This is a genomic window from Vibrio sp. J383, from assembly GCF_023503985.1.
GTDB lineage: Bacteria > Pseudomonadota > Gammaproteobacteria > Enterobacterales > Vibrionaceae > Vibrio > Vibrio splendidus.
This window is the reverse complement of the sequence record NZ_CP097294.1, coordinates 1,899,755-2,015,097: the sequence shown is the minus strand read 5'-3', so window position 1 is coordinate 2,015,097 and position 115,343 is coordinate 1,899,755. Positions and strand designations below refer to the sequence as shown.

Annotated in this window: 103 protein-coding genes and 1 riboswitch (2 of these 104 running past the window's edge); of the genes, 71 read left to right on the top strand and 32 right to left on the bottom strand. The window is 43.8% G+C overall.

The annotated features are described in order from the left end of the window. A protein-coding gene (locus tag M4S28_RS25290; RefSeq protein WP_249633208.1) for a helix-turn-helix transcriptional regulator crosses the window boundary here: on the bottom strand, positions 1-476 show its 5' portion. It extends 304 nt beyond the left edge of the window; only the first 476 of its 780 coding nucleotides appear in the window; it begins with the start codon at positions 474-476; its stop codon lies beyond the left edge, outside the window. A 238-nt stretch (positions 477-714) separates the two neighbouring features. On the opposite strand from M4S28_RS25290, the gene M4S28_RS25285 reads away from it, so the two are divergent. From M4S28_RS25285 to M4S28_RS25235, 11 genes are all read left to right on the top strand, one after another. Next, the gene (locus M4S28_RS25285) at positions 715-1,530 is read left to right on the top strand and encodes an SDR family NAD(P)-dependent oxidoreductase (protein ID WP_249633207.1); all 816 of its coding nucleotides are present in this window, start codon (positions 715-717) and stop codon (positions 1,528-1,530) included. A gap of 180 nt (positions 1,531-1,710) precedes the next feature. Then, entirely contained in the window at positions 1,711-3,291 is a 1,581-nt protein-coding gene (locus M4S28_RS25280) for an arylsulfatase (protein ID WP_249633206.1), read from the top strand. Positions 3,292-3,559: 268 nt separating this feature from the next. After that, positions 3,560-4,852 (top strand): anaerobic sulfatase maturase, encoded by a 1,293-nt coding sequence (locus M4S28_RS25275; protein WP_249633205.1) that lies wholly within the window; start codon positions 3,560-3,562, stop codon positions 4,850-4,852. A gap of 12 nt (positions 4,853-4,864) precedes the next feature. Further along, positions 4,865-5,401, top strand: a complete 537-nt coding sequence (locus M4S28_RS25270) for a hypothetical protein (protein ID WP_249633204.1) — start codon at positions 4,865-4,867, stop codon at positions 5,399-5,401. Further along, positions 5,398-6,429, top strand: a complete 1,032-nt coding sequence (locus tag M4S28_RS25265; RefSeq protein ID WP_249633203.1) for a hypothetical protein — start codon at positions 5,398-5,400, stop codon at positions 6,427-6,429. Before M4S28_RS25270 ends, M4S28_RS25265 begins: the two co-directional genes overlap by 4 nt. A 64-nt stretch (positions 6,430-6,493) precedes the next feature. Beyond that, complete coding sequence (locus M4S28_RS25260; RefSeq protein ID WP_249633202.1) at positions 6,494-7,546, top strand: AAA family ATPase; 1,053 nt, start codon at positions 6,494-6,496, stop codon at positions 7,544-7,546. A gap of 12 nt (positions 7,547-7,558) precedes the next feature. Next, positions 7,559-8,503, top strand: a complete 945-nt coding sequence (locus M4S28_RS25255) for a DUF58 domain-containing protein (protein WP_249633201.1) — start codon at positions 7,559-7,561, stop codon at positions 8,501-8,503. Beyond that, positions 8,493-9,011: a DUF4381 domain-containing protein gene (locus M4S28_RS25250; RefSeq protein WP_249633200.1), complete on the top strand. Its 519-nt coding sequence runs from the start codon at positions 8,493-8,495 to the stop codon at positions 9,009-9,011. The genes M4S28_RS25255 and M4S28_RS25250 overlap by 11 nt, the downstream gene beginning before the upstream one ends. After that, positions 9,004-10,155 carry a VWA domain-containing protein gene (locus M4S28_RS25245; protein WP_249633199.1) on the top strand — a complete coding sequence of 384 codons (1,152 nt, stop codon included), beginning with the start codon at positions 9,004-9,006 and terminating at the stop codon, positions 10,153-10,155. The genes M4S28_RS25250 and M4S28_RS25245 overlap by 8 nt, the downstream gene beginning before the upstream one ends. Next, the gene (locus M4S28_RS25240) at positions 10,152-11,747 is read left to right on the top strand and encodes a vWA domain-containing protein (protein WP_249633198.1); all 1,596 of its coding nucleotides are present in this window, start codon (positions 10,152-10,154) and stop codon (positions 11,745-11,747) included. Before M4S28_RS25245 ends, M4S28_RS25240 begins: the two co-directional genes overlap by 4 nt. Beyond that, positions 11,734-12,999, top strand: coding sequence for a BatD family protein (locus M4S28_RS25235; RefSeq protein WP_249633197.1), 1,266 nt, complete (start codon positions 11,734-11,736; stop codon positions 12,997-12,999). The genes M4S28_RS25240 and M4S28_RS25235 overlap by 14 nt, the downstream gene beginning before the upstream one ends. On the opposite strand, the gene M4S28_RS25230 is transcribed toward M4S28_RS25235, so the two are convergent. Further along, the gene (locus M4S28_RS25230; protein ID WP_249633196.1) at positions 12,996-13,907 is read right to left on the bottom strand and encodes an urea transporter; all 912 of its coding nucleotides are present in this window, start codon (positions 13,905-13,907) and stop codon (positions 12,996-12,998) included. The two genes, M4S28_RS25235 and M4S28_RS25230, sit on opposite strands and share 4 nt — an antisense overlap. A gap of 82 nt (positions 13,908-13,989) precedes the next feature. Beyond that, a complete protein-coding gene (locus tag M4S28_RS25225; protein WP_054543016.1) occupies positions 13,990-14,649 on the bottom strand; it encodes a pyridoxamine 5'-phosphate oxidase family protein in 660 nt (219 codons plus the stop codon). Positions 14,650-14,739: 90 nt separating this feature from the next. On the opposite strand from M4S28_RS25225, the gene pdxR reads away from it, so the two are divergent. Continuing rightward, on the top strand, positions 14,740-16,197 hold the full coding sequence (gene pdxR, locus M4S28_RS25220) for a MocR-like pyridoxine biosynthesis transcription factor PdxR (RefSeq protein WP_249633195.1): 1,458 nt from the start codon (positions 14,740-14,742) through the stop codon (positions 16,195-16,197). A gap of 46 nt (positions 16,198-16,243) precedes the next feature. On the opposite strand, the gene yjeH is transcribed toward pdxR, so the two are convergent. After that, positions 16,244-17,512, bottom strand: a complete 1,269-nt coding sequence (gene yjeH, locus M4S28_RS25215; RefSeq protein ID WP_108110947.1) for an L-methionine/branched-chain amino acid transporter — start codon at positions 17,510-17,512, stop codon at positions 16,244-16,246. A gap of 243 nt (positions 17,513-17,755) precedes the next feature. Here yjeH and M4S28_RS25210 point away from each other — a divergent pair, with 243 nt between their 5' ends. The 3 genes from M4S28_RS25210 (at position 17,756) to M4S28_RS25200 (ending at position 19,880) form a co-directional block, all read left to right on the top strand. After that, complete coding sequence (locus tag M4S28_RS25210) at positions 17,756-18,217, top strand: Lrp/AsnC family transcriptional regulator (RefSeq protein ID WP_249633771.1); 462 nt, start codon at positions 17,756-17,758, stop codon at positions 18,215-18,217. After that, entirely contained in the window at positions 18,211-19,131 is a 921-nt protein-coding gene (locus tag M4S28_RS25205) for a LysR family transcriptional regulator (protein WP_249633194.1), read from the top strand. Before M4S28_RS25210 ends, M4S28_RS25205 begins: the two co-directional genes overlap by 7 nt. 134 nt (positions 19,132-19,265) lie before the next feature. Further along, on the top strand, positions 19,266-19,880 hold the full coding sequence (locus M4S28_RS25200; protein ID WP_029221972.1) for a LysE family translocator: 615 nt from the start codon (positions 19,266-19,268) through the stop codon (positions 19,878-19,880). 103 nt (positions 19,881-19,983) lie between these two features. Here the strand turns inward: M4S28_RS25200 and M4S28_RS25195 are convergent, their stop codons facing one another. Together M4S28_RS25195 and M4S28_RS25190 are read right to left on the bottom strand one after the other, a co-directional pair. Continuing rightward, positions 19,984-21,147 (bottom strand): alpha/beta hydrolase, encoded by a 1,164-nt coding sequence (locus tag M4S28_RS25195; protein WP_249633193.1) that lies wholly within the window; start codon positions 21,145-21,147, stop codon positions 19,984-19,986. Positions 21,148-21,200: 53 nt separating this feature from the next. Then, a complete protein-coding gene (locus tag M4S28_RS25190; RefSeq protein WP_004730036.1) occupies positions 21,201-21,431 on the bottom strand; it encodes a hypothetical protein in 231 nt (76 codons plus the stop codon). 273 nt (positions 21,432-21,704) lie between these two features. On the opposite strand from M4S28_RS25190, the gene hcp reads away from it, so the two are divergent. Together hcp and M4S28_RS25180 are read left to right on the top strand one after the other, a co-directional pair. Then, entirely contained in the window at positions 21,705-23,366 is a 1,662-nt protein-coding gene (gene hcp, locus M4S28_RS25185; protein ID WP_004730037.1) for a hydroxylamine reductase, read from the top strand. Positions 23,367-23,485: 119 nt separating this feature from the next. Beyond that, positions 23,486-24,565: an FAD-binding oxidoreductase gene (locus tag M4S28_RS25180; protein ID WP_249633192.1), complete on the top strand. Its 1,080-nt coding sequence runs from the start codon at positions 23,486-23,488 to the stop codon at positions 24,563-24,565. Positions 24,566-24,846: 281 nt separating this feature from the next. Here M4S28_RS25180 and M4S28_RS25175 read toward each other — a convergent pair whose 3' ends face one another. Then, a complete protein-coding gene (locus M4S28_RS25175) occupies positions 24,847-26,283 on the bottom strand; it encodes a glyceraldehyde-3-phosphate dehydrogenase (RefSeq protein WP_004730041.1) in 1,437 nt (478 codons plus the stop codon). 996 nt (positions 26,284-27,279) lie between these two features. On the opposite strand from M4S28_RS25175, the gene M4S28_RS25170 reads away from it, so the two are divergent. Next, positions 27,280-29,871: an ATP-binding protein gene (locus M4S28_RS25170; RefSeq protein ID WP_249633770.1), complete on the top strand. Its 2,592-nt coding sequence runs from the start codon at positions 27,280-27,282 to the stop codon at positions 29,869-29,871. A gap of 32 nt (positions 29,872-29,903) precedes the next feature. On the opposite strand, the gene M4S28_RS25165 is transcribed toward M4S28_RS25170, so the two are convergent. From M4S28_RS25165 to M4S28_RS25155, 3 genes are all read right to left on the bottom strand, one after another. Further along, entirely contained in the window at positions 29,904-30,140 is a 237-nt protein-coding gene (locus M4S28_RS25165) for a hypothetical protein (RefSeq protein ID WP_004730045.1), read from the bottom strand. A 164-nt stretch (positions 30,141-30,304) separates the two neighbouring features. After that, entirely contained in the window at positions 30,305-30,931 is a 627-nt protein-coding gene (locus M4S28_RS25160) for a D-Ala-D-Ala carboxypeptidase family metallohydrolase (RefSeq protein ID WP_004730047.1), read from the bottom strand. A gap of 198 nt (positions 30,932-31,129) precedes the next feature. Then, entirely contained in the window at positions 31,130-31,444 is a 315-nt protein-coding gene (locus tag M4S28_RS25155) for a DUF496 family protein (RefSeq protein ID WP_004730049.1), read from the bottom strand. A 195-nt stretch (positions 31,445-31,639) separates the two neighbouring features. Here M4S28_RS25155 and M4S28_RS25150 point away from each other — a divergent pair, with 195 nt between their 5' ends. From M4S28_RS25150 to luxQ, 5 genes are all read left to right on the top strand, one after another. Beyond that, positions 31,640-31,840, top strand: coding sequence for a hypothetical protein (locus M4S28_RS25150; RefSeq protein ID WP_249633191.1), 201 nt, complete (start codon positions 31,640-31,642; stop codon positions 31,838-31,840). Positions 31,841-31,903: 63 nt separating this feature from the next. Continuing rightward, positions 31,904-32,560 carry a YceH family protein gene (locus M4S28_RS25145; RefSeq protein ID WP_249633190.1) on the top strand — a complete coding sequence of 219 codons (657 nt, stop codon included), beginning with the start codon at positions 31,904-31,906 and terminating at the stop codon, positions 32,558-32,560. Beyond that, complete coding sequence (locus tag M4S28_RS25140) at positions 32,561-32,875, top strand: GIY-YIG nuclease family protein (protein WP_004730056.1); 315 nt, start codon at positions 32,561-32,563, stop codon at positions 32,873-32,875. A gap of 308 nt (positions 32,876-33,183) precedes the next feature. Further along, positions 33,184-34,278 carry an autoinducer 2-binding periplasmic protein LuxP gene (locus M4S28_RS25135; RefSeq protein WP_249633189.1) on the top strand — a complete coding sequence of 365 codons (1,095 nt, stop codon included), beginning with the start codon at positions 33,184-33,186 and terminating at the stop codon, positions 34,276-34,278. After that, positions 34,278-36,848: a quorum-sensing autoinducer 2 sensor kinase/phosphatase LuxQ gene (gene luxQ / locus M4S28_RS25130; RefSeq protein ID WP_249633188.1), complete on the top strand. Its 2,571-nt coding sequence runs from the start codon at positions 34,278-34,280 to the stop codon at positions 36,846-36,848. Before M4S28_RS25135 ends, luxQ begins: the two co-directional genes overlap by 1 nt. 61 nt (positions 36,849-36,909) lie before the next feature. Here luxQ and M4S28_RS25125 read toward each other — a convergent pair whose 3' ends face one another. After that, positions 36,910-37,569, bottom strand: coding sequence for a PilZ domain-containing protein (locus M4S28_RS25125; RefSeq protein ID WP_102491108.1), 660 nt, complete (start codon positions 37,567-37,569; stop codon positions 36,910-36,912). A gap of 194 nt (positions 37,570-37,763) precedes the next feature. Between M4S28_RS25125 and M4S28_RS25120 the strand changes: the two genes are divergently transcribed. Then, positions 37,764-38,114 carry a HopJ type III effector protein gene (locus M4S28_RS25120; RefSeq protein WP_017082477.1) on the top strand — a complete coding sequence of 117 codons (351 nt, stop codon included), beginning with the start codon at positions 37,764-37,766 and terminating at the stop codon, positions 38,112-38,114. Positions 38,115-38,233: 119 nt separating this feature from the next. Here M4S28_RS25120 and M4S28_RS25115 read toward each other — a convergent pair whose 3' ends face one another. Then, a complete protein-coding gene (locus tag M4S28_RS25115) occupies positions 38,234-38,542 on the bottom strand; it encodes a DUF1289 domain-containing protein (protein ID WP_017079638.1) in 309 nt (102 codons plus the stop codon). A 159-nt stretch (positions 38,543-38,701) separates the two neighbouring features. Here M4S28_RS25115 and yegD point away from each other — a divergent pair, with 159 nt between their 5' ends. The 4 genes from yegD to M4S28_RS25095 all read left to right on the top strand — a co-directional run bounded on the left by yegD (position 38,702) and on the right by M4S28_RS25095 (position 43,347). Then, positions 38,702-40,054, top strand: coding sequence for a molecular chaperone (yegD, locus tag M4S28_RS25110; RefSeq protein ID WP_029224398.1), 1,353 nt, complete (start codon positions 38,702-38,704; stop codon positions 40,052-40,054). A 491-nt stretch (positions 40,055-40,545) separates the two neighbouring features. Beyond that, positions 40,546-41,586 (top strand): porin, encoded by a 1,041-nt coding sequence (locus M4S28_RS25105; RefSeq protein ID WP_249633187.1) that lies wholly within the window; start codon positions 40,546-40,548, stop codon positions 41,584-41,586. Between the two features lie 345 nt (positions 41,587-41,931). Then, positions 41,932-42,564, top strand: a complete 633-nt coding sequence (locus tag M4S28_RS25100; protein ID WP_108162171.1) for a fumarylacetoacetate hydrolase family protein — start codon at positions 41,932-41,934, stop codon at positions 42,562-42,564. A 150-nt stretch (positions 42,565-42,714) separates the two neighbouring features. Further along, positions 42,715-43,347, top strand: a complete 633-nt coding sequence (locus M4S28_RS25095; protein ID WP_017079642.1) for a LysE family translocator — start codon at positions 42,715-42,717, stop codon at positions 43,345-43,347. 106 nt (positions 43,348-43,453) lie between these two features. Here M4S28_RS25095 and M4S28_RS25090 read toward each other — a convergent pair whose 3' ends face one another. Further along, the gene (locus M4S28_RS25090; protein WP_249633186.1) at positions 43,454-45,160 is read right to left on the bottom strand and encodes a phospho-sugar mutase; all 1,707 of its coding nucleotides are present in this window, start codon (positions 45,158-45,160) and stop codon (positions 43,454-43,456) included. 451 nt (positions 45,161-45,611) lie between these two features. Here M4S28_RS25090 and coxB point away from each other — a divergent pair, with 451 nt between their 5' ends. Genes coxB through M4S28_RS25070 form a run of 4 tightly spaced genes read left to right on the top strand, consistent with a single transcriptional unit; the run spans position 45,612 to position 50,096 of the window. Next, entirely contained in the window at positions 45,612-46,829 is a 1,218-nt protein-coding gene (coxB, locus tag M4S28_RS25085; RefSeq protein ID WP_249633185.1) for a cytochrome c oxidase subunit II, read from the top strand. Next, a complete protein-coding gene (ctaD, locus tag M4S28_RS25080; protein WP_017088645.1) occupies positions 46,826-48,487 on the top strand; it encodes a cytochrome c oxidase subunit I in 1,662 nt (553 codons plus the stop codon). The genes coxB and ctaD overlap by 4 nt, the downstream gene beginning before the upstream one ends. A gap of 11 nt (positions 48,488-48,498) precedes the next feature. Further along, positions 48,499-49,173: a cytochrome c oxidase assembly protein gene (locus tag M4S28_RS25075; protein ID WP_249633184.1), complete on the top strand. Its 675-nt coding sequence runs from the start codon at positions 48,499-48,501 to the stop codon at positions 49,171-49,173. 38 nt (positions 49,174-49,211) lie between these two features. Continuing rightward, positions 49,212-50,096 (top strand): cytochrome c oxidase subunit 3, encoded by an 885-nt coding sequence (locus tag M4S28_RS25070; protein ID WP_104215842.1) that lies wholly within the window; start codon positions 49,212-49,214, stop codon positions 50,094-50,096. Between the two features lie 19 nt (positions 50,097-50,115). Here M4S28_RS25070 and M4S28_RS25065 read toward each other — a convergent pair whose 3' ends face one another. After that, entirely contained in the window at positions 50,116-50,346 is a 231-nt protein-coding gene (locus tag M4S28_RS25065) for a DUF2909 family protein (protein ID WP_029203703.1), read from the bottom strand. Here M4S28_RS25065 and M4S28_RS25060 point away from each other — a divergent pair. From M4S28_RS25060 to cyoE, 4 genes are all read left to right on the top strand, one after another. Next, positions 50,234-51,181 (top strand): SURF1 family protein, encoded by a 948-nt coding sequence (locus M4S28_RS25060; RefSeq protein WP_249633183.1) that lies wholly within the window; start codon positions 50,234-50,236, stop codon positions 51,179-51,181. The genes M4S28_RS25065 and M4S28_RS25060 overlap by 113 nt on opposite strands. Beyond that, positions 51,174-51,782 carry a redox-active disulfide-containing membrane protein gene (locus tag M4S28_RS25055; RefSeq protein WP_249633182.1) on the top strand — a complete coding sequence of 203 codons (609 nt, stop codon included), beginning with the start codon at positions 51,174-51,176 and terminating at the stop codon, positions 51,780-51,782. Before M4S28_RS25060 ends, M4S28_RS25055 begins: the two co-directional genes overlap by 8 nt. 102 nt (positions 51,783-51,884) lie before the next feature. Beyond that, positions 51,885-52,940, top strand: coding sequence for a COX15/CtaA family protein (locus tag M4S28_RS25050; RefSeq protein WP_249633181.1), 1,056 nt, complete (start codon positions 51,885-51,887; stop codon positions 52,938-52,940). Then, the gene (gene cyoE / locus M4S28_RS25045) at positions 52,930-53,904 is read left to right on the top strand and encodes a heme o synthase (protein ID WP_249633180.1); all 975 of its coding nucleotides are present in this window, start codon (positions 52,930-52,932) and stop codon (positions 53,902-53,904) included. Before M4S28_RS25050 ends, cyoE begins: the two co-directional genes overlap by 11 nt. Before the next feature lie 110 nt (positions 53,905-54,014). On the opposite strand, the gene gbpA is transcribed toward cyoE, so the two are convergent. Then, positions 54,015-55,481, bottom strand: coding sequence for an N-acetylglucosamine-binding protein GbpA (gene gbpA / locus M4S28_RS25040; protein WP_249633179.1), 1,467 nt, complete (start codon positions 55,479-55,481; stop codon positions 54,015-54,017). A gap of 72 nt (positions 55,482-55,553) precedes the next feature. Beyond that, positions 55,554-55,643, bottom strand: a riboswitch (cyclic di-GMP riboswitch). 323 nt (positions 55,644-55,966) lie between these two features. Between gbpA and M4S28_RS25035 the strand changes: the two genes are divergently transcribed. The 4 genes from M4S28_RS25035 (at position 55,967) to aroG (ending at position 58,687) form a co-directional block, all read left to right on the top strand. Further along, positions 55,967-56,320, top strand: coding sequence for a hypothetical protein (locus M4S28_RS25035; RefSeq protein WP_017066796.1), 354 nt, complete (start codon positions 55,967-55,969; stop codon positions 56,318-56,320). Positions 56,321-56,420: 100 nt separating this feature from the next. Further along, positions 56,421-57,092 (top strand): DUF3313 domain-containing protein, encoded by a 672-nt coding sequence (locus M4S28_RS25030; RefSeq protein ID WP_249633178.1) that lies wholly within the window; start codon positions 56,421-56,423, stop codon positions 57,090-57,092. Between the two features lie 12 nt (positions 57,093-57,104). Then, positions 57,105-57,320: a DUF3820 family protein gene (locus M4S28_RS25025; protein ID WP_004730103.1), complete on the top strand. Its 216-nt coding sequence runs from the start codon at positions 57,105-57,107 to the stop codon at positions 57,318-57,320. Positions 57,321-57,634: 314 nt separating this feature from the next. Further along, positions 57,635-58,687: a 3-deoxy-7-phosphoheptulonate synthase AroG gene (gene aroG, locus M4S28_RS25020; protein WP_004730106.1), complete on the top strand. Its 1,053-nt coding sequence runs from the start codon at positions 57,635-57,637 to the stop codon at positions 58,685-58,687. Between the two features lie 113 nt (positions 58,688-58,800). Here aroG and M4S28_RS25015 read toward each other — a convergent pair whose 3' ends face one another. The 3 genes from M4S28_RS25015 to M4S28_RS25005 form a co-directional block, all read right to left on the bottom strand. After that, positions 58,801-60,222 carry a phosphohexomutase domain-containing protein gene (locus tag M4S28_RS25015; protein ID WP_249633177.1) on the bottom strand — a complete coding sequence of 474 codons (1,422 nt, stop codon included), beginning with the start codon at positions 60,220-60,222 and terminating at the stop codon, positions 58,801-58,803. A gap of 16 nt (positions 60,223-60,238) precedes the next feature. Beyond that, on the bottom strand, positions 60,239-61,774 hold the full coding sequence (locus M4S28_RS25010; protein WP_249633176.1) for a mannose-1-phosphate guanylyltransferase/mannose-6-phosphate isomerase: 1,536 nt from the start codon (positions 61,772-61,774) through the stop codon (positions 60,239-60,241). Between the two features lie 87 nt (positions 61,775-61,861). Next, positions 61,862-63,031, bottom strand: coding sequence for a mechanosensitive ion channel family protein (locus M4S28_RS25005; RefSeq protein ID WP_061023261.1), 1,170 nt, complete (start codon positions 63,029-63,031; stop codon positions 61,862-61,864). 184 nt (positions 63,032-63,215) lie between these two features. Between M4S28_RS25005 and M4S28_RS25000 the strand changes: the two genes are divergently transcribed. Then, positions 63,216-63,872, top strand: a complete 657-nt coding sequence (locus M4S28_RS25000) for a potassium channel family protein (protein ID WP_017079662.1) — start codon at positions 63,216-63,218, stop codon at positions 63,870-63,872. Between the two features lie 26 nt (positions 63,873-63,898). Beyond that, the gene (locus M4S28_RS24995) at positions 63,899-65,266 is read left to right on the top strand and encodes a TrkH family potassium uptake protein (RefSeq protein ID WP_108086997.1); all 1,368 of its coding nucleotides are present in this window, start codon (positions 63,899-63,901) and stop codon (positions 65,264-65,266) included. A 108-nt stretch (positions 65,267-65,374) separates the two neighbouring features. Here the strand turns inward: M4S28_RS24995 and msrB are convergent, their stop codons facing one another. Continuing rightward, positions 65,375-66,517, bottom strand: coding sequence for a peptide-methionine (R)-S-oxide reductase MsrB (msrB, locus tag M4S28_RS24990; protein WP_249633175.1), 1,143 nt, complete (start codon positions 66,515-66,517; stop codon positions 65,375-65,377). A gap of 200 nt (positions 66,518-66,717) precedes the next feature. On the opposite strand from msrB, the gene M4S28_RS24985 reads away from it, so the two are divergent. Next, entirely contained in the window at positions 66,718-67,116 is a 399-nt protein-coding gene (locus M4S28_RS24985) for an OsmC family protein (RefSeq protein ID WP_017064824.1), read from the top strand. Between the two features lie 137 nt (positions 67,117-67,253). On the opposite strand, the gene M4S28_RS24980 is transcribed toward M4S28_RS24985, so the two are convergent. The 4 genes from M4S28_RS24980 to phnW form a co-directional block, all read right to left on the bottom strand. After that, positions 67,254-68,324 (bottom strand): OmpA family protein, encoded by a 1,071-nt coding sequence (locus M4S28_RS24980; protein WP_004730153.1) that lies wholly within the window; start codon positions 68,322-68,324, stop codon positions 67,254-67,256. Between the two features lie 335 nt (positions 68,325-68,659). Further along, entirely contained in the window at positions 68,660-69,478 is an 819-nt protein-coding gene (gene phnX / locus M4S28_RS24975; RefSeq protein ID WP_102488320.1) for a phosphonoacetaldehyde hydrolase, read from the bottom strand. A gap of 114 nt (positions 69,479-69,592) precedes the next feature. Beyond that, positions 69,593-71,050 carry an aspartate aminotransferase family protein gene (locus M4S28_RS24970; protein WP_249633174.1) on the bottom strand — a complete coding sequence of 486 codons (1,458 nt, stop codon included), beginning with the start codon at positions 71,048-71,050 and terminating at the stop codon, positions 69,593-69,595. Further along, a complete protein-coding gene (phnW, locus tag M4S28_RS24965) occupies positions 71,050-72,153 on the bottom strand; it encodes a 2-aminoethylphosphonate--pyruvate transaminase (RefSeq protein WP_249633173.1) in 1,104 nt (367 codons plus the stop codon). Before phnW ends, M4S28_RS24970 begins: the two co-directional genes overlap by 1 nt. A gap of 367 nt (positions 72,154-72,520) precedes the next feature. Here phnW and M4S28_RS24960 point away from each other — a divergent pair, with 367 nt between their 5' ends. The 12 genes from M4S28_RS24960 to gntR all read left to right on the top strand — a co-directional run bounded on the left by M4S28_RS24960 (position 72,521) and on the right by gntR (position 86,419). Beyond that, a complete protein-coding gene (locus tag M4S28_RS24960) occupies positions 72,521-73,531 on the top strand; it encodes a putative 2-aminoethylphosphonate ABC transporter substrate-binding protein (RefSeq protein WP_249633172.1) in 1,011 nt (336 codons plus the stop codon). A gap of 136 nt (positions 73,532-73,667) precedes the next feature. Next, on the top strand, positions 73,668-75,089 hold the full coding sequence (locus M4S28_RS24955) for an FAD-dependent oxidoreductase (RefSeq protein ID WP_249633171.1): 1,422 nt from the start codon (positions 73,668-73,670) through the stop codon (positions 75,087-75,089). 227 nt (positions 75,090-75,316) lie between these two features. Then, positions 75,317-76,426, top strand: a complete 1,110-nt coding sequence (locus M4S28_RS24950) for a putative 2-aminoethylphosphonate ABC transporter ATP-binding protein (RefSeq protein ID WP_249633170.1) — start codon at positions 75,317-75,319, stop codon at positions 76,424-76,426. 21 nt (positions 76,427-76,447) lie between these two features. Continuing rightward, positions 76,448-78,157, top strand: coding sequence for a putative 2-aminoethylphosphonate ABC transporter permease subunit (locus M4S28_RS24945; RefSeq protein ID WP_445329544.1), 1,710 nt, complete (start codon positions 76,448-76,450; stop codon positions 78,155-78,157). A gap of 68 nt (positions 78,158-78,225) precedes the next feature. Beyond that, on the top strand, positions 78,226-78,930 hold the full coding sequence (gene phnR / locus M4S28_RS24940; protein WP_249633168.1) for a phosphonate utilization transcriptional regulator PhnR: 705 nt from the start codon (positions 78,226-78,228) through the stop codon (positions 78,928-78,930). 162 nt (positions 78,931-79,092) lie between these two features. Further along, positions 79,093-79,995 carry an EamA family transporter gene (locus tag M4S28_RS24935; RefSeq protein ID WP_249633167.1) on the top strand — a complete coding sequence of 301 codons (903 nt, stop codon included), beginning with the start codon at positions 79,093-79,095 and terminating at the stop codon, positions 79,993-79,995. A 200-nt stretch (positions 79,996-80,195) separates the two neighbouring features. After that, on the top strand, positions 80,196-81,212 hold the full coding sequence (locus M4S28_RS24930) for a TRAP transporter substrate-binding protein (RefSeq protein WP_009845626.1): 1,017 nt from the start codon (positions 80,196-80,198) through the stop codon (positions 81,210-81,212). 65 nt (positions 81,213-81,277) lie between these two features. Next, the gene (locus M4S28_RS24925) at positions 81,278-81,835 is read left to right on the top strand and encodes a TRAP transporter small permease subunit (RefSeq protein WP_017079674.1); all 558 of its coding nucleotides are present in this window, start codon (positions 81,278-81,280) and stop codon (positions 81,833-81,835) included. Continuing rightward, the gene (locus M4S28_RS24920; protein ID WP_065606581.1) at positions 81,828-83,150 is read left to right on the top strand and encodes a TRAP transporter large permease; all 1,323 of its coding nucleotides are present in this window, start codon (positions 81,828-81,830) and stop codon (positions 83,148-83,150) included. The genes M4S28_RS24925 and M4S28_RS24920 overlap by 8 nt, the downstream gene beginning before the upstream one ends. A 118-nt stretch (positions 83,151-83,268) precedes the next feature. After that, entirely contained in the window at positions 83,269-83,766 is a 498-nt protein-coding gene (locus M4S28_RS24915; RefSeq protein ID WP_017059513.1) for a gluconokinase, read from the top strand. Between the two features lie 3 nt (positions 83,767-83,769). Continuing rightward, the gene (gene gnd / locus M4S28_RS24910; protein WP_249633166.1) at positions 83,770-85,278 is read left to right on the top strand and encodes an NADP-dependent phosphogluconate dehydrogenase; all 1,509 of its coding nucleotides are present in this window, start codon (positions 83,770-83,772) and stop codon (positions 85,276-85,278) included. Positions 85,279-85,417: 139 nt separating this feature from the next. Continuing rightward, the gene (gene gntR, locus M4S28_RS24905) at positions 85,418-86,419 is read left to right on the top strand and encodes a gluconate operon transcriptional repressor GntR (protein ID WP_249633165.1); all 1,002 of its coding nucleotides are present in this window, start codon (positions 85,418-85,420) and stop codon (positions 86,417-86,419) included. 115 nt (positions 86,420-86,534) lie between these two features. Here the strand turns inward: gntR and M4S28_RS24900 are convergent, their stop codons facing one another. The 3 genes from M4S28_RS24900 to M4S28_RS24890 all read right to left on the bottom strand — a co-directional run bounded on the left by M4S28_RS24900 (position 86,535) and on the right by M4S28_RS24890 (position 90,883). Next, entirely contained in the window at positions 86,535-87,317 is a 783-nt protein-coding gene (locus M4S28_RS24900) for a siderophore-interacting protein (protein WP_065584573.1), read from the bottom strand. Positions 87,318-87,518: 201 nt separating this feature from the next. Continuing rightward, the gene (locus M4S28_RS24895; RefSeq protein WP_017094988.1) at positions 87,519-88,997 is read right to left on the bottom strand and encodes a peptide MFS transporter; all 1,479 of its coding nucleotides are present in this window, start codon (positions 88,995-88,997) and stop codon (positions 87,519-87,521) included. 515 nt (positions 88,998-89,512) lie between these two features. Further along, the gene (locus M4S28_RS24890) at positions 89,513-90,883 is read right to left on the bottom strand and encodes an L-serine ammonia-lyase (RefSeq protein ID WP_054542996.1); all 1,371 of its coding nucleotides are present in this window, start codon (positions 90,881-90,883) and stop codon (positions 89,513-89,515) included. 311 nt (positions 90,884-91,194) lie between these two features. Here M4S28_RS24890 and M4S28_RS24885 point away from each other — a divergent pair, with 311 nt between their 5' ends. Beyond that, positions 91,195-92,073, top strand: a complete 879-nt coding sequence (locus tag M4S28_RS24885; protein ID WP_249633164.1) for a YdcF family protein — start codon at positions 91,195-91,197, stop codon at positions 92,071-92,073. Between the two features lie 4 nt (positions 92,074-92,077). On the opposite strand, the gene M4S28_RS24880 is transcribed toward M4S28_RS24885, so the two are convergent. After that, the gene (locus M4S28_RS24880; RefSeq protein WP_249633163.1) at positions 92,078-92,755 is read right to left on the bottom strand and encodes a hypothetical protein; all 678 of its coding nucleotides are present in this window, start codon (positions 92,753-92,755) and stop codon (positions 92,078-92,080) included. A gap of 211 nt (positions 92,756-92,966) precedes the next feature. After that, entirely contained in the window at positions 92,967-93,221 is a 255-nt protein-coding gene (locus tag M4S28_RS24875) for a putative hemolysin (RefSeq protein ID WP_249633162.1), read from the bottom strand. Positions 93,222-93,591: 370 nt separating this feature from the next. Between M4S28_RS24875 and M4S28_RS24870 the strand changes: the two genes are divergently transcribed. The 7 genes from M4S28_RS24870 to M4S28_RS24840 all read left to right on the top strand — a co-directional run bounded on the left by M4S28_RS24870 (position 93,592) and on the right by M4S28_RS24840 (position 102,046). Next, the gene (locus M4S28_RS24870) at positions 93,592-94,110 is read left to right on the top strand and encodes an NUDIX hydrolase (RefSeq protein ID WP_065607757.1); all 519 of its coding nucleotides are present in this window, start codon (positions 93,592-93,594) and stop codon (positions 94,108-94,110) included. Between the two features lie 499 nt (positions 94,111-94,609). After that, positions 94,610-96,721 carry an LruC domain-containing protein gene (locus tag M4S28_RS24865; protein ID WP_249633161.1) on the top strand — a complete coding sequence of 704 codons (2,112 nt, stop codon included), beginning with the start codon at positions 94,610-94,612 and terminating at the stop codon, positions 96,719-96,721. 13 nt (positions 96,722-96,734) lie between these two features. Next, positions 96,735-97,232 carry a hypothetical protein gene (locus M4S28_RS24860; protein ID WP_102444936.1) on the top strand — a complete coding sequence of 166 codons (498 nt, stop codon included), beginning with the start codon at positions 96,735-96,737 and terminating at the stop codon, positions 97,230-97,232. Positions 97,233-97,453: 221 nt separating this feature from the next. Then, complete coding sequence (locus tag M4S28_RS24855; protein WP_249633160.1) at positions 97,454-99,217, top strand: ABC transporter ATP-binding protein; 1,764 nt, start codon at positions 97,454-97,456, stop codon at positions 99,215-99,217. Beyond that, complete coding sequence (locus M4S28_RS24850; RefSeq protein WP_249633159.1) at positions 99,211-100,995, top strand: ABC transporter ATP-binding protein; 1,785 nt, start codon at positions 99,211-99,213, stop codon at positions 100,993-100,995. Before M4S28_RS24855 ends, M4S28_RS24850 begins: the two co-directional genes overlap by 7 nt. Positions 100,996-101,228: 233 nt before the next feature. Beyond that, a complete protein-coding gene (locus tag M4S28_RS24845) occupies positions 101,229-101,495 on the top strand; it encodes a hypothetical protein (protein ID WP_249633158.1) in 267 nt (88 codons plus the stop codon). A gap of 116 nt (positions 101,496-101,611) precedes the next feature. Beyond that, positions 101,612-102,046 (top strand): hypothetical protein, encoded by a 435-nt coding sequence (locus tag M4S28_RS24840; protein ID WP_017079729.1) that lies wholly within the window; start codon positions 101,612-101,614, stop codon positions 102,044-102,046. Positions 102,047-102,183: 137 nt separating this feature from the next. On the opposite strand, the gene M4S28_RS24835 is transcribed toward M4S28_RS24840, so the two are convergent. Further along, the gene (locus M4S28_RS24835; protein ID WP_017090620.1) at positions 102,184-102,651 is read right to left on the bottom strand and encodes a cytochrome b; all 468 of its coding nucleotides are present in this window, start codon (positions 102,649-102,651) and stop codon (positions 102,184-102,186) included. A gap of 324 nt (positions 102,652-102,975) precedes the next feature. Here M4S28_RS24835 and M4S28_RS24830 point away from each other — a divergent pair, with 324 nt between their 5' ends. Then, complete coding sequence (locus M4S28_RS24830; RefSeq protein ID WP_249633157.1) at positions 102,976-103,815, top strand: tetratricopeptide repeat protein; 840 nt, start codon at positions 102,976-102,978, stop codon at positions 103,813-103,815. Between the two features lie 144 nt (positions 103,816-103,959). Continuing rightward, positions 103,960-105,228, top strand: coding sequence for a peptidoglycan DD-metalloendopeptidase family protein (locus tag M4S28_RS24825; protein WP_249633156.1), 1,269 nt, complete (start codon positions 103,960-103,962; stop codon positions 105,226-105,228). A gap of 93 nt (positions 105,229-105,321) precedes the next feature. Here M4S28_RS24825 and M4S28_RS24820 read toward each other — a convergent pair whose 3' ends face one another. Both M4S28_RS24820 and M4S28_RS24815 read right to left on the bottom strand, forming a co-directional pair. Continuing rightward, positions 105,322-105,642 (bottom strand): heavy metal-binding domain-containing protein, encoded by a 321-nt coding sequence (locus M4S28_RS24820; protein WP_004730185.1) that lies wholly within the window; start codon positions 105,640-105,642, stop codon positions 105,322-105,324. 36 nt (positions 105,643-105,678) lie between these two features. Continuing rightward, on the bottom strand, positions 105,679-106,626 hold the full coding sequence (locus M4S28_RS24815) for a LysR substrate-binding domain-containing protein (RefSeq protein WP_249633155.1): 948 nt from the start codon (positions 106,624-106,626) through the stop codon (positions 105,679-105,681). A 91-nt stretch (positions 106,627-106,717) separates the two neighbouring features. Between M4S28_RS24815 and M4S28_RS24810 the strand changes: the two genes are divergently transcribed. Continuing rightward, positions 106,718-107,746, top strand: coding sequence for a DMT family transporter (locus M4S28_RS24810; protein WP_249633154.1), 1,029 nt, complete (start codon positions 106,718-106,720; stop codon positions 107,744-107,746). A 45-nt stretch (positions 107,747-107,791) separates the two neighbouring features. On the opposite strand, the gene M4S28_RS24805 is transcribed toward M4S28_RS24810, so the two are convergent. Beyond that, complete coding sequence (locus tag M4S28_RS24805; protein ID WP_249633153.1) at positions 107,792-110,815, bottom strand: HD domain-containing phosphohydrolase; 3,024 nt, start codon at positions 110,813-110,815, stop codon at positions 107,792-107,794. Positions 110,816-111,178: 363 nt separating this feature from the next. Here M4S28_RS24805 and M4S28_RS24800 point away from each other — a divergent pair, with 363 nt between their 5' ends. The 5 genes from M4S28_RS24800 to M4S28_RS24780 all read left to right on the top strand — a co-directional run. After that, on the top strand, positions 111,179-112,501 hold the full coding sequence (locus tag M4S28_RS24800) for a GGDEF domain-containing protein (RefSeq protein ID WP_249633152.1): 1,323 nt from the start codon (positions 111,179-111,181) through the stop codon (positions 112,499-112,501). 157 nt (positions 112,502-112,658) lie between these two features. Next, entirely contained in the window at positions 112,659-113,405 is a 747-nt protein-coding gene (locus tag M4S28_RS24795; protein WP_249633151.1) for a phosphatase, read from the top strand. Positions 113,406-113,582: 177 nt separating this feature from the next. Then, positions 113,583-113,978 carry a cytochrome b562 gene (locus M4S28_RS24790; protein ID WP_004730193.1) on the top strand — a complete coding sequence of 132 codons (396 nt, stop codon included), beginning with the start codon at positions 113,583-113,585 and terminating at the stop codon, positions 113,976-113,978. 302 nt (positions 113,979-114,280) lie between these two features. Continuing rightward, positions 114,281-114,631: a hypothetical protein gene (locus M4S28_RS24785; RefSeq protein ID WP_019825747.1), complete on the top strand. Its 351-nt coding sequence runs from the start codon at positions 114,281-114,283 to the stop codon at positions 114,629-114,631. A 111-nt stretch (positions 114,632-114,742) separates the two neighbouring features. Continuing rightward, positions 114,743-115,343 carry the 5' portion of a PepSY-associated TM helix domain-containing protein gene (locus M4S28_RS24780; RefSeq protein WP_249633150.1) on the top strand. Its footprint extends 935 nt past the window's final position, so 601 of the gene's 1,536 nt are visible here — the first part of the coding sequence; its start codon is at positions 114,743-114,745; its stop codon lies off the right edge, out of view.

The following is a 115,343-nucleotide window of genomic DNA, read 5'->3' as shown; positions in this document are numbered from 1 at the left end:
AGTCTTTTTAGCTCTTGCTGAGTAATTTCTGGTTCATCATCGCTGAATCTGGCGAACGCTAGCGCTCCCCATGTTTGACCAAATAGTTCTAAACGCACAATGCCATGCCAGCGAGCTCCTTCATCATAGAGTGCTCTCAATGGTTCAAGTTTAGAGCTTTTTAGACTCTCACAGTCGAAGATTTGATACTCCTGTTTAGAGCGAAGTAATTTGAGGTAATCAAGATAGTTCCCGAGCAAAAACCTAGGTTTATCCAGTTCGGGAATATGTTCACGAGAAACAGAGATCGTTTTACCGTCGTTCAACAAAATCATTGAGTTAGGAAAAAGGGTGATTCTGTCTAGCTTAAACCACTCAATACCTTGTAAAGCCAACTCTCGAAATTTTTTGTTGAAATCTTTAGGCTGGCAAGAGGTCATTGCCGCAATTTGTGAATGAAGAAGTTCTTCGTAATCTGGAGGGTTGATATTTCGCATAATAAGCTCGCTTGGTGGCCTGTTTAATAAGATAACTTGTCAGTCAGAAAAGTGTCAATTTCTTCTTCAAAAATACGAGCATTCATTCTAAATGCAGTATTTTTTACCGTATAACTCTGAGCGATATCGCCATAACATCATTGTAAACCTAGATTCAGCTTATTCGGGTTTAGCCTTTATTTGGAAAATATTTAGTCATTTGAATAAGAAATAGCTAAATATTTTTAGTTGGAGAGCAATGATGAAAAGCGTTATGAACAAAACCGTTTTGGTGACAGGCGGGGCAATGGGGATGGGGAAGGCGTACGTTGAACGTGCTGTCAATGATGGTGCTAAGCATGTGGTTATTTGGGATCTTAACGAAGCCGCGATGGAAAAAGTTAAGGATGAATTTAAAGACAGTAAAACGTCGATTCATACCTTTGTTGTGAATGTAACCGATACTGATCTTATCTATGAAACGGCCCAAATCGTATTGGATGAGATCGGCCCCGTTCACTTGTTAATCAACAATGCTGGTATTGTATTCTCCGAAGATTTCATTGAGCACCAGCGTAAGAGCATTGATCTTTCAATGCAAATCAACAGCATTGCTCCAATGCACATCACTCGTGCATTCTTGCCAGCAATGGCCAAAGAGTCTGACTGTCATATTGTGAATATTTCATCTGGGGCGGGTTTTATGTATTGCCCTAAAATTGCGGTTTATTGCAGCAGTAAATGGGCAATGGTTGGGTGGTCAAACTCATTACGTGTTGAGCTAGCAGAATCTCTACCTCATATTAATGTAACGACCGTTAATCCTGGACATATTAATACTGGAATGTTTGATGGTGCGCACTCTAGATTAATGCCAGCAATTTCAACTGATGAAATGGTTAATGCTGTTTGGAATGGGATTAAGAAAAATAAAATTTGTGTTGCTCGTCCACGCATGGTTGGTTTAATTCCTCTTATACGCGGCCTTATTGGATTCAAAGGTTACGACTGGCTATCAAGAATTAGCGGAACGAATGACTTTATGGCCGGCCATAACGATCAAAGAAAAAACTGATCAAATTATTCGGTTAATTAAATCAGTAGTATTACTGATTTTATTTTTTAATTAATAGAATATCGATAACACTTTTTTAAATTTATTCATTATTCAGTAATTGTACTGATTCACTTTGTCTTTATATTTCAAATAATAGTCAATGACATCAATACTTCTACTTAAAATAAGGTCTGGGTTATGTTCAAGAAAAAAACTTTCCTACAACTTGCTGTAGGCGCTGCATTAGCAACGACGTCAATGGCGAGCTTTGCAACTACTGATGCATCTCGTCCGAATATTCTGGCAATTTGGGGTGATGATATCGGTATTGATAACATCTCTGCGTACACTCGTGGTCAAGCGGGTCATTGGACTCCCAATATCGACCGTATCGCAAATGAAGGTGTGCTATTTACTGACTTTTACGGCGAAAACTCATGTACTGCAGGTCGTTCTGCATTTATCACGGGTCAACACCCAATGCGTACTGGTTTGACAAAAGTAGGTATGCCTGGATCTGCTGAAGGAATCCGAGCTGAAGACCCGACCATTGCAACTATGTTGAAAGCGAAAGGTTACATGACGGGTCAATTTGGTAAAAACCACCTTGGCGATCGTGATGAGCATTTACCGACAGAACATGGCTTCGATGAGTTCATGGGTAGCCTCTACCATTTGAATGCTGAAGAAGAACCTGAGCATCCAGATTACCCACAAAACCCTGAGTTTAAGAAACGTTTCGGACCTCGTGGTGTTATTCATTCTTATGCCGATGGTCGTATTGAAGATACCGGTGCATTGACAATTAAACGAATGGAAACGGTAGATGAAGAATTCCTTGAAGGTGCTCTAGATTTTATCGACCGCGCACATAAAGAGAAAAAACCATTCTTCGTATGGTTTAACTCAACGCGTATGCACGTTTGGACGCATCTGAAAGAAGAGTCGAAAGGCATTTCTAAACGCGGCGGTCTATACGGCGATGGTATGGTTGAGCACGACAATATGGTTGGTCAGTTGCTTGATAAGCTAGATGAACTTAAGATTGCAGACAATACAGTCGTTTCTTACACCACCGATAACGGTGCAGAGAAGTGGTCTTGGCCTGATGGCGCAACTTCTCGTTACTACGGCGAGAAAAACTCAACGTGGGAAGGCGGTTTCCGCGTACCAGCAATGATGCGCTGGCCTTCTAAGATCCCGGCAGGCTCGGTAGCAAATGAAATTGCAGCACATAACGATTGGGCTCCAACTTTCCTTGCTGCTGTAGGCGAAGAAAACCTAGTTGCTGACCTTAAGAAAGGCAAAAAGTTAAACGGCAAGAAGTACAAAGTACATCTAGACGGTTACAACCTGATGCCTGCGTTGAAAAAAGGCAACAATACAACGGCTGAAAATGGTGTAACTTGGCCACGTAAAGGGTTTGTTTACGCCGCAGATGATGGTCATATTTCTGCAGTTCGTATGGGTGATTGGAAGGTGATGTTTACTGTGAACAAGTGTCATGGTATCCAAACGTGGCAATGTCAGTTTGACGAGTTACGCTTCCCTTACATCTTCAACTTACGTCAAGACCCATATGAGAACGCGCATTTAGATGGCGTTGGCTACCCTGAATGGCAAGTAGAGCATCTACCATACATGTACATGGGCGCGGCTTACACGTTCCAATTCTTGCAAACATTCCAAGAGTTCCCACCACGTCAAGTACCTGGGTCATTCTCAATCGATCAGATTGTTGAAAAAATGAACATCTGGCAGCGCGCTCAATACCAATAAATTGACCATGCTGTAAAAAATCAAAGCCCAACACCTTGTTGGGCTTTATTCGTTTATTCAGCGTAAGTTGTGGAATAAATGGAAACAGAAACCGTTAATTTTCGGTAGGGTACCGATGACGCTTGACGGGGGTGTAGAGCCTATTGTGCCTCGAATAAACCGGTTGGAAGTTGGTGGTCTTGGAGTAAATTAATAAGCAGTAGAAATACTGATTACTTAACGGAGGCTAATTTTTATTATAAAACCTCATCCATAAGTGAGGTTCTCAATGAGCATTCAACTCAACAGTTACCAACCTAATATGCCAACTAAGCGTATGAATATCATGACTAAGCCTATCGGTTCGTCATGCAATCTCGATTGTACTTATTGCTACTATTTGAGCAAGGATGCGCTTTTAGGTCATGAAACCGGTTGTGGTAGTCGCATGGATGAAGCGATGCTTGAGACCTACATCAAATCTTATATCGAACAACAAAACCATCATGAAATTGTATTCCACTGGCAAGGTGGCGAACCAACGCTACTGGGTGTGAATTATTTTCGTGATGTTGTACGTTTACAGAAAAAATACTGCCCTAAAGGTGTCACGATTGAAAATAATCTGCAGACTAACGGCACGTTACTCAATGATGATTGGGGCAAGTTCTTAAGCAAGAACCATTTTATGGTCGGCTTGAGCATTGATGGGCCTGAAATGATTCACAATGCTTACCGTACTAACCGATCTGGGCGAGGTACGTTTAAACAGACCATGAAAGGTGTCGATATTCTGCATAAACACAACGTTAACTTCGCGACGCTGACATGTGTAAACAACCTGACTGGCTCCAACCCTCTTGACGTTTACCGTTTCTTGCGAGATGAAATACGTTCACCTCAAATGCAATTCATCCCAATCGTTGAACCCAAATCGTTTCGTGATACAGCACCACAAAAGTGGGCTGACGAAGACGTGATATTTCAAGGTATGCCAGAAACCGAACCTAGCCACCCAAACTCGATTGTAGAGTCGTGGTGTGTATCTGCTCATCAATGGGGCGAGTTCTTATGCACCATTTTTGATGAATGGTTGGAGAATGATATTGGCAAAGTGAATGTGCCGTATTTTGAAGCCGCAGTTGAAACTTGGATGGGTCGAGTCAACCCACTTTGTACTCTTGCCCCAATGTGTGGGAAAGGGTTGGCTATAGAGCACAATGGTGATGTTTTTGCTTGTGACCATTACGTTTATCCTGAATATAAACTTGGCAATATCAATGATGCCAAGCTTGAAGATATGCAATTTTCTAAGGGCCAAGAAGAGTTTGGTCGTGCGAAAGAATCATCGCTACCAAAGCAGTGTCGTGAGTGTACGTATCAGTTTGCTTGTTTTGGAGAGTGTCCAAAAAATCGTTTTATCAAAACTTTGGATGGGGAAAGTGGGTTGAATTATTTATGCGCAGGGTGGAAGCACTTCTTTTCACATATTGATCCTTATATCTCAATGGTCGTTGCCACCATGGGTTACCCCGTAAATAAAGGCATCAATAGTGATGCGATGAAGATTAAATTCAAATAGAGGCACTACGTAATGAAACTTAAAACTGCCGTGTTACTCGCTGTTGCACTTATTAGCCAAGCGGCTACCGCTCAAGTCAAAGAGGTGTTGTCTACAGATACGTTATTTAATCAAGCATCGGTAAAAGCTGTAATTGACAGGGCTTTCCATACTAAAAGTGAACGTTATACCGAATTCGCTACGCTGTTTAACCTTTGTCAAAAGTTACCTCAAAACTCTCAATGTGGTGAAAAATACAAAGCAAAACGCACAAGCTACGAGGTGGCAAAAGCGAATTACGATGTATTAGTCATGACCAACGATCCTCAATTTATTACTTTGATGATGCCGCCATCTAACTACGATGAAGTAGTTACCGCTTTGAAAACATTAGGCTATTTGAAGAAAAACCAAGGAAATGTTGTATACGCGCAAACACTTGATGCTTTGAATCAATGGCTTGTATTGCATAACTTTTCGAAAACAGAAGACATTTACTTTATGCATGCTCTGTTGGTGAGAGCGGAAGAGCTCTCTCAGCAATTACAAATAGAGCGTCAGCCAGTATGAACAACCGGTTAATTAATGGTAGAGCTGCGGTGTTCATTATTATTGGGATACTGTTTAATGTGCCGTCTGCGATCTCTTTGGCTGCGGGTATTCAACCTTTAGTTGATGATTCAGATAGTCAAGTTATCGCTGTCTCTGAACAACGCGAACAGTTGCTAGCCGAATATTCGCAAGATGAATCTTTACCTATAGATCAACGTATTGCTGCGACTGTCAACTTGGGGATGTATTACGGCCCCAATTCAGTTATCGCAGTGGCGAGAGCATCACGATCTGAATTTTCCCAAATGCGTTTGGCTGCGATACAAGCGGCAGAGCAATGGCAGGGGAAAGCCAAGTGGGATGTGGTTGCCCCAATGTTGAACGATGTTGACCGCGATGTAGAAGCGCAGGCCGTTCGGACATTGGTTGTACTCTGGCCACAACTTGCCGGTGAATATTTAGAGCGTTTAAGACATGCAACTGAAAGGCACCTCTCACTATTAACCAATGACTTGAATGGTAACTTAGAGCGAGCTTGGATCTATACATTACAGAAAAAACACCGAGAGGCTGAAGCTATTTACTCGGACTTATTCGGCTCTCATAAGGAGCCCAGAGTCGCTATCGCTTATGCAGAGTACCTGAAAAGTATTGATGACGATGAACGCGCTCAAGCGATCTTAAAACAAACGCTACTGGAGTCTCCAGGCTCGGCGATGTTGCACTATAGCCTTGGGCTGTCTTACCTACGTTCTAGTGAAAGCGCGATGGCTTTTAGCCATTTAAAAGAAGCTTATGATCTTGAGCCGACCAGCGGTTCATATGGGTATATTTACGCAACTGTGGTTCGAGAAACGGACGCTGAAATCGCGATCAGTGTCTATAGGACTATTTATCAAAGCCATGCTCAACCCACCTATCTATACGCTTTGTGCGAAACCTTATTAAGTTCGGGTAAAGATGCTGATGAGTGTCTCATCGAACTTGAAGCTGTCGCCCCCAAAGATGTTGTATCAAAACTAAAAAATATCTATCTGCCAAATTAAATTGACGTAGGTCCCCCTTATGAAGGAGATCGGCGTATTTAGGCAAGCCCTACAAGGTAACGTTATGTCTACAGATACTCGAGCAATCATTAGTCAACTCATTGAACAGACAAATCATTCTATTATCGGCCAGGCTCATGTCACTCAATCGATGATGATTGCATTGCTGACGGGAGGACACATTTTATTGGAAGGCCTTCCGGGTACAGCGAAAACTCGCGCTGCAAAAATATTGTCTGAACGGTTAAACCTCGCTTTCAGCCGTGTCCAATTTACGCCTGATCTGCTTCCTTCTGATGTCACGGGTACGCAGATCTATCATCAAGAACAAGCGAAGTTGACGTTCCAAGCAGGGCCCATTTTCAGCTCTATGGTGTTGGCTGATGAAATCAATAGAGCACCCGCCAAGGTTCAAGCCGCACTTTTAGAAGCGATGGCTGAAGGTACCGTGACGGTTGCCGGTGAAACGATGTCGCTACCAGAGCCGTTTTTAGTTATCGCAACGCAGAACCCAATTGAACAAGAAGGAACCTATCCGCTACCAGAAGCGCAGATGGATCGTTTCATGATGAAGGTAAACGTTGACTATCCAGATCGAGAATCTGAAATGTTAATCATTGACTTGGTTCGCCAAGAAGAACTTGGAGCCATTAATGGCGAAGAGAAAGAAACGACAGACGCAGAAAGTGATACGGACATTGATACGAATGCGCGAGAACAACATGAATCTGAACTACTACATGCGGCATTTGAAGGCTGTACTCAGCATATCGCTGATGGTAAAGAAGCAGTAAAACGAATCCATACATCGCAACCCATCAAGCAATACATTGTTGATCTTGTTATGGCGACACGATTCCCACATTTGTATCCAAATTCTAATTTGGACAAGTGGATTGATGTTGGAGTTAGTCCTCGTGCATCCATTGCCTTGGACAAATGCAGCCGCGCACATGCATGGCTCGCAGGGCGCGATTATGTCACTCCTGATGATGTGAGAACCGTCGTTGTTTCGGTGCTAGGTCATCGAATCACCCTAAGTTTTGATGCCTTATCGAATTCGGTGAGTGCTGAGCAAATCGTTGATGAGCTGTTGCTCAATGTGCCTCTTTCTTAGGAAGTGTTGGTTATGAATCCATTGGATGACGCAAGAGTCGTTACCTCTTTTGAATCTCTAATGGCGATGAAATTGAAATCGACAGGTTTCTCGTTGCCACCCATAGCTAAAAGCCGTTCTCGACAAGCGGGTAACCATTTATCTCGTTACCGTGGTCGAGGGCTTAATTTTGAAGAGTTTCGTCATTATCAAATGGGAGATGACATTCGCAGTATCGACTGGAATGTGACACAACGAATGCTCGAGCCCTATGTCAGAGTTCAGAGTGAAGAGAAAGATTTACCCGTGGTGTTGCTTATTGACCAGCGCAGTAGCATGTTTTTTTCTTCGATCGATACAATGAAATCGGTAGCGGCAGCTCAGGTCGCTGCTTGCTGCGCTTGGAAAGTTGCGAAAGACGGAGACCGTATAGGTGCGTTGATCTTCTCAAACGATCAGCTGCACTGGCATAAACCGCAGCGTCATCCGGCTCATGTTTCTCGAATCATCCAGTCTTTGGTATCGGCGAATCAAGCTCTGTCTCACCTAGATGACAAGGAAAAGAACCTTGTTCGCTCGGGGCTATCGGATGCTTTAACAAAGCTGATTAAGCAAAAGTTGAAAGGTTGTTTAATTGTGATGATAAGTGATTTTAACGACGCGACAGAACAAGATGTTCAGCGGATAAAATGGCTAAAGCAACACAATGATTTAATGGGAGTAGCGGTGAATGATCCTATGGAATTTGAGCTTCAATTCTCTCTGCCTATTCATATCAGTGACGGTGAGTGGCAGCTCTTGGCTGACACTTCGCTAAACCAGAAACTCCATCGGTATAATCAAATGACACAACAAGGATACCAAGACATACATCAGCTGCTCAGCGCTGGTGGTATTGATGTTGTTAGGTTAGATACCTCTGGTCATCACATTGCTGATTTTGTCAAAAAAATGAGCGGGGGCTACCGTGTCAGATAATCGAATGTTACTCAAAGGTTTCATCGATCCTGTGGCGAATATTGACGTCAGTTGGCTTCCATCGACGGTTGGTTGGAAAGTCGTCTTCATTTTAACGGTGAGCTGGGTTGTTTGGAAATCGTTCCAATTCTTACGCATTTATAAAGCCAATAAGTATCGCCGTGTCGCTGTGCAAACGATTAATGTAAGTCGAGGTAATGTGGAGGGGCATGCGAAAGATAGTGATGAGTTACAACAAGAGCTGCGTAGGATTAATCGCGTAGTAAAGCGAGTGGCTTGTTGCTCCTATCCAAAGAGCAAGGTTGCTATGCTCAGTGGTGATGAATGGAGCGAGTTTCTCACCGATTCTTCACAGAGGGCCGTTTTTAATCACGCGCTATTAAGCCAATGGCAAAATGATATTTACAAGGCTTCATCGGATTATGGCTGGACTGATAGAGAATTAAGCGAGATACGAACAAGTTCTGTTGTCTGGATTAAAACTCATACGAGGGCTTCAAATGATTGAATTTGAATATCTTTGGGTCTTCTTGTTATTGCCCTTACCGATTTTGGTTTACCTTTTTGCCCCAAGTCATCAAGTTCCACAAGTTGCACTCAAAGTGCCTTTTTTTGATGCGCTGATATCAAGCTTAGGTCTGAATGCAGACAAAGGTTCGAATCAACTAAAAGCGGGTATTTGGCAACGTTCTTCTCTGATTCTAGGTTGGCTTTTAGTCGTACTGGCAGCTGCAAAACCTGTTTGGCTAGGGCCTGAAGAGACGAGAGAGCTAGCTGGGCGTGATGTAATAATTGTTTTGGATCTGTCGGGCTCTATGGCAACGGACGATTTCTCTAATCGTGCTGGTAACCAAGTGACTCGTTTGGCGGCCTCAAAAGAGGTGTTGGACACGTTCAGTCAAAAGCGAAGTGGCGACCGACTCGGCCTGATAGTATTCGGTGATTCTGCTTTTTTACAATCGCCCTTTACGGCTGATCACACTGCATGGTTAGCGCTGTTGAATGAAACCGAGCCTGCAATGGCAGGGCAAAGTACTCATTTAGGCGATGCAATTGGACTCGGTATTAAGACATTTCTTTCCGAGAATCAGAAAGACAAGCAGGAGCTGTCATCCGGCTTAGATAGCGCTCAACCTGATCAGCTTTCTTCTGAAGACCTTGTTCCTGAAAACCTAGATCATCAAAACCTTGCTCCTGAAAAACATGAGCACGGACGCCTTACTCACGAACATCTTAGCCGATATCATCTGATGATTGTACTCACTGATGGCAATGATACCGACAGCTTAGTGCCGCCGGTTGATGCCGCGAAAGTGGCTGCTGCGCACAACATTAAAATTCATCTTGTGGCAATGGGGAGCCCGAACACTTCAGGTGAGCAAGCGATTAATATGGAAATCATTGATACCGTTGCCAAGTTGACGGGGGGGCAGAGCTTTCTAGCGATGTCACCTACTGAGCTGGATAACGTATACGACACTATCAATGAACTCGAACCTAGTGTGTTTGAAAGTTACCGTTATCAGCCAAAACAAAGCCTTCATTATGTGCCTTTGCTTATCGCCTTCATCTATCACTTAGTGTTTATGGTGGTTCGATCTGTTTTGCGACTTCGTATCAAGCCTGAGACTCTAAATACGAGGGCTTTATGATGGGAAACTTTCATTTTATTCGCCCTGAATGGCTGCTACTAATCGTGCCACTTATTGTGGTACTGATCATGAACTGGCGCCGAAGCCAAAAGCAGAATTCGTGGGTAACTCATTTGCCCAAGCACTTGTCTGATGCTTTGCGTGTTGGTGAGTCGTCTCGTGTTAAGCACCTTCCGATCTTTTTGCTCAGTGTCATCTGCTTGGTCGCGATAGTGATTGCTTCTGGGCCAAGTTGGTATCGGCAGTCTTCGCCTTTTGCAGAAGACACCACGCCATTGGTGATTGTGCTTGATGTCTCTGAGTCAATGTTACAAAAGGATGTTGCGCCAAGTCGTCTGTTTAGAGCAAAGCAAAAAATAGCGGAGCTTATTGATCTGCAAGGTAAAGGGAAAACAGCGTTAGTTGTCTACTCGGGTACTGCTCATTTAGCGATGCCTTTAACGCAAGACGTTGCGGTGTTTAAGCCTTTATTAGAGGCTATTCAACCCGAAGTAATGCCAAGAGAGGGTAAATTTGCGGAATATACCCTACCTATCATCAACAAATTGGTATCTGAAACTGACAATGCAACGGTATTGCTGGTGACCGATGCCGTTAATCAACTGGCTTACCGTGAGTATCAAGGTTATTTCAAGGAAAAAGGTTATCAACTGCTGATTTATGGTGTTGGTAATCAAGATGTTCCATCTCCGTTACCTATGGAAATTGAAACTCTGTCGAAATTAGCTAGCTCGGTGCATGGTGACTTCGTGGCTTTTACTCAAGATAACCAAGATATAGAAAATCTTAGTGGGGAAATAACGTCTTTTGCTGAACTCTCAGCGGATCAAGCTGAACCTTGGTTTGATGCAAGTTACCCTTTGGTGTGGGTGGTACTGGTACCGTATTTATTGTGGTTTAGAAAAGGTTGGCTAGTTCAGTGGTGCGTTGTGGTTTCTCTATTTTATAGCGCGACTTACAGCCCTAATTTATACGCAGCAGAGTTTTCGTTGGTCGATATTTGGCTGACTAAAGATCAGCAGGGCGCTCTGTATTATCAAGATCAAGAATACCAACAAGCCGCGCAAATCTTTGAGAATGAGTACTGGAAAGCAACGGCCTATTACCAAGCTGGCGAATACGAAGTGGCACAACAATTCTACATGCGCAGTGATACCTTACAGGGGCAATTAGGTGCGGCGGCTTCATTGGCGAATCAAAAAGAGTTTGTTGCGGCAAGGTCTTTGTATCGAGAGATCTTGGAGCAATACCCTGACAATCAAGAAGCTCTTTATAACTTAAAGATTGTTGAAGATGTTATTGCTTATATTGATAGTTTTACGAAGGAACAATCGAAAAGCAATGAACGTCAGGTGAGCCGAGAAAATGGTGATAAGCCAGAACGCTCGGATGGTGTAAAGCAGCAAGTAGAACAAGATCAAGTGATTCAAGAAGTCTTATCCGCTGAACAAATCTTGAGTGATCCAGGCGCCAACGAAAAATGGATGAAGCGAGTTCAGAGTGATCTATCGAGCTTTATCTCAACCAAGTTTGCATTGCAGTATCAGCAAGGGGTGGCTAACCAAACGGAGTGGAAATATGAAGCTAAGTAGGTTATTTCAGCTTTTGTGTTTGGTCATTAGCTTAATGAGTCATTTTGCTTATAGCCAGCAGCTAGCTTCGCTCTACGATCAAGGCAATGTGAGGCTTAACGTGTGGTTGAGCCATGTCAGTTCGGGTATTGCAGTGCATGAGCAGGTTACTCTCAATATTGAAGTGATGACAGACACATGGTTCACCAAAGGCACCAAGGTGCACCGTACCGAGGTTGATAATGCGGTCGTGTTGCCTATGAGTTCTTTTGCTGTGAACTCCACAGAACGTATTGATGGGAAAGTGTACTCCAAACAACTCTGGGAAATTGTGCTTTACCCATTACAGAGTGGAGAGTATCAAATCCCTCCTGTCGCGCTTGAGATTGGCGTAAAGCAGGGCAGCAATAATGTTGATGGGGTGGTGATGACGAAGGCTTTGTCTTTCAATGCTCATAAGCCTTCTGCCAATATGACTTCTGATCAGAAATGGTTAACAGGTACTGAAGCTAACCTGAAAGAAAAGTGGACGCTTGTCTCTCAAAATGAAAGCTCACAGGGCTTGGAAGAACAGCTCAGTGTGGGCGACGCGATTACCCGTGAAATTACATTATCTGCACACGACACCATCAGCGCACTTTTGCCGGAAATCACGACACTCCCAGAGACCTTCACGAGTCAATTTTTGGTATATCCTGAATCAACTCAGTATAGAGATGATGAGCAAAGGGGTGTGCGTCAGGCTCAAAGGTTAGAAAGAATGACTTATATAGTGAACAACGCTGGCCGGGTTACGCTTCCTGCGGTTAGCGTTTTTTGGTGGGATTCAGAGTATCAACAGCAAAGAACTCTTGTCTTACCTGAGCGAAGTTGGCAAGTGTCGCACACCTTCGCTTCTTTTGTGGATCAGTACAAGATGCTATTGGTCGGACTCGCTGTCATCGTTGTTCTTGTGACTTTGAGTACAGCACTGTTGTACCGCTATGTTAAAACAAGGCCTAAAAGCAAATGGCTTTGTTTAGCTCAAGCTATCCATAAGAAAGATATACCTTTGTTCGAGAATTCGATTTATCAGGTTCTACTTGAGCATTTTCAGTCCAGAGTGCTCACTCCAAGAGTAGAAACGGTCGAAGGTATTGAGATGATATGGCAAAGATATAAGAAAAGCCCTGAGCGTGAAAAACTACTAGAGAATGAATGTTCTCGATTAGTCTTATTTAAAGTACTGATAGCTTTTCTCTTGTTTGTTAAATCGGGTAGATTAAACCGTTAACCGTTAACCGTTAACGCGATTTTTTTCATCACTCCAGACAAATAGACAATCCCCCAAGTACTTAAAATAAAAGGAGCTGTCAGCGGCAGTAGTGACAACTCATGAAAGCCGAGCGTGATGAGACAACTTAGAAGCATTCCTAATAGGATTAAGGCCCATGGGATTCGTGGATACAGTACAAGCGCAAGAGTTGCAAGGATGGCGTTGTATCCATAAAGACCTTGAGCTACCAGTTCATCAGAAGCACCAATCAAATCGCTAAATGCTGTGCTAATTATTACTGCTAACACAACCCAAATGGCATGCTTGATATTGTTAAGTGCGATGGCGAACAAGATAACGAGCCCCGACAATGCATTTTCGATAAAGCTGACTTGGCTAATCCCTTTTAAGAGCGGGATCACTACTGGCGGCAGGTTAAACCACGAGTTTTCCTCAAAACTGATTATGGGTATCAATGCTGAGCTCGATGGAGAAAATACCGAAAGTCCTAAGCTTGATTGGATAAGATAAATCAGCCAAGAGGTGAGGATAAAGGCGCTAGTGTAACCGCGATATTTCTTAAAGCGGAATACAATATTGGCAATGGGAACTGTGAGCAACGCGCCTAACACAGTCACCAAAGCCAATAATGGTGTGACACCAAAAAAGTTACCAATAAATAAACCAATTAAAGCCCCATTTAGCGCGAACATCCCATTATCAAGGTCTTTGCTTTGTTTGATGGAATAACGAGCCAATGCATAACTGCAACTTGCGCCAAGCAGGGTAAGGAAAGCAAGTGGAAGTGATTCAATCGAAATGGCAAGCAACAGCAAAAGCGACGTCATGGCAGACGGTGTGAAATAGACTTGCCCAATGCCATTGAGCAAGCCTTGAAATGGTAGAATATCCTTATTCGTTTTCATCGTCTGATTACATTATTTTGTCATGTTAAATTTTTGTAATTCAGATTGTATACAATTTTATTAAGTTGACCATCTTTGTGTATCAATTCTGATACCAGCGCTCACCATAGGCTTGTTGGTAATCTGGTGTTTCAATGATGCCTTCTTGCTCTGGAACCGTTTCTAATGGCCCTACGATCGTTCGATAGGGTAATACGCCAGCCCATACTGGGATATCCATATCAGTCTTATCATCATTCACGCCATGTTTACCAATCTTCACGGAGGCTTCCGTTAAAGGTATCGCCAATAGCTCGGTTGCGGTGAGCTCTTTCTCATTACTGAGCCTCACTTCATCGGTTCTGCCCGGCGCGATTTGCTCAATAAAGATATTCAACAAGCGATCCTTTTCTTGATTGTCATCGATGACTGAAAATGACCCCAATACCACAGCAGAACGATAATGCGCACTATGATGAAATGCCGAACGGGCCAACACCCAACCATCGAACAAAGTGAACGTTAAGCAGGTTGGATCTCCCTTTTTCAGACCTTTCAATAAGCGACTGTTTTTAGCCCCATGAATGTAGACCATGTCATCGACTCGCCACGCGAGCATCGGGATAACCATTGGCCCTTGTTCACCCTGCAATGCAATGTGTGCGATTAAGCTCTCATCAATAATTTGGTGCAGTTTCTCTTGTTCAAATACGGCTTTGTGAGCCCCTTTTTTAATCGTGGTTCTTTTCGTGTTAGATAACATAATCGCTCCTTAATCATTGCCTTTTGATTAATGTAGCGATTAACTGGTCTATTAAATAGAGCCACTTTTAAACACTATTTGGATCCAGTTATGCAGCCTATTGATGTCGGTGATCTACAGTTAGACGAACAACACGACACGCGTCAAACCGCCTTGTTCCACGCGATAAGAGAGAAGATCGTTCAAGATTTATGGAGCAAGGGCAGTAAGTTACCTTCAACACGTAAGTTGGCTGTCGAGTTATCGGTGAGTCGAAATACGGTGATTTATGCGTACGAACAACTGGTCACTGAAGGCTATATCGAGAGTAAGCAAGGCTCAGGGTTTTATGTCTCGGTTGAACAACCAGAGCACTTCCTAAGTTTGTCTCAACCGAAGTGTGTTCAGGATGCGAAGGTTAAACAAACAGTCAGTAAACCGACTACAAACATAGCGGCACCTAACGATATTAACCGCAGCTTTGCCCCCGGAGTTCCTGACTTAGATGCGTTCCCTTTTGCGAAATGGCAGAGGTTGCTGCAACGCCACTCTACACGTCAGAACATTGCGGGCAATCAAGAGGTTCAGGGTAGCTTAGCCTTGAGGGAAGCGTTAAGCGGCTATCTGGCAAGCAGTCGTTCAGTTCACTGTAATACCGACAGAATCATCATCACTGCAGGTGCGCAGCAAGCCATCTCACTCGGATTAATGGCGACGTTAGCGATGGGCGACAAAATCCTTGTGGAAGAGCCCGGCTATCGACAAGTGCATAAAATTATCGATCTATTGAGGCTAGAGCTAGACGGTGTGAGTGTGCGTGAAAAGGTTGGGTTAGATATTGAAAAAGTGTTGTCCAGTAATGCTAAGGCTCTCTATGTCACGCCGAGTAACCAATACCCGATGGGCACGACCCTCAATACTGAGCAACGCCTCAAGTTGATCGATTGGGCTAACAAACATCAGTCATGGATCATTGAAGATGACTACGACAGTGAGTTCCAGTTTGCTCATCGCCCTTATACCAGCATGCAAGGGTTAGCGGGTAAGTTAGGGTTCGATGATCGCATCATCTATGTCGGTTCCATGAGCAAGGTGATGTTCAATGGCCTGCGACTAGGTTACTTAGTAGTGCCTGAAAATTTGGTGGCGAAGTGTCTTGAGATTAAAGACGCGCTCACTGGAGACACGGCCTCACATACACAAGAAGCGCTGGCGGATTTTGTTCGTGAAGGCGATTTATTGCGTCATATCAGAAAGATGCGACGTTCATACAAACTCAAGCATGAAGCGATGATAGAGGCGATTAAAAGTGAGTTTCATGGCGATCTTGAAGTGATCAGTCAGGCTGCAGGGCTACATGTGACCGTGAAGTGGTATCAAGGCATATCTGAACATGAGTGGAGCCGTAGAGCAGAGCTTGAAAATATCATCATTCGTCCTTTTGACTTTTATGAATATGGGTCAAGTGATGCTCGTGATTGGAGTGGGGCGGTGTTGGGGTTTGGAAATATCCGCTTGGTTGAGATAAAGCCGAAGATCACACAGATCGCTCGGCTTTTTTATCAGTAATATTGGTAGGGCTTGCTTACAGTGTGTCGATTCATCATTAATCGAGTTATAACTTGTCGACAGAAACGGCTTTACCTTTACCTAGCCACTTACGCCAAGGGAGTGACAATGTCACAAAAATAGTGACGGCATAGAGCATCGACCAGCTTAAACAGATAAACACCAAGGTACAGATGACCAGTGAGAGCATGGCGGTGTATCTAGATGCGCCAGTCAGTAATCGGCAAGCCGCTAACATTGCAAGCAGATAAACCAGAACGAAAATACCGTTGGCGAGTTTAAGAAAGAATTCGAGATCGAGATTAGACAACTCACCAATCACACAAGAGATAAGCGCGACAAAGCCAATTGCTAAGGTTGGGTAAAGTGGCACACCACGGCTATTGAGTTGAGCCATTCTACTTATAGGAGTGTGTTGGCGAGCCTGAGCCCAAATCATACGAGACAAGCTTTGTGTGTAAAGGTTTAGGCTAGCAAAACAAGCAAAGAAACCCAGCATACTAATGACGGTTTTGAAGCCATTACCAAACAGTTGTTCTGTTACCCACGGGATGGATGCAGCATCAAATTCAGGTGAACCATAAGCGCCTAGCTTGATAATAACCACCGAGCAAGCCCAGTACACTATGCCCGCAACGAAACACCCTGCAATGATTGCGATGGGAAAGTCACGCTGTGGATTTTTAAATTCTTCTCCCATGTGAGCAAAGGCTTCTATCCCGACAAAGCACCAAAACATCACCGCTAAGGCTGCGCCAATCGACCACATCGAATCGGACGTCATGGTCGGAACTGCGATGTCAGCTGCTGTGATGTCGGCTTTCCAAACAAAGGCGCTAACCAAGGCGAAAATCGACAAGGCAATCACCGTTTGCAAGCGACCAGAAGACTTACTGCCCATCAAATTGACAGCAATAAGCAGAGCGACGGTAAAGGACTGAGCGCCAAGTGGTGTGTCGAGTGGTGCTGGCAATAGTTGTTGTGCAAAACCTCCGGCCAATGCAATCGCAGCCGGAATACCGACAGGAATAACACTTACAAACAACCAAGCTACACTGGTTTCTAATCGCTCGCTGAATGCTTGGCGCACAAAATAGGCCGTGCCTCCTGCATTGGGGTAGCGTTTCCCTAATGCTGCGAAGGTTAGTGCAATCGGGCAAATGGCGATAAACAGGATTAACCACGCGAGTAGTGACAACTGTCCTGCAATGCCTGCTGCGATGGCAGGGATCATAAATAATCCAGTGCCTAGCAAGGTAGTCGAGAGTTGTCCGATCCCTGAAATAAGCGTGATTTCTTGTTTGAGTTGTGTCATTCGCTCTCCTAGCTATTGGCTTATCATATCGGCCTTCTTGTGCCTGTTTTCTGATGTTTGGGTGATGCTATGAATGAGAGCATACATTGTCGACATCAATAATACAGCTAGCGAAACGTCTTAAGACACCGTCAATTTAACGGTTTTAACTTGATTAAGCGTGAAAGTGTCGGCTGTTCTATCGAGGAGAATTGTGTCAAATTAGTCTCTATAAATAGAACAATAATGGAAGTTATCGTAATCATGGATAAGTTTGATCGCCAAATTTTAGGTATCCTCAAAATTAACGCTCGATGTTCAGTGAGCGATATTGCTAGAGATGTGAGCCTTTCTCGCTCTGCAGTCAATGCTAGAATCAAGAAATTAGAAAACGATAAGGTGATTACAGGATACTGCGCGCAAATAGCAGAACCTGATCAACCTAAGAACGTGATCGCTTATATTACATTGAAGTTTGATCTATCGAGCAGTGAGCATAGTTGTGAGTCTTACGCGAAACGTATCCAGAGTATTGATGAGGTGCAATGGTGCCACTCTATTAGCGGTGAGACTGACATGATGCTTTATGTTGAAGTTGAAAGCATGGAGCGTTTGAATCAAATCCGCGATCGGCTGCAAAGCTATCCAGAGCTTCGACACCTTATGACTCATACTGTGTTGACGGAATTTTTTAACAAACAGAATGCGACGGTGCATTCATGTTAGGCAATATCAACTTAAACCTACTGCGCTCTCTGCATGTGCTTCTTGAAGAGTGTCATGTCAGTCGAACAGCTCAGCGTTTGCACATCACGCAGTCGGCGGTGAGCCGTCAATTGGCTCAGCTTAGAGATCTATGTGGCGATCCTTTGCTGGTTCGTGATGGCAACAAACTGGTTCCGACTAACCGTGCTTTGTTGCTCAAAGGCAAACTCGATGACTTGCTTGGAGAGTTCGACCACCTTTTAGACGATAAACCCTTTGAACCGCAAGACTGGCAGGGTGAACTGGTATTGTCTTCGAGTGACTATGTGGCTCAGTATATTCTTCCTGTTATTGTTGCAGAGGTGTCCGTCGAAGCCCCGAACATTAATTTGGCTTTCCGCTTGTGGCAGCCAAATTACCTTGAAGCTCTGAACGAGTCGGGTATTCATTTGGCTTCCAGTATGTTTCCCACAAAGCCAGAACATGTATCAAGCATTAAGCTTGGTGAAGATAAATCGGTGTGTTTGATGCGCAAGTCGCATCCATTAGCCCACCAATCGGCTTTGAGTGCAGAAGATATTGTCAGCTACTCTCACATCAAAGTGACAGGTGGCGGAGATAAAGACAGCTACGCGGACATAGCATTGAAGAAAAAAGGGCTTAAACGAAGAGTGGCTCTGCAGGTTCCGTTCTTTTCATCCGCTGGAACCGTATTAATGCAAGACGACTATTTGATGATCGTGCCTGAACATATCGCCTATAACCTAGGTAGGCACCTCGATACTGCCTATTTTTCTTTGCCATTTGATACGGAAATGCATACCTACTGGTTAATGTGGCACCCCAAGTATGACAACGACTCTGCACACAAATGGGCGAGAGAAAAGGCATTCCAAGCTATGCAGAAGTCGAGTTACAATATCAGTATGATTTGAAATCATAGATGTAATGATAATCTTTGATTTCAAATAATACCTTCTGCGAATTATGGTAAGTGCTAAGTATTGAGTATTGAGTATTAAGCAAAGAGTGTTCAGCTAGGGCGCTTTGTTTTACTAGGAATGGAATGATGACAGTAACAATTTGGTTTTCTTTATTAGCGATTTGCTTGTTGGGTGCAATGTCTCCGGGCCCAAGCTTGGCGATGATTGCAAAACATAGTCTGGCTGGTGGCCGCATGAACGGGCTTATCGCGGCTTGGTCTCACGCCGTAGGCATCGGTATTTATGCGTTCGCAACCATTGTTGGTTTAGCCGTTGTGCTTGAGCAATCACCCATGTTGTTCAAAGCCATTAGTTTAGCGGGTGCAGCGTATCTGCTTTATCTTGGCGTTAATGCGTTGCGCTCAAAAGGTGGTGTTGCCGCGAAATTGGAAGCGGGTGAGCAGATGAGTTACATGCAGTCTGCTCGCGAGGCTTTCTTGATCTCTATCTTGAGCCCAAAAATCGCGCTGTTCTTCATCGCTCTGTTTAGCCAATTTGTTGCGTTAGGTAATGAACTGACCAATCAAGTGATTATCGTCTCAACACCTCTACTTGTAGACGGTTTATGGTACACATTTATCACCTTGGTGCTGTCTAGCCCTTTGATTGTTGAACGTATTCGTTCGAAAGCGCAGTTGATTGATCGACTATCTGGTGTGGTGTTGATTCTGCTTGCTGTGCGTGTGGTGTGGATGATTTAATCATCACTAGACCTTAAGATCTAAAACGGCTCACAAGAGATTATCTTGTGAGCCGTTTTTGTTTCTACTTATCTAAACGCTAACAGTTAACCTCTAAAAGAAGTTAGCCTGCTGAGTTTAGAACCGAGTCTAATTCTTTCATTGAATCAGCAAAGTAAGGGTTATAGGTCAAACGTGCATGGTTTTTTCCATCTTCACGATATCCCCATGCTGAGTACCAAACTTCACTTGTCGCGTTGCACTGTTCTTCAAAACCTTCCTCTTGACCATTGGAGCAGATCTTCTCACTACCATTAATGCCGTAATACGGGTTGCTTGGTGAGAATAGTAAACCCATGTGGGAACCGTTCGAGATGCGTTGCTCCGGGAGCTTCATGCTGTACTGAACCGCTCGCGGATCATCGAGTGTCGTCTCACCTTGCCAGATCAACACATTGTTTGGGTTGGGCATCGATTCTGTAAACGCTTGTTGAACGAAACTGGTGTCAATCACGCTGTCGCCTTCACTCATCATAATAAACACCGGTTTATCGAAGTGCTTATCTTGTAAGTCATCTCGCACGACTTCTGATGTCTCGTAGTAAACCGAGGCACCGTTCATTGGCAATGAGTTGTAACGCAACACGTTGTCTTCAGGATCTTGATCAGCCCACGTGAAAAAGTAGCTTGCGAGCCCTGCGTATTGAACGGCAGACGAGCTTGGTTGAAACGCTGGAGAGAACAGCAGTAATCCGGAGATCAGTGGATCGTTCATCGCTTGCGAAGTGACGAGATTTGCGCCTGTTGAATAGCCGCCAAGCCAAACAGAATCATACTCTTGCTCAAGTAACTTGGTATGGTGAGCGACCACACCTTGCCAATCTTCTAAGCTCGGTTGCATTAGGTCACCCACACGACTGCCGTGACCAGGAAGTAAAACCGTTCTTACCAAATAACCTTGTTCGGCCAAATGGGTAGCGATGTCTTTAAACGAATAGGGTGAATCACCTAATCCATGGACCAATAACACTGCCTTGCCGTTAGGTTCGGTAGGTTTGTATTCAGTCGGGGAGTTCAGTTGAATCTCAAGCTGCTTGTCTTTTGTCATGAACACGCGGTTTTTCAGCAGCCAATCTTGGGTGTCATTGACGTAGGCATCAAAGTTGTCTTGCTGATAGCTAGGCAAGTCTGGAGATGTTTCGTAAGCGGGTATAGTTGTCTCGTTGGAACAACCAACGAGACTTAAAGTCGTTAAGGCGAGCAGCGTTAGAATGGTATTTCTATGCATTTTTTAATGTTGTCTCTGTTGTGCTTTCACTATATCTGAAACTAAAGTTTAGGTTACTTTTTGCTTGAAAGGTCTTCGTATTCACCTTCAATAACACCGGCATCACTGGTTGATGATTGACGTGTGTTCATGTGAGCTGCGAAACCCTGTTTCTTCATTTGATTCTGAATGCGTTTGCCAGTGATTAAAGCTGCAATAGCTAAAGGAATAGCAAGGATCAAGCTAGTGAATAACGCCAATAGGCCAGTAAACAACGCAACAATCGTAACTAATATATTTTTCATATTCATTCCTCTTTTTCTATGTTGTTACTATATCGCTTCTATTCTGAACGAAACATGAACACCACCAAATAATTCTAGAGAGTCACTATGACACAGGTGTGTGTGGATTGAGAGTTTATATGTAGTCATAATCACGCACTAAAATAAGGGAATAAAGCTAAATTCAATAAAATCAATGGGTTAAAAGTTGGCACGGTTGATGCTCTATAGGGTTTGGAATAAGTCACTGTAAGCAAAGTACTTACAGTTAACTAAAATATTACTGGAGCCCTTATGTTCTGTATTCAATGTGAACAAACAATTCAAACCCCAACCGTAAAAGGCTGTTCTTTCGCACAAGGTATGTGTGGTAAAACATCGGAAGTATCCGACCTTCAAGACGTGTTGGTGCATTCTCTTCAAGGTGTTTCTTTCTGGGCCAATTTAGGCCGTGCTTGCGATGTTATTGATACTGAAATTGACGAATGGGCACCAAAAGCGTTCTTCGCAACACTGACTAACGTTAACTTCGACCCTGCTCGTATTATCGAGTTCGCACAACAATCTCACGAGTTTAAGCAGCGTTTAGAGCAACAGGTACGTGCGGCTGCTACGTTGATCGGTTTTGAAATCCCAGCACTTTCGGCTGCTGCGCAATTCGATCTTCCTACAGATTCTTCAGAGCTATTGGCGCTTGCCCCTCAAGCTGCGGTAAACCGTGGCCACGACTCTCAACATGAAGATGTGATTGGTCTTCGCCTTCTTTGCCTATACGGTCTAAAAGGTGCGGCAGCCTACATGGAGCACGCTCGTGTTCTTGGTCAAACTGACAATGCTATTTTTGCTGAATACCACGAAATCATGGCTTTCTTAGGTACTGACCCATCTGACCTAAAACAACTGCTAGATACGTCTATGCAGATTGGCTTGATGAACTACAAAGTAATGGAAATGCTGGACAAAGGTGAGACAGATACATTTGGTCACCCTCAACCAACAACCGTGAACGTGAAGACTAAGAAAGGCCACTGTATTCTTGTTTCTGGTCACGACTTGCATGATCTAGAAAAGATCCTTCAACAAACTGAAGGCAAGGGCATCAACGTTTACACTAACGGTGAGATGCTACCTGCACACGGTTACCCTGAACTGAACAAGTACCCACACCTTGCGGGTAACTACGGCAGCGCTTGGCAGAACCAGCAAAAAGAGTTTGCGAACTTCCCTGGTGCCATCGTAATGACATCTAACTGCCTGCTTAACCCTGATGTAGGTTCTTACGCAGACCGTCTATTTACACGTAGCATCGTAGGCTGGCCGGGTGTTGATCACCTTGAAGGCGACGATTTCAGCGCAGTAATCGACTGTGCTCTTGCGCAAGAAGGCTTCAAACACGATGAGATCGAGCAAATGATCACTGTCGGTTTTGGTCGTAACGCACTGATGGAAGCGGCTCCGGCGGTTATCGAGCAAGTAAAAGAAGGCAACATCAAACACTTCTTCCTAGTCGGTGGTTGTGACGGTGACAAATCTGAACGTAGCTACTACACAGACTTCACAGCTCAAGCGCCAGAAGATTCAGTAATCCTGACACTTGCATGTGGTAAATTCCGTTTCAACAAAAACCAATTCGGCGACATTAACGGTATCCCACGTCTGTTAGATGTTGGCCAATGTAACGATGCTTACTCTGCGATTCAGCTTGCTATCGCACTGTCTCAAGAGTTTGATTGTGGTATCAACGAACTTCCGTTAACGCTAGTTCTATCTTGGTTCGAGCAAAAAGCGATCGTTATCCTGCTTACCCTGTTCGCTCTCGGTGTGAAAGGTATTTACACAGGCCCTACAGCACCTGCGTTCCTAACTGAAAACCTACTTAAGATTATGCAAGACGAGTTCGATATGCGTTCTATCTCAACGCCAGAGCAAGATCTTAAAACAATCTTAGCGGCTTAATTTAAGCCAACTCTAAGCCCCGTTGTTGTGACGTTTTTCTAAAACAGACAACGGCGGGGCTTTTTCGATTTAAATCTTTAGTCATTTAATCATCTAGTCATTAGCAAGGTACACGAACTATGTATGCATGGTCGGATAGCGATTCAATCAATTTAGTATGTTTAAAGAAATGGCACGAGACGCCAGATACGGTCAGCTTTGAGCTTGGCAGCGTTCCACAAGACTTACATTTCAACTTTAAGCCAGGGCAATTTATTACTCTGGGTTTGGATATGCCGGCGAAAACGGATTACCGTGCTTATTCTGTAGCGTCTTGTCCTGAAGATAACCGCCTGAAACTGACGGTAAAGCGTGTGGAAGGTGGCTTGGTTTCGAACTTTATTGTTGATGAACTTGATGAAGGTGATGAGGTTTCTGTATTGAAGCCTGCTGGTGCGTTTAACTGTATTGATTGCATGCCAACGACGACAAAAAAAGTAACGTTAGTGAGTGCGGGTTGCGGTATCACTCCGGTGATGGCGATGGCAAAGTATTGGTTGGCTCAAGGCATTGATGTTGAAATCGATTTTGTTCACATGGCACGTAATCGACGCGAGACCATCTACTTTGAAGAGCTTAACCAACTTGATGAGACACACGCTAACTTTAACCTTAAGTTGCTTCTGAAAGACAGTGAAGGAACAACTGCTCCCCAAGGTCGTCTAGACAAGAGTTGGTTAGTAACACTCAGCCCAGACATCTTAGACAGAACCGTTTACTTGTGTGGGCCGGTTAGCTTTATGCAAGACATAGAGAACTACCTGAAAGAACTTGAGTTCAACATGGATAACTTCTACCAAGAAAGTTTTACTCCCGCGACTCAAAGTAATAATTCACTAGCCAATAGCAATACTGCTTCAGAAGAATTAAAAGCAGAAGCGTCTGCAGATTCAAATGGTGCCGTTAAGGTGTTTGTTCCTGCATTTGGCGCAGAAGTAGAAGCGGAGGCGGGCACACCACTCGCTGATTCATTAGAGAAAGCCGGTGTCCCGATTATTATTGCTTGTCGCAGTGGGATTTGTGGTTCGTGTAAGTGTAAAGTAACCAAAGGTTCGGTGGAGTCAAGCAGCCAAGAGACTTTGACGCCAGAACAGATTGAACACGGTTATGTACTCGCGTGTTCGAGTTCGATTCAGTCAGATGTTGAGATTGAGTTGTAACAGATGTGAAGTGAAGCTTTCCAAGAGTGACGAGGATAAAGTTCTTGTCATAGCGATAAAAGTTAGCTTGCCAGATGTAAAAAGGCCACTTAGATCAGATAGAGAGAGCAGATCTAAGTGGCAACCTTCCTGTTTATACGGGGGAGTAAAACAAGAAGGGTTGCAAAGCCCATTACAGACCTCGCAGATATAATTATTATGTTGTGGAGCTGGTTACCTAAAACTGTTTATAGAATCTAAGGAAGTAATAGAATCTAAGCATTTTACAGGCTCTAAGCAGTTTATACTTCAGGGTAAGTCTTGTAGCGCACACCCATCATCTGTTCCATACAGTGAACAACCTGACAGCTGTAGCCAAACTCGTTGTCGTACCAAATATAAAGAACAGCACGGTTGTCTTGTGCGATAGTCGCAACACCGTCAACCACACCAGGGTGGCGAGAGCCAACCAAGTCCGTCGATACAATCTCAGTCGAATCTGTGTAATCAATTTGTGCAGACAGAGAAGAAGACAGCGCCATTTCACGCAGGTACTCGTTCAATTCTTCTTTGTTTGTGCCTTTCTCAAGGTTTAGGTTTGCTACTGCCATTGAAACATTTGGCGTAGGTACGCGAATCGCATTACCTGTTAGCTTACCTTCCATTTCTGGCATCGCTTTTGATACCGCTTTAGCAGCACCAGTCGATGTCAGAACCATGTTCAATGATGCAGCACGACCACGACGATCGCCTGAGTGGAAGTTATCGATTAGGTTTTGGTCATTTGTAAATGAGTGAACCGTTTCAATGTGACCAGACAGTACACCGAATTTATCGTGAACCGCTTTCAATACTGGCGTGATTGCGTTTGTCGTGCAGCTTGCAGCAGAGATGATCGTGTCTTCTGGTTGAATGACATTCTCGTTCACACCAAATACTACGTTCTTGATGTCGCCTTTGCCTGGCGCAGTCAGTAGTACTTTCTTCGCACCGTTACACGCAACGTGTTGGCTTAGGCCTTCAGCGTCACGCCATACACCTGTGTTATCAACCACAAGTGCATTTTCAATACCGTAAGTCGTGTAATCTACTTCTTCTGGCTTGTTTGCGTAGATAACTTGAATGAAGTTGCCGTTAACGATGATTGCTTTACGTTCTTGGTCAACTACGATGCTGCCGTTGAACTGGCCGTGAACAGAGTCACGACGAAGTAGGCTAGCACGCTTTTCTAGGTCGCCGTCTTTGCCACCACGTACAACGATTGCACGTAAACGAAGTGGGTAACCTGGGCCACTTTTCTCGATCAATAGACGAGTTAGCAGTCGGCCAATACGACCAAAACCGTACAATACAACGTCACGAGGTTCTGTCATTGCATCGCCTTGAAGCGATTCTACAAGTGCAGTTTGTAGAAAATCATCCAACCCGTGAGTGTCTTCGCGATCTTGCCAGAATGCATGGGCAAGGCGACCAACATCAATACGACATGGAGACAAGTCCATAGAGAGAAGGTGTTGAATGATTGGTTGAGTCTGTTCTGCTGTAAGAGGAGAACCAGTGTAACGTTTTGCGATACGGTGAGCTTTGATGATGTCGATAGTTGTCGCGTTAACCAGGGTCTTACCGAAGAGGATAACTTCTACGCCTTTTTGACGGTATAACTGACCTAAAGTTGGAGCGATGGATTCAGCAATAGTTTGACTAGTTTGCCAGTCTAGGAGGTGCTTTTCGGGACTCATCTTTACTCGGGACCTTTCACGTTAAGTTTCTGCATTCATGGCGGTTGTAGGGAAGCCAATCAGCATAGGGGATTTGAGGCATCAGGCTGTGGTCTTTATTGCCACTTAAATGTGCTTGATATGCCTTGTGTGCAACTTGTAATTTTTATGTGGCAGGATTGTAAGGTACGACGGGTTATTCTGCTAGGAAAAATAAATGCAGACAAATTATCTGTAAGTTGGCTTCATATTAGCCATAAATCAAGTTTTTAGTGTCGATAAAGACTATTGACTTTAACAATCTGTAGCACTTATTTTTCGCCAAAAAATACTCAAATCAAAATATTATATGTAATAAAAGTCATAGTGATCATTAAAGGTGTGATCGTTAGCTCAAGTTACACGCAAACAGTAAACGACAAATAAGGTGATCAATGCGTTTTCTTCTTCGACCTTTGAATGTGCCGAATTCGAGTGCGAAAAGTGCATGACGCAAACGATTGGATCTCACAAATTTCACTTAACTTCGGTGTTTGTTGGTTTATAGAGTCGTTACTCCCAACCTTGTGGAGCCGAGAAGCGTGGCCGTTTGCTTATTATGCGAGTGATAATAACTGGATAAAGCTTGCTTCGTTAAACTTCACTTGTTCATACCTCGTTTGTTTACAGCTCTCTCATCTATACTCCTCCTGTTTAAACATCTTGTGTCTAGAGCTCGCGTGTTTAAAGCACACTTGTTTAAAGCACAATTGTTCAAAGCATATTTGTTTTAAGTCTATCTGTTTAAGTAACAGCCCCCCTTTAAAGCCTAAACATGGAGGTAAGTTGATCATAATTTACCGTTCTGGGCTCAGAGTATCGTTTGTTCATATCCAATTTGATCAATAAGTCCTGTTAATGTCCTATTCTTAACTTGGGCTAGGTAAAATTACTTTCGGGAAGGGAGTCGTTATAAAAATGATAAACATGTCAATTAGATGGCGTCTTATATTTCTTTCCACGGTTTCTGTATTCATCATGTTTGGTTTTACAGTCAATGAAGTGCTCAAGAACGATAAGAAGATGAATCACCTTGAAACAACTCGTATTAAGGTTGAAGCGCTTCAATCTTTTAATACCGTTTCCAGCGATGCTTATCGATGGTTGGTTCTGTCTAATGACTCTCCAGAGAAAGAGCTGCTGCTTTTAAAGCTGCAAGCTGATTTAGCTAGACTCGCTCAGTACGAGAAACAGCTTCGACAGTTCGACAGCAATTGGACTGTTGAACCACAGTTGGTTGAGCTTAAGAGTGTGTTAGCGAAACTTGCTCGCGTAACCTCCAGTATGAACAGCGACGCAACACAGATTACTGACAACAACACGCAACTGACAGAGCAGGCCTTCGATTTGCTAAAAGGCGTGTTAATGGAGCTATCTGAGTATCGCATTAACATCGTGGATGAAAAGATCAGTCAAGCTGACGCGATGTTTATTAATCTTACTCACTACGTGTTTTGGACTCAGCGAGAAGCGTGGTTGAGCTACCGCTTGTATCGTTCTCCAGAGCTGATAGATCAATATTTATTGAGTTATGTTGGTGCTTTAGAAAGGCAGCAGCAGTTATTAGATACGTTTTTCCGTTCTGGAAGCCGTTCGCCTGAAATTAGAAAGCTATTAAGTACGTTTTCTAAAGATGAATTTCAAAACCGTTTTACAGCTCGAATCCTCAAAGGTGACTTCTCGTCGCCTGAAATATATGAACATGTGGAAGGTTTAGAACGAAAGAAGTTAGCGATTTCAAAGGCAGTGGGTGCTTACACTAAGCAATTACAGTTTGATCTGACCAAAAATATAGCACTGCAAAAAAGGCAAACCTTAGTTATGACATTGCTTATTCTTGTCGTGTCAGGTGCGTTGTTGTGGCTTGGTGTAGCGACATCTCTTCGCTTAAATCGAAACCTATCGATTATTTTGAAAGGGGTGTCTGAATGCGCGGATAGCTACGGCAAGCCCAAGGTCATTCATATTCAAGGCAACGATGAACTTGCCGAGTTCACTGAAACTTTGAATCGAGTGATGGAGCGCAACTATCAACATAACAAAGAGTTAGTAGAAGCAAAGGAAGATGCAATTTCGGCTAACAAGGCCAAGAGCGCATTTTTAGCCAATATGTCCCATGAGATACGTACACCACTCAACGGGATTATTGGGATGGCTGAGATCTTATCTCAAAGCCAACTGAGCGCGAATCAACAAGAAGTGTTAGGAGACATCGAATCGTCTTCTCACTCATTACTGGTTCTGCTTAATGACATTCTTGACCTGTCCAAAATCGAGTCGGGCAACTTAATGCTATCGCCACACAATGCTGATCTGAGAGAGGCGGTTTACGACTCAGTAAGTGTGATTTTATCCAAAGCGATAAGTAAAGATATCGAACTCGACATCAATATCGATTCCCAAACTCCACCGCAGCTGTTTTTCGATGAGTACCGTGTAAGGCAGGTGCTGACCAATTTGCTGTCTAACGCCATCAAATTTACGGCAAAGGGCACGATTACGACGGACATTGCATACACACCTATGTCTTTGGGGCGAGGCAAGCTGGAATGCAGTGTGTCTGATACCGGGATTGGGATTGAGCCAGAGAAGCTAGAGTCCATATTTGAACCTTTCACTCAAGAAGATGGCAGCATTACTCGCCAATTCGGTGGGACAGGGTTAGGCCTTGCGATTTGTCGACAGCTTGTTGATTTGATGGGGGGTTACATTACCGCGCGTTCAGTGAAAGGAGAGGGCTCAACGTTCACTTTTTGTTTGTATGTCGACACTGTCGAAACTCATGTTCAAACCTTCGAAAACCTAAGCCGTGCGACTATTATCTCGAATTCTTTCAATTACCTAGATCAACTGGTCAAAGAGTGTGAACGCTTAAATGTTCGACCTAATGTTGTGTCATCCATTTCGGATCTTGATGAAAACCTGAAAGAAAGTGACTTCATACTTTATTGTCATACGCTGCATCACTCCATGGATAAAGATCTTGCGACGCTGAAGGCGTTATACCCTTTGGCTCGCGTTATCGTGTGTCAGCATCATCTCTTTAAAACCAATCTAATCACAGAAACGGTTCACTCAACTCATACATTGCCATTCTTGGGGCGACGATTCTTAAATAGCTTACAATCGCTTGATGTCGGTGAAGAACAAGCGCCGGCGGTGGAAGCAAAAGATGAAGAGGTTCGTTCTCTGAATCGACGTATTCTGATTGTTGAAGACAACCTGATGAATCAGAAGATAGCGAGCTTCTTCCTTGAGCAAGCGGGCTATGAATATTTGATTGCCAGTAATGGCCAAGAAGCGGTGGATGTCATCACTCAAGGCGCTCAGTTTGATGCCATCTTAATGGATTGCATGATGCCTGTTATGGATGGAATAACGGCGACCCGTGCGATTCGACAGTGGGAGAGTGACCAACAAGCCGCACCATTACCCATCATTGCTTTAACCGCTAGTGTGCTGGAAGAAGACATCAAAGATTGCTTTGAAGCGGGCATGAATGCCTACTTGCCGAAACCTTATAAATCCCACCAACTGTATGACCTTTTCAGTAGCCTTGATATTGTCTAACTGGCTCATTATCAAGGCTAGCACTGTACGATTTAGCGAACTTCTAACCCAAGGTTGTATTGCGCAAGGCAGCGACCGACATAACTAATCTTTAGTAATGCAGCCACTAAGATCGTGCTGATGTGTGCGACAATTTGAATTGGCAGTGAGAAGTGATCGGCCATCGGATAAGCAACAATAATACTGAGTAGCATAAGCAAGGCGGTGGTTGCTAGACTGAAGTTTGAAACAGAAAGTAGCGTTTGAAAGCGTTGAGTCATCGTCTTCATATTGAATTCCTAATTGCTATTAATAATTATGATACTCGTTATCAATAGCAATTAGCGTTCCAGTTTTATTTTAATCATTAAATCAATTGGTTAAAGTATCCCACTAATTATTTGAGTCATAATGACTTAGATAATTATCAAGTCTTTATGACACTATCGAGTGGTTACCACTGTCTAAATCCGCAAGTATCGATGTGGAATCGAACACCAGAATACAAACCCAGCCCAACGTTATTTTTTTGCCCAAATTCAGCATGAATCTTTTTAAGTTTCACGTGTAGATCTTCGCGAGTAATATCATTCGCAGGTACTAAGTCTAAGGCGCAGAATTCCAAGTGTTTACTTCGCAGTGCGCCGCCAGCTTGTTGATTGTAGATATTGGTTCGCTCTCCGGACACAGGGATAACAACGCCAATTTCAGGCTCAATATATTGTTGTATGTACTTAAGGGTATTGATCATGTTTGGCACATGTTTCTTATTGGGAAGGGTGAACAGGGTCGTATTGCTCATTGCCCAATCCGTGCCTTGCAACAAGACTAAATGCAGAGGCATGCTCTGAGTGATGCCGTTGTCTTTGAGTTGTTGACCGATCGCTTTGACTTGATCTTGGGCGTGGTTAAGGAGCATCCAACCTCGAAATGCTGATCGGGTCGGAACCTTGTAGCCATGAACATCGACCACGAGATCGTCATAAGTGATTTCGGTTTCTTCGGTATAGAGTTTCTCAAATTTTTCAGGGTAAGGTTGTGTCGTTGATAACGCCAAGGTAATCAGAATACTTCCGTACATAAAGTCTCTCCATCGCTAGTGTACACTCGTTATTTAGTTTGATACTGCTGTTGAGTTTCATTCATTTTGCTTAGGTACGCTTAAGTCTAGACGGTTAGGTCTAGATGCTTAAGTATAGACGCTGGAGTTTAGGTACAAAAAAACCCACTACTAAGAGTGGGTTACTAACATTGTTACAAGTAAATTAGCGAGGTTAGATTACTTCTTACCTTGAGTTTGCTTGTCTTCTTCTGTTAGTTCACGAATGCGGCGGCTGATGTCGCGACGAGCTTTAGAGATCTCTGCACTCTTGATGATGTGATCATCAACGCGGTCTTCGTAGTCAGCTTTCATGTTTTTGATAATGCCTAAGATCTCGTCGTGAGTCATCTCTGGCTTGATGTAATCAAGTAGGTTATCAAGAAGGTCGACACGCTTGCGGTTGTCGCGAACTTTCTTTTCGTTGTCTAAAAGTTCACGCTTAAGTTTGTTCTTACGTCGTGCTTGGTTAACAATTTCAAATACGCTGCTCATAGATTCCTTTTCCTAATCGTCAAATACGTTGTCTGGTTCTGATTAAAGCACATCAGTTAGTGTTGTAACAGTCTTTAGATCAAAGCAAAAGTAAGGTTGTATAATTATTCGGCACTCTCGCTAAAGTGCGATTGTTTTTATCTAACTGTTCAAGTTAGTATCCAGTATAGACACGGCATTGATACGAAATGTGAAATGAATCAACAACAACTGGAAACAGAAGATTTGGGCGACGATGTCACTGAACCTTCGGCAGAGCAAAACAAGCTTCGTGATGCGTATGTACAAGAACGTACTTATTTGGAAGTCGTGGAAATAGAGCTAAATCGTTCTAACATCATAATGATTGATGAACAAGGCAGAAAGAAACGAGTACCGATTTTGTCTGAGCATTAGCCATTACTGGTTGCATTGTTAAATGTTGAGATGGAATTATCAAAATAATAAAAAGGAAAAACGATGAACACAGTACTTTCCCCAATTGAAGCGAGAATTATCGGTTGCTTGATCGAGAAAGAAGTCACTACCCCGGATCATTACCCGTTAACGTTAAACAGCTTAACGACTGCATGTAACCAAAAGAGTAACCGTGAGCCAGTTCTCTCTCTGTCTGAGTCGGACGTTTTAGATGCGGTTGATGGTTTGATAGCTCGCCGCATGGTGAGTGATGAGAGCAGCTTCAATAGCCGTGTTAATAAGTATCAGCATCGTTTCTGTAATACTGAATTTGGGGATTTGCAATTTACAGAGCAAGAGCGCGCAATCATCTGCTGTATGCTGCTTCGCGGGGCGCAAACGCCTGGCGAACTGCGCACTCGTACTGGTCGTCTTGCTAATTTTGGTGATGTGAAAGAGGTTGAAGCGACACTCGATAAATTAGCCGTAAGAGAAGCGGGTGCTTTAGTCGTGAAGCTACCACGTGAAGCGGGTAAACGTGAATCACGCTACCAGCACTTATTGAGTGGTGAAGTGGATGTTGAAGCGTTTGCGACGGCATCGGTAAGTACGACAGCACCCTCTGCGACAAGCGAAAAGTTTGAAGAGCTTGAATCAGAAGTCGCAAGCCTACGTGAAGAAGTGGCAGAGCTTAAGGCTCTGGTTGAATCACTGCTTTAGATGTCTGAGTCTGATAAAAATGCGGATTGGGTCGTGTACTTAATCCGCAATCGTCACAATGCCCTTTATTGTGGCGTGACGAATAATTTAGAACGTCGATTTGAACAACATCAAACGGGTAAAGGTGCCAAAGCGTTAAAAGGTAAAGGCCCACTTAAGCTAGTTTGGAGTTTTGGTGTTGGATCAAAAAGTGAGGCGTTGAAAACCGAATACGCGATCAAACAACTACCAAAATCTCGCAAAGAAAAATTGGTATCACTCAAACTAATTATTGAGTGGCAACAAGACAGAATTCAATATATCGAAGTCTCATAATTCATAGCTAAAATGTGTGTTATTGATTAAATCTTAATAATGTAATGGACTATAATAAATCAATATAAGCCTATGAGTTTTAACGGTAATCACTCTTGATATGAATGGGCTTAAATCATCATTGAACTCGTTGTTCTTAATCTCCATTCCAAATTAACACATTGCTCATTTAGAATGTCGTTCTAATTAGTGTTAGACGCTATCATTTATCATCGTTGTCCTACATAATATCTTTCAGCCATACAAAGAGATGGTGTCATGCTAGGTTAAAAAATGAGCCAAAGTAGCTCATATAAAACGAGAAAAATATGAAACGTTTACTGATGTTGTTTGGACTTGCCGTATTTTCTGCGTCCGCTCTCTCCCATGGTACTCATGTCCTCAATGGGTACTGGGAATACCAAGATTATCTTTCCAAGTTTCCAGAGCAAAAAGCACTGACCGATAAAATGGTCGAAGCTGTGCAAAATCACCCTGTGCCATTGAGACGAGCTCAGAATGAGCCTATTACGATTTCAGTCGTGTATCCGGGTCAACAGATCTCTGATTATTGGGTTCGTAATATCCAAGCTTTTGAGAAACGTCTCGATAAGCTGAGAATTCGCTATCAAATAAACCAAGTGTTTACACGTGTAAATGCAGATGTTTCTCAGCAGAGCATTTCTTTGCAAGAGGCGATTGAAAACAAGACGGATTATTTGATTTTTACGTTAGATACTACGCGTCATCGTAAGTTTATTGAGCACGTGTTGAACTCTACTGACACCAAACTGATTCTTCAAAATATTACGACCCCAGTTCGAGCGTGGGCTGATAGACAGCCATTCATGTATGTGGGTTTTGATCATGCGACCGGTAGTTTGAAACTTGCAAATTATTTTAAAGAAGTTAGCCAACCAGCAAGTAAGTATTCTGTTTTATACTATTCGCAAGGTTACATCAGTGATGCGCGTGGAGATACCTTTATCCATGAAGTGAATACTGGTACTCATTTTGATCTTAAGTCTTCGTTCTACACAAGATCTGATAAAGAAAGTGGTTATCAAGCGGCTAAAATCAGCATAGCGAACGATAAGGATCTAGACTTTATCTATGCGTGTTCAACCGATGTCGCTTTGGGCGCAGTAGAAGCCATTCGTGAATCTGGTCGAGATATCTTAGTTAATGGCTGGGGAGGCGGATCCGCTGAACTTGAAGCCATTGCAAAGGGCGATTTAGATGTCACAGTCATGCGTATGAATGACGATACCGGTATCGCTATGGCAGAGGCGATCAAGTGGGACCTAGCTGGATTGGAAGTTCCTACGGTTTACTCTGGTGAGTTTGAAGTTGTGACCAAAGATGATTCACCAGAACGTATTTCAGAACTTAAGCAGCGAGCATTTAGGTATTCAGGTCAATAATGAAGAAAAGCTACGCCAGTACACCTAGGAACACCTTAGCTAAACTCATTACGCGTATCATTATTTTAGTGATAGGCGTGATGGCACTTGGCGTACTTATTCATAATTATGAAACCAGCAGTAATATCGTAAAGCAAGAGACGAATCGAACGGTCCAGCAAACCTCTAGCTTGATCCAAAATATGTTTGATTACCGTTTGTCGGTGCTGCAAATCCATCAAGACAGTAGCTCACATAGTGAAACACTCAGAGCGTATTTTGATACCCACAATGAAGAGGCTCTGAGTTATTTCTTTTTTGGTGTTGACCAAAGAGAGCCGGATCATGCGCCGGATCTTCGCTTTGTTTCTACTCATGACGGTTTGGCTTGGGAAGATGGCAACGGTCAGTTTTATGGATTGGATGAGTCCAACCTAAAACATATCTCTGATGAGGTTTCATTTAGTAGTAACTGGCATTTCATTAAAGTGATAACCGATATTGGTAAGCGTCATTTGTTGGCTCGCCGAACCCCTATTGTGGATAACAAAACAGGGGAGGTTCTTGGCCAGCTCTATATCGCGATCGTACTTGATAACAATTTCTCTCTGGCTGAATCTATTCAGAAGGGCAGTAACTGCGAAAATATTGTTATCGAAGCGCACGGTACACCGGTTACGTCGACATTCAGTGGCGATGAAAGTTACACAATAACGGACATCCTCAACTACAAAATGTACGAGCAACTGCCTCGTCATTTCGTCACCATCGCGACCATTAAGATCAATGCCGTTGAAACGCCCCTTACCATTCGAGCTGTCCAAAAGAACACTAACTTCATTGCGTTAGAAGAGAACTATGAGCGAGCGATCATTGTTGTGATTGTGGTGATCATATTGATGTCTTTCTTTGCGCGAGCTTGGATTCAAAGAAAGGTGGCGGCTGAACTCGATAAGTTGATGGACTTTACTCGCTCAGCAAGTGACGGCGAAGAGTACAACAAGTTCGATGGCTCCAACATTTTCGAGTTTCATCATATTGGTTGCACCCTTGAGGACACTTTTGAACGTTTATCTGAACAGAACCAAAAGTTCCAAGATCTCTTTAACTTTGCTCATTCACCTATCTTGGTTTGGTCTGATAAAGGTGACTTAATTCAGATGAACCCCGCTGCTCGTATGGCGCTATTTGACGCCGATGATAACTACGGAGCAGTGGCTCAAGAGTTTGAGCATCGCATGCTACCGAATATCCATATGGTGGTTCAAGGTTCAAAGCTGACGGGCATTAACGTGCCAATTGGTGGGAAGGTATTTCGTTGGAACATGTCTGCAATTCGCGTTGAACACGGCATCACAGGTGTCGTGGTACAAGGCCAAGACATTACTAAGCTCATTGAAGCCGAGAGGCAGGCCGATCGAGCAAGAGAAGAAGCTGAGCACCTTGCGAATGTACGTGCAGATTTTCTAGCTAAGATGAGCCATGAAATCCGTACACCGCTTAATGGTATTCTTGGTGTTTCTCAGTTGCTGAAGCGCTCTATACACAGTGAAGATAACCGTGAACAGGTGGATGTACTTTGCAATAGTGCGGAACATTTGCTGGCGGTACTTAACGATATCTTGGACTTCTCAAAGATAGAGCAGGGGCAGTTCAATATTCAAAAGAAAGACTTCCGTTTGGGTGAACTGGTTAATACATTAGACAGTATCTATCGTCCGCTTTGTGGCGATAAATCGATCGCATTTACTATTGTGAATCATTTGGCTGATGACATTGAAATAAACACCGACCAAGTGCGCCTGAATCAAATCATGTTTAACTTGGTGAGTAACGCTCTTAAGTTCACTCACCAAGGCGGTATTTCCGTTAGTTTTGAACTCGAAAGTATCTTTAACTCAGATCATGCGAGTTTGATCGTTCGAGTGAAAGATACCGGTATTGGTATTGATGAAAACAAGATTGACGCTGTGTTTGAACCCTTTGTTCAAGCCGAAGAAACCACGACTCGTGAATATGGTGGGACAGGGTTGGGCCTAACGATTGTAAAAAATCTGGTCGATATGCTGGAAGGGGATATTCAAGTCCGCAGTGAGATAAACCAAGGTTCGGAGTTCATTATAGAAATTCCGGTGGAAGTGCACTCTAAGCCGCTATTGGACTTGAAGCAACACGCTGATATCGAACCAGAGGCGTTGTTTAGCCGATCTTTGAACGTATTGCTGGTGGAAGACAATCACACCAATGCCTTTATTGCGCAGGCTTTCTGCAAAAAATATGGCATGGTGGTGACATGGGCAAAAGACGGTTTAGAAGCGCTAGAAATGGCTAAGGCGACAACCTATGATCTTATTTTGATGGATAACCAACTTCCCAACCTTGGTGGCGTTGAAACTACTCAGCAACTTAGGAATGATATTGGCGTTACAGCCCCGATTTATGCGTGTACCGCGGATGCTCAAGCGTCGACAAGAGACAGCTTTATGGCTGCTGGGGCTAATTACGTGATTGTAAAACCCATTAAAGAAGAGTCGCTACACCAAGCATTTGTTCATTTTAAAAACTCACATTGGGATGTAACGAACCACTGATCTAAACCTTTGAAAGTGCGATAGAACAAGTGCTGTGAATAAACTTTACTTGAAGACGCATTTATACAAAGCCGGCAACAAAGGCTTGCTCCAACAGCAGCGTTTTTAACTCGTCACTCATATCTAGGTGTTCAGGGAACTGAATGCCTAATAGCCAACCTTGGCCTTGTCTTTTTTTGCTCACTACGTTGTAGACCTGTTCGCTATCTAAGTACTCACTTAAGACTGAGTTTACTTGTATCTTCCAACCGACATCGATATCGGATTGCTGGGTAATATAGACGCCACAGCCTGAGACTGAAAAATCGACCAGAGTGGCATCTAATGACAAAGTATCAAAGGTAACTTCACAGCTGAGTCGTACCTTATATCTTTCGTGTTCACGGATAGGCTTGGTCGCAAAGCTTGAAGGCGGACGAAGGAAAATAAGGTGTGCTGGCGAGGTGATATGAGCCAGTACGTTGGTTTTAAACGCGACAATGTGTCCAAGTTCGGTGTCGGTGATGGCACGAACAATAATATCCACGTTGATGAGTTTTCTGAGCGTCAGTGCTTCTGTCGCTTTTTGTGACAGCTCAAGGACAAGGTATTGTTCTTCTTTGTGTCCGATATAGAGTGTAGTGATCTGGATCGAGTCGTCTGGGCCAAATTCTAATACACCTGCTGTTTTTGTACCGGGTTTGAGGTATCTAAACAGTTCTAAGTTTTTATCTTTATGCATATTCGTTACTGAACAATGTTAATCGTCTGATAAAATAATATAACGTCCTGATAAAACTATGTCATTAGTTTCATTGAGGTAATTTGCAGTATTCGTTCAAAAAGTGAATCGCTGTCTCAAGTAAACAACGGCTTACTCTTGTCGTAAAACAAGATACACTGCTGACAGATATATACTTGATGGAGAAATAGTAAATGGAACTGGAAACCTTATTAAATACTCTGGCTGAAACCCCAGAAAGCGTGCAATTTGAAGATACAATGCAAGTGATCGAAGCTCACTATGTTTTTGCGGAGAGTGAATTTCGCAATGGTGAAGTGGTGAATACCGCAGGGCAGAATAATGGTTCGTGTAAGATTTTTGCTTTTGGCTTAGAGCAAGGTTTATCAGCGGAGCAAACACTTGCTTGTTTTGGTCAATTTTATCGTAACGACGTGCTAGGTTTTCCAGAGAACACCGACCATCAAAATATCCGTAACTTCATGGTTCATGGTTGGAACGGTATACAGTTTTCTCAGCCTGCGCTGGTTGCAAAAACGAAGTAGGCACTAACCAAATAAATCTCAGTATTTTGAAGCGAGAAGCAATCTCTCGCTTTTTTGTCTATGTTGAACCGGTACGTAACCTGCGGAATAGGTTCTAAACTACTTAACAGGTTTGAAAACTACTGAATAGGCAGTTCAGACAAGCATTTACGGCACAGACATACTCCAGCTTTTGGAATATCGCTAGTATCACGCTTTTCTAGTTCAAAACACCAACACGTCTCTTTACCCGCACTGATATCGCATTGAGCTGGCTCATTACACTGCGGACATTGGTGAGTCGAACTAACACCAGTAAGATTATCCATAACCGACGTTTGCTCTTCTTCAGATAAGCCTTTCCAGCCTATAATTTCATCCATTGTTCGAAAGCAGCCACTGCACATTCCGCCATTATTTTTACAAGCCGCTCGGCAAGGTGTTTTCATTTATCTAACCTGTGATTCATTTGGGCTGAAATGTAGCATATTTGTTTGCCTATTAAGAGCCGTTAGGCTAAGAAATCACTCAGTTAAATTTAGAAATGACCTCGTAATTTTTAGGATTTTCATGTAGCATCTTGCCCCTTTTGTTGAGTGGGGGATATTATGTTTATTGGATTTGATTATGGAACAGCGAACTGTTCTGTCGCGGCAATGGTTGATGGAAAACCAAGCCTGTTACCGCTAGAAGGTAACAATCACTATATTCCCTCAACCGTGTTTGCTCCTACTCGTGAGAGTGTTTCCGAACATCTATTTCGCCATTTGAATATCAAACCGAGTGATGCGGTTGGTGAGCAAGTGTTACGACGTGCTATAGCTTTGAATCGAGAAGAGAGTATCGATTTGGTACCAGAAGATATGGCGTTTGGTCAGGCGGCGTTGGACCTTTACTTAGAAGACCCTCGCGATGTTTATTACGTAAAATCCCCTAAGTCTTTTCTTGGCGCAAGCGGGTTGCATGATGTTCAGGTGAGTTTCTTCGAAGATTTAGTGTGCGCCATGATGGCAAATATTAAACACCAAGCAGAACTCACGACTCAAGAGCAGATCAAACAAGCTGTTATCGGTCGACCAATTAACTTCCACGGTCGAGGTGGTGAAGAAGCAAACCGACAAGCTGAAGACATACTCTCACGCGCAGCTAAGCGTGCAGGCTTCCTTGACATCGCTTTTCAATTTGAACCAGTAGCCGCAGGCCTTGATTACGAAAGTACCCTGACTGAAAACCAAACGGTATTGGTTGTCGATATTGGCGGTGGTACCACCGATTGCTCATTGCTAGAAATGGGGCCAACTTGGTCGGGTAAAGCGGACCGAACCCAGAGCTTGTTAGCTCACAGCGGGCAAAGGGTAGGGGGTAATGACCTTGATATCTACCTTGCCTTCAAGCAACTGATGTCACCTTTCGGTATGGGCAGCAAAGGCATTTCGGGTATCGATATGCCGCTGACTCAATTCTGGAATCCAATTGCAATCAATAATGTCGAAGCTCAAAAGAACTTCTATTCTCGCGAAAACCTAGCGGCCTTGAAGCTACTTCGTAAAGAAGCTTCAGACCCTCAAAAGCTAGAGCGTTTGATGAGGGTTTATCATGACACTCTAGGCTATAGCATTGTACGCAGAGCGGAAGAAGCCAAAATTGCACTAGCAGAATCTTCTCAATATCGAGCCGCGATTAATGTTGCTTCTGAATTGGTCGAAGTGGACATTTCCGTTGAGCAGATGGTGGAAGCGATTGAATCGCCAAAGTCTAAGATGATTGAGTTGGTTAAAGAAGCCATGCAACAAGGCCAGAAAAAGCCAGACGTAATTTACATGACGGGTGGTTCAGCTCGTTCACCTATACTTCGTGAAGCCGTACAACAAGCATTGCCGAACGTACCGATCGTGAGCGGTAACTACTTCGGTTCAGTAACCTCAGGTTTAGCTCGTTGGGCTGAGGTTTGCTTCAAATAAGAGTCCAATGATGAGTTATGAAGGGCAACCAGTCGCTGATTGGTTGCCCTTTTTTTTGTTTTCTCTAGTGAAATTTTAATTGAGCGATTTTTTCTAGCTTAAATCGAGAATTGTTTCACAAAGCTAAATATTTCAACTCACTTCATCATGTTACAAAATGTTTCAATGTCGAGGGTGTATCTCTCGATGGTCTGATGAGTTATTTCTCGATTTGATTTTTAATGCTTATTTGTTGACTATAAAATCAAAAATAGCCGAAACTTTTGTCTAAAAAGATAAAAAAGATCACCAGTAATTATCTACTTATCTTGTTGTTTTAAAGTAATTTTTTGCTTTTTATAGTGCGATTTTTTTTATTTTATATATTTTAATGCAACTTTTTTGTCATTCGTATATTAGTGTTTGCCTACTTGTTAAATGCAGGTAACAACTTCTCCGTAAGCACGAGGTTGTTAGTGAATAACTCACCCAGTTACATAATGGATATGACAATGAATAAGAAACTTTTAGCGCTAGCAATTTCTGGTGCAGTATTTGGTACACAGGCAGTTGCTGTAGAACTTTACAACGAAGACGGCACAACATTCTCTGTTGGTGGTCACGTATCAGTTGCAGTTGGCGACGTAAACAGTGGCGATCGTCTTAATGAAGACGACATCGGTGTTGAGTCTGTATCTCCACGTATCAACTTCGGTGCAACTCACGATCTTGGCAACGGCTTCACTGCAGATGCTAAAGGTGAATGGGCGCTAAACATGCTTGACGGTGGTGATGAGTCATTCACAACTCGTCTTGGTTACGTTGGTCTTTCTCACGACGATTACGGTCGTGCAGCAGTAGGTACTCAATGGGCACCTTACTACAACGTTGCTGGCGTAGCAGATATGCCAATCGCATTCGCGAATGACTTCATCTACGAAGATCACGGTAACCTAGGTACTGGTCGTGGTGAAGAGATGGTGAGCTACGGCAACGCTATCGATTTCGGTAACGCAGGCTCTCTAAGCGCAGCTGTTGCATGGCAAGGTCGTAAGATTGATGATGTAACTACATACGGTAACCGTGGCCAAGTTGCATTGAACTACGCAATTGCTGATTTCACTGCAAACTACGCATACAACACTGGTGATGTGGATTATGTAGGCGTTGTTGGTTCAAAAACTGCTGATTCTCACGTAGTAAGTGCAACTTACGGTTCATACGGCGCTGAAGGTCTATACCTTGCTGGTGTTTACGCAATGAACAACTACATGAACACTGGTAACAAGCGAATTCTTGAAGAGTCAGTTGCTATTGAATTACTAGCTTCTTACGCTCTTTCTAACAGCCTTAACCTAAGCGTTAACTACGAAGCTGTAGAAGACGACAAGAACAGCGAAACTGTGTACAGCACAACTGCTCTACAAGCTGAATACAACTTCACGTCTCAGTTCGTAGGCTTCGCAGGTTACCAATTCGACCTACAAGGTTCTGGTGAGTACAAAGAAAAAGCTGACGACCAATGGCTACTTGGTGCTCGTTACTACCTATAAGTCGCAGACTTATTTAGCATAGTGTTTACTCCTTAAGTTTACCTTTTAGGATACTGTCCTAGACACCATGCTAAGCCCTCTCAAGCCTTTTTGGTTTGAGAGGGCTTCTTTCGTTCTATACGTATCTGTTTTAGCTTTTCCTTCATGCTCCCCAACTATTCATTTTATCTACGTAGCTATGGCTCTTGTCATCAGTTCTTATATGTCGCGATCTTCGGATAAAAGTATTTAAATCATTTAATTGAGCTCAAGATCAGAATTTAGAGATCGGTAATCATCTTGTCGAAGACTCTCATTTTATGATGCGCTAAACTCTGCTCTCTAAAAATAGTTCAGGGATAAACTATGAGCAGCGTTGTAGAACAGAAACAATTGATGAATTCGAAACGAACAGCAACCCCAACAAAAGTACTGTGTGTTGGGCGTAACTATGTCGATCACATTGAAGAACTTAACAATGCGATCCCTGACTCTATGGTGGTTTTTAATAAGCCAAGCACCAGCGTTACTTCCTCTCTGTCTTCTTTTCATCAAGAAGCGCTGCACTACGAAGCAGAGATCTGTTTTATTGTTGAAAACGGTGAATATTCTGCAGTGGGATTCGGCTTAGACCTTACCAAGCGTGAGTTGCAAAGCAGTTTAAAAGCCAAAGGTTTACCTTGGGAGCGTGCCAAAGCCTTTGATGGTTCTGCTGTCTTTAGTCGCTTTGTTCCCGTTGATAATTTTGATCTCTCTGACTTAAACCTAGAATTATTTATTAACTGTGTCCGCGTTCAAAAGGGTCACGTTGAGCAGATGCTGTATTCTCCACAAACTATCCTAGAAGAGCTCTCTTCTTACACGACTTTGCTTGATGGCGATGTTGTAATGACAGGTACCCCAAAAGGTGTTGGTGAGGTCCATCGAGGTGATATCTTCCTTGGCCGTCTAAAGTGTGGTGAAACGACATTGATTGAGATCGAGTGGGTAGCAAGTTAAGTAGTCTTTTCTATTTGGTTAATAAATTTGCTTTATTGTTCATTGATGGTATTTAATTCGAATATTTTACTATCTTACAACTAATTGCATCTGGAAGGGTGTTAGTAATTGATATAAAATCCGCCTCCGTTTTTATCAATACTGAAACCCATGATCGACTTAGCCATCCTACCTGTTTACCTGACTGCCGTTGTTGCACTTCTCCTTTTGCCTGGCCCTGATATGTTACTCATCGCGAGCTCAAGTATGAGCTATGGACGCAAGGTTGGTGTGTTTGCTAGTTTGGGTAACGCGACTTCTGGAATTATCCTGACAGTATTGGCAGCAATGGGTGTTTCAGCATTGATTGCGATGAGTCCAGCGGCTTTAAAAGCCCTTCATCTGTTAGGCGGTACCTACTTATTAAAAATGGGGTGGGATTGTCTTCGAACAGAGCAGGGCAATGCGCCTGAGTTAAGCGACAACTTTGCTGCAAAAGCCTACTATCAACGAGCATTGATTAGTAACCTGCTTAACCCTAAAGCGTTGGTTTTCTTTGTGATGTTCTTACCACAGTTTGTGTCGACGAATATTGAAGCGACTTCTGGTGAGCAGATGCTCGTTCTGGGTTTATTGTTGAATGTTCTCGGCTTAACGTTCAACTTTTTGCTGGTGGCTTTAGTGGGTACGATTGGTAAGTCTCTCGTAGAGAATGCTAAGTTTCGTACCTATCAACAGAAAGTCATGGGCGGAGTCTTCATCGTGTTGGCTATCTGGATGTTGTCTTCTTTCTTTACTTCGTAGACGAATCAACCCAGACATCTTCTCGCGGCTAGCCGCTGAGACAAAAATGGACGCATCGAGCGTCCATTTTTTATATTTAACCGTTACATGCTGAACATGTTAACTGCTATGAGTTCAACTCTTGTTGATGCTGTTCAATCAGTTTACTCATGTCTTCTTCACCGCGTAGGCGAGTGTCTTCGTATGTTTCTGTTCCTTCGAACTTTGTTACCGTCTCATAATAGACTTTCACTTTTGGTTCTGTGCCTGAAGGTCGGACGATAATGCGTGTGCCATCTTCTAGGTGATAGATGAGAACATCACTTGAAGGCAGGTTAATCGCTTCAGTATTGCCACCAATGACGAAGCGTAAAGAAGACTGCAGATCTTCAATCACAGAGATAGCAACACCGTTTATTGCTTTAGGTTGTGCCGCTCTGAGTTTAGAACCAATCGATGGTGAATCTGGGTCAAGAGCAATGCTTCGCTGCGCGTTGGTATGAACACCATGTTCAAATGAAATTTGAGCGAGAAGATCCCAAACCGTTCGGCCTTGAGATTTCAACTCTTCAACCAATTGAGCAAACACGACGATAGCAGACAGCCCATCTTTATCTCGTACTTGGGTACCAATGGTGTAGCCTAACGCTTCTTCATAGGCGAACAAGAACTCATTCTGCTCATCCTCCAACTGCATCCCAATATTCGCCAACCATTTAAAGCCCGTTAGCGTTTGGAAGTAAGTCGCACCGTGGGATTGAGCCACTTTTTCAAGCAGAGTTGAAGAGACGATGCTGTTACCAACTAGCTGATTTTTGGTATGGGGCTTCGACAACAAGTAATGCGCGAATAGCACACCGACTTGATCGCCCGTTAGCATTTTATAGGAAGTATCGTCAGTTCTAACCGCAACGGCAAATCGGTCTGCATCTGGATCATTGGCGCAAGCGATGTCAGCATCGACACTTTTTGCTAAGTTAACCACGAGATCCATTGCCCCTTTTTCTTCTGGATTCGGGAAGTTCACGGTTGGGAAGTTGCCATCAGGCTCTCTTTGTTCGGCCACACTGAAGACTTTGTGGAATCCAGCATCGTGAAGAAGATCTTCCGCCATTTTTGCTCCCACCCCATGCATTGCTGTGTAGGTGATGGTGGTATTCGCGGATTCAAGAGCGTTATTCACGTACGGACTTTGATTAATAGCAGCACGGTACGTTTGATAATAACCCTCAGTTAACCACACCAGTTTACCTTGCGTTTCGGCATCACTTAGGCTCATTAAAGGGATCGGCTTGGTCGATGCGATATCGATTTCAGCGGCAATGCCCGCATCGTGAGGGGGAATGATTTGAGCGCCATTCTCCCAGTATACTTTGAACCCATTGTATTCCGGCGGGTTGTGGCTCGCCGTAACAACAACAGCGGCAGCCGCATTGAAATGCTCAATACCAAAAGCAACGATAGGTGTTGCAGCGACATCGGAGGTTAGGTACACCTTAATGCCCAAAGCGGTGAGCACAGAAGCCGTATCAATTGCGAATTGCTTTGAGTCTAAACGCCCGTCATAACCCACAACGACGCCACGAATCGAGGCATTAGCGACATGTTCAATCAAGTAATGGCCAAGGCCTGTTGCCGTTTCTTGTATCACCAAGCGGTTCATTCTGTTTGGACCGCATCCTACTTTGCCTCTTAACCCTGCGGTTCCGAATTCTAATCGTTGAGTAAAGCGGTCTTCTAGTTCGTCGTGCATTCCCTCATCAATGAGGTGTTGAAGCTCTTCACGAGTTCTTGGATCTGGGTCTCTCGCTAACCAGTTCATTGCATCTTGCATAATCACTAAACCTTTTAATGTCGGTATGACTTACTGTTGATTTAATTTAAGTGATATTGATTATCATTTCCATGAAAGCAATCGTAAAACTCAATATAAAATAATTTATAACGGCGAGAGCGCGTGGATTAAGCCACTCTCAATAATTGACTGTTTAATAAGTAAACTTACCTTGAACAATTGGATATCACTAACTAGCCTTTTACATAAATATAACAAAATTTAACAAATTCGCCGTTTTTGAATCTTTCATGGAAACTTCCAACGCTTATGAGCCGTATTAGCTCCTAGGTTGAGATGAGGTCAGCAGCCCGTTTACAGGCTAGTTCCATGTGAGTTGTAGATTGAGATTCAGCCTTTCATGTGCAGCTGGGATAACAATGAATGTTGTTCAGCTCGCAACGACATTTAGGTCGCAAGTATCCAATTAGGAAGGATAAGGAGAGATCTTTTGAAAAGATTACTGGTTAGGCTAGGGTGGCTTTTGAAAAGTTTTGTTGTGGTTTTGGTATCGCCTTTGGTGCATGCCAGCACTGAATACAACATGACTCAAGGTGTCACTGAGATCAGCGGTAAGGTATACGAACTTCATATGCTGATCTTCTACATCTGCTGTGCGATTGCTTTTGTTGTTTTTGGTGTGATGTTTTATTCAATTCTGAGACACCGAAAGTCGAAGGGGGCGGTTGCTGCTCATTTTCACGAAAGTACGAAAGTCGAAATCCTTTGGACCATCATTCCTATTATTATCCTCATCGCTATGGCCATACCCGCGACCAAGACCTTGATTGCGATGGAAGACACCTCTCAATCAGAACTCACAATTAAAATTACAGGCTCGCAATGGAAGTGGCACTACAGCTACTTTGGCGAAGATGTTGAGTTTTTCAGCCTTTTAGCGACCAGCGATAAAGAGATTGAAGGCATTGAAGTGAAAGGCGCGCATTACCTGTTAGAGGTTGATAAGCCGCTGGTACTGCCTATCAATCGTAAAGTACGATTTTTGATGACTTCCGATGATGTTATTCATTCATGGTGGGTCCCAGCATTTGCCGTTAAGAAAGATACCATTCCGGGCTTTATCAATGAAGCTTGGACAAAGATAGATGAGCCCGGCGTTTATCGAGGCCAGTGTGCTGAGTTATGTGGTCGTGCTCATGGCTTCATGCCGATAGTGGTACAGGCTATGGAGGAAAACGAGTTTGATACATGGTTAGCGGACCAGAAAGAATTGGCGATAACCGCACAACAAGCCGCGCAAGATGCATTAGATGCGTCACTTTCTTTGGCAGAGCTCAATACTATTGGCGAAGAGGTATATAAAACTCGTTGTGCAGTTTGTCACCAAGTGAATGGCGAAGGTATCCCTGGAGCATTTCCTGCCATCAAAGGAAGCCCTATTGCGCTTGGCGATGTGGGTGTTCATATCGACACCATTGTTTATGGTCGTGGGGGAACGGCGATGCAGGCGTTTGATAATCAGTTAACCGAGAAAGAGATCGCAGCGGTAGTGACCTACCAGCGAAACGCTTGGGGTAATGATACCGGCGATATTGTTCAGGCTTCAGATGTGAACGCTTATAAAGCCAAGCAAGAAGGCGGAGGCCAAGCAGCTGACGAACAAGGTTCAACGGATCAAGCACAAACCGATGCTAAGGAGCAGTTATGAGTTCACCAATCAATAAGCCGGTGAAATCGGCTCCTGCAGAAGATCAAGTACTGAGCCATTCTGCGGAAGGTACGCTGGGCAATGATGATTTGCCTGTTGACGATCACGACTCACATGCGGCACCTAAAGGCTGGGCTCGTTGGCTTTACTCAACCAATCATAAAGACATCGGTACACTTTACCTGTGGTTCAGCTTTGCGATGTTCTTAACGGGTGGTGCCATGGCAATGGTGATCCGTGCTGAGCTATTCCAACCCGGGTTACAACTTGTTGAGCCAGATTTCTTCAATCAGATGACTACAGTCCATGGTTTAATCATGGTATTCGGTGCCGTGATGCCAGCATTTACGGGCTTGGCTAACTGGATGATCCCGATGATGATCGGAGCTCCAGATATGGCGCTGCCGAGAATGAACAACCTCAGCTTCTGGATTCTGCCTTTTGCTTTTCTAATCTTGATCGGATCTTTGTTTACTGAGGGAGGCGGCCCAAGTTTTGGTTGGACCTTCTACGCGCCACTCTCGACAACTTATGGTCCAGACAGTACCGCGCTATTCGTATTCTCAGTTCATATTATGGGGATCAGTTCGATCATGGGGGCGATTAACGTGATCGTAACCATAGTGAACATGCGTGCGCCGGGCATGACTTGGTTCAAGCTACCGATGTTCGTATGGACTTGGTTAATTACCGCTTTCTTGCTAATAGCCGTGATGCCCGTTCTCGCGGGTGCGGTGACCATGGTTCTGACCGACAAATATTTTGGGACTAGCTTCTTTGATGCCGCAGGTGGTGGGGACCCGGTGATGTTCCAGCACATATTCTGGTTCTTTGGGCACCCCGAAGTGTACATCATGATCTTGCCGTCTTTTGGTATTGTCTCGGCGATCATTCCTGCATTCAGTGGTAAGCGTCTGTTTGGTTATCACTCTATGGTTTATGCGACCTGTAGTATCGCATTGCTGTCATTCTTGGTTTGGGCGCACCACATGTTCACCACGGGTATGCCAGTATTTGCAGAATTGTTCTTCATGTATTGCACCATGTTGATCGCTGTGCCGACCGGTGTGAAAGTCTTCAACTGGGTCGCGACCATGTGGCGAGGGGCTTTGACTTTTGAAACTCCAATGCTGTTTGCGATTGCCTTTATAGTTCTGTTTACGATTGGTGGGTTATCCGGATTGATGCTCGCTATCGTGCCAGCTGATTTCCAATACCACGATACCTACTTTGTTGTGGCTCATTTCCACTATGTTCTGGTGACAGGTGCTGTGTTCTCAATTATGGCCGCCGCCTATTACTGGCTGCCGAAATGGACTGGGCATATGTACGACCACAAGCTCAGTCTGTGGCATTTCTGGACGTCGGTAATTTCAGTCAATGTACTGTTCTTCCCGATGCACTTTTTAGGACTAGCGGGCATGCCGCGTCGTATTCCTGATTACGCCATTCAGTTTGCTGATGTTAACCAAGTGGTGTCGATTGGAGGTTTTGCCTTTGGGTTATCTCAGCTGATCTTCTTATGGCTGGCTATCAAGTGCGTAAGAGGCGGAGAGCCTGCACCAAGCAAGCCTTGGGACAGAGCTGAAGGACTTGAGTGGACCGTACCAAGCCCTGCGCCTCACCACACCTTTACTCATCCACCGAAAGTGGATTAGAGGACAGAACCATGAGTGATAAGCAAAGCGATCCCAATCAAGATAAAAAACAACCAAAGCACCTGTCTAATAAGCGATCGACCAAAAAGCTGACGGGTTATTTGATGTTGGGCGTGGTTGCGATGTTTGGCTTCGGTTTCGCTTTGGTGCCGCTCTACGATGTGATGTGTGAGGCTTTAGGGATCAATGGTAAAACCAATACCGTTTCCGCAGTTCAACCTCAGGGAATGCAGCCTGACTATTCTCGTACGGTCCGCGTTGAATTCATGTCCCACATCAAGCCAGATATGCCATGGCAGTTTTCGCCTGAGGTTCGAGTGTTAGAGGTTCATCCTGGAGAAGTGGTTCAAACTAACTACATAGCTAAAAACCTATCCGGAGCCTCATTAGTTGGCCAAGCCGTACCGTCGGTTTCTCCAGGTATGGGGGCAACTTACTTCAATAAAATGGAATGCTTTTGCTTTAATCAGCAGCCATTGGACGGGCACAAGAGCGCAGAAATGGGTTTGATATTTTACATTGAGCCAGATATTCCAGAATCGATACATACGCTTACGCTCTCTTATACGCTGTTTAACATCACGAGTCAGGTGAGTGTAGAGGCAAGTAAGCCTGAAGTGACCACATCAACATTGAGCACACTACAATCGGGCTCACCAAAAGCGAGCACACTCGCAAGTAACTAGGGATTTACAGAACCAGTATCAACATAAGGAGTTGAGCGATGAGTTCTAAAAAGGAAGTTTATTTCGTTCCACATCAAAGTCACTGGCCATTGGTGGGTGCTGTAGCGCTGTTTTTGGTCGCGGTTGGCGCTGGCTTGACGGTGCAAAATATGGGCACCGACGCTGCTGGCGGCGTGTTTGGAAAAGCAGTTCTGTTAGTCGGATTTTGTGTGTTGCTTTACATGCTCGCAGGTTGGTTTAGTAATGTGATCACTGAATCATTAAGTGGCGTTTATTCTGAGCAAATATCCCGCTCCTTTAGGCAAGGCATGAGTTGGTTCATCTTTTCCGAAATTATGTTCTTTGGCGCTTTCTTTGGCGCGCTTTTTTACGCTCGTATGATTTCTGTCCCTTGGATTGGCGGTGCGGGCAACAATGAAATGACCCATGAAGTGTTGTGGCCGATGTTCCAATCAATGTGGCCGTTAACGACGACACCTGATGGCGTGACGACACAAGCCATGCCTTGGCAAGGTATCCCGCTTAAGAACACCATTATCCTGCTGCTTTCCTCTGTGACGCTGCACATGGCACATATCAGTCTTGAACAAAACAAGCGTATGGCTTTGATCGTGTGGCTAGAGATAACCATTGTTCTGGCTGGCTTCTTCCTGTTCTTCCAAGTTGAAGAGTACCTTCATGCTTATCAAGAGATGGGACTGACACTTCAATCCGGTATCTATGGTAATACCTTCTTCTTATTGACCGGATTCCATGGTTTGCATGTCTGTTTGGGAACGATTTTTTTGATTGTGTTACTGGCGAGAGTTGCGAAAGACCACTTCACTCCGAAAGACCACTTTGCGTTCCAAGCGGGCAGTTGGTATTGGCACTTTGTTGATGTGGTTTGGTTAGGGCTGTTTGTGTTTGTTTATGTGCTTTAGCGGTTGAGCCTATAGGGGATTAATAAGGGCGAGGGTTGGGAGTTATCACTCCTGAACCTAAAGCCAGTAACAACAGTAGCACGACAACGGCTGACCACATGACTCGACGACCCAAGAAGTGACTCAGTCTTTTGCCATTGTGTTTACCTGAGGCGATTTGGATTAGACCTTTCATCAAATTGAAAGCGATAAAAAACAGCAAAGCGACCAATACAATTTTAAACAACAACACAAAGGTAGATGACGCCATAGTGATAACTCCAAACCGATTGATTGATGATGAACACAAGTTCCGCAGTAAAGGTTTTTGGATAGCGGTTGTTTTAACTGTGGTTTCAGTCGGCATTTTAATCAAGTTGGGTTTGTGGCAGTTAGAGCGTGGTAACGAGAAATTGCGTTATGAACAACAGCTATCAGAAAGAGCGCAGCAATCGCCTAGGTCATTGGACTCGGTTATCTCTGAATGGAAGGACTCGCGTATACAAGCGCAAGGTGCATCTGAACAGCTGTCTTTAAATGGTTTGAAGGTTGATGTGGAATTGGAAACACCAAGTGGCTTAGTGGTCTTGTTAGACAATCAGGTTAACCAAGGAGCGGTGGGGTATGTGATTTACATGTTGGGTGAGGTTCGCTTTAAAGATGAAAACGAGTCTTTAGTGGCCGAAAAGCAGTTATTGATAGATCTGGGGTTCGTTGCGGCAAGTAATGACAGAAGAGAGCTTCCACAACTAGGAAACATAACACTACCGACCAATATGTCAGGGCGTTTGTACACTCGTTCAGTGAATCCTCTAAGTCATGAGCTGGGTTTAGAAAACACAACGCCTAAAAGAATTCAAAACATCAACATAACAGCGTTATCAGAGTACACAGGACAAGCCGTTTTACCCTTTGTCTTCCAACCGCAAAGCTTAGAATCGTGGCCTTATGAGTTGTTATGGCGACCGACGGCAATGAAATCTGAGAAGCACTTCGGTTACTCATTTCAATGGTTTGTAATGGCAGCGGTACTTTTGTTTTTGATGTTGTTAATTGGCTATCGGTACCTAAAAGCGACACCTACCACGGAGAACAACGATGGATAAGTCTCAAGCACAAGTGAACAGGGAAAGTACCGAGGCAAACATGGCTGAGCTCAGAAGTCGTCGTACTAAAGGACGCTTGGTATTAATCGGACTCGTTTTAATTTTCGCTTTGCCAGCCATTATCGCCAAAACTGTGTTGGATCAAAATTGGTATACGTCAGGTGTCACTAACTCAGGCGAATTGGTAGAACCAAGAATTACACTAGCGGATTTCGGCGTAACGGTACCCATGGCAGGAGAGGGTTGGGTTGTGGGCTATATCGCTCCCACAGAGTGTGAAAGCTTATGCGAACAACAACTCCATTATTTGAATCAAAGTTACTTGGCGCTAGGGAAAAACAAAGAGCGAGTGACCGCCGTTGTTTTCGTCTCAGAAGGTAACTCGTTGTCGGGTTCGCTCAACAAGCCTGATTTATCTTTGTTAGCAGGTGGTGATCAATTCAGTACTGAGTTTGCACCAGCTTCCATTGTCATAATTGACCCACTCGGGCAATTGGTTATGAAATACAAAAGTGTTTCTGATCCTTCGCAGCTAGTCAGCCAATCTAAAGGCATGATTCATGATCTAAGAAAGCTGCTTAAGCTGTCACGAGTTGGGTAGTTAATCAGCTTAAGTTGATAAGCTTGAGTTGATGGTCTTTAGCATATTGCGTTAATGCTGAGTGTTGTTAGCGAAAAGGGAATAAGTATAGGGAGATAAACGATGCAGAATAAAGCCCCTGATTTACTCATGCACATGATGAGATTAACTATCTTGTTAACCCTTACCGTGATTGTGCTCGGCGCTTATACCCGTTTGTCTGATGCTGGCCTTGGCTGTCCTGACTGGCCTGGGTGCTATGGAAAGATTACCGTCCCCTCGAATACCCAAGCAGTTAATCAAGCCAATCTACAATTTCCAGAACGAGCTCTCGAAGCAGACAAAGCTTGGATAGAGATGATCCATCGCTACTTTGCAGGAACATTAGGGCTGCTTATCTTTGTCGTTGTTGCTTGGTGTATTAAAAAGAATATAACAACTGCTGGTCTTCCGTTACTTATCTCTGCAACCGTGATATTTCAGGCTTTGCTTGGAATGTGGACGGTGACTCTCAAGTTGATGCCCGTTGTGGTTATGGCGCATTTGATGGGGGGCTTCACGTTGCTGTCACTGTTGTGTTTGCTCTACTGTCGTTTGTCTCAATTCCAAAGCCGTTTTGGTGAGGCTGCCTATTCTTCACCACTTAAAGTCTCGGCACTATTCGGATTACTCATTGTGGTTGGGCAGATACTGCTTGGTGGCTGGACATCGTCTAATTATGCCGCTCTGGTGTGTACCCAATTACCTATCTGTGAAGGAAACTGGACAAGCTATTTAGATTTCAAGAATGCCTTCGACTTTGCTCAACACGGCCATGATAACTATGAGTTTGGTGTGTTGGAATATCCCGCAAGGCTCACCATCCATGTCATGCACAGGTTCGGGGCTATTGTGGCGACGTTAACGGTGCTAATGGTCGTGTACCAGCTATGGAAATTTGGCCAAGTGCCTCACCAAAAGCTGAGCGTGATTGTCGCATTAGTATTGTTTACTCAAATCAGCCTTGGGATCAGTAATGTATGGTTTCACCTGCCAATCTCAGTCGCGGTTTTGCATAACCTAGTCGCAGCGATGTTGCTAATCTGCATGGTGGTGACCAATTTTGTCGTGTGGCAACGCAAACCGAGTGAGAGCTTGGTGAAGAACAGTGTATTACAAGGAGGTAATCATGGTCAGTAAAACGTCAACACAACATGGAGTGGTGGTTCAAGGAGTAGCCTCAAGTCCTAAGATAGCAGCCAGCAATGACATCGCTTTAATTAACGAAACGGCTGCAAACAACAAAGCTGTTTGGAAGGTCTATTTAACACTGACCAAGCCGAAAGTGGTGGCTTTGATGCTGCTAACTGCATTGGTTGGAATGTGTTTGGCTGTGCCTAATGGATTACCTTTACAGCAAACTGTGTTCGGGATGATTGGGATAGGGCTGATGGCAGGTTCAGCCGCTGCGTTTAACCATTTGATCGATAAAAAGATCGACGGCCAGATGACTCGAACAAATCGACGTCCTTTACCATCCGGTGAACTGAGTAGTGTGCGTGTATTCAGCTTTGCTGCGGGTATTGGGTTACTTGGCTTTGTCACGTTAGTGGTGTGGGTCAATCAACTGACTGCGTGGTTAACTTTTGCAAGCTTATTAGGCTATGCGGTGATTTATACCATGTACTTGAAGCGAGCGACGCCACAAAACATCGTGATAGCAGGGATAGCTGGCGCAATGCCTCCGCTATTAGGCTGGACGGCAGTCACCAACGAGCTTCATTCAAATGCTTGGTTGTTGGTGATGATCATCTTTATTTGGACACCTCCGCACTTCTGGGCGTTGGCAATTCATCGTCGTGACGAGTATGCCAAGGTGAATATTCCCATGTTGCCCGTGACCCACGGAATCGAATACACCAAGACTTCAATTTTGCTGTATACATTGTTGTTAAGCATCGTGTGTGTGTTACCAGTATTAGTTGGCATGAGCAGTTGGATATATCTGAGCGCGTCTTTGGTGCTCAACGGTGGGTTTGTCTATCACGCGTGGGTTCTGAAATATCGTGATGAGCCTAATATGGCGATGAAGACCTTTAAGTTCTCTATCTATCATCTCATGATCTTGTTTGTGGCTCTGTTGGCAGACCACTATCTACTTTGATAACCGCATTTCTGCTGTTGCTGAATAAGAAAACGGATGCTCTGGGCATCCGTTTTTGTTTGGCTAATTACACAAGCTCACATACTTGAAAGTAAGTAACTCGCTAACAATTAGTCCACTTTGTTCCATGCATCTTGCCAGTGTGAACCGACACCTGGTTCGTACTGAGTTGCTGTTGGAGCCCATTGAACACAGTAGCCAGAGTATGGGAACTCTTTACACTGATAAACGCCACCATCGCTGCTTAGAACCTTTGTTCCTGCAGTGTAATATTCAATGCTTTCTGGGAAAACGAAGTCGTAGTCGCCCGCTGGTGGCGGCGTTTGCTCGTCCATAAGGTGGAAATCAAGCGTGTTCTGATCAACTAAGTTACCTTGGTCATCTTTGGTCACAACCACAAGCATGTGGTGACCAGCTTCTGACTTAGAAAGAGTCAGTTGAATATCTTCAACTTGTCCGTCTGTTAGGTCTGATTTCTGAGATGCAAGTGCTTCACGGTGATGGTTGTACACGGTAAGCTCGGCTTGGATATCGCCTGTTGCCGCTAGCGTAAGGTCAAGCTGAGTAGGTTGGCTCTCATCGATAATGTACTCTGACTCTAGACCTGTTACTTCTAGCTCATGCTCGGGTTCTGGAGTATCAATCTTGTAGCCGATTTCAACACTGTTAAAGCCAGAGCCTGCTTTTAGATAAACAGGGTTCGTGCCGTAAACGGGTGCGAAATCGCCTTGGTCATTCAATTGGCCTGCTTTGATTTGCGCCTGCTCTTGATTGATCTTAGAGGCAAGTGCGTAAGACCAGTTATTGGCTTTGCCTTGATCAGAACTTTCAATCACAAGCTCTGTGCTGTATGAAGCGTTCTCACCAGATTGGTCAAATACACGCGTATAAACAGCGTCACCAACATTCAGGTCTTGTGTCGGGTTGATTTGACCGCCTTGATCCCAATCAGGAATGATAGGGCCGTCGCCATCAAACTTCACATCGATAACGTTGTAGAAAGCCGCTGCAGTGTCACCTACATCCCATACCGCAAGGATCACTTGATAGCCTTCGCGTTCTGGCACATTACACAAGTGGCTTACTTGCATCGGTGGCTGTTCCATATTGCCTTCAATAACACAGAATGGCGTTAAGTCAAAAGAGCTGCGAGCCAAAGGCTGGTTTGGATTCCAGTCTGGTTGAGTAATGTAATATTTCCAATCGCGAGTCTTGTGGTTAGCTGTGAACGTCCATTCAAAGTACTGAGAACCAGACTTGATCGGGCGTTTAACCCAGCGGTCTGCTGTCTGCTCGTCAAGCGCTGCCGCTAAAGATGATTGCGCGCTGGCGATTTTTCCATCTGCAGGGCCGACTTCAGGGAAGCCTTCAGGGCCTTCCACACTCTGTGGCTCATATTGGATACCACCACAGTTGGTGTTTTTTTGTTGTGTATCACTCGTTGGGAACTTACATAGCGCGACACGACTCTCAGCAACGCCATTATTGTATGCCGAAACATAACCGTGACCGAAGCTTGCTCCACTTACGCTAAGTAGCGATAGTGCGATGAGCGATTTTTTTGGGAGTTGTTTCATTATTTGTCCTTACTGTATTTGGCCGACAAAAAAGAGAACACTCCAGCATGCATTGACACTTAAATCCTATTAAGTGGCGGCCCCGCTATCATAGACAGAATAATTGTCGACAGACCGGTGGCTTTGCGTCCTATTCTTTCAAATAGTTTGCCAGAAGTGCGTTTGAGCAAGCGAAATGTAGCCAACCAGTTTTATAAATGCGAATCAATAGATTGAAATGTGGAATGCCAATCTCGAACTTTTAATTCTTAATACAAATTAACTTGCTATATGTTTAGTTCGCTAACGTATAAATTATTGATATAAATGAAGAAAGTATTTGCTCTAATCGCTTTTGTGAATGTTTTTCAATTGTGATGTTTTGTTCTGCACGACAATTGCGCGCATATCAAAACCAAACCTTTGGTTTCCACTAACCAAACCCTGACATGCTATGTATGAAAAGCCGGACAATTGATTGGTATGAATTATATAAAGGAGTCGGTATGGAATTCACAGAACTAGATAGAGACGCGTTATATCAAACGTGGATGTCACAAAAATCGAGAATGCGTATTACGCAGATGGAGTTTTCAAAAAAGCTTGGAATGAACCAGCTTGATTTCTCTAGAGTGCTAAGAGGCGAGACGCCATTAACGATGTCTTTCGTTAGCCATTTTTGTCGTTTACTTCATTTGGAACCAAGGAATGTATTCCCTTCGCTAAAAGAGGGCAATGAATCGGGGCCTAAAGTGGTCTACCTGAAAAGTAGAATGAGTGTTGATGGTGAGATCCAAAATGCTTATATTGAAGGAAATCAGGTAATTGTAGAGTACGCACATACTGTTCAACATGATTAATTTTAGAGTTAGCTCTGATTTTTAACCCCCTTTTTCTACAACCTTTTCACATAGGGTATGGCATACTTAGTTAGATTCATTAATTTTAGCTAAGTGCGTTATGAACCCTTTAAAAGTCCTTTTTCTTGTTGCAACCAGCATTTTCTTGTTTGGTTGTGCAGGCGGCTCAATTAGAACCGCTACTAAATTTACCAGCTACGAAGATTTTCAGGCTGGGCCTGTCGGAGGCGTCGACTTGGTTTGGGCAAGGGTTGGGCTGCGTGACGCACAGCGTTTGAAATCCAAGTTAGATGATTACGACTCTGTAGTGATCGACCAAATTTTTGTTTTAGCAGAAGAAGGTTCGTTGGATCAGGAAGAGATTCAGGAACTCACTGAGCACATGGTTACGCGCTTGGAAGAGAAAATATCGCCTCATAAAACGATTGTCGATGAACCGATAGGAAAAACGCTGCGTTTGAGTCTCGCTCTGAGTAACGTTGAAACGCCCAATCCGATCTTAGCTGTAACGAGCAGCGTTCTGCCGTTTGGCCTTGCTATGTCAACCATATCTAAGGTCACGACTGGTGAGCACACCAATGTTGGGAGTGCGAGTGTAGAGTTATTGGTCAGTGATGCTCAAGAGGGCACGCCACTGTTTGCAGCCATCGACCGTGAAGCGGGTAATAAAGACTTTTCAACCATGATTGATTCTCTGGATGATGCCAAAGACGCGATCAACTATTGGGTCGAGCGTTTAGGTGATACTCTACACAACATAGATGACGCATAGAAAGAGCGAATAATGCTAGAGAAAGAGAACCTAATTAAGTTGGCTCGAATGCAGATGCCATTTGGAAAGTACGCGGGTCGTACACTGATTGACTTACCTGAAGAATATTTGCTGTGGTTTGATAAAAAGGGATTCCCGTCTGGTGAACTAGGCGACTTATTAAAACTGTGCCTTGCTCTGAAAATTGAAGGGCTTGATAGCGTTGTCAAACCATTGAAAAGAATGTAGTTGAATAGAGAGCTTGCGTTAATCACGTGAGCTTTTTTTGTTTTCAAGTGCTACACAATGCTACATGTATGTTGAAGCTTGAAGAATAGCTGCTCTTGTCTCCTTGAAATTACGCAATCGATAGCGTGTAAATAATGCTATACAGGGTGTTTCTAATATAAAACACAAAAAAAATTGCGTTTATTTTCAATTAGTGATTGAAACTAGGGTTTTTACTAGTTAAGTTACAAGGAACAAGAAGATTAGTGCTGAAAGAAAGTTACGTGAGACAACGTACATTCAGCTCAAGGATAGAAAAAAGGAAGAAGTAAGCAATGTTCCAGACTGATGATGTAAGAATTAACAAAGTAAAAGAGTTATTACCACCTGTTGCTGTTTTAGAAAAGTTTCCAGCGACAGAAGTTGCTTCTTCTACAACCTTTGAAAGCCGCAAAGCGATCCACAATATTCTAGAAGAAAGCGACGACCGCTTGCTTGTTATTGTTGGTCCATGTTCTATTCATGATACAGAGGCTGCTCTTGAGTACGGCAAGCGTTTGAAAGTGTTGCGCGACGAACTAGGTGATAACCTTGAAATCGTAATGCGTGTTTACTTTGAAAAGCCACGTACAACCGTTGGTTGGAAAGGTCTAATCAATGACCCGTACATGAACGACACGTTCAAGCTAAATGATGGTCTTCGTCTTGGACGTAAGCTACTGCTTGACCTAACTGATATGGGAATGCCGACGGCAAGTGAATTCCTAGATATGATCACACCTCAATACGTTGCTGACTTAATCAGCTGGGGTGCAATCGGCGCACGTACGACAGAATCTCAAGTTCACCGTGAATTGGCTTCTGGCTTATCTTGCCCAGTTGGCTTTAAGAATGGTACTGATGGCAACATCAAGATCGCAACAGACGCTATTCGTTCGGCAAGTGCTTCGCACCACTTCTTATCTGTGACTAAGTACGGACACTCAGCAATTATTGAAACAGTGGGTAACCCTGACTGTCATATCATTTTACGTGGCGGTAAAGAGCCAAACTACAGCGCTGAGCATGTAGGTAAAATCAAAGAAGAACTAGCTGCGTCAGGCCTTCCACAAAAGGTAATGATTGATTTCAGCCACGCAAATAGCTCTAAGCAGTTTAAGCGTCAAATGAATGTATCTGATGACGTTAGTGCTCAAATCTCTGGTGGCGACAAAGCTATCTTTGGTGTGATGATTGAATCTCACCTTGTTGAAGGTCGCCAAGATCTTGTTGATGGTAAAGCTGCAACTTACGGCCAATCTGTTACTGATGCATGTATTGGTTGGGCAGATACTGAAACAGTACTTCGCCAGTTGGCAGACGCTGTTGAAGCTCGTCGCAACAAGTAGTCTAATTATTACAGGCAGTCACTAAGCGGCTGAAAATTCAAAGCCCTTATTAGCAGTTGCTAGTAAGGGCTTTTTTGTGGTTATTAGTTGTAAGAGGAAAGTGCCTTGTACTCTTAAATGAGAAAAGACAGTAACTCGTCGACTTTAAGTGGCAGTAAAGTTCTATCTTGTTTGGTTTCCACGTTGAGGCGTATCAACGGCTCTGTATTGGACTTTCTTAAGTTGAAGCGCCATGTGCCCATATTCATGCTGAGCCCGTCTGTGTGATCGATCTCAACGGCATCAACTTGATAGTGCGACAACACATAAGCCATGACTTGTTCTGGGTCTGAAACCCTACGATTGATCTCTCCTGAAGAGGGAAATCTATCCATACTCGAATTGGTCAATTGGTGAAGAGATTGTTGAGTTTTCGACATCAGTTCGATAACAAGCAGCCAAGGAATCATTCCTGAATCGCAATACCCAAAATCACGGAAATAATGGTGCGCACTCATTTCACCACCGTACACAGCGTTTAATTCTCGCATCTTCTCTTTGATGAGCGCATGCCCAGCTTTGACTGCAACAGCCTTCCCACCAAGCTTATTGGCGACTTCAATCGTGTTCCATGTCATACGCATATCGTGCAACACGGTGGCGTTAGGCTCTTTTAACAAAAATGCTTCAGCGAGCAACCCGACAATATAGTAACCCTCAATATAATTGCCTTTTTCATCAAAGAAAAAGCAGCGGTCAAAATCACCATCCCACGCAATCCCAAGATCGGCCGAATGTTCTAGCACAGCATTTCGAGTCGCTATTTGGTTTTCTATAATCAATGGATTGGGAATACCATTAGGGAAATTTCCGTCAGGAGTATGATGAACCTTGATGACGGTGATAGGGGCACTGAGTTCGTTAAATTTCTTCTCCAAAGCATCAATGACATGTCCTGCAACGCCGTTTCCTGCGTTAACCACAATCTTCATTGGTGAAAGTTTAGAAGGTGTTATATAGGAGAGTAGGTGGTCTACATAAGGGGCGAGAATACTAGTTGATATGCAGGAGTTATTTGATTGAACATGAACGATCGGCGAATCGGCGTTCAGCTCTTGATTCAGTACTTTAATGCGTCGTTTGATTTTATCTAAACCACTGTTTTTACTGATGGGGCTAGCGTCAGCACCGACCAATTTCATTCCGTTGTAATTGATTGGGTTATGGCTGGCTGTGATTTGTATTCCGCCAATCGCTTTTAGGTGACGAGTCGCAAAGTAGACTTCTTCAGTGCCAGTCATCCCAAGATCAATGACGCTTATCCCGGACTCGATTAAGCCTGCAGTAATGGCTTCTTGCAGTGACAAAGACGTTTCACGGTTATCTCGACCAATAACGACTGGAGGCCATGCACTTGGGGTCTTGGCATTTCCTAATAGGAGATATTCACCAAACGCCTTTCCAAGCAGATAGGCAAACGGCTTATTGATTTGGCTACCAATGATGCCGCGAATGTCGTTGTTCTTAAAGCAGCGAAGATCTAATGTTGGTTTCATTTGATTGTCGCCGCTTCTATTTCGATTTTTTGTTCTGAGACGACGAAGCTTGTTCGCTTCGAACATCTCGCCCATAGCTGTCTTGATATCGAATGATATCGTCTTCACTTAAATGGCTGCCGGTTTGAACTTCAATCATTTCAAGAGGTGTCTCGCCAGGGTTCTCTAGGCAGTGGATGTGACCTAAAGGGATGTAAGTCGATTGATCTTCTTCGACGAGATAGGTTTTCTCATCGTTGGTCACTTTCGCAGTGCCAGCTACTACTACCCAATGTTCCGCTCTATGATGATGCATCTGAAGTGAAAGCTGATGACCCGCTTTTACGGTGATACGTTTAACTTTGTCTCGCTTTCCTAAATCAATCACATCGTATTTACCCCAAGGTCTCAATACCTCACGATGATGAATATGCTCCGTTCGACCTGCTTGACTTAGTTGACTAACAATCGATGTAACACCCTGAACCTTGTCTTTATCTGCGACTAATATAGCGTCTTTGGTCTCGACAATAATCAGGTTATCGACACCTACAGTAGCAACTAGCTTGTTTTCAGCATGGATGTAGTTGTGTTGAGAGTCGACGGTTAACACGTCACCTTCAATGACGTTGTTATGCTCATCTTTGTCGCTTACATCCCAGATAGCAGACCATGAGCCAATATCATTCCAACCGACATCCATCGGGATCACAGCTGCGTGCGAGGTTTTCTCCATCACGGCATAATCGATGGAATCGCTTGGGCTACTTTTGAATGCTTCAGCGTTGATACGGATAAAGTCGAGGTCGGTATTTTGCTTTGCAAGAGCGAGTTTACAAGCCGCTAATATCTCGGGGTGGTGTTCGGCTAGTTCTTCGAGATAGCGTGATGCCTTAAACATGAACATGCCACTGTTCCATAGGTACTGTTCTGAGCGAATGTATGCTTCTGCGGTTGCTTTATCGGGCTTTTCTACAAAGCACTCAATGTCGTAAGCATAATGGGTTAGTTGGTCTGTAGTGTTGGCTTCTAGTTGTAGACTAGAGACAAGAGGTTGCCCTTGTTTGATGTAGCCATAGCCAGTCTCTGGAGCATTTGGGGTTATACCGAATGTCACCAGTTTTCCTTGTTTTGCATAATCAACACCACGGTTAATCGATTGTTGAAATTCAGAGGTTTTAGCGATGTGATGGTCGGCAGCAAGCACTAATAAGATTGGGTCAGCCGCTTCTCCTTTAGTGTCATGAGACTTGGTCAAAGCTTGCAAGGCTGCAAGTGCGATGGCTGGCGCAGTATTTCTACCGACAGGTTCTAACAAAATGCCACTGTGCAGGACGTTAGCTGAGCGAATTTGTTCAGCAGCGATAAAACGATGCTCTTCATTACAGATAATGAATGGCGCATCGCAGCTGCTATCCGTTAGGTGTGCGTCGATACCTTGCAGGCGTTGAAGTGTTTGCTGAAGCATCGACTGTTCGCCAGCAATATTCAGGAATTGCTTAGGATAGAGCTCTCGAGACAGTGGCCAGAGGCGGCTTCCAGAGCCGCCAGCTAGGATGACAGGTAAAATCATAGAGTGGTAATTGTGTGCATTAGAATACTGCCATCATATTACCACGCTTCACGCTTATTATTTATCGATAACCAAGAAGGATGTTGACTATCGATGACCTTCCGTAGGGGAGTTCAACATATCTTTGGGATCGCTAACATTCTGATTATCACCTAGGCTTTGAACGCTGTTATGACCTTGAACATTAGAAAAGTCTTGAGGGTCAATCTTGAGTGTCTGTGTTGGGAACGCGATGTCTGCATTGTGTTTATGAATAATCGCCAGAACCTGTAACAGAACGTCTTGCTTCACCTTGTGGTACCTGATCCAGTTGACCGTTTTTGTGAAGGTGTAGATAAAGAAGTTCAGTGTTGATGGCCCAAATTTGTCAAAGTTAACGATCAACGTTTGTTTGGCATCAATATCTGGGTGGGTCTCGAGCATGGTTCTTACATCATCAACAATGAGCGCCAATTTGTCTGCATCTTGATAACGAAGACCAAAGGTTTCATTGATTCTACGATTCAACATTCTTGATGGGTTCTCTACCACAATACTACTGAACACCGAATTTGGAACGTACAAAGGACGCTTATCAAAAGTGCGGATAATCGTCATGCGCCATCCAATGCGTTCGACAGTACCTTCGATTTGACGATCGGGAGAGCGTATCCAATCACCGACTTTAAAAGGGCGGTCGAAGTAAATCATCATGCCGCCAAAGAAATTCGACAGTAGATCTTTAGCGGCTAAACCGACGATTAAACCACCGACACCACCAAAGGTAAGCAAGCCCGATAGGCTCAGCCCAAACGCCTGCATGATGGTTAAACCGCCCATCACCATAAAGAACAGTCGAGCCACCTTTGCTATAGCTTGTACTGTGGTTTCGTCTCTGGTTTTTTGCTCTAAGACATACTCTTCAGAGTTACTGATCATTCGCAGCGTAAACCAAACAAACGTAGATATGATCAGTATGTGTTTGAGTGTTCTTAGCCAGTTGATTTCATTACCAAACTGGTCTTGAAGAATCAAGCCAACAGACACGGTAGCAGGCCAGCACCAAAGCAATGTACTGACAGGTGTTTTTAAGGCCTCTAGCAGTAGGTCATCCCAATGAAATTGGGTTTTTTTGACCAAGATTTCCAGGCGATTATGGACAATTCGCCAAGCGACCCAAGCGAAAAAGCTCGCAATAGTGATGAATAGGACGCTATTTGCCCAATCGCTATGGCTCTGGTTGATGTAGGTTTGTACTTGGGTTATGAATTCATTCATTGTGTGTACTGCCGCAGAAATTATGGGTTAGAAATTAGCAGAAATCACTTTTGTTCTCTACCTTTATAAATCAATCGATTAGCTGACAATTGTATCTCTATATGGATATATAGTCGTTTTTTTGTATGAAGACAATTTTGTTATTTGTTTTCGATGCTACCTAGCTTTGTAAGTGGAGTAATAAATGAGTGACAAACAATATGCAGTTATCGGCTTAGGGCGTTTTGGGTTATCTGTATGCAAAGAGCTACAAAGTTCAGGGGCGCAGGTGCTCGCTGTCGATATTGATGAAGAGCGAGTCAAAGAAGCGGCTAATTTTGTTTCACAAGCGATTGTTGCGAACTGTACGAGCGAAGAGACAGTTAAAGAACTAAGGCTGGACGATTACGATATGGTGATGGTGTCGATTGGCTCTGATGTTAACTCCAGTATTCTAACGACGCTAGTGGTAAAAGAATCAGGCGCAAAAGCCGTTTGGGTGAAGGCGAACGATAAGTTTCACGGCAAGATCCTTTCTAAGATTGGTGCCGATCATATCATCATGCCCGAGCGTGACATGGGTATTCGCGTTGCGCGTAAAATGTTGGATAGACGCGTTCTTGAGTTTATCGACCTTGGCAGCGGTTTAGCGATGACGGAAATTGTTATTGGTTCTAATTTTTTGGGTAAGAAACTTGGTGACCTTAAGCTGTGTAAAGAAAATGGTGTTGAGGTACTTGGTTTCAAGCGAGGTCCGAACCTAACTAAAGCACCTGAACTGGATGTGAGTTTAGAAATTGGGGATGTGGTGATCATCGCTGGGCCGAAAGAGACCTTATCTAGAAAGCTACGCAATTGGTAACTGGCAATCGGAAATAAGGTAACAGTATGAATTCGTTAAAACGAAAAGGTACTTTCTACACGCTTAAGAGTGATAAAAAGCCACGTAAAGGCTCTGAACCTAAGATTATCCTTACGAGCTTCTTAGGCGTACTTATCCCTTCCGCAATATTGTTGACGCTACCCGTGTTCTCTGTGACAGGTTTAAGCTTTACGGATGCACTGTTTACTGCCACGTCGGCGATCAGTGTGACAGGCTTAGGTGTTGTTGATACCGGTCAGCATTTCACCTTGGCTGGCAAAATCTTACTGATGTTCTTGATGCAAGTCGGCGGGTTAGGGCAGATGACCCTTTCTGCGGTGCTGCTCTATATGTTTGGTGTTCGGCTAAGTTTGAAACAGCAAGCATTAGCGAAAGAAGCATTGGGGCAAGATCGTAAGATTAACCTCAGGAAGTTAGTGAAGAAGATCATCATTTTTGCATTGGTGGCGGAATTTATAGGTTTCGTATTGCTTTGTTTTCGTTGGGTTCCTGAAATGGGATGGGCAACAGGGAGCTTTTACGCGTTATTTCACGCGATTTCCGCATTCAATAACGCAGGGTTTGCGTTGTTCTCAGATAGTATGGTGAGCTTTGTTGACGATCCACTGGTGATCTTTACCTTAGCAGGCTTGTTCATTTTCGGCGGATTAGGTTTTACTGTCGTGGGCGACTTATCGACTAACTGGCGGAAAGGCTTCCAACATCTGCACTTACACACCAAGATTATGCTAACGGCGACACCGACGTTATTGTTGGTGGGCACGGTGATGTTTTGGTTATTGGAGAGAAATAACTCAGCGACGATGGAGGGCTTGTCGACACAAGGGCAGTGGCTGGCGGCATTTTTCCAGTCAGCGAGTGCTCGTACTGCTGGTTTTAATAGTGTGGATTTGTCTCAGTACACTCAGCCTGCATTGTTGGTGATGATAGTACTGATGTTGATTGGTGCTGGTTCAACTTCCACTGGTGGTGGGATTAAAGTATCGACCTTTGCGGTTGCATTTGTTGCGACTTGGACATTCCTACGTCAGAAAAAGCATGTAGTGATGTTTAGACGTACTGTGACCTGGCAAGCGGTAACAAAGTCATTAGCCATTATTGTGGTTAGTGGAGCACTATTAACCACTGCAATGTTTTTGTTAATGCTTACTGAGCAGGCCGCGTTTGACCGAGTGATGTTTGAGGTGATTTCGGCCTTTGCGACGGTCGGATTGACTGCTGGGTTAACCGCAAACTTAACTGAACCGGGAAAATACATCATGATTGTGGTAATGGTGATTGGACGAATCGGACCTTTGACTTTGGCTTACATGTTAGCTCGCCCTGAACCTTCGTTGTTGAAATACCCAGAAGATACGGTGTTAACGGGTTAATAAGGTTAACAGGCTAAGGTTAACCTTTCTTGTTAGTGCTTTAGAAAAACAAAGCCAGCGAATATGCTGGCTTTGTTTTTTAGAGGTTTATAGTCAGTTTCTGAATTCTTAGCCCTCGAATAATTCCACATATTCTTCGTAGCCTTCGTCTGCCAGTTTATCCGCTGGAATAAAGCGCATTGCGGCTGAGTTCATGCAGTAGCGTAAACCTGTTGGCTTTGGACCATCTTTAAATACATGTCCTAGGTGAGAGTCACCAAATTTACTGCGAACCTCTGTTCTCGGGTAAAGCAGCTTGTAGTCTGTAGTCGTTACGACATAAGCCTCGCTGATTGGCTGTGTAAAGCTCGGCCAACCTGTACCTGATTTGTATTTGTCTTTTGAAGAGAACAATGGCTCACCAGTCACGATATCGACGTAAATACCTTCTTGCTTGTTATCCCAGTATTTGTTGTCAAACGGGCGCTCTGTTGCGTCGTCTTGTGTGACATCGTATTGCAGTGAGGTTAGAGAAGCTTTGATCTCTGCATCAGACGGCTTGCTGTATGTCTTAGTATTGGTTGTCGCATTCTTACCATCGATGATCTGACGGATCGTTTGCGGGTTTTCTTTTCTATCATCGCCGAAGACTTTATCTAGGTACTGATCACGACCAGAAGCGTAGCGGTAGTAGTTATAACGAACTTTGCTCTTCTTGTAATAATCTTGGTGGTAATCTTCTGCTGGCCAGAATTTTTCAAACTTAATCAGTTCTGTTTTTAGTGGTTCACCAAAGATCTGAGCTTTGTCTATCTCCATCATGAAGTTTTGAGCGACGTCTTTCTGTTCTTGGTTATGATAGAAAATAGCAGGTCGATATTGTGGACCTCTATCTACGAAAGAGCCTTTGTCGTCGGTTGGGTCGATGTGTTGGAAGAATTGGTCAAGCACCTGTTCATAGCTGACCACATCAGGGTTATAGGTCACATTGATTACTTCGATGTGGCCAGATTTACCCGATGAAACTTGTTTGTAGGTTGGGTTTTCTAATTCACCACCAGAATACCCAGAGATAACGTCTGTCACGCCTGTCAGTTTTTCTAGATCGGATTCTGTACACCAAAAACAACCACCAGCCAGTGTCGCGATTTCAGTTTTACCTGAATTAGCCGTTTTATCCATTGTATTGGCAGTGCCAGTCTGGCTTACAAACAGCGAAATCAGTGGTAGCGCAACCACGAGTGATACCAATATTTTAGATAATTTATTCATAGATACCTCATCTTGACGTTTTTCTCATTCGATTTTGAATGTACGAATAGAGACAGGTTTTAGATGGAAAAAATTACACTATTCATGAAAAAAATATCTCAAATAGAAAATCTTGCTCATAAATGCCGCCAGTAGTAGGGTGTAGGCATTGATATAAAATACTAGATAATGATGACGTTTTCGTACATCTAAGGAACAACATGCAAGCAGAAGTTAAATGGGTCGAAGGCTTTAAATTCCTCGGTCAATCTCAATCAGGCCATTCTATTGTTATGGATGGAAGCGGCGGTGCTACTGCGCCAAGCCCGATGGAAATGGTGTTAATGGCTGCTGGTGGTTGTAGCTCTGTTGATGTAGTGGACGGTTTGAAATCTGCGGGTCAAAGCATCACTGGTTGTAATGCAAAGCTTGAAACCAAACGTCGTGAAACAGCGCCGAAAATCTTTACTGTGATTAATATTCACTTTGAAGTGTCTGGTGACAACCTTGATCCTGAGCAGGTTGCTAAGGTGTGTGCGGATTCATTAGAAAAGTACTGTTCTGTATGTCTAATGTTGGGTGCTGGCGTAGAGATGACCCATAGTTGGGAAATCGTCTAGTCTTCTGATTGTACAGCTTGGCGGTAGGCTAATCTTTACGGCTTACGGCTTACGGTTTATAGGCATACCAGATAAAGAAAAGGGCGGAGCACTTTAAAGTGCTCCGCCCTTATTATTTTAACTAAGGTAGAGTGCTATTATTCAGCAGCTTCTACGATAACTTCTTCAACTTTGACTTCTTCTTGGTATTCAAAACCAGGGATCGTTGCGTCAACACGACGGTTTTGAGCACGACCTTCAGCTGTAGCGTTTGATGCAATTGGATTCTCTTCGCCTTCACCTGAAGCTGTAATACGGTCTGCTTCAATGCCTTGCTCTTCGATGTATGCGGCTACAGCAGCAGCACGTTTCTTAGAGATCATTAGGTTATACTCAGCTGCACCTGTTGAGTCTGTGTGACCAACAACAGCTACTGAAGACTGAGGGTGAGCTTTTAGTACTTCAACTAATGGCATTAGCGCAATTTTACCATCTGTAGATAGTTCAGTGCTGTTAGTTGCGAACATTTCTTGAGAGTAGCTCTCTGTTTGCGCTTTAGTTACAACGACAGCCATCTTCTCTTCAACGACAACTGCAGGCTCTGTGATTGGCTCAGATGGCGCTTGAGTCACTGCTACTGCAGAAGCTGTTGCAGCCACCGCTGATGCTGTTGTGTTGCCAGTACCGAAGTTGTAGCTAACACCAACTGATAGTAGGTTCGAGTTCAGGTCTTGAACGTAGTTGTCGTCGAAATCATCAAAATATTGGTATTCAACACGAACTGCCCAATCAGAAGAAAGCTGCTTCTCTAGACCGATGCCAGCAGAAAGAACAACGTCATCTTCGCCACCGTGTGAAATGTAAGCAGGACCTGCTTTAAAGAATACGTCGAATTCTTGTTGTACTGCTAGGCGGTACATTGGAGTCAATGAGATGGCAATGATTGGGTCGCTGAATTGGCTTGTAGTACCATTTTTTGTAAAACTAGTTTTGTAGTCTCCAAGGAAATCAGAGCTTAATTCAATACCAAACTTGTCTGAGAAGTTATAGCCAGAGTAAATACCTGCGCCGATTGCATCATCATCACACTTCGTACCGTCAACACACGCACTGTCTAACCAGCCCATGCCCACTTTTGCGCCAACGTATGTCGTGGCAGCGATAGATGGAGCCGAAGCTAATCCCGAAGCAGCGATGACAGCACACATGATTTTTGACAGTCTTTTCATAATCTTATCCTTGGGTTTATTTTTTATTTTTGTCTGAACCTGCTTATAAAAGATAACTTACTGGTTTACGACACTGCTAAAGTAAGTAAATCAAGGCGTTGGCTCAGGTTGAAACGATTTAGAATTCATTGACGTATTGTTAATCTGATTGCGTATTGGAGTCAATGAAATTGTTAAAAATTATATATTTAAGGTGCTATTTACTGATTTGTTTGTCAATTAAATGTTGTCTTAAATGTTGGAAAACAAAGAAACCTCGTATCACGGTTAGTTGATACGAGGTTTTAAGTTTTATTCTGACGAATTATTAGGTTACATAATTGGATTTGCTTGAATTATGGACGATCACCCTCAAGCAATCGCTTTTCAATATCTGCAATGACGCCTGGTAGGTCTGCAATGGTATCGATCAGGTAGTGCGGATTTGATTTGTTTAGCTTAACGCTTGCTTTTTCACGTGCAGCCGCAAGTGTTGTCTCGTCTGCATCTAAATATTCTTGATACGTTAAGCCTGCTTCGTTCCCCGATAATACAAGTCCAACTGTCCACATCCCTGCGTTGTGACCTTCATCGATCCCCGGTGCTGCGTCGTCTACTTTTACACACGCAGCAACACTAGTTACACCTAGGTCGATTACGTTTTTCAGTGCCATAAATGGAGCAGGGCGACCACCTTGAGGTAGGTCATCGGTTGCTACGATGTTGTCAGGGTGGTAACCGTAATCTGCAGCCGCAGGGATTAGCACATCCATCACTTCACGTGGGTAACCTGAACAAGACCCGATCTTCACGTTCTTCTCTTTTAAGTTATTGACCACTTCTATCGCGTTTAAAATTGGAGCTGCGTGATCGGCTACTTTCGCTTTTTGAAGAGGCATGAATGCCGCGTAGATCGCGTCAACATCTTCACTTGTCATGGAGCGTCCGAATTGAGCCTTCCAACGAGCGTCAACGGCTGGAATTCGACCAACTGCTTGGATGTGGTCCCATTTGCCGATCCCCATAGGTTCACGCGCTTCTGCTAAGTCGATATCAAAGTCGAAACCTTGTCTGAATGCTTCAACGAAAATACTGGTTGGAGCAAATGATCCAAAATCAACGATAGTGCCAGCCCAGTCAAAGATAACCGCTTGGATAGGTGATGTTGTGTTCATAGTCGTGTCCTATTTCTGTTCTCTCCCGGCTCAGGTTGTTCTGGGAGTTGAATGATTGTTTTAGGTTATTGGTTGCTTGAAATTATTGCTTCAAGACATGCTTTAAAAGGTGGTTTAAAGGTACTCAAAGTCTTTGCAGACTTTTGCTATCGCTTTTTCGAATACAGACAGAGCAATTTCTAGTTCGCTGCGACTGATGATCAATGGTGGGCTCAACTGAATCACATTACCTTGTGACACCTTAAAGCTCAGGCCATCGTTTAGACATTGGTAAAGCACGGCTTCTGCTTCATCGAAAGCTCGGGTTTTGGTGATGTGGTCAGTGACCAACTCCACCCCCCAGAGCAGGCCGATGCCGCGAACGTCACCAATGACTGGGTACTTCTCTTTCATTTGAAGCAGCTGTTCACGCACGAATGCGCTGTCGGCTTGTACTTTTTCAAGTAGGTTTTCTTGCTCAATCACTTCCATGGTGGCGAGTGCTGCCGCGCAACCAATTGGGCTTTTTTCATGGGTGTAGTGACCAAGAGATACTTGCGCTGCCGTGTTGTATTTGTCTTTAGTGATCATGGCTGCGATTGGAACTAAGCCGCCGCCAAAACCTTTACCGATACAAAGAATGTCAGGTTCGATATCAAAAGCTTGGTGAGTGAACCATTCGCCACTGCGACCCATACCGTTTGGAATGTCGTCGATGATCAACATGACGTTATGCTTATCACAAATCTCACGGATGCGCTTCCAGTAAGCTTTGCTTGGTACTTGCACGTCTGTGTTACGAACCGCTTCTGCAATGAAGGCACCGATGCCACCTTCTTTCTCTATGACGTACTCTAGGTAGTCTGCGTAGTGCACATCACATGCAGTCTCATTGTCGTCGCCTGCGCTACTCCCACTTAACGGAAAACTATCGCGAGGCGAAAAAGAGTCACGAAGCGGAAAAGCACCACGATAGGAGACTGCTGGTGGAATGCGCTCTACGCCTGCCATTAACGGCCCCATACCTTCACGAAAACAAGCTTCACCACCGACGGAGATCGCATCAAGTGAAGCGCCGTGGAATGAATCCCACAATGAAACGACTTTGAAGTTTTTGGTGACATGTCGCGCTAATTTGAGTGCCATGCCAATCACAGATGTACCACCGGGAGCAAACAACACGCGATTCAAATCGCCACCACAGATCTGCGTGAGCTTTTCAGCGCACTGAACGGCGGTTTCATTGGTAAAGCGACGCGGTGAAAACGGCAATGACGCCATTTGCTGAGTCACTTTATTAATGATATGTGGGTGACCATAACCCAACTGGTGAACATTATTGCCGTGAAAGTCCATGTACTTCTTGCCCGTCGCATCTTGAATGTAGATGCCTTCAGCTGCTTCAAGTGTGTCTAGGCAAGGCGTTGACATCGCTTGATGAAGAAACACGTCAGCATCACGTTTTAACATCGCTTGAGTTGCATCATCGTTTAGCGACTCGTTCCATTTCTCACGCGCTGGTGTAGTGTTCACATCGCCTTCGCTTCGAAAGTGCGTCGCATTCAGAACTGGCTCTGGATTGGTCGTCGTCATTATTTGATGTCCCAGTACATAGCGTTTTTCACCGCGCCAATTAGGTCTTCAATGTCTGACGGGTAAACTTCACCGATGTTACCGATACGGAAGCAGTCTGCGTTTGAAACCTTGCCCGGGTAAATCACAAATCCTTGCTCTTTCAAACGGTCATAGAATTCCTTGAATTGGTAATCGCTATGAGTTGGAGAATAGAAAGAGGTAATGATAGGTGAATGAAGGTCATCATTAAGCAGTGGCTCAAAGCCAAGAGAGCGCATACCTGCAACCAATGTAGTTTGGTTGGTTTGGTAGCGATTATGACGAGCCTCGATGCCACCCTCTCGTTCCAATTCAAGTAGAGCTTGGTAGAAAGCACGTACTGTGTGAGTCGGAGAGGTGAAACGCCATTTACCATGATTACTTTCCATGCAGTGCCATTGGTCAAACAGGTCAAGGGTTAATGAGCGAGCTTGGCCTTTACACTTATCAAGTTCCGATTGCTTAGCAATAACAAAGCCGAATCCAGGTACACCTTGAATGCACTTGTTTGCAGAGCTGATCATGTAATCGATGCCCAAGTCAGCAATATCCATAGGGATACCGCCAAAACTCGACATCGCATCAAGAATGACGGTTTTGTTGTGTTGTTTTGCCAATTTGGCAATCTCTTCAATTGGATTCAGCATACCCGTAGTGGTTTCACAGTGGACAATCGCTACGTGAGTAATGTCTGAATCCATGGCCAATGCCGTTTCCATTTCGTTCAAGTCAGGCTGTGATGTTTCACCTGGGAAAACGACATGACATGGAATGTTTAAATATTCGGCGATTTGAGCAATGCGAGCGCCATACGCACCGTTATCAACCACAAGAAGCTTTCCGTTGTTAGAAATAACGCTGCCGATTGTTGCTTCAACTGAAGCAGTGCCGCTGCCTTGCATTAATACACTTGTATATCCCGGTTGCTTAGTCGCCAAAGTCACAAGCTTGCTACGAATCACTTCAACAACGTCTTTGTTGTATTCATCATCCCAAGTACACCAATCTTTTAGCATCGCTTGGCGAACGGTTTCAGAAGTAGATAGAGGACCCGGTGTCAGCAGTAAGTATTCGTTTCTCATGTTCAACTCTCGTGATTTGTGTTTTGGACTATACCAATATTTTCGGTTACTTTAACAACCAATTTAAACGGTCGTAAATAGCCCAAACGTTATTTTCACAAAAGCTTCATATTAAAATTTGTCACTTGTGTTGAGAAATTTTCCGATCTTTAAATTGCCATTTTTTGTTCATTTAATCGTCATAAAAGCCAGTTAGCTTAATACTCGAAATCTGGTACATACCAATGTGAAGGTGTGTGTTAACAACCTAAATGAATTTATGGATATAGAAGCCTCTTGATGGGGCTTCTAATTTAAGAAGCGTTAAACCTCGGTAACTTTTAATTTTGGCAACTTCTCACTTTAGAGTTGAGCCTGACTGGAGAAAATGATGAAAAACCGTTTTATGAAAGGATCACTTGCAGCATTAGTTACTCTATTAGCTGGTCATGCTTATGCAGCACAGGAAGTGACGGTTTACACCGCTTTTGAAACTGACATTTTAGCGAAATACAAAAACGCATTTGAAAGTGAAAACCCAGACATCAACATCAAATGGGTTCGTGATTCTACCGGGATCATGACGGCAAAATTATTGGCAGAGAAAAATAACCCTCGTGCAGAAGTAGTTTGGGGACTTGCGGGTTCTTCTATGGCTCTGCTTAAAGAAGAGGGCATTCTGAAACCTTACACACCTCAAGGTGTAGAAGCGTTACGCGCGAACCTTAACGACCCACAATCTACTCAAGCTTGGTACGGCAATGATGCATTCTTTAATGCCGTTTGCTTTAACGAAATAGTTGCTAAGCAACTGAACCTGCCAGCGCCTAAGTCTTGGGATGATCTAACGAAGCCTATCTATAGGGGCCACATTGCGATGCCAAACCCAGCGTCTTCTGGTACGGGTTACATGCAGGTTTCAGCTTGGTTGCAAAACATGGGTGAAGCCCAAGGTTGGAACTACATGCAGAAGCTAGATCAAAACATTGCTCATTACACGCACTCCGGTTCGAAGCCATGTGTTCAAGCGGGTATGGGTGAAGTGGCTATCGGTATTTCTATGGCGAGCCGAGGTGCGAAGCTAAAAACTCAAGGTGCGCCACTTTCTGTGATTACGCCTGAAGGTATCGGTTGGGAATCTGAAGCGGTAGGCCTTGTTAAGCCTTCAGATGCAGCACAACGTGTTATCGATTGGTCTATCTCTAAAGCAGCGAACGAACTTTACATCGAAATGTACCCAGTTGTTGGCCACCAAGATGTAACAGGTAAAGCAGAGAACTTCCCGAACGTAGAGAAGAACATGGCAAAAATGGACTTCGCTCGTATGGGCAGCGAACGTGCAGATGTTCTGAAAACATGGTCTGAGAAGTTTGACGCTAAATCAGAGCCAAAATCTTAACCTGACGACCTATTCAGTTATTTAGCTATTCAGTTATTTAACTATTTAGCTCGTTAGAAGTTAGAGATCAGTAAAGGAAGGCTTCGGTCTTCCTTTTTTAGTTTTACGCCTTTAGGTTTTAAGTAAGGTACAACAAATGACAAAGCACTACTCATATTGGTTCAAGCAAGCGTTGGAACAAGAGTTTGGCAACATCAATGCGGGGTTAGATTCGGCTAAGCCGCTCCAAAAAGACGTCAACTGTGATATCGCCATTGTTGGCGGTGGCTATACGGGTTTATGGACGGCGATTTTAATCAAACAACAGCAACCCGAAAAACATGTTGTCGTGATTGAAAAAGGCCTATGTGGGAGCGGTGCTTCTGGTGCGAACGGCGGGTGCATGCTGACGTGGTCAACTAAGTATCCGACGCTGAAAAAGCTCTATGGAAAAGAACAAGCGAAATGGTTGGTTAAGGAATCGGAAAAGGTTATATACGAGATCGAAGCCTTCTGTAACGAACACAAGATTGACGCGCATCTATATCGAAGCGGTACTTACTACACGGCGACCAATGAAGCTCAAAAGGGTGGAATGGAGCCTGTCGTTAATGAGCTGGTTAAGCAGGGTATCAATAGCTGGAAGAAGTGCGACAATTCTTTGGCTGATAAAGCGGGATCTGATCGCCACATAGAGGGTTACTACTCAGAAGCTGCGGGCAGTGTGCAGCCAGCGTTATTGGCTAGAGGTTTGCGCAGAGTTGCTCTCGAACTGGGTGTCGAAATTCACGAAAACACAGAGATGACATCACTCGACTATGGCTCCCCAGCTCAAATTCAAACCAAAGGCGGGTCAGTATTTGCGGACAAAGTGATTTTGGCACTCAACGCATGGATGCTCGATCACTTTAAAGAGTTCAAACGCAGCATAGTGGTTGTCTCTTCCGATATGGTGGTGACCAAGCCTATTCCTGAAAAGCTCAAGCAGTTTGGTCCAGAGAAAGGGGCAGCGGTAGTAGATTCGCGTATCTTTGTCCACTATTACCGAGATACCCAAGACGGACGACTCATGTTGGGCAAAGGCGGTAATAAGTTCTCGTTTGCCAATCAAGTTGAAAGCATGTTTAACCAAACGACCAACTACCTGCCGATTCTCAATCAATCGTTTCAAAAACTGTTCCCTAAATTGGAACAAAGTGAATTCGATTACAATTGGTCTGGCGGCTCAGATCGTTCGGTCACCGGATTGCCATTTTTCGGTAACCTAAAAGGCCAAAGCAACATCTATTATGGGCTTGGTTATTCAGGCAATGGCGTGGCTCAAACCCGTATGGGTGGGAAGATCTTGTCAGCCATGGTACTCGATATCGATAATGCATGGACACGAAGCGGTTTAACCAAAGGCCCGTTGGGACACTTCCCGCCAGAGCCATTTCGTTGGGTAGGTGCGATGATGGTGCGTGATGCGGTGCGAAGAAAAGAGAACGCGGAAGATTCGGGTAGCACGCCATTGTGGCTAGATAAACAGTTATCCAAACTCGCAGGTTCGGCGGGCAAAGCCGACAAGGTTGAATCATAGATTAATCTAGCGTTTAAATTAGAAGTTTACATTGAGGCTCTCAGTGATTTATGGGCAAGTCACTGAGGGCTTTCAACGTTGAACTAACTTTCAATGCTGAACAAATAGCAATCTTTAATGCTTATTATATCTGCAATATAACTGTCATTTAGCTACTATAAATTTGTCACTCAACTGCAATATTCTCAGTTTAAATTTGGTATATACCATATAGAGAGTGCTGTAGTATGAGCAACCAAACTTATTTGAATATTGAAAACGTTGTAAAGCAATTTGGCCAATTTACAGCGTTAAAAGACATCTCCCTATCGATAGATAAAGGCGAGTTCGTCTGCTTCCTTGGCCCATCTGGCTGTGGAAAAACCACCTTATTACGTGCGATTGCAGGTCTAGATTTACCAACTTCAGGTTCTATTGAGCAGAACGGTAAGGATACGACCTTCTTGCCACCAGAAAAGCGCGACTTTGGCATCGTATTCCAATCTTACGCTTTGTTTCCAAACCTCACTGTGGAAGAAAACATTGCGATTGGTCTGAAAAATCAGGGCATGTCGACCAAAGAAGCCCTTAAGACGGTTGAGTCTTGGTTAGAGACCATTGGCCTACCAACGTCTGGTCAGAAGTTTCCAAATCAGCTATCTGGTGGACAGCAGCAGCGTGTTGCTCTGGCTCGCGCGTTAGCGTTGTCTCCAGGCTTGTTGCTACTCGATGAGCCTCTTTCTGCGTTGGATGCGAAGGTAAGAACGCATCTGCGTGACGAGATCTGCCAACTGCAACGCAAGCTAGGTATCACCACTATTATGGTGACGCACGACCAAGATGAAGCCTTGACGATGGCAGACCGAATTGTGGTGATGAACCATGGTGTCATTGAGCAAGTAGGTGCTCCACAAGAGATCTACCAAAAACCCGTCAGTCGTTTTGTTGCTGAGTTTGTTGGCAGCATGAACTTCATTCAAGCTTCTGTTGCGGCGCAAGGCAAGATACGTATTGCTGAGTCGATGTTACCGTTGCCGGGTTTAGATAACCTCACTCCAAAACTTGGTGATGTTTTCGATATTGCCGTTCGTCCAGAGCAAATCCAGTTTGTGGATCGTTTTAGTGAGTCATTACCCGTGAGAATCGTATCAAGCGAATTCTTAGGGGCGTTTTATCGTGTTGAATGTCAATTGCAACATGACTCAATGGCGAAAGAGATCATCGTTGATGTATCAGTCAAAGAGTTCAACCGATTGAAGCTGCGTCGCAGTGATATTCGTTATGTGGCGTTTGACCAAGAAGGCCTGAGAGCTTACCCATCGAAAAGCCTGCAAGTGATGAAAGACGAGGCGGCGTAAATAATCATGGAATCGACTCAAATGATGCAATCTAAGCTGCTAATTCAACGACGAGTACAGCCTTTTCTGGCTCGATTAAGTAAAGACAACGTAATCCTATTTGGGCTGTTGGCCTTTTTGTCTGTGGTCATGACTCTGTTTATCCTGATGCCACTGTGGGCAATGTTGAAAAAAAGCGTTCAGAATGCAGACGGAGAATTTGTAGGATTACAGAATTTCGCAACGTATTTTGCTTCTCAAAGCCTGTGGCAGTCGGTAGGCAATACGTTCACGCTTGGGTTGTTAGTGACCGTTGTCGTGGGAGTATTAGCGTTTGGCTATGCCTATGCTTTGACTCGTTCATGCATGCCTTTTAAGGGGCTTTTTCAGGTGTTGGGTTCAGCGCCGATTCTAGCTCCGTCGTTGCTTCCCGCGATTAGTCTTATCTTCCTGTTTGGTAACCAAGGTATCGCTAAGGAAGTATTAGGGGGTAATTCGATCTATGGTTTGATTGGCATATCATTGGGCTTGATATTCTGGACGTTTCCACATGCCTTAATGATTTTAACTACTTCATTGAGAACCTCTGACGCTCGTCTTTATGAAGCGGCACGAGCCTTAAACACTTCACCTTTGAAAACCTTCTTTATGGTGACGTTACCAGCAGCAAAGTATGGTTTGATCAGCACTTTGATCGTTGTGTTTACATTGGTCGTTTGTGACTTTGGCGTACCGAAGGTGATTGGTGGTAGTTACAACGTGTTATCGACCGACATATTTAAACAGGTGGTGGGGCAACAGAATTTCTCGATGGGTGCAGTGACCAGTATCATCTTGCTGTTGCCTGCATTATTGGCGTTTACCGTTGATCGCTGGGTTCAAAAGAAGCAGAAGAGCCTATTTGATACTCGCTCTGTCGCGTACCAACCAGAGCCAAGCACTCTACGTGATGGGTTGTGCTTTCTTTATTGCGTCATCATATCGGCGGCTGTGATTATTGTGTTGGGTATGGCGATATACGGGTCAATGGTCACGTTCTGGCCTTGGAACAAGGCGTTAACACTAAATAACTATAATTTTTCTGAGATGAGTACTTACGGTTGGACGCCATTCTTTAACTCTCTAACGCTCGGCGCTTGGACTGCTATTGTCGGTACAGTTCTGATTTTCTTGGGCGCGTATTGTATTGAGAAAGGCAGAGCATTCGGGCCTATTCGTCAGGTGATGCAGATGCTAAGTGTGGTGCCGATGGCCGTTCCAGGCATGGTACTTGGTTTAGGGTATATCTTTTATTTCAACGATTTAAGTAACCCTTTAAACTTCCTATACGGAACAATGGCGTTCTTGGTGATTAACACCGTGGTTCACTACTACACAGTCGGCCACATGACAGCGTTAACGGCATTAAAACAACTACCTGATGAAATTGAAGCGACCGCAGCCTCGGTGAACTTACCGCAATACAAGCTGTTCTTTAAGGTGACGGTGCCAGTTTGTCTGCCTGCGATTTTAGATATTGCGACATACCTGTTTATTAATGCACTTACCACGACATCTGCGGTAGTATTCTTGTATTCTACCGATACGATACCTGCGTCAGTTTCAGTACTGAATATGGATGATGCGGGGCAAACGGGTGCAGCAGCTGCCATGGCAGTGATGATCATGATATCGGCAGCTAGCGCGAAGTTGATCCATATGTTAATCAACAAGTTATTCGAGAAGCGCACCCAAGCTTGGCGTAAACGCTAGCGAACTATTTTATATTGCAGTTGGCCAAGGAGTGGCTGACGACAAGAACAAGAATAAAAGGAAATGAAGTGCAGTACGTAAAAATCAAAGATGTCATCGTAGAGCAGATAGAGTCGGGGATGTTAACACCACGACAGAAGCTGCCTGCGGAGCGCAAACTGGCTGAATCGTTTGATACGACACGAGTAACGTTGCGCGAAGCCCTGTCTTCACTTGAAGCTGAAGGGCGTATTTATCGAGAAGATCGACGCGGTTGGTTTATCTCTCCTGATCCGCTTCGCTATGATCCGACGCAAACTTTGAATTTCACTAACATGGCTTTGTCGCAGAACCGAAAACCAAAAACGGAATTAGTGGCAGCGAAAGGCATGTTAGCCACCAAAGAAGCAACAAAGCTTCTTAATCTTCAACCGTTTTCAGATGTTTATCGAGTGGACAGAGTTCGCTACCTTGAAGACAGACCTGTTGTGTATGTGACCAACTACATTCGACCTGAGCTGTTCCCTAACTTGCTTGACTACGACTTGTCTAAATCGTTGACTGACATCTACCGAGAGCACTTTGGTGTTGTGTATCAGAAGATCCGTTACCGCGTGAGTACAACGTCTTTGCTTGGCGAAACAGCCCAAGCACTGCGTGCGACCTCAGGGTCTGCGGCTATGGTGGTCGAGCGTGTTAACTATAATCAAGATGGTGATTTGATTGATTGCGATATTGAATATTGGCGCCACGACGCGATCAGTATTGAGTCGATCGCTCAGCTAGAACGCTAGTCTGTCAATTTGAACGTTAGTTGCAGCTAGAACGCGCATCGTATTGGCACCTGCAATTTTGTAGGGTGTTTAATTGAAACGATCAAAGGTCTCTTATTCGGAGGCCTTTTTTATCACCTGTTGTCAGCCGTTGTGCTAATTCATCAATAAGTTAGGAATGAAATGGAATTTTCTGCCATTGTCATCGTGATTATTTCAGCTTTGCTGCATGCGGGTTGGAATGTTCTAGGCAAGTCTAATCAAGGATCGGGCTCGTCTTTCTTTCTGGCTTCTGGCTTTGCCGCCGCAGCGATTTTGACGCCATATTTGATTTGGTATGTTTACAGTGTTGGCCTGTTAAATATCTCACTTCCATTTTGGCAACTGGTTTTCTTGAGCGGGATCTGTCAAATCGTCTATTTGATTGGGTTAGGGACTGCCTATAAACAAGCAGACATCAGCGTGATTTATCCAATGGCCCGAGCTCTTCCGGTTCTAATGGTTGGCTTGGGTACAGTGTTGATTGGTTATGAACTGTCGTCTAATCAATGGATTGGGTTCACCTTGATTACCTTGGGTTGTTTGTTTGTCCCGTTGAAGCAATTATCTGAGTTGAGGCTTAAGGCCTACCTAAACCTTGGCGTGTTGTGGGCGCTCATCGCCGCAATAGGTACCACGGGCTATTCCATCATTGATAAAGAAGCGCTTCTGTTACTCGATCCTTTGAGTACATCAGTTATAACTAATAAGCACACCGCGATTTTCTATCTAGGCATTCAGTTTTGGGCGATTGTGATTCCGCTGAGTATTTGGTTATTCGTTACCAACCAAAGAATCGAGTTTACCAACGCATGGATACTACGCAAGAAAGCCACTGTTGCAGGCATCATGATGGCATCGACCTATGGTCTGGTGTTGTTTGCAATGACCATGACAGAAAACGTCAGCTTGGTTGTGGCACTTAGGCAAGTGAGCATCATCTTCGGCGTAGTGATGGGGATCTACTTTTTAAAGGAAAAGTGGCACGCCACTCGCGGTGTAGGCGTCGTTTTTATCATTGCAGGTTTAGTTATCTCACTGACTTAAAAAGAGATTAAATCCTACCTCCAACCTATAATGTGACTTTTTAGTCACATTTTTCTTATTGATAGCAAACGTTTTACTAATGTTAAAGATGTGATCCTTCTCATAGACAAGGCTGTAAAGTTACCGGTAACATTCACCCCAACGTTACCGGTAACATATAATAACAAGCCGGACTCTGTGAAACTCATAAGGATACCCAAATGAAAGCTCTGACTAAAACGCTGATTGCTGCTTCCCTCACTGGTCTATTTGCTACTTCAGCAATGGCTGCAGACTTTAAACTTAAGATTCAATCTTCAGATCCATCTGGCGATTTGAACTTCAAGGTTCAGCAAAAGTGGGCTGAGCGAGTAGAGACGATGTCTAACGGACGTATTGATATCGATCTACTTCCTGTTGGCGCTGTGGTTAAGCACACAGAAACGCTTGGTGCGATCAAAATGGGCATCCTAGATGGCCACATCACAGCAACAGGTTACTTCTCTGGTAAAGATCCAGCATTCGGCCTAATTGGTAACATGGTTGGTGCATGGTCAGACACAACGCAACTGCTTCAGTACATGAACTACGGCGGCGGTAACGAGCTAATGACTGAACTGTATAAGCCTTACGGTGTTCAGTTTGTTGGTGCTTCTACTACGGGTGTTGAGTCTTTCATTTCTAAAAAACCAATTGATGGTGTCGCGGATCTTAAAGGTCTTAAACTGCGTGCACCTGAAGGCCTAGTACAACAAGTGTTTGCAGCTGCGGGTGCGACTCCGGTAAACCTGCCGGGTTCTGAAGTATTTACTGGCCTAAGCAAAGGCGTAATTGATGCTGCGGACTACACGGTATTTTCTACCAACCAAAAAGCGGGCATGAACGACATTGCAACACACCCAGTTCAACCGGGCTTTCACTCACTACCGCTTATCGATATCTCTATTTCTCAGAAGAAATGGGACAAGATGCCAGCTGATCTACAAACAATGCTGCAAACATCAGTGCGTGACTTCTCTTACGACATGACGACTCAGCTGAAAATGGCTGACCAAGCGGCACTGAAAGAAGCACAAGCCAATCCAGAAATCACTATCCACGACTGGTCTCAAGAAGAGCGTAAGAAGTTCCGTGAAATCGCGAAAGGCCAATGGAAGGTATTTGCAGAGCGTTCTGATAACGCAGGAAAAGTTTACACCTCAGTGACTGTGTTCCTAGAAGAAAACGGCTTACTGTAATTTAAACTTAGTTTACTGACGGGGGAGGGCACTGCTCTCCCGTATTCTCCCAGGATATTTGGCCCATGACAGACAAAACTCCCCATGCCCCAGCTGAAAACGACGAGCAACCAAGAAATGCGCTTGATCGTTTTGTTATAAAGTTCAGTAATCTCGTGAGCTGGTTTTTTATCTTTACTGTATTGATTTCATTTTATGAAGTTGTGATGCGTTACGCATTCGATGCCCCGACCACATGGGTACATGAAACAGCTTCTTTCATCGGTGGTTCTTTATTCATTATTGGTGGCATCTACGCGTTTGCTGCGAATAAGCATGTACGTGTGGTTCTTATCTACGATTCAGTGTCTAACCAAGCACGCAAATATCTTAATCTTGTTCACCACATTGTGGGTTTGGCCTTTGCTGGCATGCTGGCTTATGCGGCTTACTTCACCGCAGAGGAAGCATGGTTTGCACCTTGGGGTGAATTCCGCCTTGAAACATCAGGGTCAGTGTTAAACGCGCCTTATCCTGCGCTGCTGAAAGGCCTGATTTTTGTCGTTTTGTGTGTTCTTGTTGTCCAGTTTGTATTGCACCTAATCCAAGAGTTGATGGGTCTAAGGAAGAATGACGATGTTTGATTTATCTTCTATTGGTATCGCATGGGGCAGCTTGCTCATGCTGGTTATGATGATTGGCTTGCTACTGACCGGTATGCAGCTAGCGTTCGTAACAGGCTTTGTCGCAATTTTCTTCACTCTATGTTGGTTTGGTCCTGATGCCCTGCCTTTGATCGCAAGCCGTACCTACAGTTTTGCTTCTGGTTATGTGTTCTTAGCAGTACCGATGTTCGTTTTGATGGCGGCTTTATTAGACCGTTCGGGCATTGCTCGCGATTTGTTTGATGCAATGAAATCTGTCGGCCGTAAAGTTCGTGGTGGTGTGGCAGTCCAAACCTTATTAGTCGCGGTTCTATTGGCTTCGATGTCAGGCGTTATCGGTGGTGAAACGGTACTACTGGGTATTCTTGCACTGCCACAAATGCTTCGTTTAGGTTATGACCGTAAGCTGGCTATCGGTACAACCTGTGCAGGTGGCGCACTTGGTACTATGCTTCCGCCAAGTATCGTACTGATCATCTACGGTATGACAGCCAGCGTATCGATTGGAGACCTGTTCAAAGCGTCTTTCTTGCCAGCGTTTATTCTTGCGGGCTGTTACATCGGCTACGTGTTGATTCGCTGTAAGCTGAATCCTTCTCTGGCTCCTCTTCCGAGTGATGATGAGACAGAAGAAGATATCGCAAATCAGCCAAGCTACTTCAAGGCTCTGTTCTTCCCACTGCTTTCTGTAGCAACAGTTCTAGGTAGTATCTACACGGGTATCGCTTCAGTAACAGAAGCGTCTGCTTTGGGTGTGGTTGGTATTATGATCAGTGCGCTTATCCGTGGTGAGTTGAATTTCAACATGCTGAAAGAGAGTGCCATCGCAACCATGCGTACTTGCGGCATGATCATGTGGATTGGTATCGGTGCTAGTGCATTGGTTGGTATTTACAACCTGATGGGCGGTATTGATTTTGTTGAAGAAACCATCCTTGCGCTCAGTGGCGGTAACGCAACAGTAACACTGCTAATCATGATGGCTATCTTGCTGGTTTTAGGCATGTTCCTTGACTGGGTAGGTGTGGCACTTCTAACAATGCCAATCTTCGTTCCAATCATTACTGGCCTTGGGTTCGACCCAGTTTGGTTCGGCGTTGTGTTCTGTCTAAACATGCAGGTGTCGTTCTTGTCACCACCATTTGGTCCAGCGGCTTTCTACCTGAAATCGGTCGCACCAAAAGACATCAGCTTAGGTGAGATTTTCTCTTCACTACTGCCGTTCATTGCACTTCAAGTATTGGTGCTGGCACTGGTTATTATCTTTCCTCAGCTCGCGCTTTGGTGGCAATAACAGCAAAGGTTCCAGAGCGAGTTTAACGTTCAGGAACCTATCAACAGCAACACAAGTTTAACTATTAGATTCGATTGTCAGCCCCTGTTTTGGTTGGGGCTTAGGGAAGGCTTGCCTTATGAAAAGCAAAAAAATACTCGTGATGGGCGTATCTGGATGCGGGAAAAGCCTAATTGGTAGCCGTATCGCACAGGCTTTAGAGCTTCAATTCTTTGATGGCGATGACTTCCATCCGCAAAGCAACGTAGAAAAAATGCGTCAAGGTATTCCGCTGACTGACGAAGATCGTCAAGGGTGGCTAGAAACACTCAACAAGCAATACATTGAGCAGCCAAGTGCTGTGATTGCATGCTCTGCATTGAAACCTCAATATCGCGACATTCTACGAAAGAACAATGAAGGCTTAGTTATCGTGTACCTACAAGGTAGCTTCGACACCATTTGGAACCGCCATAAAGCGCGCGAGAACCATTACTTCAATGGTCAAGAAATGTTGAAAAGCCAATTCGCAACCTTGGTTGAACCGAATGAAGCCGATGCGTTGTTTGTTGATATCTCACAAGATGTCGAACAGGTAGTAGAAAGTGCACTCAAACAAATTAAGCAGATAGGCTAAACCATGACTCAGTTAAAAAACGACATCGCGATGATTGGTTTGGGTGTGATGGGCAAAAGCCTTGCACTCAACTTACTGGATAACGGCTTTAACGTTGCTGGCTTTGATTTGAATACAGATAACATTGAGCGCGCTAGTTCAGAAGCAAAGCTGCTTAATGAATTGTTTACTGGTAAAGGTCAGTTCACACAAGGCACTAGCCTTGAGCATGTGTTGCAAGGGCTAGCTAAGCCGCGTGTAATCGCTTTGTCGGTTCCTGCTGGAAAACCTGTCGATATCGTCGTGAATAGCTTGCTTGATGCTGGCTTAGAAAATGACGATATTGTTATCGATACAGGTAACAGTTTATGGACTGACACAGAAGCCCGCGAAGCTAACTATAAAGGCAAGCTTCGTTTCTTCAGCACTGCTGTATCTGGTGGTGAAGAAGGGGCTCGTGTTGGCCCGGCGCTTATGGCTAGTGGTGACCAATCGGCTTGGCAATATGTGAAACCGATGTGGGAAGCGATTGCTGCAAAAGTGGATGCTAATGGGCTACCGGTTGCTCAGTTTGAAGCGGGTGAAGCGTGCGCGGCGTATGTTGGTCCTTCTGGTACAGGGCACTATGTGAAAATGGTACACAACGGTATTGAATATGCCGACATGCAGCTCATCTGCGAAGTGTACCATTTCATGCGTGATGTACTTGAAATGCCAGCTCAAGAGATTGGGCAAGTCTTTGAGCAATGGAATACTGGCGTACTTAATAGTTACCTGATGGAAATCAGTGCCGACATTCTTCAACAAGAAGATTTGGCGACGGGGAAGCCATTTGTTGATGTTGTGCTTGATAAGGCTGGCCAGAAAGGCACAGGCTTATGGACAGCAGTTAACAGCCTTCAAGAAGGGTGTCCAACCCCAACCATTGCTCAAGCGGTTTATGCGCGTGCAATGAGCGGTCAAAAAGCACAGCGTGTTCAAGGTAGAAAACTGCTAAAAGGCAACGTTGCTGATGCGAGTCAGTTGGATAAAACAGAGGTTATTTCTGAACTTCATGATGCTCTATATTGCGCCAAGTTGTCTGTTTATGCACAAGGCTTTGATTTATTAAAGACAGCGTCAGACAAAGAGGGTTGGAATCTCGATTTCACTCAAATAGCTAAGATCTGGCGAGCAGGTTGTATTATTCGTGCAGCATTCTTACAAGGTATTACATCGGCTTATCAACAAAATGGTGAGCTGGCGAACCTGTTGTTTGACGAGGATTTCATCAAACAAGTGGAAGAGCGAGAGCTTGCTTGGCGTATCGCCGTTGCTAACTCAGCTTTGTATGGTGTGCCGATGCCGGGGATCAGTTCAGCATTAAGCTACTTTGATTCTCTGCGCTGTGAAGTGTTACCAGTGAATCTATTGCAAGCGCAACGTGACTATTTTGGCTCACATACCTATTCACGAGTCGATAGAGAGGAAGCTGAAAAGTTTCACGTGACTTGGAGTCAGTCTCCGAGAACTGAAGTAAAAGTAAACGCTTAAACAATCAATAACGCCCTCAACAAGAGGGCGTTTGTAATTTTGACGCTGTATCAACATTTTACTAAATTAGGCTTCAAATTCCACGTCAGTCGGATACACTGTTACCAGTAACATAACTCAAAAATAATAATTACTAATTATGTCGAATAAGAAAAAACGTCCCACATTACAAGATGTTGCCAACTTAGTTGGTGTCACCAAAATGACCGTCAGTCGCTGCCTGAGAGATTCTTCTCAAGTATCAGAAGCACTGCGAGATAAGATCAGCGATGCAGTAGACGAGCTAGGTTATATCCCTAACCGCGCACCAGACATTCTTTCCAACGCAAAAAGCAATGCGATTGGTGTTTTGGTCCCCTCGTTAACTAACCAAGTTTTTGCTGAAGTTATTCGTGGTATTGAGCAAGTCACCGCGCCTGCGGGTTACCAAACCATGATTGCCCACTATGGCTATAGCGCAGAACTGGAAGAGCAGAGCATCGCTTCGCTGCTTTCTTACAACGTTGACGCGATTATCCTTTCAGAAAACGTGCACACTGATAGAGCGCGTAAGATGTTGCAGACAGTTTCTATCCCTGTGATTGAAATTATGGATTCGGTGTCTCCCCGTATTGAACAAGCGGTTGGCTTTGATAACTTCGAAGCGGCTAGAGCGATGACCAAAACCATGCTCGACCGGGGGCGTACCAATATCGCTTACTTAGCGGCACGTATGGATGAACGTACTCGCTTGAAAATGGCGGGCTACGAGCATGCGATGCAAGAAGCCGACAAAACGCCAGTAACGCTGCAAACAGAAGACGCTTCCTCGTTTACTCTGGGTGCAAAACTGATTGGCGAGTTACTTGAGAAGCACCCTGAAGTGAATGGCATTTTTTGTACTAACGATGATTTGGCCATTGGTGCTTTTTACGAGTGTGTACGACGTGGTATTCAGGTACCAGAGCAGATGGCGATTGCAGGTTTCCACGGACACGACATCACCGTGTCGATGACGCCGCGTTTAGCGACTGTAGTAACACCTAGGGAGCAGATCGGTAAAGTCGCAGCACAGCAAGTTGTAGCGCGTTTGCAAGGCAACAATGAATGGGTGGCAAAGCTGGATCTTGGTTATGAGATTGAAGTGGGGGAGAGTATTTAATTTTACACTTCGACTTTGATTTTCATCGGATTCAAACTAAGACGCCCTTAACGAGATGAACTTCGCTAAGGGCGTTTTCTATTTATCTAGCAAGAAGATGTATGTAGTGACAGGTTTAACCTGCTAAAGCTTGAGCATCTTGTTGCTTCAACACTTTGTGGCCATCTTCAGTGACGCCACGCTTCCAATAACTACTGATGTAGATGTTCTCTTTCGCGACTTCTTTTTCGTTGCGGAAGTACTGTCTTAGTTCGCGCATGCTTTCAAATTCACACGCCGTCCAAATCGAAACCTGCCCCTCTAACCATTCTGTGTTGCGAACTGTTTGTGAAAGTGTTTCTTCAGTTTCATCTTCAATCAGCCAAGTGACTTTGATGCCTTGAGGTACTTCAAGTGTTTGCTTGTCTGCTACTGAATTGATCTGAATGACAGCGTGGCCTGCTGCGTGTTCCGGAAGCGTTTTTACTTTGGCAGAGAGCGCAGGTAGCGACGTCATATCTGCCACCAAGAAGAACCAATCCGATTCTAGATTCAGCCCTTGAATTAATCCAGGACCTGCCACTGAAACCGTGTCACCTACTTCTGCGTTCATTGCCCATCTTGCAGCAAAGCCACATTGCAGATCTGTGGTGATGTGGCGTACGAAATCAACCTCAATCCACTTTTCGACAGGGTTGTACTGACGAATGGTGTAAGTGCGCATGGTTGGGCGCTCACCTTCGTTCAGTTGACTTAAATCTGTGGTGCCGAGTGGCGAGAACAAAAGCTTGATGTAGCCGCCGGCACATTCGGTTGGGTACTTACTTAATCCTTCACCGCTAAGCGTTATACGCTGCATATTCGGTGTAATGGTTGAGGTTTGAGTAACGGTTAATGTGATAGGGCTAGGCTTGCTCATATAAGGCTCTCTTAGATTTTGATTTCCACATCATAATCCTGAACAAGAAAACACTCAATACTAATAATTATCATTTACTTTTATTTACACAAGCGCAACGTAACTTGAACCCTATATCAATAGAAACAAAAATATCGACAAAAAAAGCCCTTTAGAAAACTAAAGGGCTTGGTGTATTGGAACTGTTTAACGTGAGCAGAATTAGCTGTTTGCTTGCTCTAGTTCGATCGTTTCTTCAGCGGCTTTCGCTGCTTCTAACATCTTACGAATAATGAACGATGCAGCCATTGCGATACCAACCATTACTACCGCTAGGATAGTTAATAGTTGGAAGTAATCACCGTAAACCGTTTGAACGATCTCTTGTGTGATCTCTTGGCCTTTCTCAAGTGCAATAGACGTTGAGAATACAGCACCAACAATGCCTGATAGTGCGATTGCGACAGAGAATAAGCTTACTGAGAAGTTCTCGATGTGCTTAGGTGCAACAGACAGGATGAATGCTACAACCATAGAACCAACAATAACCTCACCAAATGCTAGGAAGAAGTGGATTGCTAAGAACACTTCAGGGCGAATCAGAATATCTTCACCAACGGTTGTTACTGCCATCGTTAAGATACCGAAAGCGATCGCAGTCAGAATGAAAGAGAAACCTACTTTGGTTGCGGTAGAGAAATGAATGTTTTTCTTTTCTAGTTTAGAGAAGATGCCCGTAATGATAGGGCCTGCAACCATACACCAAAGTGGGTTCATTGCCATCGACGCTTCAGGGGCTACAGGGATGAAACCGAATAGATCGCCACGCATTGTGTTGATTGCAACCATTGTCATCGATGTCATCATTTGACCGTAGTACACGAAGAAACATGTCGTCAGGAATGTGATGATTAAGATCGTACCCATCTTCAGCATGTCTGACTTCTTCGATTTCATCATCAAAGAGACAAAGTAGATGATCGCTGCACCACCAATTGCGTACACGATGTTCTGGCCGATATCCATGTTAGAAAACATGAAGAATACCAAACCAATCATTGCAGCAGAAAGGCCAAGGAATGCAGCCCAGTGTTTAGTGCTTACTGGTTTTTGGTCGATTTCAGCACTTGCTTCAACAAGGCCTTTGCGAACAAAGAGCATCATCAGAAGTGCGGCACCTGCTAGAGCAGCCGAAAGAAGGAAGCCACCGTGGAAACCAACAACCAGCACTAGCATCGGGAACAAGTACTGGCCTAAAAGCGCACCAATATTGTTGACTGAGTAGTTGATAGGGTAGCAGTTTTCGAAATCTTCCTGAGTTTTGAACGTGCGTTTGTAAAGACTTGGGTAAGAAGGGGACATCAAACCACGCGCATAACTCGCTAAAGCAATACCACATAATGCCATTGGAACATTGGTCGCCGCGGCACCGAGTACCAGTAGAGCATAACCACTTGCGAACCCTAGAAAGGCAATGGTCAACGATCGGTATGCGCCTAAGAATTTGTCGGCGATGAAGCCACCTGCAATAGCAAATAGCGGTCCGATTGCAGAGAAAGCACCAACAACCATCATTGTGTCGGCTTCATTGTAGTTAAGATCTTCAAGGAAGAAACGAGTCAAGATCACCATGACGCCATAGAACGAAAGTCCAAACATCATTTGGCAGAACATCATTGATTTGTTTAATCTATTCCACATTATTTTATTCTCACATTAGTATTAAGATGTAGTGTAATAACCTAATTATAATACCATCACTAGCAATACATAAAATTAAACATGCATCCCAAACAGAACTTTACTCGATATACCTTTTCTTATGAGTGCATTGATATTTCTCATGAATGAAATTTGCAATGTTAGATTTTGATAATGGATGCATAACTGTGAGAAATTTAACTACCTTCATTTGTGGCTAAGTAATGAACTGATAAAGGAAAAGTTAACATTGGTCATCTTGTAAAATGTTCAAGTGAGTATCACTTTCAATTGGCTGTTGGATTTTAGCCAATAAAAAAGCCAGCTTGGTGGCTGGCCTTTGTTTGGATATCGAAAACTAAGTTTACAATAACGGTTCTGAATGAGGCGATTTCTCGTCGTGCGAGTCAGCGATGCATTGCGTTTCAACTATTCTCTGTATCTCGACTATTCATCGCAACTAACTAGTCACCGCATTTAACTGGTCACCGCATCTAATTGGTCACCGCATCTAACTATTCACACGGTGGCGCCATGTGGATCACCGCTAAACCACCTAAAGACGTTTCACGGTACTTCTTGTTCATGTCTTTACCTGTTTGGTACATGGTTGCGATAACCTTGTCTAACGAGATAAGACACTTGCTGGTGCGTTTTAGAGCCATACGTGATGCGTTGATGGCTTTCATTGCACCCATTGCGTTACGCTCGATACATGGCACCTGAACAAGCCCGCCGATCGGATCGCATGTCATGCCGAGAGAGTGTTCCATCGCGATTTCAGCCGCAATACAGATTTGCTCGTTGCTACCGCCACGCAGGGCAGTTAGGCCTGCTGCAGCCATTGATGAAGATACGCCAACTTCGCCCTGACAACCTACCTCTGCGCCAGAAATCGAAGCGTTGGTTTTGTATAGGATGCCGATAGCGCCAGAGACTGCCAAGAAGTCTTTCAACTGCTTGGTGTCTAGCTCTTTAATGAAACGATGGTAGTACATTAATACCGCAGGAATAACGCCAGCCGCACCATTGGTTGGAGATGTTACCACTTGGCCACCCGCTGCGTTTTCTTCACTTACAGCAAAGGCAAACAGGTTAATCCAATCCATGATCTCCATTGGATCGTTTTCAATCGAAGCATTCGCTTCCAACTTTTTCAGAAGAGCAGGCGCTCGACGGGTGACTTCTAGTCCGCCATCAAGAATACCTTCGGTGTCAAAGCCACGCTGCATACACAGAGACATCACCTTCCAAATTTGGTCAGCTTTTTGGTCAATCACGTCCATGCCTTGAAAAGACACTTCATTGCGCAGGATTAAGCCACCAAGGCTAAGCCCTTGCTGCTCTGACAATTCAAGTAGTTGGTCGGCAGAAGAAAAAGGGAACTCAACTTGTGTTTCTGCTTCTTGCTTGCCGTTTTGTAGCTCATCAGCGGTTGCGATAAAGCCACCACCAATCGAGTAGTACGTTTCCATATCTAGAAGACTACCGCTTGCGTCAAAGGCAGAGATGGTCATGCCATTTTCATGAAGCGGAAGATTAGTCTTATGGAAGAGTAAGTCGCTTTCTACATCGAAGTGAATTTCATGGTTACCGCTAACCAGTAGAGATTTATCTTCAATCGCTTTACGCATTGCTTGGTTAGCACTGGTAATCTTAATAGTGTCGGGGCGGTTACCGAGCAAACCTAACAAAGTTGCTCTGTCTGTGTGGTGACCAATACCCGTCAATGATAACGAGCCATATAAGTCGATTTGAATACGCTTCACTTGCTTAAGCTGAGCATCAATTTTTTGGGTAAAGTTAAACCCAGCGATCATTGGTCCATTTGTGTGGGAGCTGGACGGGCCAACCCCAATTTTGTAGATATCAAAAATAGACAGCATAGTAACTTCCTGTGAAGACGGTTCGATGAACGAACTCTGGTTAAAGTATATCTTTTGTTAACCTCACTTCTTTGAGTGAGCGTATTCTTTCAATGAGATTAATGTTAACAAGCGTGTAGTTCGATGAAATACAAGACCGTGCTATTTTTGCTTTATATAGCTGCACGTTGATTCTTGTGTACCTTAAGATGTTGCTATCAATAGTGAGCATTATTGCGAGCTACATTTAGGAATTTAAAAATACTTTTGTTAAGAACTATTGTATACATAATTCACTCCATCTAATCACTAAAACGAGACTTGAACATAAAATGAGCATTAATCACCTCCTTATTGTGCTAGGTAAGCGACTTAATGGGAATAAATTGACTGATGAAGGCATCAGTCGAGTTGATGCTTTGGTGGAGTATCTGGCGGGGCCTTTGGCAGAAGAGTCTATTCAGAAAACGGGTGTTGCATTTTGTGGTGGGGTGACAAAAGGTCAAACCACCTCTGAAGCGGATGCAATGCACCAGTATTTTCGAATTCTGGAAAGCCAGCGAGAATATCCGTTTTCCTTGGGGGCGATTTTGCTTGAGCAGAATTCGACAAATACGGTTGAGAACATTCAGAACTTAGCTTCAGAGATGATTGAAAGTGGACTGTTTACCCGCGGGCAGAGTGTGAAGGTGACGTTCGTTTCGAATGACTACCATTTACAACGTATTTTCGAGATCCAATCACTAATGGACGAACAAGGCTTGCTTAAGGTTTTGGTCGAGAAGTGCTCAGCACTTGGGGTGGAACTACAAATCGATCCTCAGCTAGAAGCTCATGTTGCTGTGCCATATCCTCATCAAAATACTCAAGGGCAATTGTTTTTGTGGATGGATGTGCTGACAACCTATCGAGTTTATCTTGAAGGTGTTTCTGCGGGCACATTCAAGCGAGATTTGGAGTTAGTTAGGGGGGAGCCTGAAAGACTGTCGTTGGAGTCACTGATAGCTGTAAAGGCGTTAGGAGAGGGGGCACCTCATTTTGACATCGTCGACAGCTTACTCCCAGTATTGGAGCGCTGTATCCAGCAGACTTCAGTGGGTACCAACATAAAAAAAGTCAGGGAGTACCTAGCATTACTTGATACTAACCTGACTTTATTGAATCGTTATTTAGACCCGGAATCGGATCACACACATCGCTGGTGGCGATAGATGTTTATTTCTTTCTCGTGATGCCAATAACGGTCTTTAAGCTCGCAAACGCAATCAGGCAGTAAGCCAAAAGTTCAGTGCCTTCTTCTGCGATGTTTTTAACCACGCGAACATAATCATCGCCCATAACATTGTGCCAAAAGCTGCCCATGCCAAATAGACGAGAGAACACCAACAGTAGCATTACGCCAGTAACGAGTAAGTTCATGTGTGGGGAAGCAAGAATAAGCGCAAGCTGATCAATGGTTCTTTTACCATTATTAATTGCATAGAAAATTGCACTGCCAGCAACCAATAGGGCAGGGACAACCCATGCACCATGTACGATCTTGTCGAACCAAAAATCCATTTCACGAATGAACAACACCGCGAAGAATGCGCTGATAAGAAGAGCTGCGTGCTTAACTTCGCGCTTCTCTTTTGCTAGATAAGCAAAAGACCCAGACGAGATAATAAGCAGTAACTGTTGCAGCATCTCGGTCACCGAGACCTCACCAACATTGCCATTCAATAATACGAAATCAATTCGAAGCGCAAGGTTTGCGACAATGCCTATCGCTAAAACAACGAGAGCGGTTTGGCAGCGTTTGTAGATCACTTGAGATGTCGACTGAGAAAGGGTGAACTCTGGCAGTTCAAATGACATTTGAGTTTGTTCTTTCGTTTTTGATTGGCTTTTCATAATAATTCTATGTGTAAAATTCTGTAACAGGCGGGCATTCTATCGGCCTAGGTTAGGCTAATGTCAGAGCTATGTCATAAATAAAACAGTGTTCAATTGGTGTGTGTATACGGTAAACCGCTGCCTTATGGCAGGCAGTTTACGTAATATAATTGAATTTTTAGGGGGAGGGTTTTAAAGCTTTGATATTGGAAACTTGTAATAGAAGTTATTACTTTTCAGTTTCTTGTTCATGGTTATTGCGGTAGTACTCCCATTGCTCGATACGTTCACCGTCATCGAATACACAGTAAGTTGTACGCTGATTGTTTTCAGTAACCGTGTCTAATTCACCGTCCTGTTGAACACAATAAACCGCTGCTGGGTTAGCGACTGAAATACGTTGGCCTTCGCTATATTCTGCATAGTCGTTTGCACAACCGCCTAATACAACGGCACATACAGCCATCAAACCAATTTTCTTCATGTCTATCTCCTACGTGATAACTCTATAATCGAATGCGTTAAGTTCTACAGAACCAAATGAGAAGCTCTATGAAATTAGTATATTTTAGATTTCAGAAAAGGTTGTCCTAATTTGGTCAAGATATTGAAATAGGTTGATATTTCGCTATTTTTAAGTGCTTTTTGAGTGTTTGATCAAGCTGACATAGCTGATGTTATAGCAGGAACGGCCTCCGTCAATAAGGCATTACTTGATGGTTATTTTGACTCGATAGCCGTGGGCGAACAGCGATCAAAAGCAGAGGGTATGTGTTCTTGTGGGGGACGGAGAACCTCGAATCTATTGATGATTATGATATGATGCCGCCAAATTCAGTAGAGCAGTCAGAATCATGAGACACCTAAAAACCACCATCCACCCTGATATCGATCATCTAGACAATAAAACGGTATACAAGCGTAATGCTGCCCGCGCCATTGTATTAGATGGTGAAGACATTCTGATGCTCTATACAGAGCGTTATCACGACTACACCATTCCTGGTGGTGGTTTGGATGAAGGTGAAGATGTGATTGCTGGTATGGTGCGTGAACTCGAAGAAGAGACAGGCGCGAAGAATATCCATAGCATTAAGCCGTTTGGTATTTTTGAAGAGTTCCGTCCTTGGTATAAAGACGATGCGGATATGATGCATATGATCTCTTACTGCTACTCATGCAAAATTGATCGTGAGCTGGGTGAAACGGCTTACGAAGATTATGAAGTGAAAAACGGGATGAAGCCGGTGTGGATGAATATCCATGAAGCGATCGCTCACAACGAAAAGACCATGGCTGAGAGCTCTAAGAAGGGCATGAGCATTGAGCGCGAAACCTTTTTGTTACATCTCATCGCAAAAGAAATGCTGTAACCCTTTTAATAAATCGAGACTGTTTAAAAGTAGAATATTTTTAAACAGTTTTGCTAACCATGAACGAACAATAATACCTACCCCTTTACTGACCAAACACATCGTAGTTTGAGTTTTAAGCAAAACACCTCCAGCCCTTAAACAACTTATCCAGTTCCCAAACCGCATAGAACGTTGCTGTATCTAACAGACTTTCAAGTTGACTAACCTTTCTTCAAATTGATTCTTATTTTGAAGAACAGACCGTTTTTTCCTGACTGTAATTTTAAATTAGAAAAATAAGTCTTATTTTTCAATGTAATACGGTTATTTTTCAATGGTTAGAAACTTGGCTTCTCTTTTGCTTCTTCTTATTAAGCAGCTCGCTTTATCGGCACTAAAACAATAAACAAAGATGTGGATTGTTTTGAGTTAAATGAGACGTTTCTTTAATTTGCCGTTCAGAGTTTACGTACTTTTCAAGGAAATCGCAGAAGCGAAGAATAAGTCGAGGTTTACTATGAAATACAAGCAAATTATTTATCTTGTGACGGCAGCAATCAGTGTCCCTATCTACGCAACGACGGTGGATTTGGACTTTTCAAACCATGTAGAGGCGACGAACGGTAGCAGTTCGTGGGCTGGGCCCACCTACGATGGGGCATCAATGCATTTTCTGAACGTCGGAACACATGATGGAAAAACAATAGACGCCAAAGTGTCGAGTAGTGTGTTTGGTGACGCGACATTTTTGTTTCATGCTCCAAACTACAAAGCTGGCGCGACGCAGCCTTCAGGAGATATTGGTTTTCTTTACCAAACTAACTCAGCGGGCTCTGCAGGCTTAATCTATACCTTTGAATTTTATGATGGTACAGATGGCCTCTCAGGTACGTTCTCAGTGCCTTATACACTTCCCGAATTTGACATGATTGGTTATGACATTGATGGCGAACCCGTGCAGTCGGAGCAAGTCAGAGTGTTTAAAAGCGAAGGTTTCTACAGTTACCAGCTTGGTAGTGCTAGCGCGAGTTTGACGGCGGAAGAGAGTGCCGATGGAACGTCGGTGCTATTCACCGGGCCAGGTACGAACTATTCCGAAACTGACACATCCGGTGCCGTAAAATTCACCTACAAGAACACCTCGATCGTTACTCTACAATTTGAAACGGTTACGAGTAGTAGCAGCAGCTTCCCCAACCCTATTTTCTCGGCATTTGACGGTAATTGGGATTTATCTGGATTTACAACGCCAATAGAAAGCTCAGACGAATCTGATTTTGGTGATGCGCCTGATAGCTATGGAACATTACAGGCGAGCAACGGTGCTGAGCATGCGATTTCTTCCACGCTGTACTTAGGCGCTAGTATTGATGCCGATACTGATGGCCAACCTGGCGCATCATCAAACGGCGATGATTTGGATGTTGACGGAAATGATGATGACGGTATTGCATTGCTGACGAACCTTGAAATCGGCCTAGACAGTTTAATTAACGTCAATGTTGTGGGGAGTGGTTATCTGCAAGCCTGGGCTGACTGGGATATGAATGGGTCTTTTGAGGATGATGAGCAGATATTGAAGAACCATTCTGTTGTCGATGGAAGCCAAGTTGTCCCTATTCGAGTGGATGATTATGCTACCGTTGGTGGAGTACAAACTCGATTCCGTTTAGCGAGTAGCCCTAACATTCCAAATGACGGTTATGTTGGTGATGGTGAAGTAGAAGACTACGTGTTCAACGTTACGGATCCTGGCACAACGGTTCAACATTCGAATTACTATACAGCGGCCTTCGAAGATAATTGGCCAGAAGTTGGTGACTTTGACTTAAATGACGTCGTGGTTTACTACCGCACTACCATTTTAAGTAAAGATGACGCAGTGCTTCGAATGGATATTACGGGAACCATAATGGCCTACGGTGCTTCTTATGGTAATGGACTAGGATGGAAGCTTGATGGCTTCGATGAGTCAGATGTTGATCTTCAAACGGCTCGAGTGCAAAAGAATGGCGCGACTCGAGTAAATATCTCGCCGTTTACAGGTGAGGACAAAAATGTTGCATCGCCAGGAGGAGACCTCGTTGTTGTCGCTTCGTTGAACCTAAAAAATGATCTTCCGATTCACGGTGAGTGCATGTTCCACCGCACTAATCCTTCTTGTAGCCCGACGTTAGAAGCTGACCAAATGACGTTCAGCATTTCTCTACCGTTTGCTTCTGGAAGCGAGCCGACAGTGAGTTCACTGATGCCATTAAGTGGCTTCGACCCATTCATCTTTGGTGCGGGAGCTGGTTATTACCACGGTGACAGTTTCTCTACATCTCCGGGTAAAGATTTAGAAATCCATACCGCAGACTTACCACCAACGTCTCGTGGCACGTTAGTGAGTGATTTCTATGGCATCGCGCAAGACGATTCAGACCCATCTAGTGATAAATACTATCGAACTACGCAAAATATGCCTTGGGGTATCTTAATTTCATCTCCTTGGAATCATCCATCAGAGTACATCGATATCAGTGAGGCATACCCAGACTTTGCTGAATGGGCGACCTCAGGAGGTTCTTCAAAACCAACCTGGTACTTGGACCCTAACGCCAACAAAACTTGGTCTACTGAAGATTAATCAAGGAGGATTTATGAATACAACTAAACTAATGCTGAGTAGTGTAACTTTGGTCTTTCTTACTGCTTGTGGCGGAGGTGGTGGTGGCGGCTCAACCACTTCAACGCCAAGTTCAGTAGCCCCTCCAAGTAGCGCTCCTGCTGGGGTCAGCAACACGGTTACCTCTAGCGTTACACCTGTACAGCAAGCGCTGAAATCAGTAGAGCTATCCGTACCGGAAGGTTTTGACTTCTCTACCGAGAGAGAGGTTGTTGTGAGCGTTGACGTAGCAAGTTCACAAAGCTCTCGAGGCTTTATGAGTATCTACACTGATTTTAATGGTGAGGTTGTCGATTACACCTCACAAGTGTTGAGAACACCGATAAATGAGGACATCGATTTTTCTACGACACTGCTTCTTCCTAATCATGTCGATAGAGTTTGGGTAGAGGTATGGTATCCATCAGCGATGGGAAGTGAAGTGAAGCGTTTAGTGGATATTGAAAACGGGCAGGTAGACGTTATTCTTTAAAGCGAATTTTTCATATAATCAGATATTTGCCGCCACTTTTGGCGGCAAAGTTGTTTCTAGCAATGCTAGAATGTAATAACGGTAACCAATTATTGAATATGGTTGATATTGTCAACTAAGTGTTTTTGATGTATCTTTACCTCAGCGATGACTCTATCTAGCTTAACTGCCCGGTCATATCGCTAAATCTCGCTGTGAGCCTGCCCCAAACAAAGAATACTATGAATAAAAGACAGTTTATTGCCCATTACCTGCGCATGAATCGCACCTCTTACTTGTTGGCGATTGTGTTCATTTTCCTCGTCAACTGGTTACAAGTTGAGATCCCTCGTTATATCCAATTGGCGATAGATTTGATTGATGACGCTTCTTCAACTGGCCATCAGCAACTGCAAAGCTATGTTTGGATTGTAGTCGGCATGTCTGTCGCCATGGTGGTGGTGAGAATTCTGTCTCGTATCTATGCGCTTAATCCGGGGCGAATTACAGAAGCAGCGCTCAAAAGTACACTTCTACAAAAGCTGAATCGCTTACCAAGCAGCTTTCATGAACGTTTTGCTTCAGGTCGATTGATCTCGATTATCAATAACGACCTTAGTGGCATCCGACTGCTGTTTGGTGTGGGATTTCTGCAGTTCTTCAATGCGCTGCTTGCGTTGTCGCTGACGCCTCTTTACATGTGGCGCATATCGCCAGAACTCACACTGTATTCGATTATTCCTATCTCAGTCGCTTTTGTGATTTTCCGTGTGGGCTTCAAGCGTATGAAAACACTGCATTTAGAGCACATGAAACGTCTACAAAACTTGTCTGCTCAGTTAATGAGTTACCTGTCTGGGATTGACTTGATTAAGAGCCAGCAGATGTCACCTTGGGTGAAAGCCGAAACTGAAAAGCTTAACCAACTATTGCTTGAATGCCGCCTTAAAATCACACGTATTCAAGTCTTCTTTATGCCGGTACTCGACTACGCCAATGACCTGATGAAAATCATCATTCTTGGGCTTGGTGGCTACATGTTAATGAGACAGGAACTCACACTTGGTGAGATTACTGCTTTCCTAACTTACTCGGTTTTGCTCGCTATGCCATTGATGCAGCTTGGCAGAATCGCGACCATCTATCAGCGTGGCATGGTGGGTATTCAAAGTGCACAGACCATTCTTAATGCCAAAGTCCCCGAGCTTGATGAAGATAAGCTCACTGAGTTAGATGTTGAATCGCTAAGGGGAAAAACGTTTTCCGTTCGCAATCTCAGCTTCAGCTATTCGGGTGAAGAGCGTGTGATTCTTGATGACATCAGCTTCGATATTCCTGCGGGGAAGAAAGTCGGAGTGCTTGGTGGAATCGGAGCGGGTAAAACAACATTAGTGAACTGCTTGAACCACCACTTGGATGTTCCTGAAGGTTCTGTTTTCCTTGGCGAAAAGGATGTCACTAGCTTCTCACGCAGTGACTTGCGCCGTTATGTGAAAACCGTGACTCAAGACCCTTACCTGTTTTCTGCAACCGTTGAAGACAATATCCGCTTTGGTAGCTTAAATGTTGATTTGGCAAAGAGTCAGGTTGATGAAGTGCTGGAGCTCAGTCAGTTGGCTAGTGATGTCACACGTTTTGAGCATGGCGATCAAACCTTAGTCGGTGAGAAAGGGATCATGTTGTCAGGAGGCCAGAAGCAACGCTTGAGTATTGCGCGTGCTTTATTGCAACCCACCGATCTGATCATCATGGATAACGTTCTATCGGCTGTCGATTATGAAACGGAACGAAAAATTTTAGAGGGCCTATTTAAGCGCCTAGAAAATCAATCAGTTCTTGTGGTTTCGCACCGTGTTAATGCCCTTGAATATATGGATGAAATTATCGTGTTGAACGAAGGTAAGGTGATTGCGAAGGGCGACCACGTGACGTTATTGAAAACGTGTGATTACTATTACGATACATGGCAGTTACAGCAGGATGAAACGGAGGCAGCAGCATGTTAAAAGGTGTTGATCTCAAGTACCTCAAGCACTTTTTTAAGTTTGCTAAGAAATATAAACGTTCTGCGATTCTGGGCATTGCTATGCTTCCGCTCTCTGTTATTACAAGCCTACTATTTCCTTGGCTGATCATTCAAGTGATCGATGTACACCTGAGCCATGGGGATATGGATGGATTGCTCGAATACGTCTTCTATCTAGTCGCAGTACTGGTGGTGAGCTATGTGGTTGATACCACCTATTCATATAACCTGCGTAAAACGGGTCAATACACGATAACTGACATGCGTTCAGTGTTGTTTGATCGAGTACTTAAACTGCCACGCAGCTATTTTGATAACACACCGATTGGGGTAACACTTTCACGCCTAACGAGTGACTTAGAAACCATCGGTGAGACATTTGTTCAGTCAGTTGTTGGTCTTGTTAAAGACAGCATTAATACCATTGCTCTGTTGGTGATGATGTTCTTCATTGACTGGCAGTTAACGATGATTGTGTTGATTATCATGCCACCAGTGATGTACTTGACAGTATACGTGAGAAACCGACTTCGTGCCTTGTATAAGGTTACTCGCTCTTCGTTGGCTCGCGGAATTGGTTTTTTACAAGAAGTCTTATTTGGTATGAAAACGGTTCAGATGTATCGAGCTGAAGAGCAAGTCGAACAACGTTACCAAGGCTATACTGATGAGTTTCTGAGAGCACAGAAGAAAATCAATAAATACGATGCGATTTTGTTCTCGTTTATCTCGGGCATTACCTCAATCACGATCGCAATTATGATCTGGTATGGCTCTGAGCAAGTGATAGAAGGGGCACTCACCTTGGGTGTGCTAATTGCGTTCATCAACACCTTAGAAAAAGTGTTTGTTCCGATCCGTGACTTTACTTCCCAGATTGCTTCTATTCAAAGCTCATTTGCGGCTTTTGACCATATTGAAGAGCTGTTTGTTGAGCCGACTGAAGAGGAAGGGCGTAACCTGCTGACATCGAGCAAGGTTGAAAAACAGCTCGAACAGTTTGTGAGCCTGGAGTTTAAGAACGTGATCTTCCGTTACAAAGACGATTCTCCCTACGTTCTAAAGAATGTTTCCTTCGTACTGGAGAAAGGCCATCAAATCGCGCTTGTGGGTTCTACGGGATCGGGCAAGTCGACGATTCTGCGTCTGATCTCTAAAACCTATCAAGACTATGAAGGCAGCATTCTACTGAATGGAATAGAGCTGTCGCAGATCTCTAGTGAAGACTCTGCTCATTTGTTCTCAATGATGATGCAAGACGTGCACTTATTTGAAGAGACAATCCAATTCAATATCGCACTGGGCAAAACGCATCTATCTAGAACTGAGGTTGAACAAGCAGCACGCTATGTGTACGCCGATAAGTTTATTGAACAATTGCCACAAAGCTATGACTTCCACTTGGAAAAGAACGGCTCCAATTTGTCTGTGGGGCAAACGCAGCTTATTTCGTTTGCTAGAGCGGTTGCACAGGGTGGTCAACTGATGATGCTTGATGAGGCGACCAGCTCGGTAGATTCAATCACCGAAGACCTCATCCAAAAAGCGATGCAGCGTCTGTTTAAGGAAAAAACCGTGATTGCGATTGCACACCGTTTGAGTACCGTTCGTCACTCGGATACGATTCTGGTATTGGAACAGGGTGAAATTGTTGAGCAAGGTAATCATCAACAGCTAGTCGCACACAATGGAATTTATGCTGGCTTGTTACAAGAGTCGATTGTCGAAACGGGCGATTCTCAAGTTACGGTAGCCTGATTGCCTCAAATCAGGCTGTTGCTTTCGATGAGACGAACTGGTCTTGTCTATGCTTCTCCAGTTTCTATTGTTTTCTAATATTCCCAATAGGTTAGGGAAATTAAACATATTTTTCGATTATTAATATGTTATGATCTCCCTACTACTAAAGGGGTGTCTTCGGGCATCGGGATGTATGCGAGCAAAACGTAAGTGCTTGTGTCAGTCACTTTCTGGCGAATATGGAATCGAAGATGTTGTTGGAAGAAGTTGTAGAAATTATCGAATTAACCGACTCAGACCATTTATCTCAAGCAATGGAACTGTTTAACGAGCATGGTTTTGTTGATGCTGAGTATTTACCTTTTATGAATGTTGTTTTTGAAACAGCACCGGATCACCTTGCGAAGAAGTTGTCGCAGATTGGTTTTAAAGGTTTAGTGCAAGTCGAAAAGAATGAAGATGCATCGGGCTTCACTATTATTGATGCTGACCGTGTTCTGCTGAAAGACTCTGCTTAGCTGCAAGACTCAGCTTAACTGTAAGATTCTTCTTAATGACAAGAATAAGATTCAGCTTAATGAAAAGACTCTATCCAGTTCAGTAACACCCGTTATGATTATTTGAGGTTAACACAGTGACAACAGCAACCGTTTCATCAACAGAGCAACACATTTCCAATGAACATGCGCTTTTAGGCGCATCGTTATTAGCGTCTCAAAAAGTTGAGTTGGCTCTGTTCAGTGTTATCTCTAAATTAGCTAAAGCACTGCCAAAGGAACAACAGCAGCCACTAGGCTTGGATTTGGATACCTTTTTAAGGGAAAAGCCAAGTGAGCAAGCCTCTACGCTGAGCTTATACGAACAGACGTTTGGTGAGCAACTTCCTTTAAAGACAAATGAAATCAGCGATTTTATTTATCACCGAAACTTGGTAACTCGTGGCTTTTGGCGTGTGACTGGGGCTGATGTTAAAGGCGGTGAGAAACTAGCGAACCCAGAGCTTTATTTAAAAGAGTTCTTGGCCAAGTGCGAATACTGGCAAGTGATGATTGATACTCAAACCAAGTAATCAAATTGAAATAAGAAAGCCATAGCGAACATGCTATGGCTTTTTTGTTTGTGTAAACCATGCTGTATTTTTTAAAGCAGATGATTACCTCGAATACTGAGAACATCACTTATATTACTTAAATATCCCTCCAAAATTTAAAGCATCATCTTCAATACATAGTTCCTAGAGACAAAGTGGTGTTTAAGTGCAGCACAAACATGAAGAACAACTAAACAGGCTAGGGCAATACAACTGGCACGATGTAAATAGAAAAAGAAGCCGTTGATTGCAGGGTCGGTAATTGGGTTATTCACGCTCACTAACCAGAATAACGAATAAGGTTCTTTTAGCATCAAATAACCGGTGCTAAAAACCATAAACATCACTAGATACATCAGGGAGTGAGCAAGTTTAGCAACGCATTTTTGCCCTTCAGGTACAGACAGTGGCATGGTTGGCGATGAGCGGAAGTGACTCCAGACATAACGAACCACGAATAATGGCGTCGCAATGGTAGCCAATGACATGTTGAGCACTGACAGAAAAGAAAACAGTTCTGGATGACTGGTGACATAGTGCATCACATATCCTGCGACTGTTGCATAGATGATGACAGACGCCATGACCCAGTGCAGCACCCGGCTCATTAAATCGTATCGTGGATTGTTCAAATTAACCTCGCTCTGATCGTTATTAATATAAGATTCATCTCGATGCAATAAATCAACTCTTGGTATATTCGCATCGCGAATTAATTATATAGAACAGTATTACGCGGTATTTTTATAATTTAGAAATTAATGATGTTGCTTCAGGTGTTTTATAATTATCAATGATGTTTTAGAGTGTTGATTCCAATAAGGAGAAGGCAGAATTGCCGACTTTCTAGCTTGTCTTGCGATTAAGAGATACAGTTAACAAAGATAAAATATATAAGGAATGTATAAATGCTTCGAATCCTATTGATTGCAGTGTTCTCACTGGTCACGACCATGAGCTTTGCAAGCGAGGAAGTTAAATACTCAGAGAAAGAGTATGTAGACCGACCATTGATGGAACGATACATCTTAGATGAATTGAAGCAGTTGCGAATGGAGCAACAAGACCTTGAAAGACGCTTAACTATTCAGATGACGGATCGAGAGCTTTCCGTGGCCGATAAATCGCTGAATTACGCAAACGTAACGGTGACTTATTTCTTTTATATTATCGCAGGTGTTGCTTCTCTTATCGCATTGGTGGGTTGGCAGTCACTTAAAGAGCTCAAGCACACCACCAAAGAAATGGCCGATCAACGTCTTAATTCGATAGCTCAAGATTATGAGAAGAAGTTTAATGTTCTTGAAAGGGATCTTAAGCGTAAGACCAGAATCATCTCGGAGAATAACCGAGAGATTGAGATCATAAATGAGATTCACAATTTATGGCTTAGATCGCAAAATGCACAAACGGCGGAGCAAAAGATTGAAATCTACGATGAAATATTGAAAGTTCGTCCGGGCGATCTAGAAGCATTAACCTCTAAAGCCGATGCCGCAATGGACATGCAGGAATATCATTGGGCAATGAGCTTATGTAACCGCGTATTAGAGGTTGATGACCAAAATGCCCATGCTTTGTATCAACGAGCTTGTTCGTATGCAAGATTAGGAGCGGAGGGTCAGGCTATCGACGACTTAGAGCGTTCTATTCAAGCGAGTGGATCAATGAGAGAGCTGTTAGCTGAAGAGCTAGACTTTGAAATGCTGCGCGGCTTAGACCGTTTTGAAGCGCTTTGTGAAGAGTAATGTCAAATAAGGTGGTGGGCTTCACACGCCCACCATATTTTGGCAACTTTTGTGGAACGGTTTCTTACATTTCGTTTATTTTTTTGAATTAATTGTTATGTTATAACACCTACCAAGTTTCTTGTTATAACCGCTAAGTATTTTATGAAGTTCCTCCGTATTGGCCTGATCGTTATCGCTATTAGTGCATTCTCGCTTTCCGTTTTGCTCCATTTTCAATCCGAAACACCAGAAAAAATCTCAATTCAAGTCACCCCTTATAAAGATTTATTAACTCATCAAGAGGGGGCGTCAAACTCATATACAGATTCAGAGACAAGCTCAAGAACGTTGGTAAAAGTTCATTACTTCGTGAAGGTTGGAGATACGCTCAGCAACATATTTTCGTCATGGAAACTGCCTTATGAGACAGTTCATAAAGTGATGGAAGCGGATCTTGAGTCTTTGAAGCTCGATACAATAAAACCTGGCGATCATCTAGAGTTGCTTTTGGATAGTGACTCTAAACAACTAGTAGAGCTGATTTTCCATGAAAGTCTCGTAGAGCAAGCTGTCTTCACTAAAAATGCTGATGGAAGCTTTAATTACCAATTCCATGAAATGCCTGGCGAATGGAAAGAAAAGCTCTATACGGGTACCGTTCATGGCAGTTTTTCAACGTCAGCATACAAAGCGGGATTAACAACCGCCCAGATAGCCAATATTACTCGAACGCTAAGAGACAAAATTAACTTCTCAAAGCAGTTAAGAGCGGGCGATGAGTTTAATGTGTTGGTCAATGAGCAATACACAGGCGACCATCTAACAGGAAAAACAGAGGTTCAAGGCATATCGATTACGTTACGAGGTAAGGAAGTGGCCGCGTTTCTTACTCCGGATGGACGTTTCTATGACAGAGAAGGGAATAGCCTTGAGCAAGCGTTCAATCGCTACCCAATAGACAAACAATTCCGAAGAATTACTTCGCCATTTAACCCGTACCGTAAGCACCCAGTGACAGGACGTATATCTCCGCATAATGGTACTGACTTCGCAACACCCGTAGGGTCGCCAGTCTATTCAACCGGCGATGGTCGAGTTGTGGCAATTCGTAATCATCCGTACGCAGGGAAATACTTGGTGATCGAACACAACAGCGTTTATAAGACACGTTATTTACACTTGAGCCGTTTCTTGGTTAAGAAAGGCCAACAGATTAAGCGAGGTCAAAAAATTGCGTTGTCTGGTGCAACAGGCCGTTTAACTGGGCCTCACCTACATTTTGAAGTGTTGGTACGTGGTAAAGCGGTTGACTCGATGAAGGCTGACCTACCTTTGGCAAGCTCTATATTGCCGAAAGACAAGGGTGCGTTCCTTGCTCGAATTGCGTCTTTCGATGACATCATCTCTGAGCAACAAGGCACAACGAGTTAAATCAAACTCAGTCTCGGCTTATATTTACTCCAACCCTTCGGTGATGAAAGACCGAAGGTTGGAATAAGTGTTTATAGATAATTGCAGGTTGGATTAAGCGACAACAACCGCCGTGCCGCTTGCAGATACCATCAACATGCCATTACCTGTTCCTAATACTTCATAATCTATATCGACACCTACCACCGCGTTGGCACCCGCTTCAATCGCTTTTTGCTCCAACTCTTTGAATGCGTAGTTGCGTGCTTTTTCTAATTCTTTCTCGTAGGTGCCAGAACGTCCACCCACAAAGTCACGAATTCCTGAAAACATATCTTTGAAAACATTCACCCCTAGAATGGCTTCTCCGGCGATAACCCCTTTGTAATCGACAATGCGTTTGCCTTCAACAGATTGAGTGGTGGTAATAATCATAATGGCCTCTTGTAAGCTTGCTGAGTTGTTACTCGCTTATTGATTGATAGTTTGGTCTTGTTCTTGAATGTTATCGTTCAGTGCTGTCTCTGAGCGTGTGAACTCATGCCTCAACCATGTTCTCAGTTTTAGCACACTTTCTTGTTTTAATTTGTTTTTTGGGCAAACAAAATAGAAATCTTGGTGTGGGTTCGCGACGGGTTCACCCAGCTCCACTAGCATCCCATGGCTGATGTCATCTTTCACAAACAAGCGATGCGTTACCAACACACCTAATGAACGAATTGCAGCTTGAACCGCTTGAATGGAGACATCAAACGTTAGATTGCTATGGAATGTGGGCATTGGGATTTGGTAATTGTCGCACCAGACTTGCCAGTCATGTTGTCGCCTGAGGTTAAAAACGCCAATGGTCGGGTTTTGTTTGACGAGTTGTTGGACGTTTAATCCGGTCTGGTTTTTCAATAGAGCAGGGCTGCACACCAAGACTAGGTCATCGTCGCCGAGCTTTTCGCTGTAATATTGTTCCCATTCGTTTGGCTTGCCATGTACGAGGGCAATATCGACACCTTCTTGTTCGATATCGAAAGGGCCGGTTAATGTCGAAATACGGATATCAAGTGAGGGAGCAAATGCTTGAAATTCGGGGACTCGAGGGATCCACCAGTGCATTGCGAGCGAGTTGACCATGTTGAGGGTAATGCGGTGATCGTTAGGCGTTCTGGCAAGCTCTTCGGTGGCTTCTATCACTTGCTCAAGTGCAGGCGCGACCTTTCGGTAATATCGCTTACCGGCGGCATTAAGAACAACACGACGACCTACTCGCTGAAATAGCGGTTTATTAACCAGTTGCTCTAGTGATTTGATGGCTTGGCTTACTGCCGAATGACTGACATACAACACTCGAGCAGCGTCGGTCATGCTGCCGGTTTCAGCAACAGCAATGAAAGCATAAACGGATTTAAGCGGAACGAGTTTCTTCATTGGTAAGTTTTCCTTACAGTTATGGTTAATATTACTCGCTATTTTTCATCACGTCACGCTTCTAAAATAGGTGTCATAGGAGGTGATAATTATGTCTGATATTACCAAGGCGACGACTTTTATGTTGTTGTCGACGTTCAGTTTGTCTTTGAGTGGCTTGATGGCCAAGTATCTATCTGAAGTGATGCCAGTCTCGTTACTCAGTTTTGTGCGTTTTTTGTTACCCAGTCTGTTCTTATTCTTATTCTTGATGTTTTACAAAATAACGAAACCTTCACTCGATATGTGGAAACCTTTGGTGATGCGAGCGATCTTTATGGTGGCGTGCCAGTGGTGTTTCCTTACTTCACTGCAAACCTTAACGCTTGTTGAAGGTGTGGTGTTATTCAGTACGGGCCCGCTGTTTATTCCTTTGTTAGAAAAATTAATCTTTGGTACTAAGATTCATACAACGACCATCGCCTGTTTGGCGATTACCTTTGTCGGCGTAGTGATGATGGCTGGGGACTGGTCGCAGTTTGAATTTGGCTCAGAATTCTTTAGGCCAGCGTTGTTGCTAGGATTATTGGCGGGTGTGTTTAATTCAGGTTCACAAGTGAGTTTGTATCGAGCCTCTAAGACGAGCCTGACACCAGCAGAGCTTAACGCATGGACCTTTTTAGTCGCAGCAATACTCGTTATACCTATGCTCGTGTTTACTTCTGTTTCTGCTGTACCAGATGTACTTAAGGGGGATAGTGTGTATGGAGCTTTAACGACTTTGCTGTCGTTTGATGACTTGCGTTGGATTGGACTTGGTGCATTTGGACTCGCACTGTTTACCATCAATACTCAAATTTTCCGCTCCAAGGCGTATAAGCTTGCAGATAGTGGCTCCCAGTTGGCACCACTGATTTTTACTAACATGCTGTTTAGCGCCTTATGGCAGGGGTTGTTCTTTGATGATGTGTTTTCTACTCAGCAGATGATTGGCATTAACCTGATTGTTGTGGCGAGCATTACCAACACGCTATTAGCGAAGAGACACAGCAAAGCAAAAGCCAAGCAAACGCCGCGAGTCACAGTGGCTGTAGCGACTGTAGTGGACGTTGCGGTATTGGACTCGGCAGCTAAAAGCTAACCATTGAGCTTATGAAGCTTATGGTCTTTAGTCTGAATGGTTAGCTTAAAACAATGAACGTATGTACTCTTTGACTCGGTCGATGTGTTCGTTTGGTTCAATCTCGCAACGCTGTTTAGTCTCTAGGAATCGCTCAGCGTATTTGTCGTAGATTTTGTTTTCTAAGAACAGCAAATACAGCTTGGGATCGATATGACCGCTGGTGGCCATGTCGGTCATGATGTTGAGTGATTCGCTTAGGAGTTTGCCTTTCTTATACGGGCGATCACTAGAGGTGAGCGCTTCAAAGACATCAGCAATGGCCATCGCTCTGGACGGTAGAGGTAATTGGTCTTCGCTTAAGCCTCTTGGGTAGCCCTTGCCGTCGATACGCTCGTGGTGTCCGCTGGCGATATCCGGAATATTCTGGAGGTAAGACGGATAAGGCAGCTTGTTAAGCATGGTGAAGGTTTGAATAATATGATCGTTGATCATGAAACGTTCTTCATCGTTTAACGTGCCACGACGAACTTTCAAGTTGTGCAGTTCACCTTGGTTGTATTTGACCTCTCCTGGCTTAAGCACAAACGCTTCTTGCCATACATCAGCAGGGCTAAAGCCATTATCCCACGGTATTTTATGTTCGGGTTTATCAGCAAGTAGCGGTTCCATCACCGGTAGTATTTGGTCTTTTCTTGCTGGCTCAGCTTCACTCTTCTCTGTTGTGTCTTGTTGTTCATTGAATCTCTCTTTTTCAGACCAAGATAACCCTAGCTGATCGTCGAGTGTTCGTTTCCATTGGCGCTTGGCTATTCGGTCTAAGCGTTCTAGTTGTTCGTCCGTCATCGACTCTCCACCAAGGTTACATTCAGCAACAAAGGCAAATTCTTCATCCAATTCTGACAAGCTTTGTTCGAGGATCTTAAGCTGATCCTCTTGAAGCGCTCCGTTCGCTATAGCTTTCCAGTAGTCGGTTTCAGCCTGTTGTTTTAACAGTTCGAAACGCATTCGCACTTCGTGGATTCGGTCGTAAATGGTTTCAAGTTTTGTTGCCTTGTCTACGACATACTCGGGTGTGGTTACCTTGCCGCAGTCATGAAGCCAAGCGGCGAGCATTAACTCTTCCCACTGTTTACTATCCAATGAGAATTGCGGGTAATAACGGTCATCATCAATGGTTGCTTGAGTCAGCCATTTGGTCAGTTCAGGCACGCGTTGGCAGTGCCCGCCCGTGTAAGGTGATTTTGTATCAATCGCTGATGCAATCAACTCGATAAAGGCATTAAGCATGTCTTTCTGTTGCTGCATTTGGTCAATGTTATCTTTGGCTATTTCCGCAAAACTGAGCAGTTCTCGTAAGAAGGCGTGCTTGTCTGCCTGCATCTTGGTAATCGGTCTTTCATAGCCAATTGCGACGATACCCACCAACAACTTCTCACGGTTTAATAGTGGAAACAGGTACAGATCTGAATTGAAGATCGAATCTTGGTAATAGTTGAGAACATTGTCTTCTCGGTTTAAGTGGATTGTTTCTCCAGATTTAAGCTGGCACAGCAACCAAGGGGTGTGCTTGATGAAGTCATTGATGTCGGCCTTAAAGGGAAGAATGGCGAGGTTTGCGGCCGTATCAAACACATCTTTCTCTTTTGATTGAGTAAAGAGGACGATGGTTTCTGCTTTGGTAATTAAATAGCTTTGATGAGCAATATTTTTGGCTAATATCGAAAACTCCTGATTACCGGCCGTGTCTCGAAGTAGCGTAATAAGATCATGAAGTGTGTGTTCCATCAGCTCAATTGAGTGGGCGAGGTTAGCCACTTCTTGAATCATGCTTTTGGGATAATGAGTTCGCCTGAAGTCAAATCGTGCGATGTTGTCGGTGAGTTGCATCAGCGTATTAAGCGGCTGAGACAAACGATTGGCGACAAACCATACGATAGCGAAGCAGATGAACAACATCCCAATCGCGACGGCGACTTGCTTGTCACGCATCGAGATAAGATCAGAGAGCAACTCATTGTGCGGCGTAGCCTCTGCCAAATATAAAGTGACATTCTGAGTGAGCTCAATGGGCGTTAGCGTTAATGCCCAAGTGTTTAAGTTGTACTTAACATTTTTTAGGTTGAGGTTTAATTTCTCCTCGTCGGAGATAAGTGGTGCTATGACGGATGCTTTCAATGCTTCCATCTGTTCACGCTTAGGCACATTAAAAAAGCTTAGGTCTTGTTCACTGCCAGAGAGTTTCCCTGTCGTTTGGTTATTCGTTTTCTCAGTTTTACTTGTGTCGTTAGGCTGGGAGGCAAGCTTGGGAATTGATAGATCAAGTTGATGTTGGCCGAGAAGATTAAAATGCTGGTCGAACAGTGCGAGTCGGGTTTGTGGAGAGTAGGCCAATTCACTGATCTGGGAAGAGAGAGATTTCAACGTGAAGTCGGCACCAACGACATGCTTGCCATCCAAAGAACGTCTAGAAAGCGTAATGCCATTGGTTTGCAGGAAATAGAACAGGTAGGGCTCAGAGAGTTGTATTGAGCCGTCAGGCTTTGCGTTACGAAACCAAGGTCGAGTCGTGGGGTTGAACTTACTCTCGGCTTGTCGGGTACTGATCACTTGGTGTGCGCCATCGAGAAAGGTAATAAAGTTTTCACCATCTAGATTGGTGCTACTGACCATCATGGTCGCTTTCGCGGGAGCGTTGTTGTCGGCTCTCTGTTTGATGGAACTCAGAGGGCGAAAGATTCGGAAATTGCCATCTTCAGAGCCATAGAACAGAGCGACTAAATTGGTATTTTGCTTGAAGATGATATCGACCGAAGCAAGCCAAGATTCTTTTTCGACGGAGGAGGTTTGATGAGCAACAAACGGGCTCACTGCCATCACGTTTAAGGTTGTGATGACTGGGGCAATAGCTTGTTTAAATACCGATTCCAGCTTATCGCGATGTTCATTACTGACTTCGCGCACGGTGCCTAAAAGCAGTTCTTGAGAATGCCGATAACTTATCGAAATCAGTACGGTACCGACAAGAGTGGTCAAAATTAAGAAAAGGCTAGTGATGTGGATACTCAGCGGATATCGTCTTCTTCTCATCTAACACTCCAGTTTGTAGACTGGTTTAAGTATTGACGAACTTGGGTAGGTTGCAAAAAATTGGCGTAATTAAGGCGGCGGTACGACTAAGTCGTGCTTACGATGATTAAGTGAAATGATAATAAAGCGTTACCTTTAAGAGCTAATGGCCACTTGTGACTGGTAGGGCTGATAGGGTTGTTCCAAATGTTGGATAGGTCCTATGCGAGCAATACATATCTAATGTTTTTAATCTTCCTGACTAGAAAATCAAGCATCTCGGATGTTTTATTAATTAATCGTTATTATGTTAATATTGGCAGTTATTTTGCACATCTATAAAATATCTAGGTGCTGTATGTGTTGAGCCTAGAAGGAACAGTAATGACGTTAGAAGCATATATTCTTAATGTAGGAATATATTCAATTTTCCCATTGTATTTTGCTACGTTAAAAAATCGCGTACGTACAGCGGCGTTTTATAACTATCTTAGTATTGTACTTTTGGTCGGGGGGCTTGCTGGTGCAGTTTATTCATTTCCGTTATCCGAAACTCTAAACATTTCAGGCGGAAATATTGCTTATGGTGCATTCATGATGAGCACTATCATGCTCATCATTATTGAACGAGATTTTAGTACCTTTAGACACATGTTTCAGCTAGTAGTAGTTGTAGATTTGATTGCCTTCGTTGGTTTTAATTTTATGGCTTGGTTGTTGGAATCGGAATATGTGTTGAATCCTTTTGGAATCCCTTTCAATATTTTTGATGTATCAATGAAAGTACTTGTACTTGGGGGAGCTTTAATTCTCCTCGAAATATTGTTATTGATGTTCATTTTTACACAAGTAAGTAAGTTCCTTTCCAACCTACCTGTGCTGGCATTCATCTACACGTTAGCATTTGTTTTTATCCTCTGCTTGGATGGGGTACTGTTTCCTCTTTTAGCTTTTGATTTAAGTCCTCAGATCGTTCCTATCATATTCGGAAATATAATGGGTAAGTTGTTGATCGCGGCTAGTTATAGCGTCCCAATGCTCGTCTTTTATTTTTTGTTTAGAGGCGATTTTGCCAAGTTTGTTAGTTCGCCACTCTCCATAAAGGATTTGACTAAAGCACCTAGAAAAGAATTGCTGGAAACCTTGTATCAATATGAGTTGCGTGATGAGCAGTTACAGAGAGAAAAACAAGATCTTCAAAAGATAGCACTTTTTGATGAGCTCACCTCTCTTCCTAATAGGCGTCAATTTAATCAAACGTTTGAATCTGAATGGGCTCGATGTGAACAAGAAGGGCAAGCTTTAACCTTAGTGATCGGTGATATTGACTTTTTTAAGCAATACAATGATGCGTATGGCCACCATCAAGGTGATGTCTGCCTCAAACAAATAGCAAAGCTTTGGAAGCAAATCTTTAAACGGCCGTCAGACCTTGCAGCTCGAATCGGGGGGGAGGAATTTGCCATTGTATTGCCAAATACATCAATCGAACAAAGCAAAGGTCGCCTTAATTCATTCTTAAAGGTTTTACACGATCAATCGATTTCTCATAACTCTTCACCCATTGCTTCTCATGTAACGATGAGTATAGGCGTTGCTCAATGTGTTCCGGCTAAAAGCACGTCACCAAATGATCTGTTTATGCTCGCGGATGAACGCCTTTACCAAGCAAAGAATAACGGACGAAATCAGGTTATTGCCGATTAAATTAATTTTAACAATTCTGAATGATGAACAGTATATAATTGCAAATTACCCAGCATCAAATTACGAAGGTGTCTGCCGGACATTTTTTGAGGAAGCTGTGTTAGTTCAACCCAATTTGGAATTGATTGACTAGACCAAGCGATGAAGGCATTGATTTATGGAATTAAAAGTTGATACACACACCCACACATACGCAAGTGGTCATGCTTATAGCACGTTGATCGAAAACGCCAAGTCGGCGAAGCAAAACGGGCTAGCTATGTTTTGTACTACTGACCATTCAGAGTCTATGCCGGGCGCGCCACACTATTGGTTCTTCAGTAACCAGCGTGTACTTCCTCGTTTTATTGAAGATGTCGCAATTATTCGAGGTGTCGAGTCAAACATCATGAACACACAGGGTGAAATCGATATTCATCCGAGTGTGGATAAGAACCTAGATTGGGTGATTGCCAGCTTCCACGAGCCCGTTTTTCGCCCATCGGATGTCGCTACCCATACAGAGGCTCTCGTGAATGTGATTAAGGGCGGTCGAATTGATGCGCTTGGCCACTTAGGAAACCCTAATTTTGATTTCGATTTTGAAGCTGTGATTCATTGCGCGGCGGAACATAACGTAGCAATCGAAATTAATAACACCACGCTTAAAGGCAATAGCCGCGTTGGCAGTGTTGACCGTTGTTATGAGATCGCAAGAATAGCGAAAGCGAAAGGTGCGTTTATTACGACAGGTAGCGATGCGCATTTCTGCGTAGATGTTGGTGGCTTGGACTTAGTCGCTGCATTGTTAGATAAAGTAGGTGTGGATTCGAATAAAGTGGTCACTCATTCGCCACAGCAATTTTTGGCATTTTTAGCATTGCGTGGCCGTCAATCTATTGCTGATTTTTCGGTATTTGAGTGATGGAATAGCCGTTACTTTTTACATTTTAGTCATTGGTTAGCTAGCTAGTTTGCATTTCGACACAATCAATTTTTGTGCCCGACGGATTTTTGTATACACTAGCCGAAAATAATAAAGTCGAAGTGCCACAACAACGATGGCGCTATCTTCAAAGACATCGCTTCACTTGGAGAAACAATGAAAACTCGCTCAATCCTTTTATCTGGCTTAATCGCTGCTTCGCTATTGTCTGGCAACGCTTTTGCTAATGTTGACCTTAAGAAAAACATGCAAGAAATGAAGCTTGCGTTCAAACAAGCGGCAGAAGCTCAAAACATTGAAGAGATGCAAAAGCCTATCGTACGTATCGACACGCTAGTTGCTGAGCTCAAAACGGGTGTTTACCCAATTGAGAAAGAAGAACACTTCATGGAAGGTTTCAAAAAGATCAGTGCATCGATTGATAGCATTGAGAAGAAGCTAGACCAAGGTGAATTTGAATCTGCACAGCAAGAGCTTCGTACTATCGATGGCCTTCGTGAAGAGTATCACGAGAAGCGTAATCCAAGCATTTGGAGCAAGATCTTCGGTTAATCTACTAATCAATAGAGTTTGCTTGTTAGCGTATCAAAGAGCAAAGCCTTAAGATTTGATTTCTAAAACGCCGCCTTACATTATTCTTATCAAGAAGGTGTAAGGCGGCGTTTTTTATTGTCTTTTTTATAAACAGTCTGTTATGTAGAGTTTCACCACATTTTCTTGGCTCTTTCGTTGTAACCAGTTTTTAACTAAAAAGAGTGTGCGTTAGCTTCAATTTTTTAACCTGATGTTAATCTTTACGTTTACCTATATAACAAGTGCCTCATAATAAGGGAAATTTATAAAGATTAGGAATGATGCGCCGAACCTCGTTCAACTTCTCCATGTTACTTGCTACAGCATTAAGCTGGGCGCTAGTGACATTAATGCCTGTTATCAATGCTCATGGTAATAGTGCGGGAGTATGGGCGTCGTTATGTACGGTCAACGGCTTTGAACTGGTTCAAATTGAAGAAGGCGAGCCCAATACTCACAAAGGAAAGCCGTGTCCCTTTAGCCATTTTTCCACGTTTCATCAAGACGAACTTCCAACTACATTACTGACGACTCGACTGAGTTCTATTGTCTCAGACAGCTACGCTTTTTTGGCTCTAAGCGAACGCTACACGAGACAAGCCCCGCGCGGCCCTCCCTTTGATATTGCTTAAACCTAACCCACTAAAATAATTAAAAAATAAAGTATTAAGTAAAGTTAACCATGCTCAAATTACTTTCTGATCTTTCAGAAGGTATGTTTGCGTGTGTCAAAGGAAATAATAATGTTGAGAAATGAATCTCAAACCCCTGCGAAAGCACAAGCAACTTCGCAGTCTAAAAGCAGTGCAACAACTGGTTCGAAAACCAATATAAAAAGCAAAGACCGCAATAAAACTCTCTACTTCCTCACTTGGCGCTGGCACTTCTATGCTGGGCTATTCGTTATCCCGTTTATGCTAATGCTGAGCATTACAGGCTTGGTGATGCTGTTTGATGATGAAATCGAACTTGCTTTCCATCAAGACGCGATTGAAATTGTTGCATCGGGCGAACCGATCAAGGTGTCACAACAATTAGCTGCGGTACAAAATCAATACCCACAAGGTACGGTGACACAATTTGTACCGAGTAAAGTCCCTGATCTTGCGAACCGATTTTCTGTATCACTTGAAGATGGCACGTCCGTTTTCGCCACGGTGAATCAATATACTGGCGAAGTGGTAGGAGAAATCCCCCGCAGCGACAGTCTGTATCAACTGGCGAATGACATTCACGGCACTTTGTTGATTGGTGATTGGGGGGATTACCTAATTGAAGTCGCAATAAGCTTGTCTATTCTGTTACTCATCAGTGGCATTTACTTATGGCTTCCTCGAGATAACG

What these genes read in the sequence shown, in the direction of transcription:
- M4S28_RS24785 (WP_019825747.1), top strand. Translation starts at nt 114,281, where the DNA reads ATGCGCCGAACCTCGTTCAACTTCTCCATGTTACTTGCTACAGCATTA.
- M4S28_RS25270 (WP_249633204.1), top strand. Translation starts at nt 4,865, where the DNA reads ATGAAACTTAAAACTGCCGTGTTACTCGCTGTTGCACTTATTAGCCAA.
- M4S28_RS25065 (WP_029203703.1), bottom strand. Translation starts at nt 50,346, where the DNA reads ATGGCGTCATCTACCTTTGTGTTGTTGTTTAAAATTGTATTGGTCGCT.
- M4S28_RS24810 (WP_249633154.1), top strand. Translation starts at nt 106,718, where the DNA reads ATGTCTGATATTACCAAGGCGACGACTTTTATGTTGTTGTCGACGTTC.
- M4S28_RS25195 (WP_249633193.1), bottom strand. Translation starts at nt 21,147, where the DNA reads ATGCATAGAAATACCATTCTAACGCTGCTCGCCTTAACGACTTTAAGT.
- M4S28_RS25035 (WP_017066796.1), top strand. Translation starts at nt 55,967, where the DNA reads ATGGAATTCACAGAACTAGATAGAGACGCGTTATATCAAACGTGGATG.
- M4S28_RS24875 (WP_249633162.1), bottom strand. Translation starts at nt 93,221, where the DNA reads ATGAAGAAAATTGGTTTGATGGCTGTATGTGCCGTTGTATTAGGCGGT.
- M4S28_RS24970 (WP_249633174.1), bottom strand. Translation starts at nt 71,050, where the DNA reads ATGACGACGACCAATCCAGAGCCAGTTCTGAATGCGACGCACTTTCGA.
- M4S28_RS25090 (WP_249633186.1), bottom strand. Translation starts at nt 45,160, where the DNA reads ATGCAAGATGCAATGAACTGGTTAGCGAGAGACCCAGATCCAAGAACT.
- M4S28_RS25155 (WP_004730049.1), bottom strand. Translation starts at nt 31,444, where the DNA reads ATGAGCAGCGTATTTGAAATTGTTAACCAAGCACGACGTAAGAACAAA.
- hcp (WP_004730037.1), top strand. Translation starts at nt 21,705, where the DNA reads ATGTTCTGTATTCAATGTGAACAAACAATTCAAACCCCAACCGTAAAA.
- M4S28_RS25055 (WP_249633182.1), top strand. Translation starts at nt 51,174, where the DNA reads ATGGATAAGTCTCAAGCACAAGTGAACAGGGAAAGTACCGAGGCAAAC.
- luxQ (WP_249633188.1), top strand. Translation starts at nt 34,278, where the DNA reads ATGAAGAAAAGCTACGCCAGTACACCTAGGAACACCTTAGCTAAACTC.
- M4S28_RS25245 (WP_249633199.1), top strand. Translation starts at nt 9,004, where the DNA reads ATGATTGAATTTGAATATCTTTGGGTCTTCTTGTTATTGCCCTTACCG.
- M4S28_RS24890 (WP_054542996.1), bottom strand. Translation starts at nt 90,883, where the DNA reads ATGCTGTCTATTTTTGATATCTACAAAATTGGGGTTGGCCCGTCCAGC.
- gbpA (WP_249633179.1), bottom strand. Translation starts at nt 55,481, where the DNA reads ATGAAACAACTCCCAAAAAAATCGCTCATCGCACTATCGCTACTTAGC.
- M4S28_RS25070 (WP_104215842.1), top strand. Translation starts at nt 49,212, where the DNA reads ATGAGTTCTAAAAAGGAAGTTTATTTCGTTCCACATCAAAGTCACTGG.
- phnW (WP_249633173.1), bottom strand. Translation starts at nt 72,153, where the DNA reads ATGAGAAACGAATACTTACTGCTGACACCGGGTCCTCTATCTACTTCT.
- M4S28_RS24855 (WP_249633160.1), top strand. Translation starts at nt 97,454, where the DNA reads ATGAATAAAAGACAGTTTATTGCCCATTACCTGCGCATGAATCGCACC.
- msrB (WP_249633175.1), bottom strand. Translation starts at nt 66,517, where the DNA reads ATGAATAAATTATCTAAAATATTGGTATCACTCGTGGTTGCGCTACCA.
- M4S28_RS24880 (WP_249633163.1), bottom strand. Translation starts at nt 92,755, where the DNA reads ATGAAAAGCCAATCAAAAACGAAAGAACAAACTCAAATGTCATTTGAA.
- M4S28_RS25235 (WP_249633197.1), top strand. Translation starts at nt 11,734, where the DNA reads ATGAAGCTAAGTAGGTTATTTCAGCTTTTGTGTTTGGTCATTAGCTTA.
- M4S28_RS24985 (WP_017064824.1), top strand. Translation starts at nt 66,718, where the DNA reads ATGCAAGCAGAAGTTAAATGGGTCGAAGGCTTTAAATTCCTCGGTCAA.
- aroG (WP_004730106.1), top strand. Translation starts at nt 57,635, where the DNA reads ATGTTCCAGACTGATGATGTAAGAATTAACAAAGTAAAAGAGTTATTA.
- M4S28_RS25210 (WP_249633771.1), top strand. Translation starts at nt 17,756, where the DNA reads ATGGATAAGTTTGATCGCCAAATTTTAGGTATCCTCAAAATTAACGCT.
- M4S28_RS25205 (WP_249633194.1), top strand. Translation starts at nt 18,211, where the DNA reads ATGTTAGGCAATATCAACTTAAACCTACTGCGCTCTCTGCATGTGCTT.
- M4S28_RS24960 (WP_249633172.1), top strand. Translation starts at nt 72,521, where the DNA reads ATGATGAAAAACCGTTTTATGAAAGGATCACTTGCAGCATTAGTTACT.
- M4S28_RS24980 (WP_004730153.1), bottom strand. Translation starts at nt 68,324, where the DNA reads ATGAAAAGACTGTCAAAAATCATGTGTGCTGTCATCGCTGCTTCGGGA.
- M4S28_RS25100 (WP_108162171.1), top strand. Translation starts at nt 41,932, where the DNA reads ATGAGCAGCGTTGTAGAACAGAAACAATTGATGAATTCGAAACGAACA.
- M4S28_RS25105 (WP_249633187.1), top strand. Translation starts at nt 40,546, where the DNA reads ATGAATAAGAAACTTTTAGCGCTAGCAATTTCTGGTGCAGTATTTGGT.
- M4S28_RS24865 (WP_249633161.1), top strand. Translation starts at nt 94,610, where the DNA reads ATGAAATACAAGCAAATTATTTATCTTGTGACGGCAGCAATCAGTGTC.
- gntR (WP_249633165.1), top strand. Translation starts at nt 85,418, where the DNA reads ATGTCGAATAAGAAAAAACGTCCCACATTACAAGATGTTGCCAACTTA.
- pdxR (WP_249633195.1), top strand. Translation starts at nt 14,740, where the DNA reads ATGCAGCCTATTGATGTCGGTGATCTACAGTTAGACGAACAACACGAC.
- M4S28_RS25225 (WP_054543016.1), bottom strand. Translation starts at nt 14,649, where the DNA reads ATGTTATCTAACACGAAAAGAACCACGATTAAAAAAGGGGCTCACAAA.
- M4S28_RS25255 (WP_249633201.1), top strand. Translation starts at nt 7,559, where the DNA reads ATGAATCCATTGGATGACGCAAGAGTCGTTACCTCTTTTGAATCTCTA.
- M4S28_RS25150 (WP_249633191.1), top strand. Translation starts at nt 31,640, where the DNA reads ATGAATCAACAACAACTGGAAACAGAAGATTTGGGCGACGATGTCACT.
- M4S28_RS24955 (WP_249633171.1), top strand. Translation starts at nt 73,668, where the DNA reads ATGACAAAGCACTACTCATATTGGTTCAAGCAAGCGTTGGAACAAGAG.
- M4S28_RS24860 (WP_102444936.1), top strand. Translation starts at nt 96,735, where the DNA reads ATGAATACAACTAAACTAATGCTGAGTAGTGTAACTTTGGTCTTTCTT.
- M4S28_RS25265 (WP_249633203.1), top strand. Translation starts at nt 5,398, where the DNA reads ATGAACAACCGGTTAATTAATGGTAGAGCTGCGGTGTTCATTATTATT.
- M4S28_RS25015 (WP_249633177.1), bottom strand. Translation starts at nt 60,222, where the DNA reads ATGAAACCAACATTAGATCTTCGCTGCTTTAAGAACAACGACATTCGC.
- M4S28_RS25180 (WP_249633192.1), top strand. Translation starts at nt 23,486, where the DNA reads ATGTATGCATGGTCGGATAGCGATTCAATCAATTTAGTATGTTTAAAG.
- M4S28_RS25165 (WP_004730045.1), bottom strand. Translation starts at nt 30,140, where the DNA reads ATGAAGACGATGACTCAACGCTTTCAAACGCTACTTTCTGTTTCAAAC.
- M4S28_RS25115 (WP_017079638.1), bottom strand. Translation starts at nt 38,542, where the DNA reads ATGAAAACACCTTGCCGAGCGGCTTGTAAAAATAATGGCGGAATGTGC.
- M4S28_RS25230 (WP_249633196.1), bottom strand. Translation starts at nt 13,907, where the DNA reads ATGAAAACGAATAAGGATATTCTACCATTTCAAGGCTTGCTCAATGGC.
- M4S28_RS25075 (WP_249633184.1), top strand. Translation starts at nt 48,499, where the DNA reads ATGAGTGATAAGCAAAGCGATCCCAATCAAGATAAAAAACAACCAAAG.
- M4S28_RS24920 (WP_065606581.1), top strand. Translation starts at nt 81,828, where the DNA reads ATGTTTGATTTATCTTCTATTGGTATCGCATGGGGCAGCTTGCTCATG.
- M4S28_RS24850 (WP_249633159.1), top strand. Translation starts at nt 99,211, where the DNA reads ATGTTAAAAGGTGTTGATCTCAAGTACCTCAAGCACTTTTTTAAGTTT.
- gnd (WP_249633166.1), top strand. Translation starts at nt 83,770, where the DNA reads ATGACTCAGTTAAAAAACGACATCGCGATGATTGGTTTGGGTGTGATG.
- M4S28_RS25170 (WP_249633770.1), top strand. Translation starts at nt 27,280, where the DNA reads ATGTTTGGTTTTACAGTCAATGAAGTGCTCAAGAACGATAAGAAGATG.
- M4S28_RS24915 (WP_017059513.1), top strand. Translation starts at nt 83,269, where the DNA reads ATGAAAAGCAAAAAAATACTCGTGATGGGCGTATCTGGATGCGGGAAA.
- M4S28_RS24930 (WP_009845626.1), top strand. Translation starts at nt 80,196, where the DNA reads ATGAAAGCTCTGACTAAAACGCTGATTGCTGCTTCCCTCACTGGTCTA.
- M4S28_RS24820 (WP_004730185.1), bottom strand. Translation starts at nt 105,642, where the DNA reads ATGATTATTACCACCACTCAATCTGTTGAAGGCAAACGCATTGTCGAT.
- M4S28_RS24845 (WP_249633158.1), top strand. Translation starts at nt 101,229, where the DNA reads ATGTTGTTGGAAGAAGTTGTAGAAATTATCGAATTAACCGACTCAGAC.
- M4S28_RS24870 (WP_065607757.1), top strand. Translation starts at nt 93,592, where the DNA reads ATGAGACACCTAAAAACCACCATCCACCCTGATATCGATCATCTAGAC.
- M4S28_RS25050 (WP_249633181.1), top strand. Translation starts at nt 51,885, where the DNA reads ATGCAGAATAAAGCCCCTGATTTACTCATGCACATGATGAGATTAACT.
- M4S28_RS24945 (WP_445329544.1), top strand. Translation starts at nt 76,448, where the DNA reads ATGATGCAATCTAAGCTGCTAATTCAACGACGAGTACAGCCTTTTCTG.
- M4S28_RS25285 (WP_249633207.1), top strand. Translation starts at nt 715, where the DNA reads ATGATGAAAAGCGTTATGAACAAAACCGTTTTGGTGACAGGCGGGGCA.
- phnX (WP_102488320.1), bottom strand. Translation starts at nt 69,478, where the DNA reads ATGAACACAACATCACCTATCCAAGCGGTTATCTTTGACTGGGCTGGC.
- M4S28_RS25260 (WP_249633202.1), top strand. Translation starts at nt 6,494, where the DNA reads ATGTCTACAGATACTCGAGCAATCATTAGTCAACTCATTGAACAGACA.
- M4S28_RS25175 (WP_004730041.1), bottom strand. Translation starts at nt 26,283, where the DNA reads ATGAGTCCCGAAAAGCACCTCCTAGACTGGCAAACTAGTCAAACTATT.
- M4S28_RS24815 (WP_249633155.1), bottom strand. Translation starts at nt 106,626, where the DNA reads ATGAAGAAACTCGTTCCGCTTAAATCCGTTTATGCTTTCATTGCTGTT.
- M4S28_RS24800 (WP_249633152.1), top strand. Translation starts at nt 111,179, where the DNA reads ATGACGTTAGAAGCATATATTCTTAATGTAGGAATATATTCAATTTTC.
- M4S28_RS25000 (WP_017079662.1), top strand. Translation starts at nt 63,216, where the DNA reads ATGAGTGACAAACAATATGCAGTTATCGGCTTAGGGCGTTTTGGGTTA.
- M4S28_RS25120 (WP_017082477.1), top strand. Translation starts at nt 37,764, where the DNA reads ATGGAACTGGAAACCTTATTAAATACTCTGGCTGAAACCCCAGAAAGC.
- M4S28_RS25005 (WP_061023261.1), bottom strand. Translation starts at nt 63,031, where the DNA reads ATGAATGAATTCATAACCCAAGTACAAACCTACATCAACCAGAGCCAT.
- M4S28_RS24835 (WP_017090620.1), bottom strand. Translation starts at nt 102,651, where the DNA reads ATGGCGTCTGTCATCATCTATGCAACAGTCGCAGGATATGTGATGCAC.
- M4S28_RS25030 (WP_249633178.1), top strand. Translation starts at nt 56,421, where the DNA reads ATGAACCCTTTAAAAGTCCTTTTTCTTGTTGCAACCAGCATTTTCTTG.
- ctaD (WP_017088645.1), top strand. Translation starts at nt 46,826, where the DNA reads ATGAGTTCACCAATCAATAAGCCGGTGAAATCGGCTCCTGCAGAAGAT.
- yjeH (WP_108110947.1), bottom strand. Translation starts at nt 17,512, where the DNA reads ATGACACAACTCAAACAAGAAATCACGCTTATTTCAGGGATCGGACAA.
- M4S28_RS25125 (WP_102491108.1), bottom strand. Translation starts at nt 37,569, where the DNA reads ATGCATAAAGATAAAAACTTAGAACTGTTTAGATACCTCAAACCCGGT.
- M4S28_RS24825 (WP_249633156.1), top strand. Translation starts at nt 103,960, where the DNA reads ATGAAGTTCCTCCGTATTGGCCTGATCGTTATCGCTATTAGTGCATTC.
- cyoE (WP_249633180.1), top strand. Translation starts at nt 52,930, where the DNA reads ATGGTCAGTAAAACGTCAACACAACATGGAGTGGTGGTTCAAGGAGTA.
- M4S28_RS25240 (WP_249633198.1), top strand. Translation starts at nt 10,152, where the DNA reads ATGATGGGAAACTTTCATTTTATTCGCCCTGAATGGCTGCTACTAATC.
- M4S28_RS25010 (WP_249633176.1), bottom strand. Translation starts at nt 61,774, where the DNA reads ATGATTTTACCTGTCATCCTAGCTGGCGGCTCTGGAAGCCGCCTCTGG.
- M4S28_RS25140 (WP_004730056.1), top strand. Translation starts at nt 32,561, where the DNA reads ATGTCTGAGTCTGATAAAAATGCGGATTGGGTCGTGTACTTAATCCGC.
- M4S28_RS25190 (WP_004730036.1), bottom strand. Translation starts at nt 21,431, where the DNA reads ATGAAAAATATATTAGTTACGATTGTTGCGTTGTTTACTGGCCTATTG.
- M4S28_RS25025 (WP_004730103.1), top strand. Translation starts at nt 57,105, where the DNA reads ATGCTAGAGAAAGAGAACCTAATTAAGTTGGCTCGAATGCAGATGCCA.
- M4S28_RS24935 (WP_249633167.1), top strand. Translation starts at nt 79,093, where the DNA reads ATGGAATTTTCTGCCATTGTCATCGTGATTATTTCAGCTTTGCTGCAT.
- yegD (WP_029224398.1), top strand. Translation starts at nt 38,702, where the DNA reads ATGTTTATTGGATTTGATTATGGAACAGCGAACTGTTCTGTCGCGGCA.
- M4S28_RS25095 (WP_017079642.1), top strand. Translation starts at nt 42,715, where the DNA reads ATGATCGACTTAGCCATCCTACCTGTTTACCTGACTGCCGTTGTTGCA.
- M4S28_RS25275 (WP_249633205.1), top strand. Translation starts at nt 3,560, where the DNA reads ATGAGCATTCAACTCAACAGTTACCAACCTAATATGCCAACTAAGCGT.
- M4S28_RS25280 (WP_249633206.1), top strand. Translation starts at nt 1,711, where the DNA reads ATGTTCAAGAAAAAAACTTTCCTACAACTTGCTGTAGGCGCTGCATTA.
- M4S28_RS24885 (WP_249633164.1), top strand. Translation starts at nt 91,195, where the DNA reads ATGAGCATTAATCACCTCCTTATTGTGCTAGGTAAGCGACTTAATGGG.
- M4S28_RS25200 (WP_029221972.1), top strand. Translation starts at nt 19,266, where the DNA reads ATGACAGTAACAATTTGGTTTTCTTTATTAGCGATTTGCTTGTTGGGT.
- M4S28_RS24995 (WP_108086997.1), top strand. Translation starts at nt 63,899, where the DNA reads ATGAATTCGTTAAAACGAAAAGGTACTTTCTACACGCTTAAGAGTGAT.
- M4S28_RS24900 (WP_065584573.1), bottom strand. Translation starts at nt 87,317, where the DNA reads ATGAGCAAGCCTAGCCCTATCACATTAACCGTTACTCAAACCTCAACC.
- M4S28_RS24950 (WP_249633170.1), top strand. Translation starts at nt 75,317, where the DNA reads ATGAGCAACCAAACTTATTTGAATATTGAAAACGTTGTAAAGCAATTT.
- M4S28_RS24925 (WP_017079674.1), top strand. Translation starts at nt 81,278, where the DNA reads ATGACAGACAAAACTCCCCATGCCCCAGCTGAAAACGACGAGCAACCA.
- M4S28_RS25160 (WP_004730047.1), bottom strand. Translation starts at nt 30,931, where the DNA reads ATGTACGGAAGTATTCTGATTACCTTGGCGTTATCAACGACACAACCT.
- M4S28_RS24805 (WP_249633153.1), bottom strand. Translation starts at nt 110,815, where the DNA reads ATGAGAAGAAGACGATATCCGCTGAGTATCCACATCACTAGCCTTTTC.
- M4S28_RS24895 (WP_017094988.1), bottom strand. Translation starts at nt 88,997, where the DNA reads ATGTGGAATAGATTAAACAAATCAATGATGTTCTGCCAAATGATGTTT.
- M4S28_RS25135 (WP_249633189.1), top strand. Translation starts at nt 33,184, where the DNA reads ATGAAACGTTTACTGATGTTGTTTGGACTTGCCGTATTTTCTGCGTCC.
- M4S28_RS25145 (WP_249633190.1), top strand. Translation starts at nt 31,904, where the DNA reads ATGAACACAGTACTTTCCCCAATTGAAGCGAGAATTATCGGTTGCTTG.
- M4S28_RS24830 (WP_249633157.1), top strand. Translation starts at nt 102,976, where the DNA reads ATGCTTCGAATCCTATTGATTGCAGTGTTCTCACTGGTCACGACCATG.
- M4S28_RS24795 (WP_249633151.1), top strand. Translation starts at nt 112,659, where the DNA reads ATGGAATTAAAAGTTGATACACACACCCACACATACGCAAGTGGTCAT.
- M4S28_RS24790 (WP_004730193.1), top strand. Translation starts at nt 113,583, where the DNA reads ATGAAAACTCGCTCAATCCTTTTATCTGGCTTAATCGCTGCTTCGCTA.